At 64.0% G+C, this 113218-nt stretch carries 101 protein-coding genes and 2 tRNA genes (2 of these 103 running past the window's edge); 67 read left to right on the forward strand and 36 right to left on the reverse strand.

Annotated elements, in window-relative coordinates; translation table 11 throughout:
* A protein-coding gene (locus LSO07_RS12105) for a TonB-dependent receptor plug domain-containing protein (RefSeq protein ID WP_151094413.1) crosses the window boundary here: on the forward strand, positions 1–263 show its 3' end. The gene continues 1744 nt to the left of window position 1, outside the view; 263 of the gene's 2007 nt are visible here — the last part of the coding sequence; its start codon lies beyond the left edge, outside the window; it ends in the stop codon at positions 261–263.
* A gap of 30 nt (positions 264–293) precedes the next feature.
* Positions 294–836: a molybdopterin-dependent oxidoreductase gene (locus tag LSO07_RS12110; RefSeq protein ID WP_151094416.1), complete on the forward strand. Its 543-nt coding sequence runs from the start codon at positions 294–296 to the stop codon at positions 834–836.
* A 52-nt stretch (positions 837–888) separates the two neighbouring features.
* Here LSO07_RS12110 and LSO07_RS12115 read toward each other — a convergent pair whose 3' ends face one another.
* From LSO07_RS12115 to LSO07_RS12125, 3 genes are read right to left on the reverse strand one after another with little or no spacing between them, the layout of a single operon-like run.
* On the reverse strand, positions 889–1818 hold the full coding sequence (locus tag LSO07_RS12115; protein ID WP_151094419.1) for an alpha/beta hydrolase: 930 nt from the start codon (positions 1816–1818) through the stop codon (positions 889–891).
* Positions 1815–2681 (reverse strand): alpha/beta fold hydrolase, encoded by an 867-nt coding sequence (locus LSO07_RS12120; protein ID WP_151094422.1) that lies wholly within the window; start codon positions 2679–2681, stop codon positions 1815–1817. Before LSO07_RS12120 ends, LSO07_RS12115 begins: the two co-directional genes overlap by 4 nt.
* Before the next feature lie 12 nt (positions 2682–2693).
* Positions 2694–3755 (reverse strand): sugar phosphate isomerase/epimerase family protein, encoded by a 1062-nt coding sequence (locus tag LSO07_RS12125; protein ID WP_070259049.1) that lies wholly within the window; start codon positions 3753–3755, stop codon positions 2694–2696.
* Between the two features lie 140 nt (positions 3756–3895).
* Here LSO07_RS12125 and LSO07_RS12130 point away from each other — a divergent pair, with 140 nt between their 5' ends.
* Positions 3896–4501 carry a TetR/AcrR family transcriptional regulator gene (locus tag LSO07_RS12130; RefSeq protein ID WP_151094425.1) on the forward strand — a complete coding sequence of 202 codons (606 nt, stop codon included), beginning with the start codon at positions 3896–3898 and terminating at the stop codon, positions 4499–4501.
* Positions 4502–4533: 32 nt separating this feature from the next.
* Here LSO07_RS12130 and LSO07_RS12135 read toward each other — a convergent pair whose 3' ends face one another.
* Positions 4534–4905, reverse strand: coding sequence for a flagellar basal body protein (locus LSO07_RS12135; protein WP_034782850.1), 372 nt, complete (start codon positions 4903–4905; stop codon positions 4534–4536).
* A gap of 279 nt (positions 4906–5184) precedes the next feature.
* Between LSO07_RS12135 and LSO07_RS12140 the strand changes: the two genes are divergently transcribed.
* The 5 genes from LSO07_RS12140 to LSO07_RS12160 all read left to right on the forward strand — a co-directional run bounded on the left by LSO07_RS12140 (position 5185) and on the right by LSO07_RS12160 (position 9863).
* Positions 5185–6261, forward strand: a complete 1077-nt coding sequence (locus LSO07_RS12140; RefSeq protein WP_225317282.1) for a dienelactone hydrolase family protein — start codon at positions 5185–5187, stop codon at positions 6259–6261.
* Between the two features lie 112 nt (positions 6262–6373).
* Positions 6374–7882, forward strand: a complete 1509-nt coding sequence (locus LSO07_RS12145; RefSeq protein WP_092610596.1) for an NYN domain-containing protein — start codon at positions 6374–6376, stop codon at positions 7880–7882.
* 133 nt (positions 7883–8015) lie between these two features.
* Positions 8016–8633, forward strand: coding sequence for a PAQR family membrane homeostasis protein TrhA (gene trhA, locus LSO07_RS12150; protein ID WP_151094428.1), 618 nt, complete (start codon positions 8016–8018; stop codon positions 8631–8633).
* Between the two features lie 91 nt (positions 8634–8724).
* Positions 8725–9606, forward strand: a complete 882-nt coding sequence (locus tag LSO07_RS12155; protein WP_034782846.1) for a LysR family transcriptional regulator — start codon at positions 8725–8727, stop codon at positions 9604–9606.
* An 8-nt stretch (positions 9607–9614) separates the two neighbouring features.
* A complete protein-coding gene (locus LSO07_RS12160; RefSeq protein ID WP_092610602.1) occupies positions 9615–9863 on the forward strand; it encodes a hypothetical protein in 249 nt (82 codons plus the stop codon).
* On the opposite strand, the gene LSO07_RS12165 is transcribed toward LSO07_RS12160, so the two are convergent.
* Positions 9853–12732, reverse strand: coding sequence for a bifunctional diguanylate cyclase/phosphodiesterase (locus tag LSO07_RS12165; RefSeq protein ID WP_151094432.1), 2880 nt, complete (start codon positions 12730–12732; stop codon positions 9853–9855). The two genes, LSO07_RS12160 and LSO07_RS12165, sit on opposite strands and share 11 nt — an antisense overlap.
* A gap of 154 nt (positions 12733–12886) precedes the next feature.
* Positions 12887–13663, reverse strand: coding sequence for a transferase spermidine synthase (locus LSO07_RS12170; protein WP_151094436.1), 777 nt, complete (start codon positions 13661–13663; stop codon positions 12887–12889).
* A 161-nt stretch (positions 13664–13824) separates the two neighbouring features.
* Here LSO07_RS12170 and LSO07_RS12175 point away from each other — a divergent pair, with 161 nt between their 5' ends.
* Both LSO07_RS12175 and LSO07_RS12180 read left to right on the forward strand, forming a co-directional pair.
* Positions 13825–14100 (forward strand): hypothetical protein, encoded by a 276-nt coding sequence (locus tag LSO07_RS12175; protein ID WP_034782903.1) that lies wholly within the window; start codon positions 13825–13827, stop codon positions 14098–14100.
* A gap of 37 nt (positions 14101–14137) precedes the next feature.
* A complete protein-coding gene (locus LSO07_RS12180) occupies positions 14138–15289 on the forward strand; it encodes a GGDEF domain-containing protein (protein WP_070279125.1) in 1152 nt (383 codons plus the stop codon).
* Positions 15290–15305: 16 nt separating this feature from the next.
* Here the strand turns inward: LSO07_RS12180 and LSO07_RS12185 are convergent, their stop codons facing one another.
* The gene (locus tag LSO07_RS12185) at positions 15306–15635 is read right to left on the reverse strand and encodes a hypothetical protein (protein ID WP_151094439.1); all 330 of its coding nucleotides are present in this window, start codon (positions 15633–15635) and stop codon (positions 15306–15308) included.
* Between the two features lie 295 nt (positions 15636–15930).
* Between LSO07_RS12185 and LSO07_RS12190 the strand changes: the two genes are divergently transcribed.
* The 4 genes from LSO07_RS12190 to fdhD all read left to right on the forward strand — a co-directional run bounded on the left by LSO07_RS12190 (position 15931) and on the right by fdhD (position 20313).
* Positions 15931–17013 carry a calcium:proton antiporter gene (locus tag LSO07_RS12190; protein WP_070259032.1) on the forward strand — a complete coding sequence of 361 codons (1083 nt, stop codon included), beginning with the start codon at positions 15931–15933 and terminating at the stop codon, positions 17011–17013.
* Between the two features lie 163 nt (positions 17014–17176).
* The gene (locus LSO07_RS12195; protein WP_151097539.1) at positions 17177–18634 is read left to right on the forward strand and encodes a Ppx/GppA phosphatase family protein; all 1458 of its coding nucleotides are present in this window, start codon (positions 17177–17179) and stop codon (positions 18632–18634) included.
* A gap of 93 nt (positions 18635–18727) precedes the next feature.
* Positions 18728–19417: a hypothetical protein gene (locus tag LSO07_RS12200; protein ID WP_151094442.1), complete on the forward strand. Its 690-nt coding sequence runs from the start codon at positions 18728–18730 to the stop codon at positions 19415–19417.
* Positions 19418–19485: 68 nt separating this feature from the next.
* The gene (gene fdhD / locus LSO07_RS12205; protein ID WP_081345828.1) at positions 19486–20313 is read left to right on the forward strand and encodes a formate dehydrogenase accessory sulfurtransferase FdhD; all 828 of its coding nucleotides are present in this window, start codon (positions 19486–19488) and stop codon (positions 20311–20313) included.
* On the opposite strand, the gene LSO07_RS12210 is transcribed toward fdhD, so the two are convergent.
* The gene (locus LSO07_RS12210) at positions 20310–22616 is read right to left on the reverse strand and encodes an FdhF/YdeP family oxidoreductase (RefSeq protein WP_151094445.1); all 2307 of its coding nucleotides are present in this window, start codon (positions 22614–22616) and stop codon (positions 20310–20312) included. The two genes, fdhD and LSO07_RS12210, sit on opposite strands and share 4 nt — an antisense overlap.
* 143 nt (positions 22617–22759) lie before the next feature.
* Here LSO07_RS12210 and LSO07_RS12215 point away from each other — a divergent pair, with 143 nt between their 5' ends.
* A complete protein-coding gene (locus LSO07_RS12215; protein ID WP_034786047.1) occupies positions 22760–23521 on the forward strand; it encodes a GNAT family N-acetyltransferase in 762 nt (253 codons plus the stop codon).
* Here LSO07_RS12215 and LSO07_RS12220 read toward each other — a convergent pair.
* The 3 genes from LSO07_RS12220 to LSO07_RS12230 all read right to left on the reverse strand — a co-directional run bounded on the left by LSO07_RS12220 (position 23454) and on the right by LSO07_RS12230 (position 30374).
* Entirely contained in the window at positions 23454–28919 is a 5466-nt protein-coding gene (locus tag LSO07_RS12220) for a CHAT domain-containing protein (RefSeq protein WP_151094448.1), read from the reverse strand. The genes LSO07_RS12215 and LSO07_RS12220 overlap by 68 nt on opposite strands.
* Positions 28920–29211: 292 nt before the next feature.
* On the reverse strand, positions 29212–29499 hold the full coding sequence (locus tag LSO07_RS12225; RefSeq protein ID WP_151094451.1) for a hypothetical protein: 288 nt from the start codon (positions 29497–29499) through the stop codon (positions 29212–29214).
* 182 nt (positions 29500–29681) lie between these two features.
* The gene (locus LSO07_RS12230; RefSeq protein WP_034757401.1) at positions 29682–30374 is read right to left on the reverse strand and encodes an ABC transporter ATP-binding protein; all 693 of its coding nucleotides are present in this window, start codon (positions 30372–30374) and stop codon (positions 29682–29684) included.
* Positions 30375–30698: 324 nt separating this feature from the next.
* Between LSO07_RS12230 and egtD the strand changes: the two genes are divergently transcribed.
* Together egtD and egtB are read left to right on the forward strand one after the other, a co-directional pair.
* Positions 30699–31691 carry an L-histidine N(alpha)-methyltransferase gene (gene egtD / locus LSO07_RS12235; protein WP_151094454.1) on the forward strand — a complete coding sequence of 331 codons (993 nt, stop codon included), beginning with the start codon at positions 30699–30701 and terminating at the stop codon, positions 31689–31691.
* A gap of 9 nt (positions 31692–31700) precedes the next feature.
* Entirely contained in the window at positions 31701–32942 is a 1242-nt protein-coding gene (egtB, locus tag LSO07_RS12240) for an ergothioneine biosynthesis protein EgtB (RefSeq protein WP_151094457.1), read from the forward strand.
* A 1-nt stretch (position 32943) separates the two neighbouring features.
* Here egtB and LSO07_RS12245 read toward each other — a convergent pair whose 3' ends face one another.
* The 4 genes from LSO07_RS12245 to LSO07_RS12260 form a co-directional block, all read right to left on the reverse strand.
* Positions 32944–34548, reverse strand: coding sequence for a methyl-accepting chemotaxis protein (locus tag LSO07_RS12245; RefSeq protein WP_191909654.1), 1605 nt, complete (start codon positions 34546–34548; stop codon positions 32944–32946).
* A gap of 169 nt (positions 34549–34717) precedes the next feature.
* Positions 34718–36424, reverse strand: a complete 1707-nt coding sequence (gene leuA / locus LSO07_RS12250) for a 2-isopropylmalate synthase (RefSeq protein WP_034786041.1) — start codon at positions 36422–36424, stop codon at positions 34718–34720.
* Positions 36425–36788: 364 nt separating this feature from the next.
* Positions 36789–37058: a barstar family protein gene (locus tag LSO07_RS12255; RefSeq protein ID WP_225317283.1), complete on the reverse strand. Its 270-nt coding sequence runs from the start codon at positions 37056–37058 to the stop codon at positions 36789–36791.
* A gap of 14 nt (positions 37059–37072) precedes the next feature.
* Positions 37073–37732, reverse strand: coding sequence for a hypothetical protein (locus LSO07_RS12260; protein ID WP_151094460.1), 660 nt, complete (start codon positions 37730–37732; stop codon positions 37073–37075).
* A 178-nt stretch (positions 37733–37910) separates the two neighbouring features.
* Between LSO07_RS12260 and LSO07_RS12265 the strand changes: the two genes are divergently transcribed.
* The 6 genes from LSO07_RS12265 (at position 37911) to LSO07_RS12290 (ending at position 45069) form a co-directional block, all read left to right on the forward strand.
* On the forward strand, positions 37911–38822 hold the full coding sequence (locus LSO07_RS12265) for a patatin-like phospholipase family protein (protein ID WP_151094463.1): 912 nt from the start codon (positions 37911–37913) through the stop codon (positions 38820–38822).
* Between the two features lie 59 nt (positions 38823–38881).
* Positions 38882–39289, forward strand: a complete 408-nt coding sequence (locus LSO07_RS12270; RefSeq protein ID WP_034786036.1) for a GlcG/HbpS family heme-binding protein — start codon at positions 38882–38884, stop codon at positions 39287–39289.
* A 295-nt stretch (positions 39290–39584) separates the two neighbouring features.
* Positions 39585–40763, forward strand: coding sequence for a glutamine-hydrolyzing carbamoyl-phosphate synthase small subunit (carA, locus tag LSO07_RS12275; RefSeq protein ID WP_092610630.1), 1179 nt, complete (start codon positions 39585–39587; stop codon positions 40761–40763).
* On the forward strand, positions 40756–43986 hold the full coding sequence (carB, locus tag LSO07_RS12280) for a carbamoyl-phosphate synthase large subunit (protein WP_034786033.1): 3231 nt from the start codon (positions 40756–40758) through the stop codon (positions 43984–43986). Before carA ends, carB begins: the two co-directional genes overlap by 8 nt.
* A 163-nt stretch (positions 43987–44149) precedes the next feature.
* Positions 44150–44626 carry a transcription elongation factor GreA gene (gene greA, locus LSO07_RS12285; protein WP_034757428.1) on the forward strand — a complete coding sequence of 159 codons (477 nt, stop codon included), beginning with the start codon at positions 44150–44152 and terminating at the stop codon, positions 44624–44626.
* Complete coding sequence (locus tag LSO07_RS12290; protein ID WP_170846433.1) at positions 44626–45069, forward strand: DUF4149 domain-containing protein; 444 nt, start codon at positions 44626–44628, stop codon at positions 45067–45069. Before greA ends, LSO07_RS12290 begins: the two co-directional genes overlap by 1 nt.
* Positions 45070–45281: 212 nt before the next feature.
* Here the strand turns inward: LSO07_RS12290 and LSO07_RS12295 are convergent, their stop codons facing one another.
* On the reverse strand, positions 45282–45752 hold the full coding sequence (locus LSO07_RS12295; RefSeq protein ID WP_010397237.1) for a YhbY family RNA-binding protein: 471 nt from the start codon (positions 45750–45752) through the stop codon (positions 45282–45284).
* A gap of 42 nt (positions 45753–45794) precedes the next feature.
* Here LSO07_RS12295 and LSO07_RS12300 point away from each other — a divergent pair, with 42 nt between their 5' ends.
* From LSO07_RS12300 to LSO07_RS12325, 6 genes are all read left to right on the forward strand, one after another.
* Positions 45795–46478, forward strand: a complete 684-nt coding sequence (locus LSO07_RS12300) for an RlmE family RNA methyltransferase (RefSeq protein WP_034757436.1) — start codon at positions 45795–45797, stop codon at positions 46476–46478.
* Positions 46479–46680: 202 nt separating this feature from the next.
* Positions 46681–48564: an ATP-dependent zinc metalloprotease FtsH gene (gene ftsH, locus LSO07_RS12305; RefSeq protein WP_034786027.1), complete on the forward strand. Its 1884-nt coding sequence runs from the start codon at positions 46681–46683 to the stop codon at positions 48562–48564.
* Between the two features lie 103 nt (positions 48565–48667).
* Positions 48668–49501 (forward strand): dihydropteroate synthase, encoded by an 834-nt coding sequence (gene folP / locus LSO07_RS12310; protein WP_070279803.1) that lies wholly within the window; start codon positions 48668–48670, stop codon positions 49499–49501.
* A 40-nt stretch (positions 49502–49541) separates the two neighbouring features.
* Positions 49542–50879 (forward strand): phosphoglucosamine mutase, encoded by a 1338-nt coding sequence (gene glmM / locus LSO07_RS12315; protein ID WP_099387364.1) that lies wholly within the window; start codon positions 49542–49544, stop codon positions 50877–50879.
* 82 nt (positions 50880–50961) lie between these two features.
* Positions 50962–51038 (forward strand) — tRNA-Pro (locus LSO07_RS12320).
* A gap of 94 nt (positions 51039–51132) precedes the next feature.
* Positions 51133–51207: transfer RNA gene (locus LSO07_RS12325), tRNA-Arg, on the forward strand.
* An 83-nt stretch (positions 51208–51290) separates the two neighbouring features.
* On the opposite strand, the gene LSO07_RS12330 is transcribed toward LSO07_RS12325, so the two are convergent.
* The 3 genes from LSO07_RS12330 to LSO07_RS12340 all read right to left on the reverse strand — a co-directional run bounded on the left by LSO07_RS12330 (position 51291) and on the right by LSO07_RS12340 (position 53059).
* Positions 51291–51470, reverse strand: a complete 180-nt coding sequence (locus LSO07_RS12330) for a hypothetical protein (protein WP_034786023.1) — start codon at positions 51468–51470, stop codon at positions 51291–51293.
* A 160-nt stretch (positions 51471–51630) separates the two neighbouring features.
* Positions 51631–52197, reverse strand: a complete 567-nt coding sequence (locus LSO07_RS12335; protein ID WP_225317284.1) for a PEP-CTERM sorting domain-containing protein — start codon at positions 52195–52197, stop codon at positions 51631–51633.
* Positions 52198–52507: 310 nt separating this feature from the next.
* On the reverse strand, positions 52508–53059 hold the full coding sequence (locus LSO07_RS12340) for a GbsR/MarR family transcriptional regulator (RefSeq protein ID WP_170909696.1): 552 nt from the start codon (positions 53057–53059) through the stop codon (positions 52508–52510).
* A 139-nt stretch (positions 53060–53198) separates the two neighbouring features.
* On the opposite strand from LSO07_RS12340, the gene cydD reads away from it, so the two are divergent.
* From cydD to cydX, 5 genes are all read left to right on the forward strand, one after another.
* Positions 53199–54887 (forward strand): thiol reductant ABC exporter subunit CydD, encoded by a 1689-nt coding sequence (cydD, locus tag LSO07_RS12345; protein ID WP_151094466.1) that lies wholly within the window; start codon positions 53199–53201, stop codon positions 54885–54887.
* Complete coding sequence (locus LSO07_RS12350; RefSeq protein WP_151094469.1) at positions 54884–56566, forward strand: amino acid ABC transporter ATP-binding/permease protein; 1683 nt, start codon at positions 54884–54886, stop codon at positions 56564–56566. The genes cydD and LSO07_RS12350 overlap by 4 nt, the downstream gene beginning before the upstream one ends.
* Before the next feature lie 114 nt (positions 56567–56680).
* Positions 56681–58258, forward strand: a complete 1578-nt coding sequence (locus LSO07_RS12355) for a cytochrome ubiquinol oxidase subunit I (RefSeq protein WP_099387367.1) — start codon at positions 56681–56683, stop codon at positions 58256–58258.
* Between the two features lie 13 nt (positions 58259–58271).
* Positions 58272–59426: a cytochrome d ubiquinol oxidase subunit II gene (gene cydB / locus LSO07_RS12360; RefSeq protein ID WP_099393239.1), complete on the forward strand. Its 1155-nt coding sequence runs from the start codon at positions 58272–58274 to the stop codon at positions 59424–59426.
* 22 nt (positions 59427–59448) lie between these two features.
* Positions 59449–59574 carry a cytochrome bd-I oxidase subunit CydX gene (gene cydX / locus LSO07_RS12365; protein ID WP_070258990.1) on the forward strand — a complete coding sequence of 42 codons (126 nt, stop codon included), beginning with the start codon at positions 59449–59451 and terminating at the stop codon, positions 59572–59574.
* A gap of 62 nt (positions 59575–59636) precedes the next feature.
* Here the strand turns inward: cydX and LSO07_RS12370 are convergent, their stop codons facing one another.
* Both LSO07_RS12370 and LSO07_RS12375 read right to left on the reverse strand, forming a co-directional pair.
* Complete coding sequence (locus tag LSO07_RS12370) at positions 59637–59885, reverse strand: hypothetical protein (protein WP_139144250.1); 249 nt, start codon at positions 59883–59885, stop codon at positions 59637–59639.
* Between the two features lie 89 nt (positions 59886–59974).
* Complete coding sequence (locus tag LSO07_RS12375) at positions 59975–60154, reverse strand: hypothetical protein (protein WP_034786014.1); 180 nt, start codon at positions 60152–60154, stop codon at positions 59975–59977.
* A 165-nt stretch (positions 60155–60319) separates the two neighbouring features.
* Here LSO07_RS12375 and LSO07_RS12380 point away from each other — a divergent pair, with 165 nt between their 5' ends.
* Entirely contained in the window at positions 60320–61042 is a 723-nt protein-coding gene (locus LSO07_RS12380; protein WP_151094472.1) for a hypothetical protein, read from the forward strand.
* A gap of 8 nt (positions 61043–61050) precedes the next feature.
* Here LSO07_RS12380 and LSO07_RS12385 read toward each other — a convergent pair whose 3' ends face one another.
* The 3 genes from LSO07_RS12385 to LSO07_RS12395 form a co-directional block, all read right to left on the reverse strand.
* Positions 61051–62019: an IS1595 family transposase gene (locus tag LSO07_RS12385; RefSeq protein ID WP_151094475.1), complete on the reverse strand. Its 969-nt coding sequence runs from the start codon at positions 62017–62019 to the stop codon at positions 61051–61053.
* Positions 62020–62751: 732 nt separating this feature from the next.
* Entirely contained in the window at positions 62752–63126 is a 375-nt protein-coding gene (locus LSO07_RS12390) for a DUF1294 domain-containing protein (protein ID WP_034786011.1), read from the reverse strand.
* 59 nt (positions 63127–63185) lie between these two features.
* On the reverse strand, positions 63186–63752 hold the full coding sequence (locus tag LSO07_RS12395; protein ID WP_092610646.1) for a methylated-DNA--[protein]-cysteine S-methyltransferase: 567 nt from the start codon (positions 63750–63752) through the stop codon (positions 63186–63188).
* Positions 63753–63858: 106 nt separating this feature from the next.
* Between LSO07_RS12395 and LSO07_RS12400 the strand changes: the two genes are divergently transcribed.
* Positions 63859–64620, forward strand: coding sequence for a nucleotidyltransferase domain-containing protein (locus LSO07_RS12400; protein WP_151094478.1), 762 nt, complete (start codon positions 63859–63861; stop codon positions 64618–64620).
* A 15-nt stretch (positions 64621–64635) separates the two neighbouring features.
* Here LSO07_RS12400 and LSO07_RS12405 read toward each other — a convergent pair whose 3' ends face one another.
* Complete coding sequence (locus LSO07_RS12405) at positions 64636–66870, reverse strand: TonB-dependent siderophore receptor (RefSeq protein WP_191909655.1); 2235 nt, start codon at positions 66868–66870, stop codon at positions 64636–64638.
* Positions 66871–67207: 337 nt separating this feature from the next.
* Here LSO07_RS12405 and LSO07_RS12410 point away from each other — a divergent pair, with 337 nt between their 5' ends.
* Positions 67208–68080, forward strand: coding sequence for a hypothetical protein (locus tag LSO07_RS12410; protein WP_151094484.1), 873 nt, complete (start codon positions 67208–67210; stop codon positions 68078–68080).
* Between the two features lie 3 nt (positions 68081–68083).
* Here the strand turns inward: LSO07_RS12410 and LSO07_RS12415 are convergent, their stop codons facing one another.
* From LSO07_RS12415 to LSO07_RS12430, 4 genes are all read right to left on the reverse strand, one after another.
* Positions 68084–68482, reverse strand: a complete 399-nt coding sequence (locus LSO07_RS12415; RefSeq protein WP_034786005.1) for a bacteriohemerythrin — start codon at positions 68480–68482, stop codon at positions 68084–68086.
* A gap of 300 nt (positions 68483–68782) precedes the next feature.
* On the reverse strand, positions 68783–68938 hold the full coding sequence (locus LSO07_RS12420) for a hypothetical protein (RefSeq protein ID WP_161789600.1): 156 nt from the start codon (positions 68936–68938) through the stop codon (positions 68783–68785).
* 162 nt (positions 68939–69100) lie between these two features.
* Positions 69101–69286: a hypothetical protein gene (locus tag LSO07_RS12425; RefSeq protein WP_099387374.1), complete on the reverse strand. Its 186-nt coding sequence runs from the start codon at positions 69284–69286 to the stop codon at positions 69101–69103.
* Positions 69287–69423: 137 nt separating this feature from the next.
* Positions 69424–71967 carry a PepSY domain-containing protein gene (locus tag LSO07_RS12430; protein WP_151094486.1) on the reverse strand — a complete coding sequence of 848 codons (2544 nt, stop codon included), beginning with the start codon at positions 71965–71967 and terminating at the stop codon, positions 69424–69426.
* Positions 71968–72228: 261 nt separating this feature from the next.
* Here LSO07_RS12430 and LSO07_RS12435 point away from each other — a divergent pair, with 261 nt between their 5' ends.
* The 8 genes from LSO07_RS12435 to LSO07_RS12470 all read left to right on the forward strand — a co-directional run bounded on the left by LSO07_RS12435 (position 72229) and on the right by LSO07_RS12470 (position 82788).
* Positions 72229–72741 (forward strand): sigma-70 family RNA polymerase sigma factor, encoded by a 513-nt coding sequence (locus LSO07_RS12435; protein ID WP_404811518.1) that lies wholly within the window; start codon positions 72229–72231, stop codon positions 72739–72741.
* Positions 72728–73750, forward strand: a complete 1023-nt coding sequence (locus LSO07_RS12440; RefSeq protein WP_151094492.1) for a FecR domain-containing protein — start codon at positions 72728–72730, stop codon at positions 73748–73750. Before LSO07_RS12435 ends, LSO07_RS12440 begins: the two co-directional genes overlap by 14 nt.
* Before the next feature lie 83 nt (positions 73751–73833).
* Positions 73834–76239: a TonB-dependent siderophore receptor gene (locus tag LSO07_RS12445; RefSeq protein ID WP_151094495.1), complete on the forward strand. Its 2406-nt coding sequence runs from the start codon at positions 73834–73836 to the stop codon at positions 76237–76239.
* Positions 76240–76329: 90 nt separating this feature from the next.
* Positions 76330–78663 carry a TonB-dependent receptor gene (locus tag LSO07_RS12450; protein WP_225317285.1) on the forward strand — a complete coding sequence of 778 codons (2334 nt, stop codon included), beginning with the start codon at positions 76330–76332 and terminating at the stop codon, positions 78661–78663.
* A gap of 133 nt (positions 78664–78796) precedes the next feature.
* Positions 78797–79294 carry a Fur family transcriptional regulator gene (locus tag LSO07_RS12455; protein WP_151094498.1) on the forward strand — a complete coding sequence of 166 codons (498 nt, stop codon included), beginning with the start codon at positions 78797–78799 and terminating at the stop codon, positions 79292–79294.
* A 117-nt stretch (positions 79295–79411) separates the two neighbouring features.
* Positions 79412–80512 (forward strand): branched-chain amino acid aminotransferase, encoded by a 1101-nt coding sequence (locus tag LSO07_RS12460; protein ID WP_151094501.1) that lies wholly within the window; start codon positions 79412–79414, stop codon positions 80510–80512.
* Between the two features lie 70 nt (positions 80513–80582).
* Positions 80583–81299, forward strand: a complete 717-nt coding sequence (locus tag LSO07_RS12465) for a ribonuclease T2 family protein (protein WP_208672478.1) — start codon at positions 80583–80585, stop codon at positions 81297–81299.
* Between the two features lie 73 nt (positions 81300–81372).
* A complete protein-coding gene (locus LSO07_RS12470; RefSeq protein WP_151094504.1) occupies positions 81373–82788 on the forward strand; it encodes an MFS transporter in 1416 nt (471 codons plus the stop codon).
* 10 nt (positions 82789–82798) lie between these two features.
* Here the strand turns inward: LSO07_RS12470 and LSO07_RS12475 are convergent, their stop codons facing one another.
* Positions 82799–84433, reverse strand: coding sequence for an acyl-CoA synthetase (locus tag LSO07_RS12475; RefSeq protein WP_151094507.1), 1635 nt, complete (start codon positions 84431–84433; stop codon positions 82799–82801).
* A 112-nt stretch (positions 84434–84545) separates the two neighbouring features.
* Here LSO07_RS12475 and LSO07_RS12480 point away from each other — a divergent pair, with 112 nt between their 5' ends.
* The 13 genes from LSO07_RS12480 to bla all read left to right on the forward strand — a co-directional run bounded on the left by LSO07_RS12480 (position 84546) and on the right by bla (position 97033).
* The gene (locus tag LSO07_RS12480; protein ID WP_099387380.1) at positions 84546–85247 is read left to right on the forward strand and encodes a Crp/Fnr family transcriptional regulator; all 702 of its coding nucleotides are present in this window, start codon (positions 84546–84548) and stop codon (positions 85245–85247) included.
* 62 nt (positions 85248–85309) lie between these two features.
* A complete protein-coding gene (locus LSO07_RS12485; RefSeq protein ID WP_092610683.1) occupies positions 85310–85933 on the forward strand; it encodes a hypothetical protein in 624 nt (207 codons plus the stop codon).
* Positions 85934–85953: 20 nt separating this feature from the next.
* Entirely contained in the window at positions 85954–86340 is a 387-nt protein-coding gene (locus LSO07_RS12490) for a DUF2946 domain-containing protein (protein ID WP_225317286.1), read from the forward strand.
* A gap of 62 nt (positions 86341–86402) precedes the next feature.
* The gene (locus tag LSO07_RS12495; protein WP_070279155.1) at positions 86403–86999 is read left to right on the forward strand and encodes an SCO family protein; all 597 of its coding nucleotides are present in this window, start codon (positions 86403–86405) and stop codon (positions 86997–86999) included.
* 20 nt (positions 87000–87019) lie between these two features.
* Positions 87020–87496, forward strand: a complete 477-nt coding sequence (locus tag LSO07_RS12500; RefSeq protein ID WP_176375330.1) for a copper chaperone PCu(A)C — start codon at positions 87020–87022, stop codon at positions 87494–87496.
* Between the two features lie 122 nt (positions 87497–87618).
* Positions 87619–88275, forward strand: coding sequence for a CerR family C-terminal domain-containing protein (locus tag LSO07_RS12505; RefSeq protein WP_151094510.1), 657 nt, complete (start codon positions 87619–87621; stop codon positions 88273–88275).
* On the forward strand, positions 88272–89480 hold the full coding sequence (locus tag LSO07_RS12510; protein ID WP_151094513.1) for a multidrug effflux MFS transporter: 1209 nt from the start codon (positions 88272–88274) through the stop codon (positions 89478–89480). Before LSO07_RS12505 ends, LSO07_RS12510 begins: the two co-directional genes overlap by 4 nt.
* 122 nt (positions 89481–89602) lie before the next feature.
* Positions 89603–90943 (forward strand): DUF3422 family protein, encoded by a 1341-nt coding sequence (locus tag LSO07_RS12515; RefSeq protein WP_151094516.1) that lies wholly within the window; start codon positions 89603–89605, stop codon positions 90941–90943.
* An 11-nt stretch (positions 90944–90954) separates the two neighbouring features.
* Positions 90955–92232: a hypothetical protein gene (locus LSO07_RS12520; protein WP_231773007.1), complete on the forward strand. Its 1278-nt coding sequence runs from the start codon at positions 90955–90957 to the stop codon at positions 92230–92232.
* 60 nt (positions 92233–92292) lie between these two features.
* Positions 92293–93813, forward strand: coding sequence for a hypothetical protein (locus LSO07_RS12525; RefSeq protein ID WP_151094522.1), 1521 nt, complete (start codon positions 92293–92295; stop codon positions 93811–93813).
* 64 nt (positions 93814–93877) lie between these two features.
* Positions 93878–94270: a BlaI/MecI/CopY family transcriptional regulator gene (locus LSO07_RS12530; RefSeq protein ID WP_151094525.1), complete on the forward strand. Its 393-nt coding sequence runs from the start codon at positions 93878–93880 to the stop codon at positions 94268–94270.
* Positions 94267–96024 (forward strand): M56 family metallopeptidase, encoded by a 1758-nt coding sequence (locus tag LSO07_RS12535; protein WP_151094528.1) that lies wholly within the window; start codon positions 94267–94269, stop codon positions 96022–96024. The genes LSO07_RS12530 and LSO07_RS12535 overlap by 4 nt, the downstream gene beginning before the upstream one ends.
* 79 nt (positions 96025–96103) lie before the next feature.
* Positions 96104–97033 carry a subclass B3 metallo-beta-lactamase gene (bla, locus tag LSO07_RS12540; RefSeq protein WP_225317287.1) on the forward strand — a complete coding sequence of 310 codons (930 nt, stop codon included), beginning with the start codon at positions 96104–96106 and terminating at the stop codon, positions 97031–97033.
* 6 nt (positions 97034–97039) lie between these two features.
* Here bla and LSO07_RS12545 read toward each other — a convergent pair whose 3' ends face one another.
* Together LSO07_RS12545 and LSO07_RS12550 are read right to left on the reverse strand one after the other, a co-directional pair.
* Complete coding sequence (locus tag LSO07_RS12545; protein WP_151094531.1) at positions 97040–97363, reverse strand: tetratricopeptide repeat protein; 324 nt, start codon at positions 97361–97363, stop codon at positions 97040–97042.
* A gap of 71 nt (positions 97364–97434) precedes the next feature.
* Positions 97435–98421, reverse strand: coding sequence for a zinc-dependent alcohol dehydrogenase family protein (locus LSO07_RS12550; RefSeq protein WP_151094534.1), 987 nt, complete (start codon positions 98419–98421; stop codon positions 97435–97437).
* Between the two features lie 127 nt (positions 98422–98548).
* Here LSO07_RS12550 and LSO07_RS12555 point away from each other — a divergent pair, with 127 nt between their 5' ends.
* The 3 genes from LSO07_RS12555 to LSO07_RS12565 are packed head-to-tail and all read left to right on the forward strand — an operon-like array spanning position 98549 to position 102784.
* A complete protein-coding gene (locus tag LSO07_RS12555) occupies positions 98549–99460 on the forward strand; it encodes a LysR family transcriptional regulator (RefSeq protein WP_151094537.1) in 912 nt (303 codons plus the stop codon).
* 54 nt (positions 99461–99514) lie between these two features.
* The gene (locus LSO07_RS12560) at positions 99515–101617 is read left to right on the forward strand and encodes a TonB-dependent siderophore receptor (RefSeq protein ID WP_191909656.1); all 2103 of its coding nucleotides are present in this window, start codon (positions 99515–99517) and stop codon (positions 101615–101617) included.
* Between the two features lie 9 nt (positions 101618–101626).
* Positions 101627–102784 (forward strand): DUF1624 domain-containing protein, encoded by a 1158-nt coding sequence (locus LSO07_RS12565; RefSeq protein WP_191909657.1) that lies wholly within the window; start codon positions 101627–101629, stop codon positions 102782–102784.
* 7 nt (positions 102785–102791) lie between these two features.
* Here LSO07_RS12565 and LSO07_RS12570 read toward each other — a convergent pair whose 3' ends face one another.
* From LSO07_RS12570 to LSO07_RS12580, 3 genes are all read right to left on the reverse strand, one after another.
* Positions 102792–104663 carry a carboxypeptidase regulatory-like domain-containing protein gene (locus tag LSO07_RS12570; protein ID WP_151094544.1) on the reverse strand — a complete coding sequence of 624 codons (1872 nt, stop codon included), beginning with the start codon at positions 104661–104663 and terminating at the stop codon, positions 102792–102794.
* A gap of 108 nt (positions 104664–104771) precedes the next feature.
* On the reverse strand, positions 104772–105302 hold the full coding sequence (locus tag LSO07_RS12575) for an isochorismatase family protein (RefSeq protein WP_092610722.1): 531 nt from the start codon (positions 105300–105302) through the stop codon (positions 104772–104774).
* A gap of 50 nt (positions 105303–105352) precedes the next feature.
* On the reverse strand, positions 105353–106270 hold the full coding sequence (locus LSO07_RS12580; RefSeq protein WP_151094547.1) for a LysR family transcriptional regulator: 918 nt from the start codon (positions 106268–106270) through the stop codon (positions 105353–105355).
* Between the two features lie 121 nt (positions 106271–106391).
* On the opposite strand from LSO07_RS12580, the gene LSO07_RS12585 reads away from it, so the two are divergent.
* From LSO07_RS12585 to mmsB, 3 genes are read left to right on the forward strand one after another with little or no spacing between them, the layout of a single operon-like run.
* On the forward strand, positions 106392–107609 hold the full coding sequence (locus LSO07_RS12585; protein WP_151094550.1) for an ABC transporter substrate-binding protein: 1218 nt from the start codon (positions 106392–106394) through the stop codon (positions 107607–107609).
* A gap of 17 nt (positions 107610–107626) precedes the next feature.
* Positions 107627–109141: a CoA-acylating methylmalonate-semialdehyde dehydrogenase gene (locus tag LSO07_RS12590; protein ID WP_151094553.1), complete on the forward strand. Its 1515-nt coding sequence runs from the start codon at positions 107627–107629 to the stop codon at positions 109139–109141.
* A gap of 10 nt (positions 109142–109151) precedes the next feature.
* A complete protein-coding gene (gene mmsB, locus LSO07_RS12595) occupies positions 109152–110045 on the forward strand; it encodes a 3-hydroxyisobutyrate dehydrogenase (protein ID WP_151094556.1) in 894 nt (297 codons plus the stop codon).
* Here the strand turns inward: mmsB and LSO07_RS12600 are convergent.
* Positions 110042–110431, reverse strand: coding sequence for a DUF1090 family protein (locus LSO07_RS12600; RefSeq protein ID WP_191909658.1), 390 nt, complete (start codon positions 110429–110431; stop codon positions 110042–110044). The genes mmsB and LSO07_RS12600 overlap by 4 nt on opposite strands.
* Positions 110432–110565: 134 nt before the next feature.
* Between LSO07_RS12600 and LSO07_RS12605 the strand changes: the two genes are divergently transcribed.
* The 3 genes from LSO07_RS12605 to LSO07_RS12615 all read left to right on the forward strand — a co-directional run.
* Positions 110566–111408, forward strand: a complete 843-nt coding sequence (locus tag LSO07_RS12605) for a tetratricopeptide repeat protein (protein WP_151094562.1) — start codon at positions 110566–110568, stop codon at positions 111406–111408.
* Positions 111405–112406 (forward strand): tetratricopeptide repeat protein, encoded by a 1002-nt coding sequence (locus LSO07_RS12610; protein WP_191909659.1) that lies wholly within the window; start codon positions 111405–111407, stop codon positions 112404–112406. Before LSO07_RS12605 ends, LSO07_RS12610 begins: the two co-directional genes overlap by 4 nt.
* Before the next feature lie 68 nt (positions 112407–112474).
* A protein-coding gene (locus LSO07_RS12615; protein WP_151094568.1) for an AGE family epimerase/isomerase crosses the window boundary here: on the forward strand, positions 112475–113218 show its 5' portion. The gene runs 471 nt beyond the window's last position; only the first 744 of its 1215 coding nucleotides appear in the window; it begins with the start codon at positions 112475–112477; its stop codon lies off the right edge, out of view.

Here is a 113218-nt window from a genome sequence, read left to right on the forward strand (position 1 = left end):
AGCTGACGGCGCATGCCGTGCTGCACGCGGCGCGCCAGGTCGATGTGGTGGCCATCGCGGAAGCGAACAGCGGGCGCTGGGTCTCGAACACCCTGGAACTGGGCGGCTTTGCCACCGTCAACCTGAAGGCCGTGTACCGGCCCTTGCCGGCCTTGACCCTGGAAGCGGGCGTGAGCAACCTGGCTGACCGCAACTACGCGCTGGCCGACGGTTTCCCCAGCGCGGGGCGCACCTGGCTGGCCAATGCGCAATACCAGTTCTGATTTTTTGATTGTTCCATGAAAGGACACAGCATGTTGAAGAAAATATTCCTTGGTTTTGCTTCGGCCGCCCTGCTGGCGACGGCGCCCGCATGGGCCGGCCCGGCGCCGGCGCCGGCGCGCGAGCATATGAGCCATGCGCTGACCGTGACGGGCAAGGTGGCAACGCCGTTGACCCTGACAGTGGCCGACCTGCGTCAGCTGCCGCCGGCGAATGGCGGCGAGCTTGCCGTCACGCGCCACAACGGCGACAAGGCCGAGACCATTACCAGTTACAAGGGCGTGCGCCTGCGCGATATCCTCGACAAGGCGGCGCTCGATGCGCCGGGCCATAACGACGTCAAGAAGCTCGCCATCATCGCCACGGCCACCGATGGTTATGCTGTGGTGTTTTCCTGGAGCGAGCTGTATAACGCGCCGGCCGGCGAGGGCGTGATCGTCTACTACGAGAAGAACGGCAAGGCGCTTGACGAGAGCGATGGCGAGATCGCCCTGATCTCGGCCAGGGATATCCGCACGGGTCCGCGCCACGTGAAGTGGTTGAACCACATCGAGGTGCGCAAGCTGGTGGAATGACACGCAGCTGATGGAAAAAACGCGCCGTGGAGCCATCCCCGGCGCGTTTTTTTTATGCCGCCAGCGCTTGCCGCATGGCTTGACCCGCCACGTCGAACAATCCCCGCGCCGCTGGCGTCAGGCCCAGCATGTGCATCGACGCATGGATCATGCCGTCGAGCTGCACGCATTGCGCCGCCACGCCGTCGTCGCGCAAATACCGCGCATAGGCCTCGCCTTCGTCATGCAGCGGGTCGTACTCGCACACCAGCACGGTCGCCGGCGGCAAGTCCTTCAGCGAGGCGGCCCGCAGGGGCGCCGCGTAGGGCTGCGCGCCATCAGCCGGCTCGTTCAGGTAGGCCGACCAGCAAAAGCGCATGGCTTCCCGTGTCAGCGAATGGCCTTCCGCATAGCGCTGGTAGGATGGCGTGTCGAAGGCGAAATCGAGCGCCGGGTACAGCAGCAGCTGGTGCGCCAGCGCGGGACCGGCCTGGTCGCGGGCCATCAGGGCCGCTGCCGCCGCCAGGTTGCCGCCCGCGCTGTCGCCGCCCACGGCCAGCCGTTTCACGTCGATGCCCAGCGCCTCGGCGTGGTCCGCGACCCAGCACAGTGCCGAGTAAAAGTCCTCCAGCGGCACGGGGAACTTGTGCTCGGGCGCCAGCCGGTAGTCGACGGAAAAGACCACGCAGCCGGTGGCGTTGGCCAGCGCGCGGCACGGATTGTCGTACAGGTCCAGCGAGCACAGGCACCATCCTCCCCCATGCGCAAAGACGATGGCCGGCAGCTTCCTGGTCGTATCCGCGCCGGCCGGCACATAGGCGCGCACGGTCAGCGCATGCTCGCCGGGCAGCACGTAGTCCTTGATCGACGCGACGTCTTCCAATGGTCCGTGCAGCTGGCGCAAGCCCGTTTCCGTGGCGGCGCGCAAGTCCGCCAGCGAGGCGGGTGGCGGCGCATCCCTTGTCTCTTCCAGCCAGGCGGCGATCAGCGGGTCGAGGCTCATGCGGGTGCTCCGGCCAGGAAGGGCAGCAGGTGGGCGATGAACGCTTCCGGCTGCTCTTCCATGATGAAGTGGCCGCATTCGGCGACGATGGCGCCCTGCAAAATATCGGCCTTGCCCTGCATGGTCAGCAGGGGCGCGTCATTCGTCGCATGGTCGGCGCCGATGGCCAGCACGGGCATGGCCAGGCTTGTCTTTGCCCGCTCGAGGTTTTGCCGGATGGTTTCCGGAATGGCGCGGTAGTAGGCGAAGCCGGCGCGCAGGGCGCCCGGCGTGGCATAGGCGTCCGCATACACGTCGACGGCCACCTTGTCGCGGCGGTACGACCAGCGGTCCAGGATGAAGCGGATGTATTCGCGTTCCTTGCCTGCCGTGAGCATCTCCGGCAAATCGAGCACCTGGTTGAACATGAAGTGCCACAGGAAGATGTTGTCGGACGGCGCGACAAAAATCGGCGGCGCCGGCGCAAGGCCTGGAATGACGGCTTCCGTCAGCGCCAGTTTCGTCACGGCCTGCGGGAAATCGCTGGCCAGCGCATAGCCGACCCACATGCCGATATCGTGGCCGACGACGTCGTACTGCGCATGGCCCAGGGCCAGCATGGCGCGATGCAGGGTGGTGGCAACGGCGCCCGTGTCGTAGCCGCCGGCCGGGCGTTCCGAGTGGCCGCTGCCGGGCGGATCGATGGCGATCGCCTGGTAGCCCTGGGCGGCCAGGGCCGCCATCACGTGGCGCCAGGCATACCAGGTTTGCGGCCAGCCGGGGATCAGCAGCACGGGTTTGCCTTCTCCGGCGATGACGCAATGCAGGCGCTGGCCGTCGATGCGGACGTAGTCGTGGGTGTAGCTGTCTTGATTCTGATGCATGGTGTTTCCTTGTTAGTTGTGCTCGATGCCGAGCAGGGTATTGATCTGCTGCGCGCTGACGGGGGCGCCGGCGAAGTCGTCGAAGATCTTGTCGGTCACGGGAATGATGTGGGCATTGATGAAGGCCACGCCTTCGCGCGCGCCCACTTCCTGGTCCTTCAGGCAGCATTCCCATTCCAGCGTGGCCCAGCCCGCGTAATCGTTCTGCGCCATCTTCGAGAAGATGGCCTTGAAGTCGACCTGGCCATCGCCCAGCGAACGGAAACGCCCGGCGCGGTTTTCCCACGACTGGTAGCCGCCATAGATGCCTTGCCGCCCCGTCGGATTGAACTCCGCATCCTTCACATGGAACATGCGGATATGGTCCTTGTAGATGTCGATGAATTCCAGGTAGTTCAGCTGCTGCAGCACGAAGTGGCTCGGGTCGAACAGCATCTTGCAGCGCGGGTGGCGGCCCACGCGCTCGTAGAACATCTCGAAGCTGATGCCGTCATGCAGGTCTTCGCTCGGGTGGATTTCGTAGCACAGGTTGATGCCCTGTTCTTCGCACACGTCGAGGATGGGCAGCCAGCGGCGCGCCAGTTCGTCGAAGGCCGCTTCGATCAGGCCGGGCGGGCGCTGCGGGAACGGGAACAGGTAGGGCCAGGCGAACGAGCCGGAGAACGTGCCCATGTCGGTCAGGCCCAGGCGCTTCGATGCCATGGCCGCCAGTTTCACTTGCTCGATGGCCCACTCGGTGCGCGCCGCCGGCTGGCCGTGCAGGTGTGCCGGCGCAAAGCTGTCGCACAGCGCGTCGTAGGCCGGGTGCACGGCCACCAGCTGGCCGAGGATATGCGTCGTCAGTTCGCTGATGACGAGGCCATGGCTGGCCAGCATGGCGACCAGGTCGTCGCAGTATTGCTGGCTGTGCGCCGCTTGCGCCACGTCGAACAGGCGCGCATCCCAGGCGGGGATCTGCAGGGCCTTGAAGCCCATGCCGGCCGCCCACTCGGCGATGGCGGGCAGGGTGTTGAAGGGCGCCGTGTCGGCGGCGAATTGTGCCAGGTGCAGGCTTGGTCCTTGGATGGTTTTCATATCGGCTCCTATTGTTTGTCGATCGACAAAGAATAGGCGAAATTTTCCCTTCGGTCAAGCCCGTGATGCAAAATAAATCGGGAACGCGCCGTGGGCGCCAGGCGTTATACTGGCCGCCACTTCGCAAGCAGAGGATCAAGATGGCAGGAAGACCGAGGGAATTTGACCGCGCGCTGGCGCTGGCAAAAGCGCGCGACGCGTTCTGGACGCGCGGCTACGAGGGTGTATCGATGGCTGACCTGGTGGCGGCGCTGGGCATCGCCTCGGCGCGCATCTATGCGGCGTTCGGCTCGAAGGAGCAGTTGTTCCGCGAAGCCGTGGAATTGTATGAAACGGGCGAGGGCGCCTTTGCCGTGCATGCGCTGGCGGCCAGCCTGAATGTGCGCGACGCGGTGGCGCGCATGCTGGAAGAAGCGGTGCTGCTGTACACGCGCAGCGGCCAGCCGCAAGGCTGCATGGTGGTCACGGCCGCCACGAATACGAGCGCGGAAAACGCGGGCATCGCCGACTGGCTGGCGCAGCACCGCCGCGCACGCACGCAAGCCGTCATCGAACGCCTGCGCGCGGCGCAGCAGGCGGGAGAATTAAAAGGGGCGGCGGACGTGCAGGCCTTGGGCGACTACTATGCGGCCTTGCTGCATGGCCTGTCGGTGCAGGCGCGCGACGGCATTCCGGCCGAACGGCTGCTGGCGCTGATTGCGCCGGCGATGGCGCCTTTGGTGCTGGAAATGCAAAAACCAGACTAGCGTGTCGATAGTCGCCGTGGATGTTTGCTGCCTCAGGTCTTGACGTCGATCAGGCTGCCCAAGGCCTGGTCGGCCGCCTTGACGACATTCGCCGATAAATTAAAGCCGGCCTTGTAGACGAGGTTATCCGTCAGCTCGGACGCGAGGCCCACGCCGTTCGGCCGGCTTTCGGCCGCCTTGGCCGCATTCGCGTTGGCGCCGCTGACGCTTTCGCTGGCGGCCAGCTTGCGCCCTTCGACAGACAGGGTGACGCCTGTGCCGGCCGGGCTGGCTTCCTGGAACTCGGCTTGCTGCGGCTGGAAGCCCGGCGTATTCGCATTGGCGATATTGTTGGCGGCCACATCCAGCGCGCGCTGGTTGGCGGTCAGCCCCGAGGTACCGGTGGTGAGGGCGGATATGGACATGGCAACTCCTTCAGAATGCGCCCAGTTTACTCCCGCCAGCGGGAAAAGTGGTTGGTGCAAGGCAACAATTTTTCTTGCAGGCGGTTGCCGCAAAAAATAGGTGCATCACGTAATTTTTTTATATTGTTCTGTGGCATTTCGCTGCCTAGACTGGCAGGGAAGTCATCCACGGAGTCCGCCATTTTTCACCTGTTTCGTCCTCTTTTTCTGGGTTTTCTGCTCAGCCTGCCTTGCCTGCCTCTGAAAGCCCAGCTTGCTCATTCGTCACTGCCGCTCGATGTGCGCCTGAACGAGCAGGTCATCATGGTGCCGGCCGGCGATGGCTTGCGCGAGATGCTGGAAACGACGGTGTTCCGTCCAGCCGGTCCCGGCCCGTTTCCCCTGCTGCTGATGAATCATGGCAAGCAGGCCGGCCCGGCCCGGCTGCAGGCGCGCGAGCGTTTCATCTATATGGCGACCGAATTCGTGCGCCGCGGCTATGCGGTGATGCTGCCCATGCGCGCCGGCTTTGCGCGTTCCACGGGCGCCTACCGCGATTTCGGCTGTGACATGCTGGGCAACGCCCAGGGCCAGGCGCGCGACATGCTGGCCGCGCTCGCGTATGCGCGCCGCCAGAGCTGGGTCGACCCGGAACGTATCGTCGTCGCGGGCCAGTCGTATGGCGGCATGGCGGCACTGGCGCTGGCCACCCGGGTGCTGCCCGGCGTGCGCGGCGTGCTCAATTTTTCCGGCGGCTTGCGCGTCGACATGCCCGGCTGCGACTGGCAAGGGGCGCTGGCCAAGTCCTTCGCCACCATGGGCGCCTACAACCACATTCCCAGCCTGTGGCTGTATGGCGCGAATGACTCGTATTTTTCGCCGGCCCTGGCGCGGCGACTGTTCAATTCCTTTACCGGATCGGGCGGCCGGGCGCAATTGCTCGCCTATGGTCCGTTCAAGCGCGACGCCCACCTGACCCTGGGCAGCCGCGACGGGGTGGCCGTGTGGCTGCCCGCCACCGAGCGCTTCCTGCAGAAGATCGGCATGCCGGTGCGCCAGGTCTACCGCGTGGCCGAGGCGCCGTCGCCGGCCGCCACGCATTTCGCGCCGCAGGACGATATCGCCGCCGTGCCCTACCTGGAAGAGCAGGGGCGCGCCGCCTACCGCGTCTTCCTGGAGAAAACCGCGCCGCGCGCCTTTGCCCTTTCGGCCAGCGGCGCCTGGGGCTGGGCCGAGGAGGGCGAAAGCCCCGATGTGCGCGCGCTGGCCTCGTGCCAGCGCCGGAGCAGCCTGCCGTGCCAGCTGTATTCCGTCGATGAAAGCGTCGTTTGGCCGGTGGCCGGCGCCAGCGCGAGCGCCGCCGGCGGCGCGCAATAGGCGGGCTGCGCACGATAGTTGTCGCCGAAACGGGGGATGGGCGAATATACTAGGCGAAAAGGGAGGCGTTGCGCTTCCCGTCCGCCCTTATCATCAGCGAGAATTCACCCTTATGGCGTCATCCCCAGAAAACCTCAGCATGGCCGTGTTTTGCGACTTTGAAAACGTCGCGCTTGGCGTGCGAGATGCAAATTACGAAAAATTCGATATCAAGCCCATCCTTGAACGCTTGCTGCTCAAGGGCAGCATCGTTGTCAAGAAGGCATATTGCGACTGGGACCGTTATAAAAGTTTCAAGGGCACCATGCATGAGGCAAACTTCGAGCTGATCGAAATTCCCCATGTGCGCCAGTCCGGCAAGAATTCGGCCGACATCCGCCTGGTGGTCGATGCGCTGGACCTGTGCTACACCAAGGCCCACGTCAACACCTTCGTCATCATCAGCGGCGACTCCGATTTTTCGCCGCTCGTGTCGAAACTGCGCGAAAACGCCAAGCAGGTGATCGGCGTCGGCGTCAAGCAGTCGACCTCCGACCTGCTGGTGGCCAACTGTGACGAGTTCATTTTCTACGATGACCTGGTGCGCGAGAGCCGCCGCACGGCCGCCAAGCGCGACGCGCGCGAAAGCCCGGCTGCGGCCGCCAAGCGTTCGCCGGACGAGGAAGTGCGCCGCAAGGAAAAGTACGAGTCGCGCAAGACGGAAGCGATCGAGATGGCTGTCGAAACCTTCGACGCGCTGGTGTCCGAACGGGGCGACAGCGGCAAGATCTGGGCCTCGATGCTGAAGGAAGCGATCAAGCGCCGCAAGCCCGATTTCAGCGAGTCGTATTACGGTTTCCGTACCTTCGGCAACCTGCTGGAAGAAGCGCAGACGCGCGGCTTGCTGGAATTTGGCCGCGATGAAAAATCGGGCGCCTATGTCTACCGTAGCAGCGGCCTGGTGGCCGTACCCGCTGCCGTGAACGGCGAAGCCGCCAGCGAAGCCATCGTCGCCGGCGAGACGGGCGTGACGGCGGAAGAGGGTAATCAGCGCGAAGGCGGCAGCCGCCGCGATTCGCGCCGCAATGGCCGTGGCGGCCGCAAGCAGAACGAACAACGCCGCGGCGAGTCCGCGCCACAGGCTTTCGTGCCGGTGGCCGACGCGGAAACGGTCGTCGTCGAGCAATATGCGCCGGCGCCGCAGCCGCAAGCGCAGCACGAGGTAGCCGAGGTGGTGGAGCCGGTGGTCGAGCTGGCGACGGAAGAAGGCAACGCCAAGCGCGGTTCGCGCCGCAATGGCCGCGGTGGCCGCAAGAATGGCGATGGCGGGCGTGAAGCGCGTGCCGAAGTTGTCGCCGTCGAGGTGGCGCCGGTGGTCGAAACCATGCCGGAGCCTGTACCTGAGCCTGTACCTGAGCCGGTAGTGGAAGCGAAGCCGAAGGCCAAGCCGCGCACGCCGGCCCGCAAGGCGGCAGCGGCGAAGAAACCGGCCAAGAAGGCGGCTGACGTCGTGGTGGAAGCCGCACCTGTCGTTGAAGCGGCGCCGGTGGAAGTGGCCGTTGTGGCCGAAGACAAGCCAGCCAAGGCGCCGCGCAAGACGCCGGCACGCCGTCCTGCACGCAAGAAGGCGGAAGAAGCTTGATTGACACCCCCAAGCAGGTACTGGGGTCGGACCCTCAGGGTCCGACCCCGGCCTTTCTATTGGGGTGAAGTTGCGTCACCTGGTCCCCAAGCGTGTACGATGAGCCTGTCTTTAACGCGGCAGGCGGTGATGCATGTATTACGGTGAACGCTTCAACAGCATTTCCCATACGGTGGGCGCCGCGCTGGCGGCCATCGGCGGCGTCATCCTGATCGTCGTGGCGGCCCGCACGGGCGATGCCTGGAAAATCGTCAGCTGCAGCGTGTATGCTGCCATGCTGCTCACGCTCTACCTCACTTCCACCCTGTACCACAGCGTGCGCGGCAAGGCCAAGGCCGTGCTGCAGCGGCTCGACCACTGCGCCATCTACCTGCTCATCGCGGGGACCTACACGCCATTCATGCTGGTGACCCTGCGCGGGCCCTGGGGCTGGTCGCTGTTCGGCGTCGTGTGGGGCCTGGCCCTGCTTGGCATCGTGCAGGAATATGTGTACGCGAAAGGCGCGCGCATCCTGTCGCTGGTGATTTACGTGGCCATGGGCTGGCTGATCGTCATCGGCATCAAGCCGCTGCTGGCGGCGCTCGAGTGGAACGGCTTCCTGTGGCTGGTGGCGGGCGGCCTGTGCTATACGGGCGGCATCGCTTTCTATGCCACAGACCACAAGCTGCGCCATGGCCACGGCATCTGGCACCTGTTCGTGCTGGCCGGCAGTATCTGCCATTTTATCGCCATTTTGTTCTACGTTGCCTGACGTTGGCTGCTGCCTTCACTGTTGCCATGATTCCATTATAATGGCGCGATATGTGAAAATAGCGCAACAATGCGGCAATAATAAGGCAACAATGGATATCAATTCGGACGACCTGAAAATTTTCGTCACCGTGATCGACAGCGGCACCCTGAGCGCGGCCGCCGTGCACCTGGGGCAAACCACCTCGGGCGTCAGCCGCGCCCTGTCGCGCCTGGAAGACAAGCTGGCCACCTCGCTGCTGACGCGCACCACGCGGCGCATGGAGCTGACGGAAGAGGGGCAGCTGTTCCTGGACAAGGCGCGCGCCATCCTCGCGTCGATGGAAGACGTGGAAGAGTCGATCCGCATCCGCCGCCAGAAGCCGGCCGGGCGCCTGTCCGTCGATGCAGCCTCGCCCTTCATGCTCCATTGCGTGGTGCCCCACGTGGCCGAGTTTCGCGCCATGTACCCGGACATCCGCCTGGAGCTGACCAGCAACGACCAGATCGCCGACCTGCTCGAGCACCGCACCGACATCGCCATCCGCATCGGCGCCCTGGTCGACTCGACCCTGCATGCGCGCCCCCTCAGTGCCAGCCCGCTGCACGTGCTGGCCACGCCCGCCTACCTGGCGCGCCACGGCACCCCGGCCACGCCGGAAGCGCTGTCCGGCCATGCGCTGCTGGGCTTTGCGCAATATGAACTGGGCAATAGCTGGCCGCTGCGCCACGAAGCCGGCAACAGCCTGCAGATCGTGCCCGCGCTGGCCGCGTCCAGCGGCGAAACCCTGCGCCAGCTGGCCCTGCACGACCAGGGCATCGTCTGCCTGTCCGACTTCATGACGAAGGACGACATCGCGGCCGGCCGCCTGGTGCAGGTGCTGCAGCCGTTCTATACGGGCTACCGCCAGCAGATCCACGCCGTGTATTACCGCAATACGCAACTGGCGCAGCGCATCAGCTGCTTCCTCGAGTTCCTGCAACAGAAGCTGTAAGGCAGGGCATGAAGGCGAAGAGCATGGAGTGCCCCACCTGCGGCGAATATGGCGACCTGCTGCACGCAACGGTCAAGAAGACGGGGCAGGCGGTGATCGTTTGCACGGAATGCGATTTGCTGTGGATGCATCCGCAACAGGACATCGATCCGGCCCGTGCGCTCGACGTGGCGTCGTTTCTCGAGCAAGCGGGCATTGAGCCCGATTGGCAGGAACTGCAATTGGGGGCCAGGGTGCCGCCGCCGGCTACAGCATGACGTGCGTTTCTTCCGCCCGCAGCAGCGCTTCCACTTCGTGCGCGGGCAGCGGCCGGCTGAAGTAAAAACCTTGCGCCTCGTCGCAGCCATGGCGGCGCAGGTAATCGAGCTGCTCGGCCGTTTCCACGCCCTCGGCCACCACGCGCAGTTTTAAATTGTGCGCCAGGGCGATGATGGAAACGACGATGGCCGCGTCGTCCGCGTCGCGCGCCACGTCGCCGACGAAACTGCGGTCGATCTTCAGCACGTCGATGGGGAAGGTGCGCAGGTAGGCGAAGCTGGAATAGCCGGTGCCGAAGTCGTCGATCGACAGCTTCACCCCCAGCGCCTTCATGTCGTGCAGCTGGCTGACGGCCAGCGCCACGTCGTGCATGAACAGGCTTTCCGTCAGCTCCAGCTCCAGGCAGGCGGGCGGCAAGCCCGTTTCCAGCAGCACGTCGGCGATCGACGCCACCAGGTTCGGCTCGTTGAACTGGCGCGCCGACAGATTCACGGCCAGGCGCAAGGTGTCCAGTCCCGCCGCATGCCAGCGTTTTACCTGCGCGCACGCTTCGCGCATGACCCAGGCGCCGATCGGCACGATCAGGCCCGTGTCTTCCGCCAGCGCGATGAAGCGCTGCGGCGCCACCATGCCCAGGTCGGGGTGCTGCCAGCGCAGCAGCGCTTCCACGCCGACGATGCGGCCGCTGGCCAGGTCCACCTGCGGCTGGTAATGCAGCACGAACTGCTCGCGTTCCAGGGCGTTGCGCAGCGCCGTCTCGATGCGCAGGCGCTCCAGGGTGGCCTGGTTCATGGCCGTCGTGTAGAACTTGATGTTGTTGCGGCCCTGTTTCTTGGCGCAGTACATGGCGATGTCGGCCTGCTCGATCAGGTTCTGCGTCTCGCCATTCAGGGTGACGTCGCCGGGGGCGTCGTAGCGCGACATGTCATAGACGGCCACGCCGATGCTGCAGGTGACGAAGAATTCCTTGCCATCCAACAGTACCGGCTGCGCCACGGCATCCATCACGCGCTGCACGATGGCGCCGCTGAGCACTTCGTCCGCCTGTTCGCACAGGATGGCGACGAATTCGTCGCCCGACAGGCGCGCCACCGTATCGCTTTCGCGCAGGCTGGCCTGCAATCGCGTGGCGATGGTTTTCAGCAGCAGGTCGCCGGCCTTGTGGCCCAGGCTGTCGTTGACGAACTTGAACCGGTCGAGGTCAATCAACAGCACCCACAATGCGCGGTTCTTGCGGCGCGACAGGGCCATCGCCTGCGCCAGGCGGTCGCGCAGCAGGGCGCGGTTGGGCAAGCCTGTCAGCACGTCGTGGTGGGCGATGTGCTGGATTTGCTGCTCGGCCAGCTTGCGTTCCGTGATTTCCGAACCCGTGCCCCGGTAGCCGCGAAATTCGCCCAGCTCGTTGAACAGCGGTTCGCCATTGATGCTGAACCAGCGCAGCTGGCCATCGCGGTCCTGCATCGCATATTCGAGGTTGGAAAAGGGCAGGTGCGCTTCCAGGTTGGCGATATGCTGCTTGCCCCAGCGCGAATTGCGCATCTCTGCATTGTTGTCCCAGCGGGTCAGGCCGATGAAGCGTTCCAGCGGCATGTTCGACTTGTCCGTGAAACCGCTGGTGATGTGGGTGAAGCAGAAGTTGGCATCCTGTTCCCAGTACCAGTCCGAGGACAGGGCCAGCAGGCGGCGGAAGCGCTTTTCGCTCTCCTGCAAGGCGCGCTCCGTGCGCTGGCGCGCCCGCACGTCGGCGCTGAGCAGCTCATTGCTGCGTTTGAGGTCGGCCGTGCGCTGCTCCACCAGCAGTTGCACGCGACGCGAACGCTGCGTCAGCGACTGCACGAAGGCGGCCGTCAATACGCTGAACAGCAAACCCGTGATCAGGGTAAACAGGGAGCCCAGATGGTCGGTCAGGAAGGGGCGGGGATGGGCCACCACGCGCACGTGCCAGGGCCGGCCGGCGGAAGCGAAGGCCCGGTCATAATGGCTGTGGTAGGCAAAGTGCAGCCAGCGGGGCAGCGACTCCCAGGCGCCGCCCGGTTCGTCGGCAGGCGCCTGGCCATGCCGGAAGATCAATTGGCGCGGGTCGGCGCCGGCATCGGCGTAGACGCTCAGTTCAAGCTGCGAGTCGCCCAGCAGGTCGGCGCCGGCGAGGATTTTCTGCACCAGTTCCCCGGCGCGCACGATGACCGCCGTATCGCCGATCAATGCCGCGCGCCGCTGCTGTACCGTCTGCAGGGGCACGCCGTGGCGGTACACGGGGCGCACGATGACGAAGCCCTGCTGCGGTCCCTGCGCCAGGGCCAGCAGGCCGGTGGCGGTGGTCTGGCCGCTGACGATCGCCTGTTCCAGCGCGCGCGCCAGCACGCCGTTCGGGCTGACGTTCAGGCCGAAGGCGGGGCGGTTGCCCTGCAACGGTTCGAGGTAGTCCACCACTAGGTAGCTGGCGCGCGTCGTGGCGGGCACGACGACGCCATCGCGCATTTCCGTCATGGCGTAGTCGGGCACGATGCGCCGCAGCCCGGCCTCGAATGCCGCGCGCTGCGCATGCGGCACGATGCGGTGGAAATTGAAGGCCTGGATGAACGGGTGGCGCTGCAGCAGCGGCGTGGTGAAGTCGTGGAACTGTTCCCGTGTGACGGGCACGACGGCGGCAAACAGCTGGTTCGTCGTGGTCAGCACCTCGACGGCATCGTCGAGTCCCTGCTCGATGGCGGCCACCCTGGCGCTGGCGCGCTGCTGCAGGCTCAGGCTCATCTTGTCGTATTCGAGCTGGCTGATGGCGGCGAACAGCACGGCCGTCACGCTGACGCCGCAGGCAAAGGTCAGCGCGGCCGCGGCAGAAATCGACAATGGCAGGCGGCCACGCAGCATGGTTTTTCCTATCTCACTTCATGGATACATGGGTTCGGCGGCGCCTGCCGGCCCCACGCAGGCCGTAGTTTGTCATAAACCACATCCATCATGCTGATTTTGCACCAAATCACTGCTAATAAGCAACAATATCTATGGCCGGGGAGGGCGACTTTCAGTCGCTGCCCGCGCCTGACTGGCGGCGCACACGCCACAACTGCCAGGCCGGCAGCCAGCGGTTCAGGAAAGCCAGGCCGGCCATCCGCCGCCAGCGCACCAGGCGCACCACGCGCACGGCGCGGCCGCCGGCGCCTTGGCCTTGCTCCGGCTTGGCGGCGAAGATGATGCGGTTATTGCCCGCGATGCCGTCGAAGTGGCACACGGCACCGCGGAAGGTGAGCATCAGGCGCGCCAGCATGGCAGGGTAGTGCTCGTCATAACTGAACAGATTGGCCACCAGCACGCCGCCGGGCAGCAGCGCGCGCAGGCAGTCCGCATAGAAGCGAGCGCTGCCCAGTGCCGGCGGCAAGCCCGTCTCGTCATAGCCGTCGAGCAGCAGCACGTCGGCGCAGCCCGGATGCTGGCGGATATAGCTGACGGCATCCGTCTCGATGATGCGCAGGCGCGCGTCGTCGGGCGGCAGCATGAACTGCTCGCGCAGGGCGATCACGTCGGCGCGCAATTCCAGCACGGAGATGCGGGTGTCGGGCAGGTAGCGGTGGCAGAATTTCAGCAGCGAGCCGCCGCCCAGTCCCACCATCAGGATATGCCGCGGGCGCGGCACGAACAGGGTAAAGCACATCATGGCGCGCGCATAGCGCAGCAGCAGATGGTCGGGGCGCGACAGCAGCATTTCGCTCTGGATCATGCCGGGCTGGAATTCCAGGCGGCGCCGGTCGCCACAGGTATGCACCTGCGGGGCAAGTGGGGTGGTGCTTCTGTTTTCCGGCATGGGACGACTTCGCTGAGTGGACTGGGGGAGATGCTTTGTTGCATTCAGAGAAATCTGATAAGCTCCCGTGAGCATACCCGATTAATCCGCGCCGAGCATATATGTAGATGTATACGGCGCGCGGCGGCACGGCCGCGCAGTCGGGCACCATGGAGACAAGCATGTTTTTGGATCACCCCATTATTACGGCGACGAACAGTTTTACGGAGCCTGACCGCATCGAGCGGCTGACGCGCGTGTATGGCTATGCGGCGGCGCTGGCCGACCAGGCCGACAATGTCGGCTTCATTGAAAAAGTGGCGCAGATCCACGATCACAAGGGCACCCTCATCGTGTTCTGGCACGAGGCACCCAGCGACGTGGAGAAGCAGTATTTCGTGCAGGCGTGGGCCAGCAAGGTCGGCGACGGCAGCACCAATGTCGAGCACGAAATCTGACCTGGCGCGCCGCGCCTGCGCATCGATAGCCTAGCCCATGGATATCAAGACCCTGGTACTGGCCCTGGCGCTCGGCAACCTGAGCCTGTGCGCGGCCCTGTTCTTCTTCGAGTACGAGCGCAAGAAGTCGCTCAGCATGTCCACCTGGGCGGTGGCCAAGCAATGCCAGGCCGTGGCCTGGTGCCTGCTGTACTTCCGCGGCGTGCTGCCCGATTTCCTCTCCATCCTGCTCGGCAACAGCCTGCTGTTTGCCGGCATGGCGCTCGATGCGGGCGCACTGTGGCAGGCGGCCGGGCGCAGCGGCTGGCGCCGTTATGTCTTGCCGGCGCTGGGGCTGTCGGTGGCCCTGTTTGCCGCCTGTTATCTGTTCGATGTGGCGCCGCTGCTGCGCAGCGCCGGCGGTTCGCTGATCGTGGCCGGTTTCTTCCTCGCCGGCGTGGCCGCCCTGTGCCTCAAGTGGCGCGAGGCGAGCATGCTGCGCCGTTTCCTCGTCGTCAGCATGGGCTTGCTGTCGTTGCTGATCGCCGCGCGCGGCGTGCTGGCCGCCGCCGTCCCCGATTTTGACGCGGAGCTGCTGCAGCTGGCCGGTTTTGGCGCCCTGTACCTGATGATGCTGACGAATGCTTTCGGCTACCTGCTGCTGTCGCGTGAAAAACTGGGCGGCGAGCTGGCGCGCCTGGAAGTGCTCGATGCGGCCACGGGCGTGCCGAACCGGCGCGGCTTTTACCAGGCGCTGGCGCCATGGATGGCACTGGCGCGCCGGCCTGGCTTGCCGACGGCGCTGGTGGTGCTCAATATCGATCACTTTAAAAGAGTCAACGACAGCTATGGCCATCCGGTGGGCGATGCGGTGCTGAAAACCATCGTCGACACGTGCCGCCAGCAGTTGCGCGACAGCGACCTGATGGGCCGCCTGGGCGGCGCCGAATTCGCCATCCAGCTGCCGCGCACGACCCTGGCCGATGCGCTGATGGTGGCCGAGCGCATCCGCGCCGCCGTCGAAGTGCTGCCCGTCAAGACGGAGCGCGCCGTGCTGCAGCTGACGGCCAGCTTGGGCGTGACGACCATCCGCGCCGAAGACAGCACCGTCAGCCTGTTCAAGCGCGCCGACGAGGCGCTGCAGGCGGCCAAGCAGGCGGGCCGCAACAGGGTAGTGGAAGCGCAGGGTGCCAGCACCCTGGACATTTAATTCAGCCCAAGCCCGCTTACTTCTTGCGCGAGCCGAGCCAGCTGGGTTCCTTGCCGCATTCCTTGGGCAAGAACAAGGCATCGAGGCCGGGATCGCAGCGATGGTCAGGCGCCTTCATCGGCTCGACGGTCAGCCATTCGCTCTTGGGCAGGATCTTTTCTTCGCGTGGTTCCACGGGCGGCGCGGGCGGCAGGCTGTCTTGCCACCTTGGCTCTGCGGCAGGCGCGGGCGCGGTGGCCCAGTTCGCGTTGACCTGCGCTGGCGGTGTGTCCGCGTGTGCGGCGGCGCTCAGCAAGCTGCCCGCGAGGATGAATGCACGCATGGCGGCGCTGTGTACGGAAATCATGGTCTGTCCTTGGTCTGTGCCGCGAGGGCGGGCCTGGCATTATGAAGCCAGCCGGAAGCAAAAACACAAGAAAATTGCAACGGCATGTTACCAAAGGGACTATAGTTACTGGTAGCAAGCAGGTGCATCACAGCAAGGCGCTCGAACGATGAGCAAGGCGCGGGGCGCCGCTACCCGAACGTGTGCATTCCCTAACTTTCATTTAAGCTAAGCAAGTTATGCTATCGAGCGCACGCCAGGCTGCCCTGTGCCGTCCGCACCGCAGTTCCTCTTTCTTACTCTTGCCAGGCCCATAATGAAAATGCTCAAATCCCTGCCTGTATGGCCGCTTGCCGCCCCCGTTGCCGGCTGGCTGTTCCTGTTCGGTTCCACCTTCAATGTCGGCGGCGCCTACCAGATACTGCTGGTGGCTGGCCTGATCGGCAGCGTGCTGGCCGCCGTGTACCACGCGGAAGTGGTGGCGCACCGCATCGGCGAACCGTACGGCACGCTGGTGCTGGCGCTGGCCGTGACCCTGATCGAGGTGGCGCTGATCGTCTCGCTGATGCTGGCCGGCGGACCGGAAACGACAGGGCTGGCGCGCGACACCGTGTTTGCCGCCATCATGATCATCCTGAATGGCATCGTCGGCATCTGCCTGCTGCTGGGCGCCGGGCGCCACAAGGAGCAGACCTTCGGCCTGCTGGGCGTGAGCGCCTCGCTGGCCACCCTGGCGGCGATTGCCGTTTTGACCCTGGTGCTGCCGAACTACACATCGAGCGCCGCCGGTCCCTTCTACAATTCCAGCCAGCTGATCTTCATCGCCGTCATTTCCCTGGTCCTGTACGGCACCTTCGTGCTGGTGCAGACGGTGCGCCACCGCGATTACTTCCTGCCCAAGGAAGCCGTTGGCGATGAAGAGGTGCATGCGGCGCCGCCCACGGCCACCGTCGCCTGGGTCAGTGCAGGCGCGCTGCTGGTGTGCCTGGGCGCCGTGGTGCTGCTGGCCAAGTCGCTGGCGCCCGCGCTGGAGACGGCGATTGCCGCCATGGGCGCGCCGAAAACCCTGGTAGGCATCGTCATCGCCGCCATCGTGCTGCTGCCCGAAGGCCTGGCCGCCGTGCGCGCCGCGCGCGCGAATCGCCTGCAAACGAGCTTGAACCTGGCACTCGGTTCCGCGCTGGCCAGCATCGGCCTGACGATTCCCGCCGTGGTGGTGGTGTCGCTGGCCACGGGCCTGACGATTACCCTGGGACTCGACATCAAGTCGACGGTGCTGTTGCTGCTGTCGCTGATGGTGGCCACCCTGTCGCTGGGCACGGGCCGCACCACGGTCATGCAGGGCACGGTGCACCTGGTGATTTTCGCTGTTTACCTGTTTACCACCATCGTGCCGTAAGCTGCCGCACCGCTGCCGTTTTGTCACAATCCTGTCACGCCGCTGTCATACGATGGGGGTAGTGTGGTAGGATTTTTAAATCGTTTAAATGATTTATATAGTTTAGTAACTGATTTTGCCAACTTTTTCAGTTGGCACAGTAATGACAAGACAAGAGGCCAGTATGTATGCAGCGGTGGACCTGGGGTCCAACAGTTTTCGTTTACACGTCGGCAAGCATGATGGCGACACGATCCGCGTGGTCAAGAGCGTGCGCGACCCGATACGCCTGGCCGCCGGCCTGGACGCCAATGGCGACCTGACCGAAGCGGCCATGCAGGGCGCCCTGGCTTGCCTGCAGCGCTTTCGCGCCATCCTCGCCGGCTTCGAACTCGATGCCGTGCGCGTGGTGGCCACGTCGGCCATGCGCGTGGCGCGCAACGGCGCCGTCTTCCTGCCGCTGGCCGAACAAGCCATCGGCTATCCGATCGAGATCATCTCGGGCGAGGAAGAGGGACGCTTGATCTACATGGGCGTGGCCAATGCGCTGGCCATTCCCGGCGAGCGCCGGCTGGTGATGGATATTGGCGGCGGCTCGACCGAACTGATACTGGGGCGCGGCAACGATATCGAACGGGTCGAGTCGTTCAGCCTGGGTACGGTCAAGCAAAGCCTGTCGTTCTTCATCGGCGGGCGCATCGACGCGCCGTCGTTCGAGGCGGCCATCCTGTCGGCGCGCAGTCATTTCGAGGATGCCGCGCCGCCGTACCGTCCGCAGCACTGGAAGACGGCCTACGGCTCTTCCGGCACCATCCGCACCATCGCCGACATCATCGCCCGCAACAAGCTGGGTGACGGCTTGCTCACGAGCGCCAGCCTCGATGCGCTGGCGCGCCGTTTCATTGAACTCGGCCACACCAGCCGCATCGACATGCCCGGCTTGCGCCCCGACCGCGCCAGCACCATCGTCGGCGGCCTGGCCATCTTGATCGGCCTGTTCCGCGAACTGGCCATTCCCGCCATGACGCCGATCGAGGCGGGCTTGCGCATGGGCGTGATGTGGGATTTGTACCTGCGTTCGACCAAGCGCGACCGCCGCGAACAGTCGGTGCAGGGCTGCATGGAGAAATTCCATATCGACCAGCAGCGCGCCGGCAGGGTGGCCGAGCAGGCGCTGGCCATGTATGCGCAGCTCAAGCCCACGTCCGACGCCCTGGTGAAATGCCTGCGCTGGAGCAGCCTGCTGCACGAGGTGGGCCTGGCCGTATCGCAGACGGGCTATCACAAGCATGCATCGTATATCGTGGAGAACGCGGACTTGCCCGGTTTTACCACGCGCGAACAGAAGACCATGAGCCGGCTGATCCTGGCGCAGAAGGGCAACTTGCGCAAGATCGGCGAAGTGTTGTCCGACCCCGATTTCGCCAAGGCCGTGCTGGCGCTGCGCCTGTCGATCTTGCTCATGCATGCGCGCATCGAAGCCGATTTCAGCGAACTGCGCCTGCGCATGAAGAACCGCATCGAACTCGACATCAAGCGCGGCTGGGTCGCACACCATCCCACCGTGTCGTTCTGGATCGAGAAGGAGCAGGAATTCTGGGATGAGGTCGGGGTCGATTTCACCATCCGCGCCAGTGCCTAGAAGGTCATGCCGTGCGCATGACTTGATGTGCAGCAAGCAAGATTTTAAAAAACAGTATATATTGTTTATATTAATTACTAGATTGGAAAATCCATGACCAAAACCGTCCCAGCGAAAAAAGCCGACAGCGCGCCCGTATCGATGTTCCCTACCAGCGCCTCGATCAATGCGGCTGCGGCCAAGGCGGCACCGGCCGCCAAGCCCGCCGCTAAACCAGCTGCGAAAGCAGCCGTCAAGCCAGTGGCAAAAGCCGCCGTCAAGCCGGCGGCAGCCAAGCCAGCGGCGGTCAAGCCAGCCGTGGCCAAGGCGCCAGCCGCCAAACCGGCAGCGAAGGCCGCCGTTGCCAAGCCTGCGGCCAAAGCCATCGTCAAAGCCGCCGTCAAACCGGCAGCCAAGCCAGCCGTGAAAGCTGTCGCCAAGCCGGCGGCCAAACCTGCGGTGAAAACCGTCGCCAAGCCGGCCGCGAAAGCCGCCGCCAAACCGGTAGCCAAGGCGGCCGCCAAGCCTGCGCCAGCGAAAAAAGCGCCGGTCGCCAAGGTCGCCGCCGTCAAGGAAAAAGCCCGCAAGCCGAAACTGGTGCGCGACAGCTTCACCATGCCGGAAGCGGAATACGAAGTCCTGGGCCAGGTGAAGAAAGCCTGCCTGAAGGCCGGTTTCGAGATCAAGAAAAGCGAATTGCTGCGCATCGGCGTGGCGCTGATCAGCCAGATCGACCTGGCTACCCTGCAAAACGTGCTGGCCGGCTTGCCGCAGCTGAAAACGGGCCGTCCGAAGAAGGATTGATGGCGCGGGCAGGGGCCGCCCCCTGTCTGGCCGTTCTGGTTTACCATGGGGCCTGTGCTAGTTCCCCCATGGTTGCCATGTCAGAAGATACAGAGATCGAACGCGCCGGCTTTGTCGAGCGCGCCATTGTCCGCCACCAGGCGGGCATTTCTACCCCAGCCATCGACCACGTCGCCGAGGAAATTCCCGTCGCGCTGGTCTTCAATGGCATTTCCCATGTCGTCATGATGGCCACCCCGCGCGACCTGGAAGCGTTTGCCTACGGCTTCGCGCTGACGGAGGGCGTGGTGGCTTCCGCTGGCGCCATCTTCGACTGCGAAGTGTTCCTGCGTCCTGATTCCGCCGAAGTGGCTTTGAGCATCGCCCAGGAAGATTTCGTGCGCCTGAAGGACCGGCGCCGCCAACTCACGGGCCGCACGGGCTGCGGCGTATGCGGCATCGACAGCATCGACATGCTCGATTTGCGGCCCGCAGCGCTGCCGCCGGCGCTGATCCACGTCGACCTGCCGGCCGCGCTGGCGCGCGCCTCAAGCGGCTTGCGAGAACACCAGGCGCTGATGCGGGAAACGGGCGGCGTGCACGCGGCCGCGTGGTGCACGCCCGATGGCGATATCGCGCACGTATTCGAGGATGTCGGCCGCCACAATGGCCTGGATAAACTGATCGGCCATTTGGCACTGAGCGGGGCGGACATGCGGCGCGGCTTCGTCTTCCTGTCCAGCCGCGGCAGCTACGAGCTGGCGCGCAAGGCGGCGCGCATGCAGATACCGTTGCTGGCGACGATCTCCGCGCCCAGTTCGCTGGCCATTTCCATCGCCACGCAGGCGGGCATGAAGCTGGTGGGTTTCTGCCGCCAGGATGCGTACGTCGACTACACCCCCGGTATCAGTATTTAGGCAGCACTGCGCTGCAGCAGCACGGGGACGGACTTCGACGTGGGCGTGCCGGCGCCGTCGGCCGTGCTGGCCAGCGGCACCAGCGCGTTCGTCTCCGGGTAATACGCGCCCAGGCAGCCACGCGGGATGTCGTAGGCCACGAGCCGGAAGCCGTCGGCGCGGCGCGCCACGCCATCGTCCCAGGCGCCGATCAAGTCCACCAGGTCGCCATCGGCAAAGCCCAGCATGGCGATATCTTCCGCGTTGGCGAAGACGACCTTGCGCGTGCCGTACACGCCGCGGTAGCGGTCATCCATGCCGTAGATGGTGGTGTTGTACTGGTCGTGCGAGCGCGTGCTCATCAACACCATCAGGCGCGCGCCATGGCGCTGTTTCGCGCGGTGCAGCGGCGTGTCGAGGTCCAGCGGGGCGACGAGGAAGCTGGCCTTGCCGCTGGCCGTCTTCCACACGCGTTCGCGCGACGCCACCGTCAGATGAAAGCCGCCCGGCTGCGCCACCCTGGCGTTGTAGTCGTAAAAGTCGTCAAATACCTTCCCGATATCGTCGCGGATGCGCGCATAGTCGGCCGCATACGCGCGCCAGTCCACCAGGCTGCTCCCCACGGTCGCTTCGGCCATGCCGGCCACGATGGCCACTTCCGAGCGCAGCTGCGGCGAAGCGGGCGCATTGCGGCCGTACGAGATATGCACCATGCTCATCGAGTCTTCCACCGTCACGCCCTGCGCCACGCCGTGCTGCAGGTCGATCTCCGTGCGCCCCAGGGTGGGCAGCAGCAGCGCTTCCTTGCCGATGACCAGGTGGCTTCGATTGAGCTTGGTGGCCACCTGCACCGTCAGCGCGCACTGGCGCAGGGCGGCAAAAGTGAGCGGCGTGTCCGGCGTGGCGGCGGCGAAATTGCCGCCCAGCGCGATGAACACCTTGACCTCGCCGCGCTGCATGGCTTCGATGCTGGTCACCACGTCGTGGCCATGCGCGCGCGGCGGCTCGAATCCATATACCTGGCCCAGGCGGTCGAGGAAGGCGTTTGTCGGCTTTTCCTCGATACCCACCGTGCGGTCGCCCTGCACGTTCGAGTGGCCGCGCACGGGGCACAGCCCGGCGCCCGGCTTGCCGATCTGGCCGCGCAGCATCATCAGGTTCGACAGCATGCGGATGGCCGCCACGCTGTGCTTGTGCTGCGTCAGTCCCATGCCCCAGGTGGCGATGATGTGCTGGCCCTTGACGAAGATGTCTGTCAATGCCTCGATCTGCGCGCGCGCCACGCCCGATTCTTTCAGCAGCAAGTCCCAGCTTTCGGCCCGCAGGTCGGCGCGGAAGGCGTCGAAGCCGCTGCAGTGCTCAAGAATGAAAGCGTGATCGACGACGGCGGGCCTGCCTGCCGCCAGCGCCGCATCGTCATGCTCGACGACGCGCTTGGCGACGGCCTTGATCAGGGCGAAGTCTCCGCCCAGGGTCGGCTGCACGAACAGGCCGGCCAGGCGCGTGCTGCCCAGGGTCGCCATTTCCAGCGCGCTTTGCGGGTCCATGAAGCGCTGCAAGCCCCGTTCGCGCAGGGGATTGATGGAAACGATGCTGCCGCCGCGGCGCGCGCAGTCGCGCAGTTCGCCCAGCATGCGCGGGTGGTTGGTGGCGGGATTCTGGCCGAAGATGAGGATGGTGTCGGCCAGTTCGAAATCGGCCAGGGTCACCGTGCCCTTGCCGATGCCCACCGTGGCCGGCAAGCCGCGGCTGGTGGCCTCGTGGCACATGTTGGAGCAGTCGGGGAAGTTGTTGGTGCCGTACAGGCGCGCCATCAGCTGGTACAGGAAGGCCGCTTCGTTGCTGGCGCGCCCCGACGTATAGAACGCGGCCTGGTCCGGATCGGGCAGGGCGCGCAGGTGGCGCCCCACGAGTGCATAGGCGTCATCCCAGGAAATCGGCACGTAGCGGTCGCTGGCGGCGTCGTACACCATCGGTTCGGTCAGGCGTCCATGCTGTTCGAGCGCGTAGTCCGACTGTTGCAGCAGCTGCGTGACGGTATGGCTGGCAAACAGTTCCGGGCCGGCGCGCCGGCTGGTCGCTTCGGCGGCGACGGCCTTGGCGCCGTTTTCGCAAAAGGCAAACGTGGAAGCGTGGTCGCGGTCGGGCCAGGCGCAGCCGGGGCAATCGAAGCCGTCCGGCTGGTTTTGCGCCAGCAGCGCTTTCAGATTGCCGGGCGCGACCCGCTCCTGGCGCAGGCTGATGGCCACGTGTTTCAAGGCATCCCAGCCGGCTGCCGGCTTGGTGTAGGGCGTGATGTGTGGTGGGTCCTGGTCTTTCATCATGTCTTTCGGCTGGGCGAGTGTGGTAATTATGCACGATCCCCGAATGACATTGACTTGCGTCATGGAAATGACATTCGGCTGTCATTTTCTTGACATATTAGACAAGTACGCTGGAGTCGTCTTGATCACAGGGGGATGAAACCATGCAGAACATAATCGCATCAAACGAAGCCAAGGCCCGGCCGGTCCAACTGGTGCTGAGCCAGGCCACGACAGCGGCGGAAGTGCGCGAAGTCCAGCGTTTGCGCTACAAGGTGTTTATCGAGACCATGGGCTTGACGTCGCTGGCCAACGCCGATGGCCTCGACAGCGATGAGTTCGACGCGCACTGCGACCACCTGATCGTGCGCGACGCCGATACCCTGAAAGTGGTGGGCACCTACCGCGTGCTGAGCGCGGCCAAGGCGGCCAAGATCGGCCGGCTGTATTCGGAAAACGAGTTCGACCTGAGCCGCCTGAAGAACCTGCGCGGACGCATGGTCGAAGCGGGCCGCGCCTGCATCCACCCGAAATACCGGGGCGGCAGCGTGATCATGCTGCTGTGGTCTGGTCTGGCCGAATACATGCGACGCGAGCGCTGCGACTACCTGGTCGGCTGCGCCAGCATCAGCCTGGCCGATGGCGGTCATAACGCCGTTGCCGTGTACCAGGCGCTGGCCGAAAAGCACATGGCCCCAAGCGAGTACCGCGTCACGCCGCACCTGCCTTTCCCCATCCACCAGGTGGAAGCGGCGCACAAGCCGCAGGTGCCGCCGCTGATCAAGGGCTACCTGCGTTCGGGCGCCTGGATTTGCGGAGAACCGGCCTGGGACCCTGATTTCGAAAGCGCCGACATGTTCATGATGATGCCGCTGGCGAATCTGGACGAGCGCTATGCGCGCCATTATGGCGTGGTGCCTGGCTAAGGGCGGGAAGCGAGGACTGCAGTTGGCCGGCCAGCGCCTGCACGGCGCTGCGCAAGCCGGTGTCCGCGCTGTCGGGCGGCAGCAGTTCGAGCAGGAAGCGCAGCGGCGCCGTGATCGCTTCGGGTTCGCCGATGCTGCCGTGGCGCCGCACGGCGTCGTGATATAGCGCCAGGAAGGCGGCGCGCGCGGGCGCGTCGAACGGCTGACCGTCCGGCACCTGCCACAGGGCCGCCAGCAGGGCGGCGCGCACGGGGGCGCCGGCATCGATGGCGCGGTGTTCGTCCGCGTGGCGCTGGCGCGCATAGGCGATGGCGTCGTGCAGCAAGTCGCCCAGCTGCGGATCGAGCGCGCGCCAGGCGCTGTCGTCGGCATGGGCTTTCAGGAGCAGGGCGCCCGCCAGCACCTGGAAAATGAGGTCGCAGTCGGCCACGCCGCTGCGCCGCCGCGCTTCTTCCAGCGCGGCCAGGCAGGCATCCGTCATGCCGCGCAGGGCCGGCGCGCCGGAGCTTCCTGCGCCGCAGGCCAGGCGCGCCTGCAAGGCCCAGTAGCGTCCCAGCAGCGCCAGGCGCTGCGCCGTGGGCGCCAGCGCCACCAGCAGGTCGATATGCTGTTTTCCGTCCTGCAGCAACTGCCGGCCCTGTGGCATATCAGGCACGGCAGGCACTTCGATGCCGGCGCCCGCATCGAGGCCGCACAGGGCGGCGCCCTGGCGTATCTCCAGTTCCGCCCAGTGCGCCAGCGCGCGCAGGCCCACCTTGCCGTCGGCCGCGCTGTGCGCCGCCCGGTAGTGTTCGATGGCGCGCAGGGTGTTTTCCAGGCCACCGAGGCCGGCCCGCGTGGCGGCCATGTTTTCGCGGATGTCGGCGCAACCGAAGAAGCGCGCGCGCACGGCTTCCTCGATGCTGCCCAGCTTTTCCTCGATGGCCGCGCGGCGCGCAGGATCGGCGCCCGCCAGGCGCGCGTGCAGGGTTTCCAGGTCGGCCAGCAGGTGGCCGTGGTAGTGGTAGTCGGGCGCTTGCCAGGGCCGGCTCTGGGTGTTCGGGAAGCGGTAGCGGTCGTCGCCATACGCCTGGTAGGCGCCCCAGGTGTTCGACGCCGGGAACTGCAGGTACGCCGCTTCGCGCGCCAGGCGCACGGCGTCGCCGAAGTATTCGCCGCTCAGCATGGCGTGATAAAAGCTGTGCGCGAAGATGCTGGCCGCCTGGTCGTCGATGCGCCAGCCGGCCGCGATCACCGCCTGCGAGCCCATTTCAATGAAGGCCGTGGCCAGGCTGGCGGCCAGTTTCGACCATGGCGCGATGGCGTCGGGGCGCATGTCGCCCAGGTGGCAGCAATTGATGAAGACGAATTGCGGCACGCGTTTGAGCTTGCCCACCTGCGCCGCCGTCAGCCGCGTCTTCGGTCCCAGCACCAGGCCCGTATGGGCGATGCCGGGGCCGGCCACTTCGCCGTGGCCGGCCAGGTGAATGGCGAAATAGCGCTCGTCGAACAGATGCACCAGCACGCGCTGCGCCTGCGGGCGCAGCAGCTCGCGCACCTGGTAGCCGTACGCGCCGAACATGCGCGCCACGTCCTGCGCCTCGGCCTGCGCGGCGGGAAGTTCGGGCAGGCCGGAATCGGTGTCGCCGATCACCAGCACGCTGTTGCTGGGCGGGCTGACGGCGGGTGGCTGCTCGCGCAGGCTGGCCAGCTGGCGCACCATGCCGATGCGCGTCGACAGGGGGCTTTCCTCGCTGCCCGCCTCGTCGCGCATCAGCTCCCACGGGTAGATGGCGGCGCTCTGGTCGACGGCCAGGATCAGGCCGCGCATTTCGGGGATGGCCGCCTTCAGGCCATTGGGCAGCATCAGTTCGTACAGGGCGCGCGACAGGCCTGGCTGGTCGGTGGTGTTGTCGGTGGCATCCATGATCAGGCCATCGACGGCTTGCCGCTGGTTCGGCTCCTCGTCGACGCTGTTGTGGGCGCGGTCCGTCAGCACGGTGAAGCGCAGGGCGCCCGACAGGTCGGCGGCGACGATCTGCACGCGGCGCCAGCCATTGTCGCCACTCAGGTTGGGCAGGATGCGCCGGTAGCCGCCCGGACTGTGGCGGATGCGCCGCTCGAACGTGAAGCTGCCCTGGTAGCGCGCTTCGGCCATGATCTGCTCGATGGCCACGGCGGCGGCGATGGCGCGCGCCTCCGACTGTTCGTAGATGGCGATGTGGCCGATGCGGCACCCCATGCCCGCGTCTTCCAGGCGCCGGTTGGCGCTGCGCGCGCCGTCGATCAGGGCCCGCGCGCACAGGGCGATGCTCAAGCCGCCATAGCCGGAACCGGACAACAGGCTGGCCACGCGCAAGCCGTGTTCGCCCGTCGGCGGCGTGGCCACATGGCCGGCGGCGCGCACCTGCAGGCAGACACACGCGTATTCCAGCAGGCCGCCGGCAAAGGCACGCGCCAGTTCGCCCGGCGTCAGTTCGCCCAGCGCGCCCAGGCCGATGACGATGGCGCCGCCGGGCCGGCGCGCCGCATCGGGCTGCAGCACCACCAGGGCAGAGTCGGGACGCTGCGGGAAGCGCCCCAACGCGTGGATTTCCTGCAGCTTGCCCGCCAGCAGGCGGTCCAGAAAGCTCATGCTGCCGCGCAGCGATTCGGACGCGTAGCAGCCGCTCATGACGGGCGCGTCGGCCGAGGCCATGCTGCCGTGGATGACGGATAGGCTCAGCTGCGGCGCGCGGCTCTGCGGCGCGCTGGCGGGGCCGGCGGCGCCGATGGCCGCGTCGAGCAGTTCCTGCGGCTGCGGGTACAGCGGCGTAGCATCGGGTACATACGCATGGAAGCGGGGCGGGACGCCGCCAGGCGCGTGCGGCGGGTGCCGGGGCAGGGCTGCGGCCCGGCCGCTGTCGAGCAGCTGCGCGATGGCCGGGTAGTATTCCTTTTGCAGCAGCAGGTCGCCATGCGCCACCGGCAGGTAGCAGGCCGCCACGCCATCCGGCACCGCGCCTTGCCAGGCCGTGCGGCCATCGCCATCCGGCGACCAGGCTGTCTCGATGCCGCCGTCGCGCAGGCGCAGCGCCACCGGCGTATCGGCGCAGCCGGCCAGGTAGCTGCAATGACGGGCGTCGAGCGGGGCGGCCTCCAGCAGGGCCACGGTGGCGCGCGCCGCGGCCAGCGCGTGCGCCTCGGGCGCCTGCCAGCCGCCGGGCAGGCCCGCTTGCCCGTCGCCGGCGGCCAGTTGCGCCCAGGCGCTGGCGTCGAAATAGTCGATGCTGTCCGCCGCCTGCGGCCACGGCAGCATGTCCAGCACGCCGGGAAAGGCGCGCACGAAGCCGAGAAACTGGCGCCGCGTGTGCTTCCAGCCTATCCAGCACGCCAGCATCTGCACCAGCCGGTCGCGCCCCAGCAGCACTTGCACCATCGCCTGCGTGCCCCGGTTGGCCGTGCCTACCTGCAGCAGGCGGCTGCCGGGGAGGGCGCCAAAGCGCTGCCAGCGCTCCTTCAGGGCCAGGCGCGCCACCAGGCCGCCCATGCCGTGGGCAAGGATGCGCAAGGGTTGGCCGCGCTTTTCGGCGTCGCGCATGGCTTCGTCGAGCACGGGCAGGAAGGCGCTGCTGGAGTGCTGCAGCGACAAGCGCCAGTCATAGGTAAAGGGCCGCACTTCCTGACTTTGCGCGAGAAAGCGGGCAAACGGTTCATAGCAGGATTCGACCCAGCCGGCGCTGACGATGTGCGGCTGGCCCACGGCCAGGCGTTCGATGCGCCCTTCGACCAGGTTGACGGGGTCGAACCAGATGCGGTTGCTGCCCACTTGCAGATGGCTGCCCAGCATGTCGGGCAGCAGCAGTACGATGGGCGCGTGCGCGCGCCGTTTCGGCACTTCGCCGCCGCGCCCCAGCGCGCCGTGTTCCATGCCGGCCAGCGGCTGGTAGGCTGTTTCGTCGCCCGTGAGCGCCTGCACGGCGGCCAGGCTGGACGGCGCGCGCTCGAAGTAGTTCAGGTGGTGCGTCTGCGGCCCGCGCAGCAGCAGTTGCCGCACCGGCGTGCTGCGCGTGGCGCCGCCAGCCATCGAGGCGCAATTGACCACCAGGTCGTTCTGCCCGCCGTACAGCTGGTCGCCCAGGCAGTCGCCCAGCCAGCCCAGCAAGCCATCGCCGCTGCACGCGCCGGCCAGCACATGCAGTGGGCTGGCCACGCGCACGTCGGGCGCGTTGAGCAGCGCCACCAGGGGCGAGTCGGGCATCATCGCTTCCAGGCCAGGCAGGATGCGCGCGTCGCAGCGCTGCCGCACCACGGCCAGCAGGAAGGCCACGGCGCCATCGGGAACGTCGTCCTGCAGCAGCAGGTTGAACATCACGCTGGCCCAGCGGTCGAGGCGGCCCGACATCAAGGTGGTGCCGCGCGCCGGGCAGGCCACGCGCACGAAGCGGCTGATGCGGATGGCGCGCGTCTTCAACTCCACGCCCAGCTCGCGCAGGCGCGCCGCATCCTCGTCGTAGCCGCTGCGGCCGCCCAGCCGCGCCTGCGCCGTGAAGTGCTCGATATCGTGGCTGTTGAACGCTTCGCCGCCCACCGTGTTTTCACTCAGCCGTTCAAGGCCGTCGCCAGCCAGATCGACGGCGCCGCGGCTGTCGATGCGCTGCGCCCGCGCCAGTAATTCTCCCACCAGCCCGCCGCGCGAATGGGCCAGCAGGTGCAGCACGGCGCCGTGCGGCAGCTGGCGCACGAGCGCCAGCGCGTTCTGGACGGGGCTGTCGCTGAGGCTGCGGTGCTCATAGCCATAGATGCGGTTGCCGTACTGCGCCGCCAGCTGCGGCGCCAGGCCGTTGCGCCACAGGCCGCCAAAACTGCGCTGGGTGGATGACGCCGTACCGTGCAACAGCAGCAGCACCGGTTCCGGCCCGGCGGGCAGGCTGGCGACGGCGGTCATGCTGCCCGTCTCGATGCTGCAGCGGTACAGGCCCAGGCGCTGTTCCAGCTGGCGGTCCTGGAAGGCGCCCGCCGCCGCCAGCGCCGTCATGGCGGCGGCGCCGCAACGGTACACGCGCACGGCTCGCAGCATCCAGGCGCCCAGGCCGTCGCGGCTGGCGCCGGGCGGCTGGCGCGCCGCTTGGGGGCGCAAGGCCAGTCCCACTTCGATGCTGGCGGGCGCGCTGTCGCGTGCCGCCGTGGCCGGACCCAGGTAGCGTGGCAGGTCCAGGCTGCCTGCCAGCAGCGAACTGCCGTCGCACAGCAGCAGTTGCACCACGTCGGTGGGGTCGATATCGAGGGCGATGCGGCAACTGCCGATGCCACGCGCGCTGGACAGCACATGGGTCTCGCCATGCCAGCCGGGCGCGGCGGGGCAGTCGCCGGCGCTGGCGAAGGGATCGCGCGTGAGCGTCAGGCGCAGCACGGGCGGCGCAAGAGGGTCGCTGGACATGCGGTTGAGATAGCTGGTTAAAAGCTGACCTTGATGCCTGCGGGGACTATGTGTGTTGTGTCAGATCAAGTTTGAGTGGAAATGCTGGCTGGCAGGGGGCAATGCAGGGGAGAAGCAGGGAGGGTGTGGTGCTGGAGCGGGAGGGCAGAGAAACGGTCAGCATGGTTTGGGCTGGGTCTCTTCGCTATCGTGCTCGGATGTTGTGCGGTGAGCGAACTACGCGAATTTCATGGCAAAAGTTCATTGCGCCGGGGACCTGGGTGCCTGGCATGGCATTACAACAGCGGGTGTATCAATGGACTGGCGTGGTGGATAGTTCCTTCAGTTCGCGGATGGTGATGTCCGATTTTTCATGCATGCGCAATAAAATCGTTGCACCGACCGCCAGTTTGCCGTGACGAATCTTGCTGATGATGGGGGGCTGGACCTCGAGTACACGGCACAGTTCCGCATCATTTTTCAGGTTCATCTTCTCGATCAGGGTATCGAGCAGCTTGTTGGGCACAAAACTCGATGGTTCGAGCGCACGCGCCCGGTTCATCGCCTCAATCATTTCCAGCTTCTTTTGCCGAACGTTCATTTACTCCTCCTTCAGGTTATGCAAGGGACGAGACCACACTTATGCGGTCCCGGCTATAGTTCGTCATCGCAGTACGGCTGTCTGGGTGACGTAGTACAACATTCGCGTTACAACATTGATAACCAGGCAAGTGTTTTCAATAATACTACGATAACAAAACTTGTGACAGATGGTCAGTTAAATTAACTGATTGTTTGATCAATTTGGTTGACGATTGTTGTATTTTGTAAGCCGCTTTTCGTCAGGATCATGGTTCTGTCCGCCATTTCGGCGGCGGCCAGCGAATGCGTGACCATGATCGCGCAACTGCCGTTGGCCTTGATTTCGGCGCGCAGCAATTGCAGGATGCTGTGCGCCGTGTCCGGGTCGAGGTTGCCGGTAGGCTCGTCGGCCAGCACCAGTGCCGGCTTGTGGACGAGTGCGCGGGCAATGGCCACGCGCTGCATTTCGCCGCCGGACAATTGCTGCGGAAAGTCGCCGCCGCGCCCGCCCAGGCCGACCGCCTCGAGCATGCTGGCGGCACGCTCCTGGGGCAGTCCGTTGAGCAGCAGCGGCAGGGCCACGTTTTGCAGCAGGGTCAGGTGCGGCAAGACGTGGAAGGCCTGGAAAATAAAGCCCATGCGGGCGCGACGCAGCCGGGTGGCGGCGGCGTCATCGAGGCTGGACATGGCAATGCCGTCCACCAGGATAGGGTGCGCTTCGGCACCCGCGTCGGGCGTATCGAGGCCGGCGATCAGGTTCAGCAAGGTCGACTTGCCCACGCCCGAGTCACCCATGATGGCGATGAATTCCCCGGCCTTGAAGCGGCAGGAAATGTTGGCCAGCACGGGACGGGCATTGGCATAGGACTTCGACAGATGGCGCAATTCGAGCATGGTGTTAACGGCTATCGTAAAGGGAGGCACGCGGGGGAGAGGGGGGCCTGGGAACTGCAAAGGGGCGCGGATTGTTTGGCCGGCAATGTGTAGTATACGACAGGCTTATGCTTTTTGCTTGGTAATACCACTTTTGTGTGGTTCCTGCGGCAGACGGCGCGCATCGACCTTAAGTTACCTGCCGCACGGCTGGCTTGCGCGGATTCCGCTATGATGAGAAAAAGTCATCGGCAGAGGCGCCCGCAAACCGCTGCGGCAGGGGCGGTGCGCCCGGTGGCTGACCGTGCAAGCCCTTCGTGAACCTAACATTGACGACGCCAGCCCATGACCATGCCACTTGCGCAACAGCAGTCCGATTTCCGTCCCGCCAGCCACGCCAGCGCGGCCAGCGCCACTCCTGCCACGATAGCCGAGATCAGCAGCGGCCTGCTGGCGCGCGATGCCTGGACGTCGCCCAAGTACCTGTACGACGCGCTCGGCTCCAAACTGTTCGAAGCCATCTGCGCCTTGCCCGAGTACTATCCGACGCGCACGGAAGCGGCCATCTTCGCCCGCCATGGCGCCGAGATCGCCCACGCCGTGGGGCCGGGCAGCACCCTGATCGACCTGGGCGCGGGCAATTGCGCCAAGGCCGCCAGCCTGTTCCCCCTGCTGCACCCGGCCCAGTACGTGGCCGTGGATATTTCCTACGATTTCCTCAGCGAATCGCTGAGCCGGCTGCAGCAGCGCTTTCCGCACATCGAGATGACGGGCCTGGGCCTGGATTTTTCCAGCCGCCTGGACTTGCCCGATAGCGTGCGCGAGGCACGGCGATTGTTCTTCTATCCCGGCTCGTCGATCGGTAATTTTGCGCCCGAGCAAGCAACCGCCTTTTTGCGCCGCCTGCGCGCGAATGCGGACGGCGATGGCGGCCTGCTGATCGGCGTCGATCTGATCAAGGACGACGCCATCCTCGAAGCCGCCTATGACGATGCGCTGGGCGTCACGGCCGCCTTCAACCTGAACATGCTGCGCCACGTGAATGGGCTGATCGGCGCCGACTTCGACGTGCGCGCGTGGCAGCACCACGGTTTTTTCAATGCCGACGAGCGCCGCGTCGAAATGCACCTGGAAGCGCGCAGCGAGCAGTTTGTCCATTGGAAAGGTGGCCAGCGGCGTTTCGCGAAAGGCGAGCGTATCCATACTGAAGACAGCTATAAGTACACGCGCGCGGCCTTTGTCGGCTTGCTGGAACAGGCCGGGTTTTCCACCGTGCAAGTCTGGACGGATCCGCAACAGTGGTTTGCCGTCATTTACGCACGCGTGATTCGAGACTAAAAGGCGACGATGCTGATCGATCATTACCATCAAGTGCGCCAGCATTCTCTGCTGCTGGCCGAACCCCTGTCCGACGAGGATTGCGGCGCCCAGTCGATGCCGGACGCCAGTCCCGTGAAATGGCACCTCGCGCATACCACCTGGTTTTTCGAAACGTTTATTCTGGAAAGCATGGAAGCGGCGTTCGCGCCATTCCACCCGGCCTTCCGCGTGCTGTTCAATTCCTATTACAACGGCGTGGGCGAGAAGCACCCGCGCGCCCAGCGTGGCTTGCTGACGCGCCCCGGCATGGACGTCGTGCGCGCCTACCGGATGGATGTCGATGCGCGCATCGGCCGCCTGCTGGCGGGCGAACTGGCGCGCGAGGAGCGCGAACGGCTGACCATGCTGCTGGCGCTGGGGCTCGAACACGAGCAGCAGCATCAGGAATTGCTGTTGACGGACGTCAAGCACCTGCTGGCGCAGAGCGCCCTGTTTCCCGCCTACCTGGATCGCATGGACAGCGCGGCGCCATCAGCGCAGCAAGCCGCGCCGCCCACGGCCTGGCTCGCCTTCGACGGCGGCCTGGCGCAGATCGGCCATGCGGGCGATGGCTTTTGCTTCGACAATGAATTGCCGCGCCATCCGCAATACGTGGCGCCGTTCGAACTGGCCAGCGCGCTGGTGACGAATGGCGACTACCTGGCCTTCATCGAGGCGGGCGGCTACCGCACGGCGCATTGGTGGCTGGCCGAAGGCTGGGACTGGGTGCGCAGCGGGCAGCTGGAATGCCCGTTGTACTGGCAGCGCGACGAGGCGGGGCAATGGCAGGAATTCACTCTATATGGTTTGCATAGTCTCGACCTGCAGGCGCCGGCCACGCATCTGTCCCTGTTCGAGGCGGACGCCTATGCGCACTGGGCCGGCGCGCGCCTGCCGACGGAAGCGGAATGGGAAGTGGCGGCGCAAGGCGTCGCGCTGCAAGTTGGCCAGCTGCATCCGGCCGCCGGCGCGCCGGGAACAGGGCTGCGGCAAATGTTCGGCCATTGCTGGCAGTGGACCAGCAGCAGCTACGCGCCGTATCCGGGCTACCGCACGGCGCCTGGCGCGCTCGGCGAATACAACGGCAAGTTCATGCTGAACCAGTATGTGCTGCGCGGCTCGTCGTGCGCCACGCCGGCCGGCCATGCGCGCGCCAGCTACCGCAATTTCTTCCCGGCCGGCGCGCGCTGGCAATTTTCCGGCATCCGCCTGGCGCGCCAGGTGGAATAACTTAGTGCAGGCGCGGGACGGCGGGTGCGTCAGGGCGGGGCGGCGCCTTGGCGGCAGTGTTCTGTTCCAGCTTGAACTGGCTGACGAGGGTTTCCAGTTCGCCCGCCTGTTCATGCATGGCCGCCGCCGCCGCGGCCGCTTCCTCGACGAGGGCCGCGTTTTGCTGCGTCGTCTGGTCCATCTGCATGATGGCCGCATTGATTTGCTCGATGCCTTCGCTCTGCTCGTGGTTGGCAACGCTGATTTCACCGACGATGGCGCTGACCCGGCCCACGCTGGCCACTACTTCATCCATCGTGGCGCCCGCCTGGCTGACCAGTTGCGCACCCTGGCCGACCCTGTTGACGGAGTCGGCGATCAGTTCCTTGATTTCTTTCGCCGCCGCCGCCGAGCGTTGCGCCAGATTGCGCACTTCGGACGCCACCACGGCAAAGCCGCGGCCTTGCTCGCCGGCACGCGCCGCTTCCACCGCCGCGTTCAGTGCCAGGATATTCGTCTGGAAGGCGATGCCGTCGATCACGGCGATGATGTCGACGATCTTGCGCGACGATGCATTGATGGCATCCATGGTGCCGATCACTTCCGCCATGGCCGAGCCGCCGCGCTGGGCGATGGCCGATGCCGAGCGAGCCAGGCTGTCGGCCTGGCGCGCATTGTCGCTGTTGCTGCGCACGGTGCCCGTCAGTTCGATCATCGACGAGGCCGTCTCTTCCAGCGCGCTGGCTTGCGCTTCCGTGCGGGCCGACAGGTCGGCATTGCCGCTGGCGATCTGGCTCGACGCCACGGCTATCGTGCCCGTGCCGCCGCGCACCTGCCCCACCAGGGTGGCCAGGTTGGTATTCATGTCGCGCAACGCCTGCAGCAGCTGGCCCGCTTCATCCTTGCCTTCGGCCACGATTTTGCTGCTCAGGTCGCCTGCGGCCACGGCTTGCGCCACGCGCAAGGCATAGGCGATCGGCGTGGTGATCGAGCGCGTGACGCGCCAGGCAAAGAGCACGCCCAGCAGCAGGGCGGCCGTGCCCAGGCTGGCCATCAGCACATTCGCTGCGGAAATATTCTGCTTGATTTGCTGGCCGCCATGCACGACCACCCCGCGCTGGATTTCATTCAGGCGGTTCACCGACTTTTGCAACTGGTTCAGGGCGGGCAGGGTATCGTCGCGCACGTGTACGGCCGCTTCCGCGCGCTGTCCCGCCACCAGCAGCTTGTCGGCCTGGCTGAACGACACGACATAGGCCTTGCGCTGCTGCTTCAGGGTGGCCAGCAGTTCCTTGCCTTCAGGCAGCACGATCAGGCGGTCGAGCACGACCAGCGCATCGGTGATGGTGGCCTTGTTGGCATCGATTTCGCCGTGGATGGCGTTGGCGCGGGCCGGATCTTCATGGATGAACAGTTCCAGCACCAGTGCCGCGTTCGAACGCGTGGTGCTGCGGATGGTGGCGATGGCGTCGGCCTTGGCCCAGTCTTTCTCGATGATGGCTTCGCTAAGCGCGCCGATCTTGTCGAGCCGGAAAAGGCCCGTGCCTACCAGCACTGCCATCAGCAACAGCACCACGCCAAAACCGGCGCCCAGGCGCACGCCTATCTTCATATCCGTCAATTTCATACTGATTCCCTCGGTAGCTAATGATCTGTCTCCGGTGGTCTTGTTATGCGACGATTATACGGTTGGTGATACCTGATTTGCACTACTAATTGCCCAATAGAAATGAAAAAGCGGCACGGCGATCAAGCCGTACCGCTTTTTCTCCCTATGAGGGATGCCCTGGCCGTGCTCAGGCGGCGTTGGCAGCCACGTCGGCCTCTGTTGTTTTTTCGGCGTCCGTCTGCTTGATGCGGCGGTTCACGGCCGACAAGACAGCCTTGAACGAGGCGGTGACGATATTGCTGTCGATGGCGGCGCCGAACAGGGTCGGGCCATTGTCGAGGCGCAACTCCACGTAGCAAGCCGCTTGCGCGTTGGCGCCGGAGCCGATCGAGTGCTCATGGTAGTCCATCAGTTTGATGTCGAGACCGAGGGCGTTGACGAAGGCATCGATAGGGCCGTTGCCGCCGCCTTGCAAGGCCAATGGCGTCTGGCGGTGCGACAGGCTGATGTCGATCTGCACGGATTCGTCGCTGCTCGTGTCTTCCACCATGCGGTGCGAAGCGTAGGCGTATGGCGCCGTCTGCTCCAGGTATTCCTTCTGGAAGATTTCATGGATATCCTGCGCGGCGATTTCGCGGCCCGTGGCGTCGGCCACGGCTTGCACGGCGCGCGAGAATTCGATCTGCAGGCGGCGCGGCAAGACCAGGCCGTATTCCTGTTCCAGCAAGTACGCCATGCCGCCCTTGCCGGACTGGCTGTTGACGCGGATCACGGCGTCATAGCTGCGGCCCAGGTCGGCCGGGTCGATTGGCAAGTACGGCACTTCCCAGATGCTGTCCGGTTGTTGCTTGGCGAAACCTTTCTTGATCGCATCCTGGTGCGAGCCGGAGAATGCCGTAAACACCAGGTCGCCCGCATACGGGTGGCGCGGGTGGACGGGCAGCTGGTTGCACTCTTCCACGCACTTGCGCACGGTATCGATGTCGGAGAAATCGAGGCCCGGATGCACGCCCTGCGTGTACAGGTTCATCGCCAAAGTCACCAGGTCGACGTTGCCCGTGCGCTCGCCATTGCCGAACAAACAGCCTTCCACGCGGTCGGCGCCCGCCATCACGGCCAGCTCGGCCGACGCGACGGCCGTGCCGCGGTCGTTATGCGGGTGCACGCTGATGATGATGGAATCGCGGCGCGCCAGCTTGCGCGACATCCATTCGATCTGGTCCGCATATACGTTGGGCGTGCTGCATTCCACGGTCGAGGGCAAATTGATGATCATCTTGTTGGCCGGCGTCGGCTTCCAGATGGCGCTGACGGCGTCGCAGATATGCTTGGAGAAATCGAGTTCCGTGGTGGAAAACGATTCCGGCGTGTATTCGAAACCCCATTCCGTTTCCGGATGCTGCGCCACCAGCTGTTTTACCAGGGTGGTGCCGGTGGTGGCGATATTCGTGATTTCCTCGCGCGACATGCCGAACACGACTTTGCGGAACACGGGCGCCACGGAGTTGTACAGGTGGACGATGGCGCGCTTGGCACCGACGACGGATTCCACCGTGCGGCGTATTAATTCTTCGCGCGACTGGGTCAGCACGATGATGGTGACGTCGTCCGGGATGCGGCCCTCATCGACGAGCTTGCGCACGAAATCGAAATCCGTTTGTGATGCCGATGGGAAGCCCACCTCGATTTCCTTGAGGCCGATGGCGATCAGCATCTCGAAGAACCGCAGCTTCTTTTCCGCGCTCATCGGCTCGATCAGCGACTGGTTGCCGTCGCGCAAGTCGGTGCTCATCCAGATAGGCGGTTTGCTGATGATCTGGTTCGGCCATTGACGGTCGGTCAATTTGACGGGAGGAAAGGCGCGGTATTTGGAAGCTGGGTTTTGCAACATCATGATCGGGTACTCCTGAAGATAGGGGGAAATCAATGGTTGTGGCGCAAGCTTGCCGGGCGGCCACGCAACACTAGGCCAGGCAAGCGATCGGTAGCGATAGCGGTGCAGCGACGATGCCAGCGGGGGCGGTCGCAGGGGGAACTACGTGTACGAATGGGGATGGTGCAAACATCATCAAACCTTCCAGGGTTTTTGAAACACGCCGGCGTGTGGCCAGGCGAAGCAATGCGGCAAACTTATGCGCGTGCTAGGTGTAGTCGCGATAGCGACAGCAGGGAAGGGGATGGATGTTTGAAGGAGGACATGCACTTAATGTAAGGGAGGTTGGGGCGGGCTGTCAAGCGTTTCCTGGCGTCACGTTGTGTCAAGCGTAATGCACTTGCGCGGCCAGGTCCGGCATTTCCTGCGCCATGCGCGCCAGGATGCGCTGCAGGATGGCCGCTTCGTCGGGCAGGCGCGCGGCGAAGGCTGGCCAGCCGCGCAGCTCCAGTTGTTGCGGCATGTCCACCAGGCCCGTGACGGCGTCCCAGAACGCATCCCAGTTCATGCCGTAGAAGGAGGGAAAACCCAGCGCGGCGGCCAGCGCCGCATGCAGCTGGCGCGGCGAGTTGATATCGCTCAAGTCGATTGTCACGAGGGCCAGTCGATTCACACTATGCCCTTGAGCAGGTTTTGCAGGTTTTGCCGCATGCCGGCGGCCACCGTTTCGTGCTGCGCCAGGATGGCGGGCGCATCCTTGAACGGCGCCGGGTCCAGATACAGGCGCGGCAAGTCGGCCACGGCTACGCCACGCGGGCCGCCGCGCAGGATGTCGTCCGCATGCTGCTGGATCGAGTTGACGGCCGCCTGGATGCGCGGCGTCGCGGAGGCGGCCAGGCAGGCGGCCAGCGCGGCGTCGAGGTCGGCGCGCGTAGGCGCCTGCGGCAGCACGGGGGCGGCGATCTGTTCCAGCGGCGACATGTTGACGGCCGGCTTGCGGTAGGCAAGCAGGGTGTCGAGCGCCATCAGCCGGTGTGGGCCGCTGCGCTGCAGCCAGTCCAGGATGCGTGGCCACGGCGTGCCCAGCAGTGCTGCCGCCAAGCCCCATTGTCCCGCCACGGGCGAGCCCACATTGGCGTCGATCCAGGCGAGGGCGGCCGGATGGCCTGTGTAAGCCAGCAAGGTGGCGTTCGACGAGCGCAGCGCGGGCGCCTGCGTGGCGAGGATGGCGGTCAGCCAGGCGAGGGCGCCATCGGGCTGCTGCTGCGATAGCTGTTGCGCAAATGGTTCGCTCAGGGCGCGGCTGTCGGCAAATTGGTGTTCTGACATATTAATTGGAGGAAAGTAAAAACCAGGCGCCAGTCTAGCAGTGGTCTGCTGGATGAGGCGGCGCGCACGAACATTGTCAGCATAAACATTTAAGACAGCCTTCAGTGCAGGCAGCCCCGCTTGCGCTACAATCGGCTCTCCTTTATTGCCACTGCCGCGCGCGGTTCCCCCTCTCCACATGTTCCCTAAACGCCTGACCTTGCTTGCCCTGGCCGTCTTTGCGCTGGCCGGCTGCGATACCACCGCCCCGAAACCCGTTCAAGTATTGACGCCACCCGAACCCATTGTCGTCACGCCGCGCAAGATCAAGATCGGCCTGGCGCTGGGCGGCGGCGCGGCGCGCGGTTTCGCGCATATCGGCGTGATCAAGGCGCTCGAATCGCAAGGCATCGTCGCCGATATCGTCACCGGCACCAGCGCCGGCAGCGTGGTGGGTGCCATGTATGCGGCGGGCAACTCCGGCTTCACCTTGCAAAAGATGGCGTTCGACATGGACGAGGCGGCCATTTCCGACTGGGCCTTGCCCCTGTTCGGCAAGTCCTCCGGCGTGCTGAAAGGCGAAGCGCTGCAAAGCTATGTCAACAAGGCTGTGGGCGGCGTGCCGCTGGAAAAGCTGAAGATTCCCTTCGGCGTGGTGGCGACCGATTTGAAAAATGGCCAGCCGATCCTGTTCCAGCGCGGTAACACCGGCATGGCCGTGCGCGCCTCGTCGGCCGTGCCCGGCGTGTTCCAGCCTGTGACGATTGCCGGCCACACCTATGTCGATGGGGGCCTCGTCGCTCCCGTACCCGTGCGCTTTGCGCGCGACATGGGCGCCGATTTCATCATCGCGGTGAATATCTCGTCGCAAACGGATACCCAGAAGGCCATCAGCTCGATGGAAGTGCTGATGCAGACCTTCGCCATCATGGGCCAGCGCATCAACCAGTTCGAGCTCAAGGATGCGGACGTGGTGATCCAGCCCAGCCTGGGCACCATGAAGGGCAACGATTTCAACAGCCGCAACCAGGCGATCCTGGCGGGCGAGCAGGCGACCTTTGCCGTCATGGCGCAGCTCAAGCAAAAGCTGAAAGCCAAGCGCGAGCAGTAGGGGGTAGCGCCGTCGCGCATTTCGTATACAATTTTGATTCAACATAACAAGGATGCACCATGCAATCGAAACCGATTTTGACCCTGGACGACGTAAAGAAAATCGCTGCCGCCGCCGAAGCGGAAGCGGTCAAGAATAACTGGGCGGTCACGATCGCCATCGTCGACGACGGCGGCCACCTGCTGTGGCTGCAGCGCATGGATGGCGTGGCGCCGATCTCGTCGCACATCGCCCCATCGAAAGCCAAGACGGCCGCACTGGGCCGCCGCGAATCGCGCATCTATGAAGAGATGATCAATGGCGGCCGCGTGTCGTTCCTGAGCGCACCGGAAATCGACGGCTTGCTCGAAGGCGGCGTGCCCATCGTGTTCGATGGTCACTACGTGGGCGCCGTCGGCGTCTCGGGCGTGAAGTCGGCGGAAGATGCGCAAATCGCCAAAGCAGGCATTGCTGCGCTCACCGCCTAAGTAGTAGCCGCAATTGCAGAACAAGCCGCCCCGCGCAAGCCGGGCGGCTTTTTTCATGGGGCGCAGTTTTTATGCTGCCATGCAAAAAAATGCCGCCAATTCTGAATTTTCTTCCTTGTGGAAAAGCTTCCTTTTGGTTATAATTCAAAGGTTTAGCCAATCACACATATACCGTAGCGACTACCCATCCCCTCATTCAAAATGACCGTTGAAACACCCTGAGTGCATCTGGCTCGGGTAACTAGGCGGTCGGTCTGACGTGGCGCAGCTACGGTAACTTTATCAGGAGTTGCCCTTGCCGCCATTTTTTTCTGGCCCTGCCGTTCCAGCCATATTAGCGCTTGCTGATGGAACGATCTTTAAAGGTTTTTCGATCGGTGCCGCCGGTCATACCACGGGCGAGGTTGTTTTCAATACCTCCATGACCGGGTATCAGGAAATCCTTACCGACCCAAGCTATTGCCGCCAGATGGTCACCCTGACCTATCCGCATATCGGCAATACGGGCGTCAATCCGGAAGACGTCGAATCTTCCAAGGTACACGCCGCTGGCCTCATCATCCGCGATCTGCCTTTGCTGGCATCCAATTTCCGTTCCACCCTTTCCCTGTCCGACTACCTCAAAGCTGAAAATATCGTCGCCATCGCCGGCATCGATACACGCAAGCTCACGCGCATCCTGCGTGAAAAAGGTGCGCAGGGCGGCGCCATCCTCGTCGGCACGCAAGGCAACGAGCCATCCGCCGCGCAAGCGCTGGAACTGGCCCGCTCCTTCCCCGGCCTGGCCGGCATGGACCTGGCCAAGGTGGTGTCGAGCAAGGACGCCTATGAATACCGCGAAACGGAATGGACGCTGGGCGAAGGCTATGGCCAGCTGGCCGACGCGGACGCGAAATACCACGTGGTCGCCTTCGACTACGGCGTCAAGCGCAACATCCTGCGCATGCTGACGGCACGCGGCTGCAAAGTCACCGTGCTGCCCGCGCAAGCGACGGCCGCCGATGCCCTGGCACTGAATCCGGACGGCATCTTCCTGTCGAACGGTCCCGGCGATCCGGAGCCGTGCGACTACGCCATCGCGGCAACCAAGGAACTGATCGAAAAGGGTATCCCGACCTTCGGCATCTGCCTCGGTCACCAGATCATGGCGATCGCTTCCGGCGCGAAGACCCTGAAGATGAAGTTCGGCCACCACGGCGCCAACCACCCGGTGCAAGACCTGGAAACGAAACAGGTCTTGATTACCTCGCAAAACCACGGTTTCGCAGTCGACGCGGCAACCTTGCCCGCGAACTGCCGCGTGACCCATGAATCGCTGTTCGACGGTTCCCTGCAGGGCTTTGCCCGCACGGACAAGCCGGCCTTCTGCTTCCAGGGCCACCCTGAAGCGTCGCCGGGCCCGATGGATGTTGCTTACCTGTTTGACCGCTTCATCAACCTGATGGCTGCGGAGGAGAAAAAGAAAAATGCCTAAACGTTTAGATATTAAAAGTATTCTGATTATTGGCGCTGGCCCGATCGTGATCGGCCAGGCCTGCGAATTCGATTATTCCGGCGCGCAAGCGTGCAAGGCCCTGCGCGAAGAGGGCTACAAAGTCATCCTGGTCAACAGCAATCCTGCGACCATCATGACGGATCCGGAAATGGCCGACGTGACCTATATCGAACCGATCACCTGGTCGGTCGTTGAACGCATCATCGCCAAGGAGCGTCCTGACGCCATCCTGCCGACGATGGGTGGCCAGACGGCGCTGAACTGCGCGCTGGACCTGTTCAACAATGGCGTGCTGGCAAAATACAACGTCGAGCTGATCGGCGCATCGCCGGAAGCCATCGACAAGGCGGAAGACCGTTCCAAGTTCAAGGACGCGATGACCAAGATCGGCCTCGGTTCGGCCCGTTCCGGCGTGGCGCACTCGATGGAAGAATCGTGGGCCGTGCAGCGCACCCTGGGCTTCCCGACCATCATCCGTCCATCGTTCACCATGGGCGGTTCCGGCGGCGGCATCGCCTACAACGAAGAAGAATTCGAAACCATCTGCAAGCGCGGCCTGGAAGCGTCGCCGACGAAAGAGCTGCTGATCGAAGAATCGTTGCTGGGCTGGAAAGAGTACGAGATGGAAGTGGTGCGCGACAAGGCGGACAACTGCATCATCATCTGCTCGATCGAAAACCTGGACCCGATGGGCGTGCACACGGGCGACTCCATCACGGTGGCGCCTGCGCAAACGCTGACGGACAAGGAATACCAGATCATGCGCAATGCCTCCCTGGCAGTGCTGCGCGAGATCGGCGTCGACACCGGTGGCTCGAACGTGCAATTTTCGATCAACCCCGTCGATGGTCGCATGATCGTCATCGAGATGAACCCGCGCGTATCGCGTTCGTCGGCCCTGGCATCGAAAGCGACGGGTTTCCCTATCGCCAAGATCGCCGCCAAGCTGGCCGTCGGTTTCACCCTGGACGAGCTGCGCAATGAAATCACGGGCGGCGCCACGCCGGCCTCGTTCGAACCGTCGATCGATTACGTCGTCACTAAGATCCCCCGTTTCACGTTCGAGAAATTCCCGACCGCCGACCACCACCTGACGACGCAGATGAAATCCGTCGGCGAAGTGATGGCCATCGGCCGCACCTTCCAGGAATCGTTCCAGAAAGCCTTGCGCGGCCTGGAAGTGGGCGTGGACGGCATGAATGAAAAGACCAAGGACCGCGAAAAGATCGAAGAAGAACTGGGCGAGCCTGGTCCTGAGCGCATCTGGTACGTGGGTGACGCGTTTGCCCAGGGTTTCACCCTGGAAGAAGTGCACCAACTCACCAAGATCGACCCGTGGTTCCTGATCCAGATCAAGGAAATCGTCGACCTGGAGCTGTGGCTCGATACGCAGAAGCTGGAAAACCTGGACAAGAACACCCTGTACAAGTTGAAACAGAAGGGCTTCTCGGACCGCCGCCTGGGCTTCCTGCTGCAGACGACCGACACGGCCGTGCGCCAGCAGCGCCATGCGCTCAACATCCGTCCCGTCTACAAGCGCGTCGACACCTGCGCAGCGGAATTTTCGACCGACACGGCGTACATGTATTCCACGTACGACGAAGAGTGCGAATCGAATCCGACCGACAAGAAAAAAATCATGGTGCTGGGCGGTGGTCCGAACCGTATCGGCCAGGGTATCGAGTTTGACTATTGCTGCGTCCACGCTGCCCTCGCCATGCGCGAAGACGGCTACGAAACCATCATGGTCAATTGCAACCCAGAAACGGTTTCAACCGACTACGATACCTCGGACCGCCTGTACTTCGAATCCCTGACGCTGGAAGACGTGCTGGAAATCGTCGCCATCGAAAAACCGGTAGGCGTGATCGTGCAGTACGGCGGCCAGACGCCATTGAAACTGGCGCTGGACCTGGAAGCCAATGGCGTACCGATCATCGGCACCTCGCCGGACATGATCGATGCGGCCGAAGACCGCGAGCGTTTCCAGCAAATGCTGCACAAACTGGAACTGCGTCAGCCGCCTAACCGCACCGCGCGCACGGAAGCCGACGCCCTGGCGCTGGCGCAGGAAATCGGCTACCCGCTGGTCGTGCGTCCATCGTACGTGCTGGGCGGCCGCGCCATGGAAATCGTCCATGAGCAACGCGACCTCGAACGCTACATGCGCGAAGCCGTCAAGGTTTCGCACGATTCGCCGGTGCTGCTGGACCGTTTCCTGAACGACGCCATCGAGTGCGACGTTGATTGCATCTCCGACGGCGAAACGACGTTCATCGGCGGCGTGATGGAACACATCGAACAGGCTGGCGTCCACTCGGGCGACTCGGCTTGCTCCTTGCCGCCATACTCGTTGGCACCGGAAACCATTGAAGAACTGAAACGCCAGACGGCGCTGATGGCCAAGGGCTTGAACGTGGTCGGCCTGATGAACGTGCAGTTCGCGATCCAGAAGCAAGAGATCGACGGCGAAATGAAAGACGTCGTCTTCGTGCTGGAAGTCAATCCACGCGCTTCGCGCACCGTGCCTTTCGTCTCGAAAGCCACCGGCCTGCAACTGGCGAAGATCGCCGCGCGCTGCATGGTGGGCCAGTCGCTGGCGTCGCAAGGCATCACGCAGGAAGTCGTGCCGCCGTACTTCAGCGTCAAGGAAGCCGTGTTCCCGTTCGTCAAGTTCCCTGGCGTGGACACCATCCTGGGCCCTGAAATGAAATCGACGGGCGAAGTCATGGGCGTGGGCCTGACGTTCGGCGAAGCGTTTGTGAAATCGCAACTGGGCGCCGGCGTGAACCTGCCAAAATCGGGCAAGGTCTTCATCAGCGTGAAAGCGTCGGACAAGCCGCGCGCAGTGCAAGTGGCGCGTGACCTGGTCGAATCCGGTTTCACCGTGGTCGCCACCAAGGGTACCGCCGCCGTGATCGCTGCTGCCGGCATCGCCGTCACGCCAGTGAACAAGGTGATCGAAGGCCGTCCGCACGTGGTCGACATGATCAAGAACCATGAAATCGTGCTGGTGATCAACACCGTGGAAGAAAAGCGCAGCGCCATCGTCGATTCGCGGGCCATCCGCACCTCGGCCCTGGCATCGCGCGTGACGACCTACACCACCATCGCGGGCGCGGAAGCGGCCGTCGAAGGCATCCGCCACCTGGATGAGCTGCGTGTGTACGATTTGCAAGGTCTGCACAAGACCTTGAACTAAGTGCGTTTGCAGTGGCCGCCGTTAGGCGGTACACTGCATGCTTATCAACCACAGAGTTCCGTGCAGAGCAGCGCGCGGCCTCTGTGGTTTTCACTTGGTAAGTCCGTTAACCGTGGCAAAACACGGACAACGGCGCCGATAACTAGCAGATAGTAGAGATAACATGACCTCAGTCCCATTGACCAAATACGGCGCAGAACTCTTGAAAGAAGAGCTGCATCATTTGAAGACCAAGGAACGCCGCATCGTCATCGATGCGATCGCCGAAGCGCGTTCGCACGGAGATTTGTCGGAAAACGCCGAGTACGATGCCGCCAAGGAACGCCAGGCCTTCGTCGAAGGCCGCATCGCCGAACTCGAAGGCAAGCTGGGTGCAGCGCAAATCATCGACCCGACCGCGCTCGACGCGGAAGGCCGCGTGGTGTTTGCCTCGACCGTGAACCTGGAAGACCTGGAATCGGGCCAGAAAGTCACGTACCAGATCGTCGGCCTCGATGAAGCCGACCTGAAAATGAACAAGGTTTCCGTGACGTCCCCGATCGCCCGCGCGCTGATCGGCAAGTACGCCGGCGACGTGGTGGAAGTACAGGCGCCGTCCGGCCCGCGCGAATACGAAATCCTGGAAGTACTGTACATCTGATGCTGGGCCGCGTGCGCATCCTCGTTGCCACCCTGTGGGCCGGCAGCCTGTGGACCATCGGCTTCATCGTGGCGCCGACCCTGTTTGGCACTCTGAGCGACCGCGTACTGGCAGGCAATATTGCCGGCAGCATGTTCCGCGCCGAGGCCTGGCTGTCGATCGCCTGTGCGCTGGTGCTGCTGGCCTTGCTGCAATGGGCTCCCGGCGCGCTGGAACTGAAGCGCCGGCGCCTCTTGGCAGCGCTGGTGCTGTCGATGCTGGTGTGCGCGCTGCTCAGCCATTTCGGCATCTCGCCCCTGATGGCCGAACTCAAGGCGCAGGCGCCGTCGGGTATCATGGACGAGGCCATGCGCAGCCGCTTCGGCATGCTGCATGGCGTGTCGACCCTGATCTTTGCCGTGCAGAGCTTGCTGGCGGGCGTGCTGATCTGGAAGCAGCAGTAATCGCCTCGGGTGTTGTCGGATTATGCGCTGCGCGCTAATCCGACCTACATGACATACGTAGGTCGGATTAGCGAGGCCGCAGGCCACGCGTAATCCGACAATCGCCGGCGTGTGAATATCGTAATAGCAATAAAAAAAGCGGAGCAGGGAATATCCCGTGCTCCGCTTCTTGTTTCAAGCCCGGCCGCCTTGCGGTTGCCGGGTGAACAGGCTTACTTGCTGCCCAGTGCGCTTTTCTTGGCGCTTTTCTGACGTGGCTTGGCACGCTTGATGGAACCGCCTTCGGTAACGCGCTCATTGCCCTTGATCATGACTTTCGTCACGCTCGGGCGCTTGGTGCCGCTGGCGCTGGCCTTGACGATGGTCACTTCGCGCATGCCTTTGCCGGCGCTGACCTTCTCCTTAACCACTTCTTTTTTCGGACGGTAGATTACCAGCAGTTTGCCAATATGTTGTACCGGGGCGGCGCCGAGATTGCCGCAAATCGTATCGTACATTCCGACGCGCGCTTCGCGGTCGTCGCCGAACACGCGGACTTTAATCAGGCCGTGCGAATCCAGGCCAAGGTCGATCTCTTTGAGGACAGCAGGTGTCAAGCCCGCTTCGCCAATAATGACGATAGGCTTCAGCGCGTGTGCTTCGGCGCGCAGTGCGCTGCGCTCTACGGGTGTAAGTTTTAGCATAATAATATTTAGTAATTCCCTTAAAAGCAGTATTCTACGCGAATGGCAAAGAAGAAATTAAACAAAAACTGGTTGCACGACCACATAAATGATCCTTATGTGAAGTTGGCGCAAAAAGAGGGCTACCGCGCCCGGGCAGCATACAAGCTCAAAGAAATCGATGAAGACGAGAAACTGATCAAACCTGGCCAGGTGATTGTCGACCTTGGTTGCACTCCCGGCAGCTGGGCCCAGTACACGCGGCGCAAGCTGGCCGGCAAGGACGGCGGCGGGGTCAATGGTACCCTGATTGGCCTGGACATGCTGGAAATGGAGCCGATCGCCGATTTCCACTTCATCCAGGGCGACTTCCGCGAAGCGCGCGTGCTGCGCCAGCTGGAAGTGGTGTTGCAGGGCCGCAAGGTCGACCTGGTCCTGTCGGACATGGCGCCCAACCTGTCGGGCATCGCCACGGCGGATGCCGCGCGCATGGAGCACTTGATCGACCTGGCCATCGAATTTTCGCAATTGCACCTGAAGCCGTCTGGCGTGCTGCTGGTGAAATGCTTTAAAGACATGGGTTTCAGCCAGATCGTGGAGAAATTCCGCGCCGAATTCAAGGTTGTAGTGCAGAAAAAGCCCAAGGCCAGCCGCGATAAATCGTCGGAAATCTTCCTGATGGGCCGTGGAATCAAGAATCCGCTGAAAAATGCCGTGGAAGAAGATGATTCCGCCCTTGATATTTAAGCGGGAATCCGCACATGGGAACGAGAAGTGCAGTAGCGTCTGATGGCATAAAAGCCTAAATTGTTTATACTGCATTTTTTTGCGTGAACGCGATTTTTTCGCGCGCACGGATCGGCGGGCTTTGGCACGGCCCGCTTATTGCGAGTAAAATCGTGTTTCTAGCTATAGGTAAAGAGATGCGCACTGCATCCAAGGAGTCTTCGTGAATAACATGTTTTCCAAATCTGCCATCTGGGTAGTCGTATTGCTGCTGTTGTTCATGCTGTTCAAGCAATTCGACAGTCATGGCGCCACAGGCGGCAGCAAGGCCATCGCTTATTCCGATTTGCTGGATGAAGTCAAAGCCAAGCGCGTCAAGGATGTCGTGATCGAAGGTTCGTCGATCACCGCCAAGCTGATGGACGACACCAAGGTGCGTACCACCGCCACCAGCCTCGACAAGGGCCTGATCGGCGACCTGCGCGACAATGGCGTGCATTTCGATGTGCGTCCGCCCGAGGAAGCGTCTTTCCTGCAAACTATTTTTGTTTCCTGGTTCCCCATGCTGCTGTTGATCGGCGTCTGGGTCTTCTTCATGCGTCAGATGCAAGGCGGCGGCAAGGGCGGGGCATTCTCGTTCGGCAAGTCGAAGGCGCGCATGATGGATGAAGCCAGCAACACCGTCACCTTCGCCGATGTCGCCGGTTGCGACGAAGCGAAAGAAGAAGTCAACGAAGTGGTCGACTTCCTCAAGGATCCGAGCAAATTCCAGAAACTGGGCGGCCGCATTCCCCGCGGCGTGCTGATGGTCGGTCCTCCGGGCACGGGTAAAACCCTGCTGGCGCGCGCCATCGCTGGCGAAGCCAAGGTGCCGTTCTTCTCGATTTCCGGTTCCGACTTCGTGGAAATGTTCGTCGGCGTGGGCGCCAGCCGCGTACGCGACATGTTTGAAAACGCGAAAAAGCATTCGCCATGCATCATCTTCATCGATGAGATCGACGCTGTCGGCCGTCACCGCGGTGCCGGCATGGGCGGCGGCAATGACGAGCGCGAACAGACCTTGAACCAGTTGCTGGTCGAGATGGACGGTTTTGAAGCGAACTCCGGCGTGATCGTCGTGGCCGCCACCAACCGCGCCGACGTACTCGACAAAGCCTTGCTGCGTCCAGGCCGTTTCGACCGCCAGGTGTCCGTCGGCTTGCCCGATATCCGCGGCCGCGAGCAGATCTTGAACGTGCACATGCGCAAAGTACCTATCGGTACCGACGTGAAAGCCGATATCCTGGCCCGCGGCACCCCTGGTTTCTCGGGCGCGGACCTGGCCAACCTGGTCAACGAGGCAGCCCTGTTTGCCGCGCGCCGCAGCAAGCGCCTGGTGGAAATGGCTGACTTCGAAGACGCGAAAGACAAGATCTACATGGGTCCAGAGCGTAAATCGATGATCATCCGCGAGGAAGAGCGTCGCAATACGGCTTACCATGAGTCCGGTCATGCCGTCGTTGCCAAGTTGCTGCCGAAGGCTGATCCCGTGCATAAAGTCACGATCATGCCGCGCGGCTGGGCCCTGGGCCTGACCTGGCAGCTGCCGGAACACGACAACTTGTCCGCCTACAAGGACAAGATGCTGGAAGAAATTTCCATCCTGTTCGGCGGCCGTATCGCCGAAGAGATTTTCGTGGGACAAATGTCCACCGGTGCGTCGAACGACTTCTCGCGTGCCACCAAGCTGGCCCGTTCCATGGTGACCCGCTTCGGCATGTCCGACAGCATGGGCGTGATGGTCTACGAAGACAGCGAAAACGAAGGTTTCTTCGGTGGCGCCACCAAGACGATCTCGGAAGCGACCCAGCAAAAGGTCGATGCTGAAATCCGCAACATTCTCGACAAGCAATATGCTTTGGCGCGCACCTTGCTGGAAAGCAATCGCGACAAGGTCGAAATGATGACCAAAGCCTTGCTGGAATGGGAAACCATTGATGCAGAGCAAATCAACGACATCATGGCCGGCCTGGAGCCGCGTCCACCGAAAGTCATCCCGCCACGCCGCAATGCGGGCGGTGATAGCGGCACGGGCGGCATCTCGCCAAACGTGACGGCACCAGCCTGATAACGGCCGCCCCGACCGGCGGCGCGCAATCAAAAGGGTAAGGAGCAATCCTTGCCCTTTTTCGTTGGCGCGCCAGATTTTCCTGACGACTACAAAGATTCACATGCGACACTATTTGCAATTCGGCCGTTTCGGCTTCAACCTGCAGGGCACGCAAGCGCTGGTGATGGGCATCCTGAACATCACGCCCGACTCGTTTTCCGATGCGGGCCAGTATCAACACCTGGAGTTTGCCATTTCGCGCGCCGAGCAGATGATACTCGACGGTGTCGACATCATCGACATCGGCGGCGAATCGAGCCGTCCCGGCGCGCCGCCGCTGCCGCTGCAGGATGAGTTGCAGCGCGTCATGCCGGTGCTGTACGCCTTGCGCGACTGCGGCAAGCCCCTGTCCGTCGATACGTACAAGCCGGAAGTGATGCGCGAAGCCATCCTGGCGGGCGCCGACATGATCAACGACATCAACGGTTTCCGCGCGACCGGCGCCATCGACGCCGTGCGGGACAGCGATTGCGCGCTGTGCATCATGCACATGCAAAGCGTGCCGCAAACCATGCAGGACCAGCCTCAATACGAAGACGTGGTGCGCGAAGTCATCGACTTCCTGCGCGAACGCATCGACACGATGACGGCGGCCGGCATCGACCGCGAACGCCTGTGCGTCGATCCCGGCTTTGGCTTCGGCAAGACGGTGGAACAGAACTATGCCTTGCTGCGCGCCACGCGCCAGCTGCGCAGCGAACTGGACCTGCCTGTGCTGGCCGGCCTGTCGCGCAAGTCGATGATCGGCGCCGTCACGGGACGCCCCGTCGAGCAGCGTCTGGCCGGCAGTGTTGCCGGTGCGCTTGCTGCGGTAGCACAAGGTGCGGAAATTATCCGTGTGCATGATGTAGCTGAAACCGTCGATGCACTGAAGGTCTGGCGCATGGCGCACTGAGCCTGTAAGATTCATTATAAACAACAAAAAGAGAAATACTATGACGCGTAAATATTTTGGTACTGATGGCATTCGTGGCCTGGTGGGCACGGCGCCGATTACCCCCGATTTCGTCATGCGCCTCGGCTATGCTGCCGGCAAGGTGCTGGCCAAGTCGCAAGGCGGCAAGACCCGTCCGACGGTGCTGATCGGCAAGGACACGCGCATTTCCGGCTACATGCTGGAAGCGGCGCTGGAGGCGGGCCTGTCGGCCGCAGGCGTGGATGTGATGCTGGCCGGCCCCATGCCGACGCCGGCAATCGCCTATTTGACGCGGGCCCTGCGCCTGTCGGCCGGTGTCGTCATTTCCGCTTCGCACAATCCGTATCATGACAATGGCATCAAGTTCTTTTCCGGCCAGGGCACCAAGCTGCCCGACAGCGTAGAACTGGAAATCGAAGCGGCGCTCGACGAACCCATGGCTTGCGTGCCGTCGGACAAGCTGGGCCGCGCCAAGCGCCTCGATGATGCCCAGGGCCGCTACATCGAATTTTGCAAGGGCACCTTCCCGAACGAGCTGGACTTGCGCGGTCTGAAGATCGTCGTCGATTGCGCGCACGGCGCCGCCTACCATATCGCGCCGCACGTCTTCCATGAACTGGGCGCGGAAGTCATCGCCATCGGCAACAAGCCCGACGGCTTCAACATCAATGCGGGCTTCGGCGCCACGGCAACCAAGGCCATGGCCGAAGCCGTCGTCGAGCATGGCGCGGACCTCGGTATCGCCCTTGACGGCGACGCCGACCGCCTGATCATGTGCGACGCCACCGGGCGTCTGTATAACGGCGATGAGTTGTTGTACGTCATGGTCAAGGACCGCCTGGCGACAGGCGCCGTGGCCGGTGCCGTCGGCACCTTGATGACGAATATGGCGCTGGAAGTGCTGTTCAAGCAGCAGGGCATCGGCTTTGCGCGCGCCAAGGTGGGCGACCGCTACGTGCTGGAAGTCATGAAGGAAAAAGGCTGGATCCTGGGCGGCGAAGGTTCCGGCCATTTGCTGTGCCTGGACAAGCACACGACGGGCGACGGCATCGTCTCCGCGCTGCAAGTATTGTCCGCGCTCAAGCGCAGCGGCCAAAGCCTGCAGCAATGCCTCGCCGAGCTGGTGCTGTTCCCGCAAACCCTGATCAACCTGCGCGTGGCGCCCGGTTTCGACTGGCAGAAAAATGCCGCCATGGTGGCCGAGAAGGAACTGGTCGAGGCCGAGCTGGGCGACACGGGCCGCGTGCTGATCCGCGCTTCGGGCACGGAACCGCTGATCCGCGTAATGGTGGAAGCGAAAGACAAGGAGAAGGCCGAGTCGATGGCGCGCCGCATCGCCGATAAAGTGACCGCGTGACAGGCAGGAACCGATAGTTATTTCCATCTAATTCGTCTATGGCAATTGACGAAATTGGGTGGGGGCGTTATTATCTTGTCTTCGGAGTGTGGCGCAGCCCGGTAGCGCACCTGGTTTGGGACCAGGGGGTCCAAGGTTCGAATCCTTGTACTCCGACCAAAGTCATAAGCGGGCTGTCAGAAATGACAGCCCGTTTTCTATTCCGCGCTGGCATTTCATTGCTGGCGCGCATGGATTAAAATACTGCACCTCTCCGCCCATCGTTCAACGGATAGGACAACGGTCTTCTAAACCGTGAATGGGGGTTCGATTCCCTCTGGGCGGACCAGTTTCATACTGGCCACGATCATGCGGCGGCAAGCTGCCGCAACGCAGCTCCTCTTTCCCTCCATTCGGTTTTCGCGCAGCTGCTCACGGCTGCGCAAACAGTACCACGCTCAGCAAATACAGCAGTGGCGCCGCGCACAGCAGCGCCGAGCATGCCGAAATGATTTTTCTGTTGGCCAGTCGGGCCAGGCGCAGTCGTTCCCGCACGGGCAGGTGCTGGCGGAGCACCTTGCGTGCGCGTGGCTGAAACGGTTGTTCATGCATGAGGACTTCCTCGTCGGTCGGCAGTGGATGCCGCCAAGCATAGCGAGGGGAGTCTAAAAATAGTGTAAACAGTGGGCGTGGCGCCGCAAGTGCGGCGTAAACAGGCCGCGCGTGTGGAGGGCGGCAGCAGGCGCTGGTGCGCCGCTGCCGTTCATGCTGTTTACTTTCCTTGGCGGCGGCGTGCCAGGAAGCCCAGCAGGCCCAGGCCGGCGAGCAGCATGGCATAGGTTTCAGGTTCCGGCACGGCGGAAATGAAGGCCCTGTAATTGCTCAGATCCTTGGGCAGGCCCGCCACCGTGAAGGTAGTGCCGGCAGCCACGGGAGCGGCCCAGTGGAACACCAGTTCGCCTTTGCCGAAGTGGATGGCCAGGTAGTCATAGGCGGCCGCGCTCGTATAGGAATTGACACCGCCACTCAAGCCTGCCGTGGTGCCGGCAGTGCAGCCCGAAGTGGCGTTGTCGCAATACGAGACGGCGGCGCCCAGGCTGGTGCCGAACACGCCATTGATATAACCCTGGATGTCCGAGGGACTCTGTGGTACCAGGTTATCGTCATAATATTTCACCTGCAGTGCCGGCGATGGTGAATAGGTGACGGTGCTGCCGGCGATGACGAAACCGCTGGCCGGACCCACATCCACCCAGGTGGCCGCTTGCGCCGCACTTGCCAGTACAGTCATTGCGGCCAGCATGGATGCCTTGATGGCAATGCTCTTTATGCTTTTCATGAAAATCCCCTTGTGCTTGAGACAGTCGCTTCATGGTGTCGGGACGCGTCCCTGCATGCCGGGGAAGTCATCCCATTGCCCGTTTTTAGCTGCTTTTACCTATTTCCTGCGCGTAGTGAATACGCATATGAAAGCTTACTCTTGATATAAATTAATACAATTTTAATAATTCTATTGGTTGGCTTGACAACATCGTATATGGCTATGTTTGGCTGTGCCAGCGATAGCCACCATGAGGTTGGGAAATGGCGTGACAAGGACGCCAGTTTGTGCCGGCGGCGTCTTGCCTTGGGGAAGGGAGGGGGGAGTGTCAGTCGCTGTTGTTGCTGACGCCAAATAGGCGATCCTTGGCGTTGAGCAGCTTTTGCACCTTGGCGCCCATTTTCATCAGCTGCGCCATCGATTCGGGCGACAGGCGCTGCAAGTCGTCGAACCAGGTGTTGGCCAGGTCGACCAATTCATACATTTCGCGCATGCGCTCTTGCGCATACTGGTCCACGGGTTCCGTGGCCGGCGCCAGCAGCGATTCGCGCAGCACCGTCAGGGTGGGCGCCACTTCGCGGCGGCGGCGCTCGGCGGCCACCACGCGGAAGATTTGCCACACATCGCCCAGCGAGGAAAAATACTCGCGCCGGTCGCCGGGAATGCGCGACTGGCGTATCAAGCCCCAGCCCTGCAATTCCTTGAGGCCGATGCTCACGTTCGAACGTGAAAAACTCAGGTGTTCCGCGATTTCATCCGCGTGTAAAGGATGCTCCGCGACAAACAACAAGGCGTACACTTGCCCCACCGTACGGTTAAAGCCCCAGCGGCTGCCCATCTCGCCAAAATGGCTGACGAAGGTCAGGATCAGCGGCGTCATTTGGATATGTTGAGTTTTCATAATTATCTGAATTTTTTCACGCCACACCCGCAGGGTCAATTGATATATGTCATGTTTCGCAGTATTATACAAAATATCGAATTTACAGAAAATTCTGAAAACTCAAGAAGTATAGAAGATGCCGACCACGCCCTTGTCCTTGCCCCGCTTTATTCTTCCCCGTATCGCCAGCCTGGCGCAGGGCGGTGCCGCCTTGCTGTGGCTGCCACAAGCGGCCTTGCTGGCCTGGGCCGTGCAAGCCATGCAGGGCGGTGCGCCCTGGCGCGCGGCCCTGCTGCCGGCCGCTGGCGTGCTGCTGCTGGGTGTGCTGCGCGCCGGCTGCGAAGCGTGGGGCGCGCGGCGCATGTATGCGGCGGCGCGCGAGCACCTGTCGACCTTGCGCGCGCAAGTGGCGCAAGCGCTGGCGCAGCGTTCGCCGCTGGACCGCCAGCGCGCCCAGTCGGGCCAGGCGGCCAGCATCATCGCCGAACAGGCCGAAGCCATCGTGCCGTATCTGGTGCGCTACAAGCCGGCACGCTGGAAAGTCATGCTCGTGCCGCTCGTGATCCTCGCCGTGGTGACGCCGCTGTCGTGGATCGCCGCCTTGATCCTGCTCATCGCTGCGCCCCTGATCCCCGTCTTCATGGCCCTTGTCGGCATGGGCGCGCAAGCTGCCAGCCGCGCACAGATGGTGGAAATGGGCAGCATGAACGCATTTCTGCTGGACCGCCTGCGCGGCCTGGCCACCTTGCGCGCGCTCGACGCCGTCGACGCCACGGCTGAACGGCTGGACGCCTCGTCGCAATCCGTGCGCCGGCGCACGATGGTGGTGCTGCGCATCGCCTTTTTGTCGTCCGCCGTGCTGGAACTGTTTTCCGCGCTGGGAGTGGCCATGGTGGCGGCGTTTATCGGTTTCTCCTTATTGGGCAGCATCAATTTCGGCACCTGGGGCCGGGAACTGAACCTGGGGCAGGGCTTGTTCATCCTGCTGCTGGCGCCGGCGTTTTTCGAGCCCTTGCGCGAACTGGCCGCCGTCTGGCATGACAAGGCAGCCGGCGAAGCGGGCCTGGCCGGCTTGCATGACCTGGCGGGCGAGGGCGTGCCCCTGCCTGGCGCGCAGGTACTGCCTGCCGCCGTCTCCGCCGCCGCCATGGCGGTGGCGGCACCGCCCGCCGTGGAGCTCCGGCAATTGCGCTTTGCCCATCCCGGCGAGGCCCCCGTGTTCGACGGTTTCGACTTGAAGGTGCTTGCCGGCGAGCACGTGGCCCTGCTGGGCGCCAGCGGCGCCGGCAAGACCACCTTGCTATCCTTGCTGGCCGGCTTGCTGCCCGCCAGCGGCGGCGAGATCCGCATCGGCGGCGTGCGCCTGACCGACAGCACGGTCAATACCTTGCGCCAGCGCATGGCCTGGATGGGGCAGCGCCCGCACGTGTTTGCCGCGTCCGTCAGCCAGAATGTGACCCTGGGCCGCGTTGGCGCGAATGCCGCGCAAGTGACGCAGGCCCTGCACCTGGCCGACCTGGCTGCCGTGGCGCAGGCGCAGCCGGCCGTCATGCTCAGCGATGGCGGCCAGGGCTTGTCCGGCGGCGAAGCCGTGCGCCTGGCCCTGGCCCGCGTGGCCCTGCATCCGCATGCCGACCTGCTGCTGGTCGATGAACCGACGGCGCACCTGGACAGCGAAACGGCGGCGCGCGTGACGGATGCCTTGCTGGCACTGGCGAAAGGCAAGACGATGATCGTCGCCACACACGACCCCGTACTGGCTGGCCGCCTGCAGCGCACGGTGCAGGTCGATGCCCGAGTCCTGGTACAGGAGCAGCAGGCATGAAAAATTCACTGATACGCAACCCCGTCCTGCGCCAGTTGCTGCTGGCCCAGCCCGGCAAGCTGATCGGCGGCGCCTTGCTGGCGGCCCTGACGGCGGTGTCCGGTATGGCCTTATTGGGCTTGTCCGGCTGGTTCATCACGGCCACCTCGATCGCCGGCCTGCATGCTTGCACCGCGATCCTGTTCGACGTGTTCGGACCGTCGGCCGGCATCCGCCTGCTGGCCATTGGCCGCACGGGCTCGCGCTATGCGGAGCGCCTCGTTACGCACGACGCCACGTTCGCCGCGCTGGCCAGCATCCGCGTGCGGCTGTTCCGCGGCTGGTCGCGCCCGGAAGCGGCCAGCCGCCTGTTGCGCCAGCCCGCCAAGCTGCTGTTCCGCCTGACGGCCGATATCGATGCGCTCGAATCGCTGTACTTGCGCCTGCTGGTGCCCGCCTTCACGGCCTTGTGCGCGGCCTTGCTGGCCGGCGTGGCGCTGGGCGTGATGCAGTGGCAGCTGGGCCTGGGCCTGGCCGCATGGCTGCTGGCCGCCGGCGGGGGCATCAGCTGGATCGTCGCGCAGCGCGCCCGCCGTCCCGCCATCGTGCGTTCGCGCGCCATTGAAAAATTGCGTTCGGGCACCATCGACCTGGTGGCGGGCCAGACGGATCTGGTGATGGCGGGCCGCATCGACGCCCAATGCGCGGCGTTGGCGCAGATCGACCGCTCGCTGGCGCAAGCCGATTTTGCCCTGCTGCGCCTGGAGACGGCTGCCGGCGCCGCGTATGGCGTGGCGGGCAGTGCGACCCTGGCTGGCGTGCTGCTGGCCGTGGCCGCGCTGCTGGAGCAGCAGGCGCTGAACGTGCCGCTGGCGGCCCTGGCCCTGCTGATCGCCCTGACGGCCGTGGAACCGTTTGCGGGACTGCGCCGCGGCGCGCTGGAAGCGGGCCGCATGCTGCTGGCCATGCGCCGTCTGGCGCCGCGCCTGGCTGGACGGGACGTAGCGGTGCCGCCCGTGGATGCCGCGCCGGGCTTGCGCCTGGAACGCGTGAGCGCCGCGCATGCGGGCAGCCATGTGGCCATCTTGCATGACGTATCGCTGCACATCGCGGACGGCGAGCGCGTGGCCTTGATCGGCCCCAGCGGTGCGGGCAAGTCGACCTTGCTGGCCATCGCCGCGCGCGAGCTGGCACCGCTGTCGGGCACGGTAGCCGCGCCGCGCGCCTGCCTGTTTACGCAGAAGACGGAATTGTTCCAGGACAGCTTGCGCGACAACCTGCGTCTGGCGGATCCGTCCGCCAGCGATGAACGCCTGTGGGAAGCGCTACAGGCGGCCGGCCTGGACGACGAAGTGCGGGCCTTCGCGGACGGCTTGGGCACCATGCTGGGCGAGGGCGGCCTGGGCTTGTCGGGCGGCCAGGCGCGGCGTTTGGCGCTGGCGCGGCTGTTCCTGCACGAGTCGACCTTGTGGCTGCTCGACGAAGCGACGGAAGCGCTGAATGCGGGGACGGCAAGCGACGTCTTGCAGCGCCTGCGGATGCGCAGCGAAGGGCGCAGCTTGCTGATCGCAACCCACTTGCGGCGCGAAGCGGCGCTGGCGGACCGGCTGCTGCGCATCCGCGACGGCCGCATCGTCGAAGAGCTGCGGCGCGGCACGGATGGCTTCGAAGCGGCCCTGGCGGGCTTGCGGGGGGATTAACAAGAACGGAGACAGGCGGTACCGCAGGCCAGCCTGAAGGCAGCGGAACCAATCGAATCGCATCAGATAGATACCAAGTTTACAATTACAGTAGGGAAACACCAAGGAAATCATATGGACTTCGATATTGTCGCTTTATCCAGACTGCAGTTCGCGCTGACAGCTCTGTACCACTTTATATTTGTTCCGCTGACGATCGGCCTGTCAGTGATCCTCGCCATCATGGAGACGGTTTACGTGATGACGAACCGCCCCATCTGGCGCGACATGACCAAGTTCTGGGGTGTCTTGTTCGGCATCAACTTCGCCATGGGCGTGGCGACGGGCATCGTCATGGAATTCCAGTTCGGCATGAACTGGAGCTATTACAGCCATTATGTGGGCGACATTTTCGGCGCGCCGCTGGCCATCGAGGGCTTGATGGCCTTCTTCCTGGAAGCGACCTTCGTCGGCCTGTTCTTCTTCGGCTGGGACAAGCTGTCGAAGCGGGGCCACCTGGTCACGACCTGGCTGGTGGCCATCGGCTCGAACTTCTCGGCCCTGTGGATCCTGATCGCCAACGGCTGGATGCAAAATCCCGTCGGCGCGGCCTTCAATCCGCAAACCATGCGCATGGAAGTGACGGATTTCGGCGCCGTGCTGACGAATCCCGTGGCACAGGCGAAATTCGTGCACACGGTGTCTGCCGGCTATACGGCCGCGGCCGTGTTCGTGCTGGGTATTTCTGCCTGGTATCTGCTGAAGGGCCGCCACGTGCAGCTGGCCAAGCGCTCGATGACGGTGGCCGCCTCGTTCGGCCTGGCCGCCTCGCTGTCGGTGGTGGTGCTCGGTGATGAAAGCGGCTACCTGTCGTCCGAACATCAAAAGATGAAGCTGGCCGCGATTGAAGCCATGTGGACCACGGAGCCAGCCCCGGCCGCATTCACGGCCATCGGCTTCCCTGACGCGAAAGCGCGCGAAACGCATTACGCCGTGCATATCCCGATGGTGATGGGCTTGATCGGCACGCGTTCGCTGACGACGGAAATCCCTGGCATCGAGCAACTGGTCGACCGCGGCGAGCTGCTGATCAAGGATGGCATCAAGGCGTATGACGCGCTGCAGACCATCCGCGGCGTGGCGCCAGGCAGCCCCGTGCCGCAAGAGGCGAAGGACATGTTCGAGTCGAAAGGCCAGTCCATGGGCTATGCCTTGCTGCTGAAACGCTACGTGGATGACCCGCGCCAGGCCACGCCCGAGCAGATCCGCAAGGCCGCGCTCGATACCGTGCCGCCCGTGGCGCCCCTGTTCTGGTCCTTCCGCGTGATGGTGGGCCTGGGCATGTTCTTTATCTTGTTGACTGGTACGTTCTTCATCCTGTCGACGCGCCGCACCCTGGACAAGCACCGCTGGCTGCTGAAACTGGCCGTGTTCGCCATCCCGCTGCCGTGGGTGGCCATTGAGGCGGGCTGGATCGTGGCCGAAGTGGGCCGCCAGCCGTGGGTGATCGAAGGCGTGCTGCCAACGGCCGTGGCCGTATCGAACCTCGGTGCCTCGACCTTGCTGATCACGATTGCCGGCTTTGCCGCCATCTACACGGTGCTGTTGATTATCGAAATGAAGCTCATGCTCAAGGCCATCCGCAAGGGGCCGGAAGAGAAGGCGCCGGCCCCCGTGCCAGCCCCCGCTGCCATTCAGACTCAACGCGCCTAAGGAGGGCCAGACCATGATTTTGCATGAAATGATTTCTTACGAAACACTGCGCCTGATCTGGTGGCTGCTGATCGGCATCTTGCTGGTGGGCTTTGCCATCACGGACGGCTTCGACCTGGGCACGGGCATCCTGCTGCCCTTCGTCGGCAAGACGGACCTGGAACGCAGGGTCGTCATCAACAGTATCGGTCCCGTGTGGGAGGGCAACCAGGTGTGGCTGATCCTCGGCGGCGGCGCCATCTTTGCCGCCTGGCCGCAACTGTACGCCGTCTCGTTCTCGGGCTTTTATCTGGCCATGTTCGTCATCCTCGTGGCGCTGATCGTGCGTCCCGTGGCCTTCAAATTCCGCAGCAAGCGCGAAGATCCGCGCTGGCGCGCCCGTTGGGATGCGGCCCTGTTCGTGGGCGGTTTCGTGCCGGCCCTGATCTGCGGCGTGGCCATCGGCAATGTGCTGCAAGGCGTGCCGTTCCGTTTCTCGCCAGACATGCACATCTTCTATGACGGCAGCTTCTTTGCGCTGCTCAACCCGTTCGCCCTGCTGTGCGGCCTCGTTTCGGTCGCCATGCTGGTGATGCACGGCGCCACCTGGCTGCAGCTGAAAACGGATGGCGCCGTGGCCGAACGGGCGCGCCGCTACGGCAGCGTGGCGGCGATAGCGACAGTGGTGCTGTATGCGCTGGCCGGCGTGGCCCTGTGGCTGTGGGTCGATGGCTACCGCATCAGCAGCACGGTGGTGGTCGACGGTCCGTCGAATCCGATGCTGAAAACGGCGGAAGTCCACGTGGGTGCCTGGTTCCTCAATTTTGCCGCCCATCCGTGGACCTGGATCGCTCCAGCGCTGGGCCTGCTTTGCCCGCTGCTGGCGTTCGCCTTCCAGCGTGCGCGCCGCGAAGTGCCGGCCTTGCTGGCCAGCGCGGCCGGCGTCGCCGGCATCATCCTTGGCGTGGGCGCGGCCATGTTCCCGTTCATCCTGCCATCGTCGATCGACCCGCGCGCCAGCCTGACGGTGTGGGATTCCTCGTCCAGCCACATGACCCTGTTCATCATGCTGGTCGTCACGGCCGTCTTCATTCCCCTCATCGTGGCGTACACGACGTGGGTATATAAAGTGCTGTGGGGTAAGGTTGATGGAAAAGCAATTGAAGACGAGAGCGGTCACGCCTACTAAGAATTAACGAAAGGATATAACTATGTGGTATTTCGCCTGGATACTGGGACTTCCGCTGGCGGCGACTTTCGCCGTGCTCAACGCGATGTGGTATGAAATCGCCGATGGCGACACGACGCCCGAGCAGTACCGCGACACGCCGAAATAGGAAGGTGTCGGCTAGACTGGCCCCGCCCCGTGCGCATGCATCGGGCGGGGCTTTTACTTTTATCACAGCAAAATGAATTCGCCGCGGATGCGCAGCTTCATGCCGCGCGGCGCATCGGCGCCCGCCGCCACGGCCCAGGCCGTGATCCATTGCGCGCAGCGTTCCCGTTCTGCCGCATCGTGCAAGCGTTGCAGGCGTGCACCGGCCCGGTCGATGCGCTGGGCCAGATACAGGCGCTGATCCATGGGATCCGTCTTTTTGCTGTAATGCTGCATGGCTTTTCCTTCCCGCGTGGCAACTTCATTCGTCATGGCATAGCCATGTACGCGCGGGCGGGGCGGCCGGATTCAGTTTCGGCAAAAAAAAGCCACCGCAAGGGTGGCTGATGGGGGAGATGCCTTCAGGAGGGCGTCTTGCCGGCCGGTTTTGGGGTGGCAATGGCGATCGGGTCGCTGGCCGGAAAGCTTTCCTTCAGTGCTTCATCGAGCGCTTCCTCCGCATGGCTTTCATTGGCCGGCGTGGGCGAATCGCGCTCCGGTGGCGGGGCGGGTGCGGTGGCGGCGTTGGTGCTCGAATGCATGATGATCCCCTTGCGGTGGTGCGCCAGGCGGCCGGAATGGCCGTGGCGCGTGCTGATGCTTCCAGCCTAGCACATCGCGCAAAAAAGGCGCGCCCGCTGCGCCTGCCGACGGGGATGATGGCGGCGTCTGCTACACTGCGCTCCACTTTTATCGACGGAACCGCCATGACCTCCCTTTCCTTGCCGTACCGCGCCACCGCCATTGACGCCTGTGCCTGGCTGGCTGAACAGACGGGCACGCCTTGGACCCTGGCACGTTTGCTGGAGCAGGGCGGCTTGCCCTACGTCTGGCTCGATTACAGCGAAGAATGGGCCGAGCTGTTCCATGACGGCGTGACGCGCTATGCGGCACCCGTCGTGTTCATCGGCGACAAGGAGCACCTGGCCTCGGGCGCCGATGACGTGTGGCTGCGCTTTACGCGCGACTCGGGCAACATCGCCATTGAGCTGAAGGCGCCGGGACTGCGCGTGCCGGTCGATGGCTTGCACTTCCAGGAGCGCGATCTGTTGCGTTTGCTCAAGGAACTGCAGCATCCACAGCCGGACCCGGCCGAAGCTGAAAAAGCGGCGCCGGTGGTCTTGCCCAGCGCCTTGAAGGGCCTGGGACGCGAGCAGATTTTGATTGCCTTTGCCGGCGTGGGCAAGATCGACCTGGACAAGGGGTTGGCCAGCGGCGTGGGCATCTTTGGCGACGATGGCGCACGCGTGCGCAAGAATTCGCGCGGCGGCAAGAACAGCCACCTGTGGCATCCGGTGACGTTGGCGTTCGGCTTGCACGATGTGCACCGCGTGCCGATGGCGCACCTGAAGAAGGCCTTCGCCACGCAACCATTGCTGCGCGAATGGAAGGCGGACTGGCTGGAATCGCTGCGCTTGCTGGGCGAGTAATAATATGGCTATGTCACCGTCAGATGTGGGAATGCTCCCAGCGTTGCTTTCAATAACGTTTCTGGCGAACGGATGCGCCTGGCGTCGAGTATCCAGCGCCATCCCAGGTAGTTCGGCAGGTAGCGCGTCGCCACGCCGTGAAAGGGACGTAGCCATTGCCGCAAGCGGCTGTGATACGCATTGACGTTCTGCACGTGGGCGGCACCCTGCACACGGATGCCGGCGCGCAAGTTGACGGCCTGGTGGCTGATGCCCGCTTCCCTGGCAAATGCCCGGTAGGCGGCATTGCCATCCGTTACCAGCAGAACATCCTTGTCGATGACGGGCAATAAACAACGGTGCAGCTGCGCCTTCGTCAGCGCCCCTTTGCCCGTGACGAAATCGAGGGTCTGGCCTGTGCGGTCGCGCGCCACCAGGATGCAGACCTGTTCATTGGAAATGCCGCGTTGGCGGGCATGGCCGCCCCGGCGGCGGGCCGGACGCGTCATCTGTCTGGATCCCTTTTCCGATTCCAGTACATACAGCTCATCGGCCTCGGCAATGCCATGCAAACCGTGCGGCCGGTCCGTCCTGGCTACGCTGAGAAAGCGGTGGCGCCAGCGAAAAGTGGTGTTGCGGTGCAACCCCAGCTGCTGCGCGGCCTGGCGCACCGACCTCGAGCCCAGCAGGCAATCGGCATACTCGAGCCACAGCGCCTTGTGGCGCAAGCGGGCTAGCGGCGTGCCCGTTAAGGCATTGAAGGTGCGCCCGCAAGGCACGCAGCGGTAGCGCTGCAGGCCGTGCGCATGGCCATGCCGGTGCAGGTGAGGCGAGTGGCAGGCGGGACAGGCAAAGCGCGGCTGCGCCACACTTTCCAGCAGCGCGATAGTCGTGTCGTCTGGTGCGTTGCCAAGCAGCAGGAGCATTCCTGCCTGCCGCTGGCGTCGGTTCAATTGCGCAAACTGCGCGATAAAGCTGATCCATTCGGCTGGCTGCATGATCTGCTCCCTGCATGGTGGCTATGCAGAGTCAGACAGCACTGCCAAGGGAAGATTCCGGCAGTTCCCCTATTTACCGATGACAGAGCCAATAATATTGAATCAAACCCGCCATGCCTCGTGATGCGCGGTAGCCACAGCGGCGTCTCGTGTGGCGGCATCAGCCTTTCGATACTTTATTCACTCTCCTCGATTCTGCCACCGCATTGCGTATAGCACGCTCTGTAATCTGCCTCGCATTGCCACGTTCCAGCTGTGTTGGCGGAACAATATTGCCGTTTCTTCGAGCACAGTTCCCGGTCAGCATCTGTTTTCGCAACTGCCAGGCAAATGGAGACGGTACTGACGTTCCTCATCTCACAAGCCTGTACCTGGGCCGCTGCAACTTGCTCTTTGCCTGCGATGCATATTTGTTGATTGGTCCCGCAGCTCGTCACGCATTGACGGCCCGCGTCGGAGTCCGGGGGGATAAAGCGATAGCTGGTGCAGCCGGCCAGACTGATGGCGAAACAAATCGCCACAACAAGGCGTGACAAGAAGGAATTGTGGAATTGCAAGGTACGCATGCTTGAAAAGGGCTTTCCCGTGTCGATGAATGGGGTTGAATATCGTATATATTGATATTCTGACAGGCGATCTTTTCACGAACAATGCACTGCAATAACTGTTACATCTTAGCGGGTGGAACTGCTTCTGGACAACGGTGTTCTACGAGCGAGAAGCCGGGCAGTTTTACAGTTCGATCGGCGCCACCTCGGTGCCGATATCGGGCGCCGCGTAATGCATGCTGAAATACACGAAAGCGCCGATGTTGATGGCGACCGTGATCCAGAACGCGATGCGGAATGAACGCTTGCTGGACTTGTGGCGCAGCCATTGCTGCGCCAGTACGGCGCCCGGCCAGCCGCAAAACAGTCCCAGCAGCAACAGGGTGCGTTCCGGCGTGCGCCAGCGTCCCTGTTTTGCGGCGGACTTGTCGATCGCATAGGCGACGAAACAGCTCAGGCTCAGCACGCCATACACGAGGGCGACCAGGGCGGGAATGTGGAAAAAGAAAGTGGCCAGTAAATACAGAACAACAAAGAACAGGATGACAAGGTAGGGCATATGATGTGTTTGCTTGAGCGGGGGGCGTGAGTATCCCACAAGGGGAGCGATGCTGCAGCTTAAAACAAACAGCCTTGCGCCGTATCGATGTGCACGGCGCGGCGGCGGGCGTGGCCCGTTTTCAGCGCTTCGCGGTCGCTGGACAGGGCGATGCCTTCCAGGGCCAGCAAGGTTTCCTTGGCATGCAGGCCGCCCGCAAAGCCCGTCAACTCGCCCGTGGCGCCGATGACGCGGTGGCAGGGGGCAATGATGGAAATGGGATTCTTGCCGTTGGCGGCGCCCACGGCGCGCACGGCGGCGGGACGGCCGATCTGGCGCGCGATCTCGCCATAGCTGCGCGTCTGGCCGTACGGTATCGTCAGCAGCGCACGCCACACTTCCTGCTGGAAAGGCGTGCCGGCAAAATCGAGCGGCACGTCGAATTGCTGGCGCGTGCCGGCGAAATATTCCGCCAGCTGGCGCGCCGTTTCCTGCAGCACGGGGCAACTGTCATCGACGCGCATCGCGCCCAGACGCACGCGGTTGGGCTTGTCGTTTTCCCACAGGATGGCGGTCAGGGCCGCGCCGCGCGCCACCAGGGTCAGCTCGCCCACGGGCGAGGGCACCACGATGCAGTCGTATTCCATGTTTGTTCCTTGATCAGATGGCGCCAGTTTAGCAGGATGGCGGCAGCGTGCATGTCGTCTGCACGATCGCGTGTAGGATAACCTTTTTCGGCCCGGAGAATGTGCTTTGACGACGATCCCTACCTATGACGATATCCGCGCGATTGCCGCGCGGCTGGTGCGACAGCAATATCCCACGGCCGTGGCGGCCATCATCGGCGGCTCGTTCGCCACGGGCCGGCAGACGCCCAGTTCCGATATCGACTTGCTGCTGCTGTTCGACCACGTCGACTGCGCCTGGCGCTCGACCATCGTGGCCGAAGGGCGCACGGTGGAACTGTTCGCGCATGACGTGGCCACGTTCACGTATTTTTGCAAGGAAATCGATGCACCTGGCGGCACGGTGCCGCTGGCGAGGATGGTGCTGGAAGGCGAGAACATCGCCGCGCCCGGGCCGCAGCACGCGCAGCTGCTGGCGCTGGCGCAAGCCATCGCCGCCGCCGGGCCGCCCGTGCTCGATGCGGACAATTTGCAGCGGCGCCGCTACGCCATCACCACCTCGCTGGAAGACCTGGTCGACAGCCGTCACCCGGGCGAGGCGCTGACCGTTGCCTGCCAGTTGTATCCGGCGCTGGCCGACCTGCACTTGCGCGCGGCGGGCCAGTGGAGCGGCGAGGGCAAGCACCTGTTTCGCCGCCTGCTGGCGTTCGACGCCTATATCGCCGGGCAACTCGATGGCGCTCTGCGCCTGGTGGCGGCCGACTTGCCGGCCGGCCAGCATGCGTTCGGGCAGGTTGCCGCCGCCGTGCTGGCGCCGGTCGGCGGCCCCTTGCTCGATGGCTTTATCTTGCTGGCGCCCGCGCACTGGCGCAGCGCGCCGGCAGGTTGACGCACTGCAGCCCGCTTAAAACGCCGTGCGCACGGCCAGGCTGATGTTGCGCGGTTCGCCCCAGAACACGCCGTCGAAGAAGCCCACGTTGCGGTAGTACTTTTTATCGAGCAAGTTATTCACGTTCAACTGCACGCTGGCATGCTTGCTGAGCGCATAGCTGGCCATGGCGTTGACCAGTGCATAGCCGGCCTGCGGGATATCCGTGATCGTGCCCGATGGCGGGCGGCCGTACCACGATTCACTGTAGGTGGCGCTTTGCGCCGTCATGCTGGCGCCCGCTTTCAGGCCAGCCAGGCTGCCGTCGAAGCGGTAGCTGGTGGCCAGGCGCAGCAAATGGCGCGGTTGCGTGGTGGCGGCGCGGCGGCCATCGGCCTCGGCCGCGTGCAGGTAGGTATAGCCGCCGCTCGCTTCCCAGGCGGGCGTGATCTGGCCGGAGACGTCGAATTCCACGCCCTTGGCCGTCACGCCGGCGCCATTGGCCACCATGGCCTGGCCGCCGTCGGGCAGCAAAAAGCCGGGCGGCACCGTGCGGTCGAGTTCCGCCAGGTTCTTTTTCTTCGTGTGGAACAGGGCGGCCGATGCATTCAGCTTGCCTTCATAGAATTCGCCCTTGATGCCCAGTTCCGCATTGTCGCCCGTTTCCGGCGCCAGGAACTGGTTGTTGCGGTCCTTGCTCGATTGCGGGTTGAACAGCTGCGTGAAGCTGGCGTAGGCCGAAAATTGCTTGTTGATATCGAACACGGCACCCACATACGGCGTGACTTCATTGCGCGTTTCCACGAAGTCGCTATTGTCCGTGTGCACGCCTCGCGTATCGTAGTTGCGCGTATCCGTGCGGTACGTGCTGCTGCGCGCGCCGATGATCAGGTGCAGCGGGTCGGCCAGGCTCAAGCGCGTGGCCACATAGCCGCCCGCCAGGCGCGTCACGGTTTCCGTGTGCGAGCCGTCAGGGTGGAACACGGGGCGGGGGATGTTGCCCGTCCAGCTGCGGTAATCGGGGATGAAGTCCGGGTAATTGATTTCCGCTTCGCCGCCCAGCGAGCGCGAGCGCTGGTTGCCGCCGTTCCAGCCGACGATGGCCGTGTGCTTGCGTCCCAGCAAGGTGAAGGGACCGCTGGCGTACACGTCGAAATTGTCGCTGTTCTTCTTGCCTGCGCCCCAGGCGCCCGTCCACAGGCGCATGCCTTCACCGGTAGCCGGGTCGGGATGGCCCGCGCCCGCATAGGCGACGGTGGTGCGGTTCGTGCTTTCCGTGCGCGCATAGCCCAGGTGCATATTCCAGTTACCGGGTAGGCGCTGGTCCAGCGATGTGAACAGCGTGTGCTGCTTGTTGGCCCAGGTGCTCCATGGCGTCGTGAAACTGGTGTTGCGCGGCAAATTGGCCAGGCTGCCATCTGCGTTCCAGTACGGCACGGCGCCCCAGGTGGCGCCCGTGGGCTTGTTGTCCTGGAAATCGACGCCGGCCGTCACCAGGGTGCCGGGGCGCACGTCCGCCTCGACGATGACCATGCCCACCGTCTTGCGTTCGTGATACATGTCCAGGTAGGAATCGCGTTTTTGCCAGGCCAGGGCTGTGCGCGCGCGCACGCTGCCCTCCGCGTTGAGCGGCGTGGAGAGGTCGGCCTCGACGCGCTGATCATCCCAGCGGCCCATGATCAGGCCGGCGCTGGCCTGGAATTCCTTCGTCGGCCGCTTGCGCATCATGTTGATGGTGGCCGACGGGTCGCCCGTGCCGCCCATCAGGCCGGTGGCGCCGCGCACGACCTCGATGCGGTCGTACAGGATCGTGTCTTGCAATGGCGCATTGCCGCCGCGCGCCATGCCGTCGATCTGGATATTGTCGATGCCGAAGCCGCGCGCATAAAAGGTCGTGCGCTCCGTATCGTTCTGTCCCACCTGGATGCCCGTCGTCTGTGCCAGCGCCTGGTCCAGGCGCACGGCGCCCAGGTCGTCGAGCAGCTGGCGCGTGATGACGCTGACCGATTGCGGCGTTTCGCGCAAGGACAGGTCCATGCGCGTGGCGCTGCGCGCTTCGCCCGCCGTGTATGACTGCGTGCCTTCCGTGGTAGCCGTCGACTGGCCCAGCACGGTGACGGCTGGCATGGTGACGTCGGCCGCAGCGGCGTCGGCAGCCTGTGCCGGCAGGACCACGCCGGCGGCAAGGCTCAGCAGGGCGATGTGCAGCAGGCGGGGGAGGGGGCGCAAGGCGGGCTGGTGCGAAGAAGAAAATACGGTAGTCGATTGCATCATTGTCCTGGAATATTGTAGTCGTGTGTTTTCCTATCTCGTCTGGCGAGGTGCACAGTAGCTGGGGGGATGGCGTGATGCTGGCCCGTGGTCTGGCTTGGATAGCAGTTCCACCGCAAGGCCCGGCGCGGTCGGGCAGTGGAAAAGAAGGGCGCGCGATTCCCGTCACTTTCGTGAATAAGAATCATTATCAATATAGGCGATATTTGCCAAATAATCAAGCGTGCGCACCAAAAGAGTGCAGGCAGGAGTGCAGGCAGACCCGGGGCGGCGCATCGGCGGGCCTTCTGCGATAATGCAGGCGCTGATAAAATATTTTCCTCATTGAAAGAAATGCATGCGTACATGGATCGCTTGTGCCGGATGGTTGTGTGTCGTGTCGCTGGGCCAGGCCCAGGAACACGCGCCGCCGCCGGCTGTTCCCACGCCGCTGCAGAGCGCCAGCGTGCCCGCCGCCGCCGTATCGCCACCCCTTGCGCCTGCCACGCCTGCCATACCCGCCGCGGCACCGGTATCGGCACCGGCGCCAGCGGCGAGCGCAGACGAAGCCTTGCCACCGCAAATGGTGACGATCACGGCCAGCAGCGACGCCAAGGCGCCGCGCATCCGTTTCACGGCTTACCGCGAAAGTTATCTGACGGCCAGGAAAGTGTGGCAAGTGTCGAGCGGCAGCGTGGTCATGGCCCTGCGCCTGATTCCGGCCAAGCTGAGCGCCACCATCGACGACGTGCGTGTGGCCTTGCAAGGCAATGGCGCGCCCGTGCCGATCAAGGTCTCCAGCGGCGGGGTGTTTGTCGTGCCGCTCAACGATGACATCGCCGCGCAGGACGGCACTTTCCTGGTGAACAAGGGCAGGGGGGAGCTGACGGCGAATATCGTCCTCCAGCCGTCTGTGGCGCGCGATGCCTGGAACGTCACGCGCGTGGGGCAAGTCTTGCAGGACGCCAGGCGTGCCGTGCGGGCCATCACGCCATGGTACAAGCGGCCGTTCGCCAGCGATGTGCAATCGCTGGCGTTTTGCGCGGCCGAGCGGGGCAGCGCCTTGCAGTTGATGGATGGCGAGCAACTGATCGCCACCTTGCCCATGAACGAGTCGGCCGTGAACGACATCAACCAACCCGTGTTCTGCAAGATTTTCGACGGCGAAGACAAATACCCGGGACACTACCGCGTCGTCATGCCCGAGCAAGCCACGGTGCTGCTGCTGTAGAGGTCAGTTTGGCTGGCGCTGCACCATTTCCAGCGCCGCCGCCAGGGCCAGGTCCATCGTGGCCTGGTGGAAGATCAGCCATTGCGGCAAGAGCGACAGCGCATGGCGGCCCTGTTCCAGGTCGCCTTCATCGACGGCGGCCCAGGCATGGTGCAAGCCGCTGAGCACGCGCGCATGCTGTTCGCGGTGGTTGGCCAGCGAAGGAAAGGCGATCTGCTCCATCAAATCCTCTTCCTCGCGAAAATCGCGTTCGACGGCCGCGATCAGTTCGCGAAACGCCACGCTGAAATGCTGGTCGCCCAACTGCTGCAGCCGCGCCAGCTCCTGAAACAGCGCCTCATGCGCCTCGTCGATGACGGGAACCCCCAGCGCCATCTCATCCTTCCAATGCGATTTACCCATGCCGATGCTCCAGGTTAAGTCCGTCACGGTGCGAAGCGGACTGTTCCAGTTTGGGCGCAGCAAAGGTGGAAATCCATGATCTGGATCAAAAGTGTGGTGAAGAGGGAAGGAAGGCAATACGAAAAAAGCAAAGAAGATAAGGGAACAAATCCCCACCCGCAATCAAGCGGTTTTCATCGATGCGACGTGTTACCGAGCGCCGCTGAAAAACGCCGCTGGCAAGGCGTCTTTGACGCAGACAGTACGCGAGTACGGCAAGTCAAAGCAACGCAGTCAGCGGTGTTTTCTCAGCCGCGCGTATTATTGCTTAGGCCAGTGGGCCCACATGCCTTGCGCATCGACATTCGGCACCTGCAATTGCTGCCCGGCGGACGTTTGCATCGTATCCCTCAGCACGAGGGGCACGAGCATCAAGGCCGACAGGGCAAGGCAGGCCAGCACTTTGAGTGTCAACATGGTCGTCTCCTGATGAGCCGGTGGCGGCGCGGGGTTGCGGCGCCTGCCGGTCACTTCAATCGCGTACGCATATCTTTATTCCATGCTTGCAGTTTAGCCCACCTGGTCGTAACTTCAACTTATTGCTGTGATGCACTGCACCAGTTCGCCTGCTGCCAGGGGCTATTTCGCCTTGCGCCCGCGCCGTGGCTTGCCTGCCGGGGGCAGGAAGGAATCGAACCACACTTGCGTCAATTGCCGCGTATTTTTCGCCGCTTCGCGCTTGACGGCGGCCGTGGCATGGCCGCGCGCCGTGTTGGCGATGCGGTTGGCGGCGCTCAGGTACATGCTCATCCAGGGGTTTTTCATGGCTAGCCTCGCAGACTGTGGGTGGGGCGGCGCGGATATGTCTCCATGCCGCCATGCCGCTACTGTAGTCCGATGGCAGGCGCTGACTGTGCGCCTGCCCACATAGCCGGGCGGCGCCGGGGGCGGGCTGATGTAGATCAATACACGTCGCGACGGTAGCGTCCGGCCGCCAGCAAGGCATCGAGTCCCTCCTGGCCCAGTACTTCTTGCAGTACAGCATCGATTCCTGTCGCCATGCCTTGCAGGCTGCCGCACACGTAGACGATGGCCCCTTGCGCCAGCCAGTCGCGCAGTTCGCCGGCGCTGGCGCGCAGGCGGTCTTGCACGTATTGCTGTGTTTCACCATCGCGCGAAAAGACACGGTCCAGGCGCGCAAGGTGGCCAGCGTCCAGCCAGCCTTGCAACTCTGCGCCGCAGATACTGTCAAAAGCTTGCTGGCGCTCGCCGAACAGCAGCCAGTTGCGGGCCAGTCCCGCCCGCTGGCGCGCGCGCAAATGCGCACGCAAGCCGGCCAGGCCGGAACCGTTGCCGATGTAAATGCAGGGCACGTCGACCAGGGCGGGCGCGAAGGCGGGATTGGCTTGCAGGCGCAGGCGGATGGGGGTGTCCAGCGGGGCGAAGCGCGTGAGCCAGCCGGAACAGACGCCATAGCCCTGGTTGTCATCGCCCGCATGGCGCTCCTGACGCACGAGCAATTGCAGTTCGCCATCGGATGGCAGCGAAGCGAGCGAATAGCTGCGCGGCGCGTGATGGGCACTGCCTGCCTCGCCATCGCTGCCGTCCGCATTGCATGGGATGATTTCCGCCAGCGCGCCCGCGTCCCAGGTGGTATCGGCCGGACCCGTCAAGGTGATTTCATGCAGTTCGCCGCCCAGGCTGCCCGGGTTGAGCAGCACGCGGCGCGTCAGGCGCCACTCGGCATATGACGCTTCTTCCTGCACGCCGATGGCGTCGATGGCGCTGCCGCTGCAGCGGGCCAACGCTGTGGACCAGCTGGCCAGGGCGGCGGGGTCGTGCTTGTCCACTTCGATCAGGGGGAACAGGGGCGTGGCGCCCAGCGCCTGCAATTGTTGCGCCAGCGTACGGCCAAAGCCGCAGAAGGCGCTGTAATGGCGGTCGCCCAGGGCCAGCATACCGAATTTCAGGCCCGCCAGCGGCGTGCCGGAGGTGGCTTGCAGCAGGCGCGCGAAGCGGCGCGTGCCATCCGGCGCCTCGCCTTCGCCAAAGGTGCTGGCGACGATCAGGGCCCGTTCGTACTGGCGCAGTTGCGCGGGATCGAACTGGTCCAGCGATTGCACGTCGACGGCCACGCCCGCCTGTTGCAGGGCGCGCGCGCTTTCCAGGGCCAGGCGCTCGGCCTGGCCCGACTGGCTGGCGTAGGCTACGAGGGTGGGCAGGCCCGTGTTCGCCTGGTCCGGCGCACCGGCGCCCAGCATGGCCCGCTGCGCCTGCACGGCCCGTTTCGCCTTGCGGCGGCCCAGGTACAGCATCCAGCCCGTGATGGCGAACAGGGGCAGGCCCAGGCTGGCCAGGGTGACGATGATACGGCCCGGCAAGCCAAAATACGTGCCCATGTGCAGCGGATAAATGATGTTGACGAGGCGCGAACCCAGCGCCTGCTGGCTGTACGGTTCGTTTTCCGTCACCGTGCCGTCGGCCGGCAGGATGTTCATGCGGCTGCGCGCCCGCTCATGCGGCGCATCGCTGGCCAGCCACGTGAATTGCACGGCTTCGCTGGCGCGTGTCGGCAGGCGCACGCTGGCCAGGGTCCAGCCGGGGGCATGCTGCTGGAAGCTGCTCCAGGCCGGGCCGATGTCGACGGCCGGTATTTCCTTCTTCTCCTTGGACTGGCCTTTCTTGCCGGGCGCCTGCGCCTGTGCCATCCTTGGCGGCTTGCCGGCCCAGGCGTCGATATTGTCGCGCACCACGTCATAGCTCCAGTAAATGCCCGTCAGGGTCAGCGCCACGTAGACGACCAGGCACCAGGTACCGGCCACGGCGTGCAGGTTCCACAGGAAGGAGCGGCCTTTCAGGGCAGAGTCGAAGGTGAGCCAGGTGCGCCAGTCCAGCGGACGGCGGGGCCAGCGCAGATACAGGCCCGATAATGCCAGGCCCAGCAGGCACAGGGCCAGCGCGCCCGCTACTTGCCGGCCCGGATCGCGGGGCAGCAGCAGCCAGCGGTGCAGCGATTCCGTCCACTCGAAAAAGCCCGCCCCCGTCAGTGCCGGCTGGGTCGCTCCCGTGTACGGGTGGACATAAAAGGATTCGCCGCGCCGCTGGCCATTCTTCGGCGCGAAGAACAGGCGTGGCGCCGCGCCCGCCTCCGCATACATGGTGATGGAGGCGACGCGCTGGCCGTGTTCTGCAGCGGCAATGTTGCCCAGCTGGCCAGGCGTCAGCGGTGCGCGCGTTTCCACTGCCACATGGCGCACGCCGGGATTCATGACATCGAGCAATTCGTCCTTGAAGGCTAGGGTGGCGCCGCTCAGGCCTATGATCACCAGCACCGTGCCGGCCGTGATGCCGATAAACCAGTGCAATTGAAACCAGACCTGCTTCCAGCTCCAGTGCCAGCGCCGCGGTTGCAGGGTGGCGGCAGGCTGGCGCTGCTGTTGGCGGGTCTCCGGCGCCTCGTCGGCGCTGGTGCGCAGCTGGGGTTGTGGCAGGGAGAAGGTGGTCATGGCGGCTTTCGATAGCGCCGCCATGCAGGGCGTCAGACATGGCGGAAAAGAAGGAAGGCTGACATATTAACGCAAACGAGAATCATTCGCAAATGATGGCCCACTGGCACTGTTGCGCAAAATGCCCGCGCCAGGCCGGGATGATGCTTTTGATAATTTACATCGTCGTGAAATTGTGTGAAAATGAAAATCATTCTCATTCGTGATGCAGTGCTGACCCACTTGACCGGCAAGTATGGCAGCCCCTTTGTTTGTTTGCCCGTGTCCACCATTTCTCCCTCCCTCGATAGCTTTAGCGACCTGTACGCCAGCCACCATGGCTGGCTGTATAACTGGCTGTGGCGCAAGCTCGGTTGCCGCGACGGTGCGGCCGACCTGGCGCAGGACACCTTCGTGCGCATGCTGGCGACGCAGTCGGCGGACAGCCTGCGCGAACCGCGCGCCTACCTGAGCACGGTGGCCAATGGATTGCTGGTCAATCACTGGCGTCGCCTGACCCTGGAGCGCACGTTTCTGGCGGCCCTGGCCGGCCGTCCCGAAATGACGGCGCCGTCGCCCGAAGAGCGGGCCCTCGTGGTCGAAGCCCTGTGCCGCATCGACGCCATGCTCGATGCCTTGTCGCCGCGCGCACGCCAGGCTTTCCTGCTGGCGCAGCTCGACGGCCTGACGTATGCGCAGATCGCCGGCCAGCTGGACGTATCCGAACGCATGGTGAAAAAATACATGGCGCAAGCCATGCTGCAATGCATGCTGTGCATGGATGATGCTGCCTAAGCCAGGCGCCGCCATGCCGCCGGCCGACTACGCCATCTTGCAGGAAGCGGCCGAATGGTTCGCCGTGCTGCGCGGCGAAGACGCCGATCCTGCCGACCAGCAAGCCTGGGAGCGCTGGCATGCCAGCTCTCCTGCCCACCGCGCCGCCTGGCGCCGGGTGGAAGCCGTCAGCGCCGAATTTCGCCAGCTGCCCGGCGAACCGGCGCGCCAGGCGCTCGACGCTGCTGGGCCGCGCCAGAGCGACGCCGCGCGCCGCAGCCTGGTCAAGGGCTTGCTGGCACTGTGCCTGACGGCCGGCACGGGTGGCGCCGCGCTGCTGCGGCGCGATACGCGCAGCTGGGTCGCCAGTCTGCATGCGGGCGAAAAAACGCCGGTCGGCGCTATCCGCCAGCTGGCGCTGGCCGACGGTTCGCAACTGTGGCTGAACACGGCAACGTCCCTCGACATCGATTACAGCGACACGCTGCGCCGCATCGCTTTGCATGGCGGCGAAATCTATCTCGCCTCCGCGCGCGACAGCCGCCAGCCGGCGCGCGCGCTCGTGGTCGACACCGTGCACGGCCGCCTGCGCGCGCTGGGCACGCGTTTCAGCGTGCAGCCGCAGGGCGATGCCACTTTGCTGGCCATCTACGAGGGCAGTGTCGAGGTGGCGCCCCGCGATGGCGGAGTGCCGCGCATCGTGCCGGCCGGCCAGCAAGTGCGCTTTGGCGACGGTTTTATCGGCGAGCCATACGCCGCCGACCCGAACGGGGCCGCCTGGATCGAGTATCGCCTGCAGCCGGAACAGATGCGGCTCGATGATTTCCTCGCGCAACTGTCGCGCTACCGGCGCGGCCACCTGGGCTGCGCGCCCGAAGTGGCCCACCTGCGCCTGGTGGGTAGCTATCCGCTGGCCGACACGGACCGCATCCTGGCGGCGCTGGAAGCGACCTTGCCCGTCAGGATCAACCGCGTGCACGACTGGTGGGTCACGGTGGAAGCCCAGTTGCCCAATCAAAACAGTAAATAAGAATATTTCTCAAAACGGGTTCCCTTTTTGAAAAGTTGTTTGGCAAGGTAGAAGTAACTTGCTCAACATCAATAAGGAATGCCGTGCCGTCGTACCCCATCTCCCTGCCGTTTGCCCGCCGTCTGCTGCCGCTGTCCCTGGCTGCGGCGCTGCTGGCCGTGCCTGCCATGCATGCCATGGCAGCGGCGGCGGAAGAGACCGTGCACAGCTTCCGCATCGCCGCCGCGCCCTTGGGCCAGGCACTGCGCCAGTTTGCGGGCCAGGCGGGAATCTTGCTGTCGGCCGAAGGCGGCTTGACGCAGGGCAAACGCAGCGCCGGCTTGAGCGCCACCGTGGCCACGGGCCAGGGCTTGCAGCAATTGCTGGCAGGCACGGGCCTCGTGGCCGTGCAGTTGCCGGACGGAAGTTACATCGTGCGCCTGGCGCCCACGCCCCTGCGCGCCGACCTGGACGAGGAGGGCGCCGGTTTGCAAGTGCTGGCGCCCGTCACCGTGCAGGGCAGCGGCGACGATGGCTACCGCCGCGCCAGTTCTTCCGCCGCCAGCCGCAACGATACGGCCCTGCATGACACGCCGCAGGCCGTCAGCGTGGTGAGCCGCGAATTGATACGTGACCAGGACATGCGCACCCTGGCCGATGCCATGCGCTACATGCCGGGAGTGGGCATGGCAGCAGGCGAGGGCAACCGCGATACGGCGGTGATGCGCGGCAACAGCTCGACCTCGGATTTCTATCTGGATGGCATGCGCGATGACGTGCAGTACTACCGCGATTTCTACAATATCGAAGCGGTCGAGGCCATCAAGGGGCCGAACGCCCTGGTCTTCGGCCGCGGCGGCGGCGGTGGCATCATCAACCGGGCCACCAAGCAGCCACAATGGACGAACGACGGTGAAGCGAGCGTGAGCCTGGGCGCCTGGCGCAACCGGCGCGCCGCGCTCGATGTGCAACAGGTCTTCGGCGGCGATGTCGCCGTGCGCGTCAACGCCATGGCGGAAAACAGCGGCTCGTTTCGCCAGGGCGTCAAGGTGCGCCGCAGCGCCGTCAACCCCGTCGTGGCTTGGCGTCTGTCGCCGCGCACCACCGTGCAAGCCAGCTATGAACATTTTCGCGACGACCGCGTGACGGACCGGGGCCTGCCTTCGTACCGGGGACGGCCGTTCGACACGGACCCGTCCACGTTTTTCGGCATCGCCGGCAGCAGCCCGTCGTGGGCGTATATCGATGCGCTGGGCGTGACCTTCGAACATGATCTGGGCGGTGGCGCAAGCCTGCGCAACCGCACGCGCCTGGCCGATTACGACAAGCTGTACCAGAACGCCTTTCCCGGCCCCGTCAGCGCCGATGGCGGGAGCGTGACCGTGCTGGCGTACAACAGCGCCACCAGGCGGCGCAACCTGTTCAACCAGACGGACGTTGAGTGGACAATCGATAGCGGCAGCGTGCGGCACCGGCTGACGGCGGGCGGGGAACTGGGCCGCCAGACGACGGACAATCTGCGCAACACCGGCTATTTCACTACCCTGGGCGACAACGTCACCCACATCAGCCTGCCTACATCGCATCCCGTGACGGACTTGCCCGTGACCTTCCGCCCCAGCGCCACGGATGCGGACAACCATGGCGTGGCCGATACGGCCGCCCTGTACCTGCAGGACCAGCTGCGTTTCAGTGCCCGCTGGCAGGCGATTGCCGGCCTGCGCTACGAGCGCTTTGCCGTCGATTTCGTCAACAAGCGTACTGGCGCGCGCATCGCCCGCACGGATACGCTGTGGTCGCCGCGCGCCGCCCTCATTTACCAGCCCGTGCCCGCGCTGTCGCTGTATGCCAGCGTCAGCCAATCCTTCCTGCCGCGCGCAGGTGAACAGCTGGCATCGTTGACGCCCAGCAATGCCGTCTTCGAACCGGAGCGTTTTCGCAACGTGGAGCTGGGCGTCAAATGGGAGGTGACGCCGCTACTCTCCGCCAGCGCGGCCGTGTACCGCCTGGAACGCAGCAATGTGGCCGTCACCGACCCCGCCGATACGACGCGGGCGATGCTGGTCGACGGCCAGCGCAGCGAGGGCCTGGAACTGGACGTGAATGGCAAGGTCCAAGCTGGCTGGAGCATCGCCGGCGGCTATGCGTGGCAGCGCGCCGTGCTGACGGCCACGCAGGCGACGACGGCCGTGGAGGGCGCCACGGTGGCGCATGTGCCCAGGCACAGCCTGTCGCTGTGGAACCGCTACGATTTTTCGCCCGCCTGGGGCGCCGGCCTGGGCGTGATCGCCCGCAGCGCCGTGTATGCCTCGGTGTCGAATACGGTGGTATTGCCCGGCTTTACCCGTGTCGATGGCGCCGTCTACTTCAAGCCGCAGGGAAATTTTCAGCTGCAGCTGAATGTGGAAAACCTGTTCAACAGAAAATATTTTGCCTCCGCCCACAGCAACGACAACATCGCGCCCGGTTCGCCCCGGGCCTTGCGCATGACGGCGCTGTGGCGGTTCTAGTTTTGTCGTACCCAAGCAATCAACGAGCCAGCCAACTGCCGGGGGCAGTAGCCAGCCAATTTATTCCATCCGATACATTGAAAGATAGCGATGACATCGAAAGACAAAGCGGGCGTTACCATCCGCAGCCGCAAGCACCACACCACTTCCACGCCGCGCATGCATGGCACGGCCCTTGCCGCGTTTGCCACCCTGGCCATGCCGCTGGCGCTGCACGCGCAAACGACGGACAAGCCGCAGCAGTTGCAGGAAGTCAAGGTCGTGGGCACGGCTGACCGCCTGATCCAGGCGCCCGTCAAATCGGCCAGCGACAAGCTGACGGCGCCGCTGCTGGACACGCCAAAATCCGTGACCGTGATTCCTGCTGAAATCATTTCGCAAACGGGAGCCGTCTCGCTGACGGATGCGCTGCGTACCGTGCCGGGCATCACCATCGGCGCCGGCGAAGGCGGCAACCCCGTGGGCGACAATCTGTTTATCCGCGGCTACAACGCGCAAACGGATACGTATATCGATGGCATCCGCGATACGGGTTCGCAATCGCGTGAAATCTTTGCGTTGGAACAAATCGAAGTCGTCAAAGGCCCGAACTCGGCCTACGGTGGGCGCTCGTCTGCAGGCGGCGGTGTCAACCTGATCAGCAAGACGCCGAAAGCGGAAGACTTCACCAACGCCACCGTCGGCCTGGGCAGTGCCAAGTACCGCCGCGCCACGGCGGACGTGAACCGTGTGATCAGCGACGATGTGGCCGTGCGCCTGAACGTGATGGCGCACGACGCCCACGTTGCCGGCCGCGACTTCATCAATGGCGACCGCTGGGGCATCGCGCCATCGATCACCTTCGGCCTGAAATCGGCCACGCAGGCGACCCTCAGCTACTACCACATGCAGTCGAGCGAATTGCCGGACACCGGCTTGCCGTTCAACAACCCGTTCTCGTCGGGCGCCAACGTGTCGAAAAACGGCAATGGCACCCCCGTCAACGTGCCGCGCGACACCTTCTATGGCCTGGTGAACCGCGATTTCCGCGACACGCAGAGCGATATCGGCACCATCGACGTGCGCCATGACTTCGGCAATAAATTGATTTTGCGCAACGTGACCCGTTACGGCAAGACCAGCAACGACTACGTGTGGACCCAGCCCGACGATTCCAAGGGCAACACCATGCTGTACGGCACCGTCTGGCGCCGCGCCAACACGCGCACGACCGATACGGACGCGCTGGCCAATGCGACCAGCCTGGGCGGCGAATTCCTGGCCGGCGGCGTGAAGCACACCTACACGGTGGGCCTGGAAGTCGGCCGCGAGGAAACGGATCGCAGCTCCTATCTGTTCAGCCCGGGGACGAACAATTTCCTCACCAAGTCGACCACTTGCCCCACGTCGGGCGCCGCCACCGGCTACAACTGCGCGCCCTTGCTCAACCCGAACGCCAACGACCCATGGGTCTACACGCGCACGGTGTCGCCGGCACGCACGAACATCGTCACCAACACGCGTTCCGTGTACGGCTTCGACACCATCGAGTTCACGCCGCAATGGCTGCTCAACGTGGGCATCCGCTGGGATGACTACAAGAGTTCGCTGAACACGCCGCAATACACGCTCGACGGCAAGACCACCGCCGCCACCAGCGCCAAGGTGCACGCCACGTTCGCCAGCTACCAGGCGGGCCTGGTGTACAAGCCATCGACCAACAGCAGCGTGTATGTTTCCTACGGCACCTCGTCCACGCCACCGGGCAATGACGGCGGCGACGGCATCGACGGCTTGACGGTCGCCATCCAGAACTTGAAGCCGCAAGAAAGCAAGAGCTTCGAGCTGGGCACGAAATGGGAAGTGCTGCCGGGCGGCCGCCTGTCCGTGAGCGGCGCCTATTTCCAGAGCGACATGAGCAATGCGCGCGTGACGGCACCGGACGGCACCACGCAAAACGTGGGCGACAAGCAAGTCAAGGGTATCGAGCTGGGCGTGAGCGGCAATATCACCAAGGAATGGTCGGTCTTCGGCGGCTACACGCACCTGAACGCCATCGTGGAAAACAATGGCTATGTCACGAATGGCGTGATCAATGGCGTGACGCAATACGCGCCGTCGCCGTACAACGGCAACCAGTTCCCCACCACGCCGAAAAACAGCGCCTCGCTGTGGACGTCCTACCTGGTCACGCCCGCCATCACGGTGGGTGGCGGCGTGAACTACGTCGATAAAGTCTATGCGAACGTGGCCAACAACAAGTTTGCCCCGGCTTACACGCGCTTCGACGCCATGGCCAGCTATGTGGTCAACCGCAATGTGACCCTGCAGCTGAACATCCAGAACCTGACGAACAAGCTGTACTTCGACAAGGTTTCCTCGCCGCACTATGCTGGCGTGGCCCCTGGCCGTTCCGCAACCGTGACGGCCAACATCAAGTTCTGATGTTCGCCGGTTTGAGGTAGCGCAAGGCGCCGCACCCGGCAGATTGGGGCGGCGCTTTTTTCATTTCCCGGTTCCCTTTTGACGTTCTCGCTTGGCAAGGTAGGGAGAGCAGAACGCACAAGCGGAGAATCCCATGCAAGACATTCAATACCAGGGCGATGGCCGCGTGTTCGAGCGTTTGCGCGCCGTGCGCCTGCGCCCGACCAGCGCGCGCATCTGCATCTTGCAAGTGCTGGCTGGAACGCAGCGGCAAGCGATGAATGCGGAAAGCATTTATCAGCAACTGCTGCATATCGGCATTGCCGTCAGCCTGGGCACGATTTACCGCGTGCTCAAGGAAATGGAGCTGGCCGGCTTGCTGCTGCGCGAGCGCGAAGCTAGCGCCAGCGGCAACAAGGCGCGCTACCTGATCAAGCCGGACCAGGTGGAGACGGACAGTTGCTACCTCGTGTGCAGGGTCTGCGAACGCAGCGTGCTGGTGCAGGATGCGCCGCTGGTGGAGCAGCTGCGCCAGACGGCGGTGGCGCACGGCATGGACATCGGCGCCAACGTGATTTCCGTGCAGATGCGCTGCAGCCAGTGCGCTGAAGAAGCGCAGGCAGGGCGGGGCAAGCCCTTGCGGGCCGCCTGACGGCGCCGCCTTTTGATGCGGCGCAACATTGCGGCAAGGCCATCCGCCGCCTCGCAGCGCGCATTAGGCGCTACAATAGGGAATCTCTTTATTCTCCCTGACTCGTCTTCTGCTGCCATGACCACTTCCACACCGAATCTCGTCGTCACCCCATCCGCCCACCCCTTGTCCGACGCCGAACGCGTCGCGCGCATGGTCAATCCTGCTTTCGGCCGCATCTTCACCGACCACATGGTGGTGATTCCTTACCGCGACGGCAAGTGGCAGCAGGGCGAATTGAAGGCCTACGGCCCTTTGACGCTGGACCCGTCCGCGTCGTCCCTGCATTACGGCCAGGCCATCTTCGAAGGCTATAAAGCGTTTGCCCAGCCGGACGGCAGCATCAAGACCTTCCGTCCGGAACAGAATGCCGAGCGCTTCAACCGCAGCGCCGCGCGCCTGGCCATGCCGGCCATTCCTGTCGAGCTGTTCCTGGAGGCGGGCGACGCGCTCATTTCGCAAGACCGCAACTGGGTGCCGAAGAATACGGGCGAGAGCCTGTACATGCGTCCGCTGATGATCGCCACCGACCCGTACCTGGGCGTGCGTCCATCGGAAGAATACCTGTTCGTGCTGTTCGCCTCGCCAGCCGGCGCCTACTTCCCGAAAGGCGTGAAACCCGTCACCGTGTGGATCAGCGAAGACTTCGTGCGCGCCGCGCCGGGCGGCACCGGTGAAGCCAAATGCGCGGGCAACTATGCGGCCAGCCTGATGGCCCAGTCGCAAGCGCAAGAGAAGGGCTGCGATCAGGTTGTGTGGCTGGACGCCGTGCACCGCGAATTCATCGAGGAAATGGGCGGCATGAATTTGTTCTTCGTTTACAAGGATGGCGAGAAAGTCACCGTCGTGACGCCGGAATTGACGGGCACCTTGCTGCCAGGCATCACCCGCCGCAGCCTGCTGGAAATGGCGAAAGACCTCGGCTATGCGACGGAAGAGCGTAAATTGTCCGTCCAGCAATGGCGCGACGACATCGCCTCGGGCCGCATGACCGAAGTGTTCGCCTGCGGCACGGCCGCCGTCATCACGCCCGTGGGCGTGGCCAAGGCCAACGGCTTTGAAATGACCATCAACAACAATGAAAATGGCGCCGTTACCCTGGCCCTGCGCGAAGCGCTGCTGGGACTGCAGCATGGCACGGCGGCTGATACGCACGGCTGGATGCATAAAGTTTGCTAAGTTGATGGTGTAATTTCCATACCGCGCCGGCACTCAGTTGCCGGCGTTTTTATATCTTGAAGGAAGCTCGATGAAAATTCGCTCTGTCTTGCCCGCGCTGGCCGCCGTGTTCCTCAGCCTGCCCTTTGGTGCCGTCCACGCGGCCGACGCCACGTGCGCCATTCCCCGCAACGTCAGCTACTACGATTACGACGTCAAGCCGTCGGACGAGAAAAACACGTGCTACAAGCAAAGCACCAACGTACCCACCGATTACTTCATGCTGGCGCTGTCGTGGTCGCCAGGCTTTTGCGACAGCCAGCGCCGCCGTGGCGCAGTGTCGAAAAAGGCGGCCTTCCAGTGCGCCGAGAGCAACCAGTTCGGCTGGATCGTGCATGGCCTGTGGGCGCAGTCGGCCAATCCGGCCACCTGCGAAGACATTTCCGTGACGCCGCCGCGCAAGACGGAACTGCACCCGCGCTATTGCAAGGGCAATCTGCCGAAGCTGGCGCCGTCCGACATCCTGCCATATATGTGCATGCAGCCGGGCGAAGCCTTGCTGCAGGGCGAATGGGAAAAGCATGGCGCCTGCGATTTCGATACGGCCAAGGAATATTTCGAGAAGGAACGCGAACTGTTCCAGGCCTTGAAGTTGCCGGATTCCAGCATGCCAAAAAACGAGCTGTTCCAGTGGATGAAGCAGCATAACCCGCAACTGAAGGGCCGCTGGCTCGGCTATGAAAAGCACTCGGGCGAGTTGCGCATCTGCTACTCGAAAGATTTCAAGGTCATCGACTGCCAGAAGTAGGCTGGCCTCTCCTGCAGGTTTCTTACATACATGTTAGTGTATTGTCCGGATCAGCAAGATGAACAGGTAGTATATGCAGCAGTCTATGCGGCAGCAAACGCAAGCCGTGATGGTGGGCGAGGACGGCTTGCCGCCCGGCGCCCGTGTATGGGCCATGCTGGCGCTGGCCATCGGCGTGGGCATGGCCTCGCTCGATACGGCGATTGCCAATACGGCCTTGCCGGCCATCGCCAGCGAACTGCACACGACGCCGGCCGCCTCCGTCTGGATCGTCAACGTGTATCAGCTGGCCATGGTGGCGACCCTGCTGCCGTTTTCCGCCCTCGGCGAAATCGCCGGCTACCGGCGCGTATTCATCTCCGGCATGTTTTTATTTACCCTAGCGTCGCTCGCTTGCGCACTGGCCTGGTCCTTGCCCTCGCTGGTGGTGGCGCGCCTGTTCCAGGGTGTCGGCGCCAGCGCCATGATGAGCGTCAATACGGCGCTGCTGCGCGCGCTGTATCCGAAACACTTGCTGGGACGCGCGTTCGGCAACAATGCGCTGGTGGTGGCTGTCGCGTTTGCCATCGGGCCCACGGCTGCGTCGCTGATCCTGGCGACGGCATCGTGGCCGTGGCTGTTCGCCATCAATGTGCCGCTGGGCGTGGCCGGCTTCTTCCTCGCCAGCCGCATGCTGCCGGCGACCAAACTGTCCGGGCATACCCTCGATGCGCGCACGGCGCTGTACAACGTGGGCGCTTTCGGCTTGCTGATCCTGTTGTTTGGCGACGCGGCCCATCACGCGGCCCTGTCGACCTTGCTGCCGGAACTGGTGGCGGTAGTGATCTTCTTTATTTTGCTGCTGCGCCGCCAGGCGGGGCACGCAGCCCCGATGCTGCCGATCGACCTGTTTCGCCGTCCATTATTCCTGCTGTCGTCGCTGACGGCCATCTGCACGTTTGCCGCGCAGGGCCTGGCCTTCGTCTCGCTGCCCTTCTATTTTGAAGTGACCCTGGGCCGCTCGCCCGTCGAGACGGGCTTCCTGATGACGCCGTGGGCCGTGCTGGTGGCCGTGATGGCGCCTGTCGCCGGGCGCCTCAGTGACCGCTATTCGCCGGGCGTGCTGGGTGGCATCGGCCTGGCGGCGCTGGCAGGCGGCTTGCTGACCCTGGTGTGGATACCGGCCCACCCGAGCGCGTTCGATATCGGCTGGCGCATGGCCTTGTGCGGCATCGGTTTCGGTTTCTTCCAGGCGCCCAATCTGAAAGCCATCATGGGCAGCGCGCCGCCCGAGCGGGCCGGCGGCGCCAGCGGCGTGGTGGCCACGTCGCGCCTGATCGGCCAGGCGACGGGTGCGGCGCTGGTCGCGTATTGCTTCACGGTTTCCGCCACGCGTGGCACGACGTATGCGCTGTGCCTGGCGGCAGGCTTCGCCGCCGTGGCCAGCATCGCCAGCTTCTCGCGCCTGGTGGTGGCGCAGCCGGCGTGGTTGCAAGGCAAGCGCGACTGACAGGTACAAATCAGACGTCGATGGCCTTGTCCGACTGCATGCGCTTGCGTAGTTCGAACTTCTGGATCTTGCCCGTCGACGTGCGGGGCAGGGGGCCGAAATAAATGGCTTTCGGCACCTTGAATCCGGCCAGGTTGTTCTTGCAGAAGGCGATCAATTCCGCTTCCGTCACCGTGCCGCCTTCGCGCAGCTCGACGAAGGCGCATGGCGTCTCGCCCCATTTTTCGTCCGGCTGGGCGATGACGGCGGCGGCCAGCACTTGCGGGTGGTGGTACAGCGCGTCTTCCACTTCCACGCTGGAAATGTTTTCTCCGCCGGAAATGATGATGTCCTTGCTGCGGTCCTTCAGCTTGATATAGCCGTCCGGATACATGACGCCGAGGTCGCCCGTGTGGAACCAGCCGCCGGCAAACGCTTCCTGCGTCGCTTTTTCATTTTTCAGATAGCCCTTCATGCAGATATTGCCGCGGAACATGATCTCGCCGATCTGTTCGCCATCGGCCGCCACCGGCTGCATGGTTTCCGGGTCCAGCACGGCCACGGCGCTTTGCAGGTGGTAGCGCACGCCCTGGCGCGACTTCAATACGGCGCGTTCTTCCTGCGACAGGGCCGCCCACTCGTCCTGCTCGGCGCAGATGGCGGCCGGGCCATACACTTCCGTCAAGCCATACGAGTGGATCAAGTCAAAACCCATGGCTTCGATCTTCGCCACCATGGCGGCCGGCGGCGGTGCGCCGGCCACCATGCCGCGCACGGTCCAGTCGATTCCGTCACGCCAGTTGGCGGGCGCATTGGCCAGCGCTGCATGCACGATGGGCGCGGCGCAATAGTGGGTGATGCGCAATTCGCGCATCAGGTCGAACACGAGTTTTGGTTCGAACTTGCGCAGGCACACGTTGACGCCCGCACGCGCGGCCACGGTCCACGGGAAGCACCAGCCATTGCAGTGGAACATCGGTAATGTCCATAAATACACGGCATGCTTGGGCATGTCCCACTCTAATATGTTCGACAGGGCGTTCAACGCCGCGCCGCGGTGGTGATAGACGACGCCTTTCGGGTCGCCCGTGGTGCCGGACGTGTAGTTCAAAGCGATGGCGTCCCACTCGTCGGCAGGCGGCTGCCAGTCGTAGTCGGGGTCGCCGCTGGCCAGCAAGCTTTCATAGTCGAGGTCGGAAAAGGCGTCCACTTCCGGTCCCAGCACATCGTTGACCTGGATCACGCGCAAGCCGGGAATCTGCGCCGCCATCTGGCGCGCCAGCTCGGCAAATTCCGTGTCGGCCAGCAAGACCTTGGCTTGGCCATGGCGCAGCATGAAGGTCAGGGAGGCCAGGTCGAGGCGGATATTCAGGGCGTTGAGGACGGCCCCGGCCATCGGGACGCCAAAGCTCGCTTCCACCATGGCGGGGGTGTTCGGCAGCATCACGGCCACCGTGTCGCCCGTGCCCACACCCAGCTTGATGAGGCCGGAGGCCAGGCGGCGCGTGCGCGCATAGGTTTCGCCCCACGTCTGGCGCACGGCGCCATGTGCAATTGCCAGGCGATTGCCATATACTGCCGCTGCCCTGGCGATATAGTCGAGCGGGGTGAGGGCGGCGTAGTTGGCGCTGTTTTTGCCGAGGCCGGTGTTGAAATCAGCTGTCATGCTTGTCTCCTGGTAAAAGAATCTTGTAGCTCCCTGTTTCGGGATTGATACCGGTTAGCATAGCACCGGCGCTGGAAAATCACTGTCATCTTAGTGACAACTGAAGGATGGAATGGATAGCAACGATAGTGTAGACCGTGCCGTGCCCGAACTCGACAGCCACGACTGGTTCACGGCCCTCGATACCGGGCATCAGGCCCTGTTGCGCGCTGGCAGCGTGATCCGGCATTTCGAGGCGGGCGCCTTCATCACGCGGCGCGGCGAACCGTCGGCGCACTGGATCGGCGTGCACACGGGCTTGATCAAGCTGGCCGTCTACAACGCCGATGGGCGCGGCGCCACGTTTTCCGGCGTGCCGGCCGGTGGCTGGTGCGGCGAGGGCAGCGTGCTCAAGCGCGAACTGCGCCGCTACGACGTGGTGGCCGTGCGCGCATCGCGCATCATCCTCGTGCCGGTGGACCTGTTTCATCTGCTGCTGGCCGAGAGCCTCTCCTTCAATGCCTTCGTCATCCGCCAGCTGAACGAGCGCATGGGCCAATTCATCGCCACCATCCAGAACCAGCGCCTGCTGGCCGTCGACGCGCAAGTGGCGCAAGCCATCGCGCAACTGTTCCACCCCATGCTATACCCGCGCACTTCCAGCGTGCTTGAGCTGTCGCAGGAAGAAATCGGCTTGCTGACGGGCATTTCGCGCCAGCGCGTGAACCAGGCGCTGGGCCATCTGGCCGAGCTGAACCTGATCAGCATTGCCTACCAATCCATCCGCGTCGTCGACCTAGACGGCTTGCGCCGTTATGGCGTGGCGTCGCTGTGATGACAGACCGGACGCGCGATGTGTGGCATGCTGGCGGCTCGTTCACCACCTTGACCTGACGCATGGCCCTCGTTTCCGATCATCCATTGCACCTGCTGGGCTTGCGCTTTCCGCTCCGCTTGCGCGTTACCGTGCGCCAGGGCTTTGTGACCTTGCACAATGAAATCACCACCAAGAAACTGGCCAGCGGCGACAGTTTCGTCGTGCCCGCTTTCCTGCGCTTTGCCTGCGACGTGATGCCGGGGCGGGGCAAGCCGGCCGTGTTCACCCTGGCGCTGGAAGGCGATGAGCCCGATGGCGGACACGGCGGCGGCAAGCGCTGGAGCCAGGCGCTGGCGCAGCACATCTTCGATACGCCGCAAGGCAAATGGACGGCTGCGCGCCTGGCGACCCTGTGGCAAGTGACGCCGCACAAGGCCAGGGCGCGCCTGTTTTCCGAGGGCGAGGCATTGCTCAGCCTGGTGCGCGAACAGCGCCTGGCGCACGCGCTGCACACGGCGGCGCAAGCGGATGCCGATGGCGGGCACGGCGAGCGCGACCTGGCGCAAGTGGCGGCCGGCTCCGGCTTTGCCTCGATCCCCGCGTTTTGCGATGCCTGCGTGGACGTGGCGGGCGTGCGCCCCAGCCTGTTCCTGCGCGGCCAGGCGGGCGCGCCTGCGCAACGCGATAGCCAGACTCCGTTATAATCGGGGCCATGGGATCATTATTGAAGCGCAAACAGTGGCATATGTGGTTCGCCTGCCTGGCGATACTGCTCAATGCGCTGTCGCCATCCCTGTCGTATGCGTTTGCTTCGCTGCATGCGAACGCGAACAATGCCGCCGTCGAGATTTGCTCGGCCAGCGGCGCCGTCTACACGCAAGCGGACCTGGCGCCAGCCGCCAAATCCACCACTGATTCCGTGCTGCACCACATCGAGCATTGCCCGTTCTGCATGAGCCATGCGGGTAGTGTGGCCTTGCCTCCGCCGACCTTGTCTCCGCTGCCCGTGATCACGGGCCACGACCTGTATCCGCCATTGTTTTACCAGGCGCCGCGGGCCCCGTTCGCCTGGCTGGCCGCCAGCCCGCGCGGCCCGCCTCTGGCTGCCTGAACATACCCGTCACGCCTTCCACGTCTTAACTGTATCCACTACGCCCATCGGGCCAGAATGCCATGAAACGTCGTCTTTTTCTTCTCGCCGGTACGGCGGGATTGCTCACGCTTGCCGCTTGCGAACCAGCGCCGAAACCCCATTACAACGGCCTCGACTTGACGGGAGGCGATTACAAGCCCGACTTCAAGTTGAGCGGCCCCGACGGCAAGGTTTACACCCTGGCCGATTTCAAGGGCAAATATGTGATGGTCTTCTTTGGCTTTACGCAATGCCCGGACGTGTGTCCGACAGCCCTGTCGCGCGCGCTGGAAATCCGCCAGAAACTGGGGCCGGATGCCGATAAGCTGCAAGTGATCTTCATCAGCATCGACCCCGAGCGCGACACGCCCGAGTTGCTGGGCGAATACATGCGCGCCTTCGACCCCAGCTTCCTGGGCTTGCGCACGGATCCGCAGGCGACGGCGCAGACGGCCTTCAATTACAAGGTCTTCTACCGCCGTGTGCCGAGCGGCAGTTCCTACACGATGGACCACACGGCCATCAGCTATGTGCTCGATGCCGAGGGACGCATGCGCCTGGGCTTGAAACATCAGTTGACGGGCGACGAGTGCGTGCAGGATATCAAGACCCTGATGAAATCGAAATACACCTTGTAACTATCACGAAAGGAATAATCATGACCCATTTGAAAACCCTGCTGGCCACGGCCATGGCCGTGCTGTCCTTCTCCGCCGCTGCCCAGACTTCCGTGCAGATTACCGACCCGTGGGTGCGCGCCACCGTGCCGCAGCAAAAAGCCACGGGCGCCTTCATGCAGATCACGGCGCCGAAAGCCATGCGCCTGCTGGAAGTGCGCTCGCCCGTGGCCGGCGTGGCGGAAATCCATGAAATGAGCATGACGGACAATATGATGCGCATGCGCCAGGTCAAGGAAATCGCCTTGCCAGCCGGCAAAGCCGTCGAACTGAAACCGGGCGGCTACCACGTGATGCTGCTGGAACTCAAAGGGCAGGTGAAGGCGGGCGACAAGATCCCGCTGACCCTCGTCGTCGAAGGCGAGGACAAGCGCCGCGAAACGATCGAAGTCAATGCCGTGGCCCGTCCGCTGGGCGCCACCTCGACGTCATCCGCGATGCCGGCGATGAAGCACTAAGCGACGGCAATACGCTTGCAAAGCCCGGTTCGCCGGGCTTTTTTGCGCCCATTTGAAAATTAAACAGCTGTTTGATACAATGCTGAATAATATTAAACAGCTGTTTAAGTGATGGGAATGGCATGACAGAAGAAGTCGAAACGGCGCGCACGCGCATCCTGCAGGCGGCGGTCCAGCTGTTTGCCGACGAAGGCTACAAGCTCGCGTCCGTGCGCAGGATCTGCGAGGCGGCCCACGTCAACGTGGCGATGGTCAACTATTATTTTCATGGCAAGGAAGAGCTGTACCTGGCCGCCTTCGACCATGCGCGTGCGCTGGCGCGTGCCTCGGCCGCTGCCGCGTCGGAGGCGGGCCCAGCGGCGGCCGTGGCGCCCGTGGAACAGTTGCGCCTGGCGATAGAAGCGATGGTCTTCGACATGCTGCGTCCGGGAGCGGCTTCGCTGTTCAGCCGCCTGGTGGCGCGCGAATTGATCGAACCCACGTCCGCCATCCACATGCTGGCAGACCGCGACGTGCGCGCGCACCACGCCCTGTTTACAGGCTTGATCCGTGGCGTGGTGGGCGAGGCCATGCCGGCGGACGTGCTGCAGAAATGCGTGTTCAGCGTGATCGGCCAGGCCGTGTTCTATGCCCGTTCGCGCATCGTGCATGAACTGGTGGCACCGGAAATTACCTATGACGAGACTGGCACTGCCAGCATTGCGCAGCATGTCGCCGCGTTCTCGCTGGCGGCCCTCGACGGCTTGCGCCGCCAATATGCTGTGCAGGTGGGCGCATGAAAGCGCGCAACCTGACCCTGGTGCTGGCCGGGCTGGCCATGCTGGGCCCGTTCGCCACCGATACCTTCCTGCCGTCGTTTCCCGCGATCGGCACTCATTTCGACGTCAGCAGCGTGCTGGTGCAGCAGACCCTGAGCGTCTACCTGGCCGCCTATGCCTTCATGACCTTGTTTTACGGCACCTTGTCCGATTCGTTCGGCCGCCGTCCCGTGATTCTCGCCTCGCTGCTGATCTTTGCTGTGGGCTCCATCGGCGCCGCGTTTGCCCCCAGCTTTGGCTGGCTGCTGTTTTTCCGCGGCATGCAGGGCGCCTCGGCCGGGGCGGGCAGGGTCATCGGCCAAGCCATCGTGCGCGACAGCCTGTCGGGCGCGGCCGCACAGAAGATGCTGGCCAATATCATGATGGTGTTCGGCATCGCGCCCGCCATCGCGCCCATTATCGGCGGCTGGCTGCACGTGGCCTACGGCTGGCAATCGACGTTCGTGTTCACCTTTTCCGTCACGGTGCTGCTGTTGCTCGCCTGCCTGAAAGGCTTGCCGGAAAGTTTAGCCGTCGAGCAACGTCAACCTTTTCACCCAGGCAACATTGCGCGCAATTACTGGCTGGCCTTGCGCCACCGGGCGTTCCTGCTGCGTTCGCTGGCCGTGGCCTTTGCGTTTGGCGGCTTTGCCCTGTACATCGCCTCGGCCCCGCATTTCATCCTGGAACTGCTGCACCTGCCGGAAACGGCCTTCGGCTGGATGTTCATCCCCATGGTGGCGGGCCTGGTGGGCGGCTCGGCGCTGTCGGGCAAGCTGGCCCATGCGGTGAAAAGCGCCGTGCTGGTGCGCTGGGGCTTGCTGGCCATGGCGGCCACGGGCGCGCTCAACATTGCCTACAACCACTGGTTCGCGGCCAGCATCCCGTTCGCCGTCGTGCCCGTGATGCTGTACGCGTTCGGCATGTCGCTGGCCTTGCCGGGCATGACCATGTCGACGCTCGACATTTTCCCGCAGATGCGGGGCTTGGCTGCCTCCTTGCAAAACTTTGTGCAAATGCTGGTGTTTGCGCTCGTGTCCGGTTTTGTCGCACCGTTGCTGTTCGACAGTGCGTTCAAATTGGCGCTGGGGCAGGCCTCTGCCGTGGCGCTGGCCGCGTTTTTCTGGTGGCTGGGCACGCGCCAGGACGCGGCGCAGGGTGTGATGAGTATTGCCAAAACGGCATGAGCGGAGTTTGAAAAGGTAGGCATGCTTCCTGCTTTGTTACACTGTGACAATCAGACCCACGCTGCGGGCACAGCAGCACGCGCGCGGGTCTAAGCAGTTTTGCAACTTTACCTTTGGCTATCATGCACTTGATTAACTCCAGTTTGAACCACGCCTTGCGCGTGCCGCTGGCGGCGGAAATCCATTCGCGGCCGTTTTTGCAGCTCGACGCCCCCGAGCTGATCACCCATCTGGCCGTGTATAAAGATGACAGCGCAGCGCCCGGTGCGTCGAATATGGCCGCCCAGCATGCCACCCTGGCGGCCCTGTGCACGCATTTCGGCGTCACGCCGCCCGCCGCCGAAGCCAAGTATTTTTATTACGACTTTGGCCGTTTCCGCCTGAAATGGGAATGCCACACGGAATTTGCCACGTTTACCTTTGCCGAACATCCGGGGCAGGCCTTGCCTTTGGCGCAGGCGTTCGAGCGCATGCCTTTGGCACAGTTGCCGCAGCAATGGCTGGCGGGCTTGAAGGGCAAGCTGATGGTGGCGGCGCACGTGGTGCTCGAGCAAGCGACTGAACCAGCCGAAATCTTCATGCAGGGCTTGTCGCGCGTGTTCGAGGGCAATACCCTGGCCGGCAGCAAGGTGCTGCAAGGCGGCGAATTGTGGACGGATTTCACGATCCAGTCCGATGGCTTCAGCCGTTTCGTCATCCGCGATGCGGGCATGCGTTCGCAGCAGTCGGGGCGCCTGGTGCAGCGCGTGCTGGAAATCGAAACCTACCGCATGATGGCCTTGTTGGGCTTGCCGTATGCCATGCAGGCGGCGCCATCCTTGAACGCCATCGAGAACGAACTGGCTACCCTGGCCGCCGCCATGGTCGATACGGACGACGCCCCGGGAGCCGGCGACGAGGGCGTCTCCGAACAAGCCTTGCTCGACCGCATCACGCGCCTGGCGGCCCGCATTGAAAAGCTGTCGCTCGACAATAGCTACCGTTTTTCCGCCTCGAAAGCCTACATGGGTCTCGTCAAGGCACGCATCGAGGAGTTGCGCGAAGAGCGCATCGAAGGCATACCCACGGTCGAGGAATTCATGGATCGGCGCCTGACGCCCGCCATGAACACGTGCGAAGCGATGGCCAGCCGCCAGGAAGCGATGGCGCAGCGCATCGCCAACACGAATGACTTGCTGCGCACGCGCGTGGGCATCGTGCAGGAATTGCAGAACCGGCAAATCCTGCAATCGATGAACGCCCGCGCCGCGCAGCAGCTGCGCTTGCAGCAAGCTGTGGAAGGCTTGTCGGTGGCCGCCATTTCCTATTATGTGATCGGTCTGTTCAGCTACACGGGCAAGGCGGCCAAGGTACTGGGCTTGCCCGTGAATCCGGAAATCCTCGTCGGCGCCCTGGTGCCGTTCGTGGCCGCCGCCGTGTGGCTGGGACTGCGCCGCATGCACCACAAGCTGCACGCGGACTGAACAGGACGACATTGCGCTGTCATTTTTGCTATCTTTCAACATTCGACCGTCAGGTGTTGTTGAAAGGAAGTAGAGTGCCAGCGAATGTTGCCGATGTTGTCAGTGAGTATGTTTCTAAGCGCACGCTTGTCGATGAAGCGAGGCAACGTCAATTCAATGCGCCTGTCGGCGACGAAGATGTACTGGTTGGCGGGCAATTATTGCCGCTATCTACTTCCAGGATCGACGACAGTATCTTGCAAACGGTCAGCGATCTGTCCGAGCTGGACCGCTTGCCACGGCTGATGCGCCTCGCCACCCGCCACGGCACCCCTGAACTGATGGAGTATGTGGCCCGGCATCCCTTCCTGCATGAACTGAGCTGGCAATCGTCCACCGTCAGCGAGCTCGATTTCAGCCAAGGCAATCTGGCGCGCCTGAACGTGGACCTGGGTGGCGTCACATGCCTGAAGCTCAATCCGGTGCTGCATTCCCTCGCCTTGCGCGGCGCGCCATCACCCGGGCTGCGCATGGTCGATGGCTATGACGGGCAGTTTCTGGCCCTGGCATGCGAGCAAGACGTGCCGCCGTTCTCCGGTCTCGACCGGGTCGCTGATTTGTCGCTGGTCAATGTGCGCGAACTCGACCTGGCGGCGCTGGCGCAGCGCTTTCCCGGGCTGCGGCAGTTGCGCATATGGGGTAAGCCGGGCATGCTTGCCCATCTGCCCGCCATCGCGCAACTGAAACAGTTGCAGACGTTCACCGCTGACAATCTGTTCGGCTACGGCGCCGACGATGTTCCGTGCGCCGCTCAATTGCCCCAGCTTTCCACCTTGTCGATGAGCAGCCTGCCTGCCGACGCTGCCAAGGCCATCCAGGCCAACTTCAAGCAGGGGGCGGCACAGGGACTGGATCTGCGCATTACCAAGCCGCGCAAGCCGGAATGGCTGGCGGAAAACCTGCTCAATCCCTTCCGTGACTGGGACGGCCGTGCCAATATTTCCGCCGCCCAGGCGAAAAAGGCGGCGCAAGCCTACAAGCAGCTGTTGGCCGGCAGCCGCGTGATTGATGCGGCGATGGACGCCGCCAGCGTGGCCAAGGCGCTCATTGCGATGATTGACGACTATGTCGGCGTGTTCAACCAGATCGACCGGCGCGCCCGCATGATCGAAACGGTGGAGCGCGAAGAGATCGGCACGGCGCTGGCAAGCCTGTTGGCGCAGCTGGTGCGGCAATTGGGGCAACGGGGTATGGCGGTGGTCGATGAGGCGGCGCTGCTGCAGCGGTTCGATGCGCTGCGCGAATTCTAGCGTGAAGACGGAGCATCTTGCCCTGCCAGGATGGCGCCATAATTAAAAAGGAAAATTTGAGTGTTAGCAAATGTCGGAGATATCTACAGTGTGTTTTCAGTGGAGCTGCAGCAGTATGTGGCTTGCCAGGTCACCCGCATCAAGGATGCATCCTCGTCCAGGCCGGTAGCTGCCGTGCTGGAGCTGGACTGGACCGGTGACGCCTTGCCCGATGCGGCGGCCGTGCAAGCCATGCGGCCGCTGCTGTGCGATTATTTCTTCTGGAATAATCGCCACGATCACTGCTATGCCACGGCGAACGTGCCGCCTGGCTATACGCTCGTTGGCAATATCGCGCCGCTGGTGGATGTGGAAGTCAATAGCTATCGCAGTGCCTGGTACGTGGGCGACAGCGTGCTGCGCCAGCGCAACTGGGAGCGCATCGATCCGGCGCGGCGCCAGCAGTTCAAGGCCGCGTCGGACGAGCGCGAGGTGACCCTGGGCGGCCAGGTCTTCCGCCAGGACGCGACAAAAATCAATGACAGCGTCTTGCAGGCGCTGGGTGACGTGTCCGAGCTGGAACAACTGCCTTGCCTGATGTCGATCGAGACGGGCAACGGCACGCAGGCCTTGATGGAGTTTATCCAGGGCAATCCCTTCATCAATGAGCTGGACTGGCAATCATCGACGGTGCATGCGCTCGACTTCAGCGGCAGCGGCTTGAGCCGCCTGATCCTGCAGCCTGATGGCGTCACCAGCCTGGTCTTGAACGAAGGCTTGAGCCTGCTCGCGCTGCGCAGCGCGCCATCGCCGGCGCTACGCATCGACGATGGCGCCGATGGCCGCCACCTGACACTGCAGTGCACGCACGCGCTGCCGCCGTTCCACGGTCTCGGCCAGCTGGGCGGCCTGTCGCTGATCGGCATGAAGGACGTTGATCTGGAGCACGTGGCGCAGCGCTTTCCCCATTTGACATCCTTGCGCATCTGGGGCAAACCCGGGATGGCGTCGCAGATGGCCAGCCTTGCGCAGCTGGCCCAGCTGCGGACGTTCACCGCCTATGACCTGTTCGGTTTCACGGCGGAGGAATTTCCATCGGCCGCGCAATTGCCGAAGCTGTCGGCCTTGTGGCTGACCAGCTTGCCAGCGGATGTCGCCAAGGCCATCAAGGCAGGCTACAAGACAGCGGCGGCGCTGGGACTGGACTTGTCGGTGACCAAGGCGCGCAAGCCGGAATGGCTGGCGGAGAATCTGCTCAACCCGTTTCGCGATTGGGATGGCCGCGAGCATATTTCCCCCGCGTATGCGAAAAAGGCGGCGCTGGCCTACAAGAACATGCTGGCCGTGACGCGCGGCATCGATGCCGCCATGCAGGCGACGGCGGCGGCCGCCGCGCTGGAGGCGATGGTCGCCGCCTATGTGGATGTCTTCAACAAGATCGAGCGGCGCGCGAGCATCATCGAGACGGTGGAGCGCGAGGAAATCTACATGGTGCTGGCCGAGCTGCTGGCGCAGCTGCGGCAGCAACTGGGCGGGCAGGGCGCCACACTCGTCGATGAGGCGGCCTTGCTGGAGCTGTTCGACCGCTTGCGCGAATTCTAGACCAGTCCAGCAGTCTAGAAAAAAAGTTCTAGACATTGAGTTCTAGACTGGGTATTCTAGCGGCATGTTAAAAAATACCTCCACTCCCCATCCCACGGCCGCCGAACTGGACCTGCTGCGCATCCTGTGGCAGCGCGGTCCGTCCGACGCCCGCACCGTGTATGACGCCCTGGCCGCGGAGCGTGCCGACGCCAGTTACGCCACCGTGCTGCGCCAGTTGCAACTGATGCATGGCAAGGGCTTGCTGAGCCGCGATGAAAGCCAGCGGCCGCAGCTGTATGCGGCCGTCGAAGCGCAGGAAAAGCTGCAAACGAGCTTGCTCAAGGACTTGATCGGCAAGGTATTTTCCGGTTCCGGCAAGGCGCTCGTGCTGACGGCGCTGCGCGAACACGTGAGCGACGCGGAACGCCTGGAAATTGAAAAAATCCTGCGCAGCAAGGATGGCGGCGCGCCATGAACCTGGACCTGGGCATAGAGTTGGGCAACCTTGTCCCTGCGCTGGGCTGGGTCTTGCTGTATTTTGTCTGGCAGGGCTTGATCGTCGGCGCCGTCTCCGCTGCATTGCTCTGGCTGCTGCGCCACGCCAGCGCGCGCTGGCGCTATGCCGTGTGCGCGCTGGCGCTGCTGCTGTGCCTGTGTATTCCCTCGCTCCACCTGCTGTCGCTGCTGTCGGGCACATCACTGGCCCAGCTGCCGATGGCTGCACCGCCCGCCTGGCGCGCCGCGCTGCAAGCGTGGATGCCGGCCCTGGTGCTGGCCTGGAGCGCCGGCGTTGGCCTGATGAGCTTGCGCCTGTGCCTGGGCCTGGCGTGGGTCGGCAGGCTGCGCCGCCAGGCCGTGGCGGCCCCCGCGATCTGGCAGGCGCGCCTCGATGCGCTGGCGCTGCGCATGGGCTTGCGCGGCAGTCGGTCAGTGCCGCTGAAGCTGCATGCAGGCCTGGCCAGTCCCGTGACGGTGGGTTTCTGGCGCCCCGTCATCCTGCTGCCGGCCGCCTTGCTGAGCGGCATGCCCGTCGCCTTGCTCGAAGCGCTGCTGGCGCATGAACTGGCGCACGTGCGGCGCTGGGATTACCTGGTCAACCTGTTGCAAAGCGTGGCCGAGGCGCTGCTGTTCTTTCACCCCGTCGTCTGGTGGCTGTCGGCGCGCATGCGGGCCGAGCGGGAACAGGTGGCCGACGCCCTGGCTGCGCAAGCGCTGCAGGACCCGCAGCAGCTGGCCACGGCGCTGCATGCGCTGTCCCTGCACACGGCTGTGCCGCAGCATTCTCGCTTGCTGATGTCGGCACGGGGCGGGGCGTTGCTCACTCGCATCGAACGCCTGATGGCGCCAGGGCTGGATACGGCCGGCTGGAAACTGGCCGTACCCGCCTTGTTGCTGGCCTGCGCCACCCTGTTGCTGCAGACGCAGGAAAAGCCCGCAGTCAGCGGGGCGATGCTGGCCGAGGCTGCCGCCGGCATGCTGGCCTTGCCCGTCAGTGCGAAACACATGCTGGTGTTCGATGACGCCAGCGGCAAGGTGTTGATGGCGAAAGATGCGGACGCCGTCGTGCCCATCGCCTCGATCACCAAGCTGATGACGGCTATGGTGGTGCTCGATGCGGGGCTCGATCCCGATGAACAGTTGCGCATCGTGCGCGCCGACGGCGATGCGTCGCTGCAGCGCCACAGCCTGCTGGCCGATGGCGTGGCCGTGACGCGCGGCGCGCTGCTGCAACTGGCCCTGTTGCCGTCCGAAAACCGCGCCGCCGCCGCGCTGGCGCGCACCTATCCCGGCGGCAACATTGCCTTTGCGCAAGCGTTGCAAGCGAAGATCCGCCACCTGGGCTTGCGCCGCACCACCTTGACGGACCCCGTCGGCAGTTCTCCCGCGAATACGTCCACGGCCAGCGAGGTGGCGAAGATCGTCGCGGCGGCCGCGCGCTATCCGGACATCGCGCGCATCACCAGCCACCCGCAGGCGAGCGTGGCCGTCAATGGCAAGACGCGCACCTTGCACAACACCAATCCGCTGGTGGGCGGCAAGGGCTGGGACATTCTGCTGTCCAAGACGGGCAGCAGCAACGAGGCGGGCAGTTGCCTGACGATGCGCATGCGCAGCGGCGGCAAGCACGTTACCGTGGTGCTGCTGGACGCCGCCGGCGCGCAGCGGCGCTCGCTCGACGCCGGACACATCCGCGACACCCTGGCCGGGAGCCCAGGCCGTATGCATTGATACCCCCCCCCGGGCGCGCCAGTGCGGGCGCCCATCTTTTTACACTCTGGAGATGAAGATGACACTATTGGCGAAGTTGATGCTGGCTACGGTTGCGACCATGGCGGCTGGTTCGGTGCAGGCGAAGACCCCCGCACCGGTGCAGGATAAACCTGTCGATTGCGATAATTGCAAGGAATGGAACGCGCCCGTCAAGCCGTTCAATATCTATGGCAATAGCTGGTATGTGGGGACGGCCGGCCTGTCCGCCATGCTGGTGACGAGTCCGCAGGGCCATATCCTGCTCGACGGTGCGCTGCCGCAATCGGCGCCCCTGATCGTGGCGAACATCAAGGCGCTGGGCTTTCGCATCGAGGATGTGAAATACATCCTCAATTCGCATGCCCATTGGGACCATGCAGGCGGCATTGCCGCGCTGCAGCGGGCCAGCGGCGCCACCGTGATGGCCAGCGCAGCGGCCGCCCCGGTGCTGCAAAGCGGCACCAATGGCAAGGATGATCCGCAATACCAGGCCAATCCCGTCGTGCATGTGGCCAAGGTGCGCAAGGTCAGCCTGGTGGGCGAGGGCGATACCGTCAAGGTCGGACCGTTGGCCTTGACGGCCCACATGACACCGGGCCACACGCCGGGCGGCACGACGTGGACGTGGACTTCGTGCGAAGGCGACCGCTGCCTGGACGTCGTGTATGCGGACAGCCTGAACCCGTATGCGAGCGGCGATTTCACGTACACAGGCAAGGGCAAGACACCGGACATTTCGGCCTCGTTCGAAGCGAGCATCGCCAAGGTGGCCGCCTTGCCATGCGACATCATCATCCCCGTGCATCCGGGCACGACGGACGTGCTGGGCAAGGCCGCCAAGCGCAGCGGGACGGACAATCCCCTGATCGACGCGAATGCTTGCCGCGCCTATGCGGCCGAAGCGGGCGGCTTGCTGGCCAAGCGCCTGGCGAAGGAACGGGGCGTTGCGCTGCCTCTTGAGGCCAAGGGCGCCGCGCACACGCATTAAACGGTTTTACCCTGCCGCCTGCTGCTGTTTTTGCCGGCGTTTCAGGAATACCGTCATTTCCTTCACGGCTTGCAGGTCGCCTTGCTGCTGGGCCACAGTCACGCCCGTGGTCCAGGCCGCCTGCGCTTCGTCCAGCCGGTCAAGCTGGTGCAGGGCCTTGCCCAGCAGCTTCCAGGCGGCGGAATAGCCGGGCTGCTGCACGGTGGCTTGCGCCAGGTGCAAGGCCGCTTGCTCGAAGTCATTGTCTTTCAGGCAGGCGTCGCCCAGGCCAAAGCGCAGCAGGGCGTTGTCGCGCCCCTGCGCCAGCAGTTTTTCCAGCTTTTCACGCATTCCCGGCCTCATCAATATGCAAGTTTATTCTTGCATATTAACGCTTCGGCGCGCGGGAAACAAGCTGACGTTCAATCCTCCACATCCACTACCAGCTTGCCGCGCGCGCTGCCATCGATCTGCGCCGCATGCGCATCGTGCGCCGTGCGCAAGGTAAAGCGGCGCGGGTCGAGCCGCACCTGCAGCTTGCCCGCCTCGATCAGCTTGTTGGCTTCGCGCAGAATGGCGCCATGGCGCGCGTGGCCCTGGCCGCTCAACAGGGGCAGCAGGGTGAACACGCCCGAGTAGGTTGCCGCGCGCGCCGTCAGCGGGCTCAGCGCGAACGTGCCCCAGCCGAGGCAGCTGACGACGTGGCCGCCGTAGATGCGTGCCGCCTTGAAACTGGCGTCCAGCGTGGCGCCGCCCACCGTGTCGTAGACGATGTCGAAGCCGGCGCCGCCCGTGTGTTCGGCCACGTAGTCATCCACCGTGCTGGTGCGGTAATCGATGAAGCGGGCGCCCAGCGCCTCGATGGCAGCGCGGCTGGCCGCGCTGCCCGTGGCATACACTGTGGCGCCAAGGGCGACGGCCAGCTGCACGGCCATGTGGCCCACGCCGCCCGCGCCGCCATGCACGAGTACGCTGTCGCCCGCCTGCACATGGGCGCGGTCGACCAGCCCTTCCCAGGCCGTGATGAAGACGAGGGGCATGGCGGCCGCTTCGCGCATGCTCAGCGCTGGCGGCACCGGCGCCAGCAGGGCTGCGTCGAAGACGCCGTACTCGGCCAGCGAGCCCTGGATGCCGCCGATGCCGCCAGCCATGCCATAGACTGTTGCGCCCATGTGAAAAGTCGTCACGCCATCGCCCACGGCCGCCACCGTGCCGGCCATGTCGATGCCGAGGATGGCGGGCAGGCGGGGCCGGGCGTGCGGGGCGGCGCCGGCGGCGATCTTCGTGTCCAGCGGATTGACGCCGCTGGCGGCGATGCGCACGAGGACTTGGCCGGGGCCGGGCTGCGGCACGGGCAAGTTGGCCATGCTCATGGGGGTGGCAAAGGTGTTGAGGACGAGGGCTTGCATGGAATTCTCCTGTGGTTGATGCCCCAGTCTAGGCGGGGACGGTCCAAAGAAAAATGGGGCGCATCCCGATGCACTATTTCAGTATCGTGGATAATCGCCGGAATCAAGGAACTCACAGGAGACCGGCATGGACAGGCTGGATGCAATGCACGTGTTTTGCGCCGTGGTCGAGGCGGGCGGCTTCAGCAAGGCGGCGCAGCGCCTGGGTATTTCCACGTCGTCCGTGACGAACCAGGTGGCGGCGCTGGAAAAGCATTTCGGCGTGCGCCTCTTGCAGCGCACCACGCGCAGCATGTCGCTCACGGCCGAAGGCCGGCAGTGCCATGCGCAGGCGCGCCAGGTACTGGCCGACATGGCCGCGCTGGAAACGAGCTTGCTGCAGGCGGCCGAGCGGCCATCGGGCAGCTTGCGTGTGGACATGCCCAGCAGCATCAGCCGCAACCTGGTGGCGCCCGCCTTGCCCCGCTTTACCGCCGCCTATCCCGACATTTCCCTGCGCCTGACGGTCAGCGACCGCCTGGTCGACATGGTGGAAGAGGGCATCGACGTGATGCTGCGCATCGGCGCACCGCAGGATTCATCGCTGGTGGCGCGCAGCCTGCTGAAGATGGATTATCTGTGCTGCGCCTCGCCCGCCTTTGTCGCCCGGCATGGCATGCCGCGTACGCCGCAGGAACTGGACCAGTTTGCCTGCCTGCATTTCCTGTACCCGAAATCTCGCCAGGTGCGGCCCTGGCTGTTCCAGGCCGGCGAGGGTGATACGGCGTATGCGCACACGCCGCCAGCGGCCCTGGCCTTCGACCATATCGAATCGATGATTGCCGCCGCCCAGGCCGGCTGCGGCATCGTGCAGGCCCTGTCCGTCTCCGTGTTGCAGCCCTTGCGCGAAGAGACTCTGGTGCCCGTGCTGCAACCGTATCGCACGCGGGGGCCGGATCTGTGGGCGCTGTTCCATCCGCGCCAGCTGCGCGCGGCCAAGGTGCAAGTGTTTGTGGAGTTCCTGGCGCAGATTTTTCACGAAGGCTTTAATGAGAATTGATTATCAATTATAATGCAAGCCTATTGCATTGAATTGTCCATTGTCAGGAATCCCATGTCCGTGTTTTTACGCCGCCCCGTGGCACTGTTGCTTGCCGCCGCCAGTCCCCTGGCGCTGGCAGCTGATCCCGCTGCCGACAAGCCCGACGCGCAGGACGTCGTCACCGTGAAGGCCGAGCGCCAGCATTACCGCAGCCTGTCCGCCACGGGCGCCACCAAGACGGATGCCTTGCTGATGGACTTGCCGCAAAGCGTGCGCGTGCTGACCGGCGACTTGCTGCGCGACGCCGGCGTGACGACCCTGGCCGCTGCGCTGGAGCTGGCCAGCGGCATCGCGAAGCAAAGTCCGCTGGGCGGTTTGTGGGACAGCTACGCCATGCGCGGCTTTACGGGCGACCCGAATTTCGGCTCCGACTACATGGTCAACGGTTTCAGTTCCAGCCGCGGCTATAACGGCATGCGCGACGGCGGCAATACGCAGGCCATCGAAGTGCTGAAAGGCCCCGCTTCGGCCCTGTACGGCCGGGGAGAGCCGGGCGGCACGGTGAACATCACCACCAAGAAGCCGAAGTTCGCGCCCGAGTACAGCGCCGATGTGTCGTTCGGCAGCTTCCAGACGCGCCGCGCAGCTTTGGATTTGACAGGACCGCTGAGCGACACCATCGCCTACCGCCTGAACGCGGCGCATGAAGAAGGGCACAGTTTCCGCGATACATTGAAGGTCGAGCGCAGCCTGTTTGCTCCCTCGTTTCTCTGGCTGCTGGGCGAGCACACGACCGTGTCGTATGAAATCGAAGCGGTGCGCCAGCGCGCGCCGTTCGACCGGGGCGTGGTGGCCGTGAACGGCAAGCTGGGTCTTGTCCCCGTTTCGCGCTTTTTGGGCGAGCCGGGCGACGGCCCCATGACGGTCAAGTCGCTGGGGCAGCAGCTGTTCATCCACCACGCGCTGTCCGACGACTGGACGGTGCAGGCGGGCGCCTCTTACCGAGACAGCGAATTGAGCGGTTATTCGACCGAGGCGAACAAGCTGCTGGCCGATGGGCGCACCCTGAACCGCCAGCGCCGCCACCGCGATTTCTCCGCCACCGACGTGTCGGCCCGTTTCGAAGTGCTGGGCAAGTTCAGGACGGGCGCGCTGGCGCACGAGGTGCTGGCCGGTGTCGACGCCTATCATTTCGACGACCACCGGGTGCAGCTGCGCCGCAATCCTTCGGCCGCGAATGCCTATGCCATCGACATCTTCAATCCCGCGTATGGCGGCAAGGCCGATCCGCTGGCCCTGTCCATCGACACGCAGGAAGGACAAAAGGCGCGCGGCCTGTATGCGCAGGATCAACTGGATCTGGGCGCGCAATGGAAGGCGCTGGTCGGCGTGCGCCACGATAGCTACACGCAGGACGTGAGGAACAATCGCCTGAACGTGAGCAACCGCCAGTCGCTGTCGGCCACGAGCCCCCGCGCCGGCCTCGTCTACCAGCCGACGAAGGCATGGTCGCTGTACGCGAGCGCGGCCAAGGGCTTCCGGCCCAACAGCGGCATCAGCCTGGCCAACCAGGCATTCCCGGCCGAGCGCAGCCGCTCGTATGAACTGGGCGCCAAGCTGGAAACGGGCAAGCTGACGGGCACCGTGGCCGTGTACGACATCCGCAAGAGCAATGTGCTGACGACGAATCCCGCCAACACGGATTTCGCCATCGCGGCGGGCGAAGTGGGCAGCCGGGGGCTGGAACTGGACGTGTCGGGCGAAGTGGCGCGCGGCTTGCGCGTCTCGGGCGCCTATGCCTACACCAACGCCACCGTCACGCGCGGCGACAATACGATTGTGACGGGCAGCCGCTTCGCCAACGTGCCGCGCCACAGCGCCAACCTGCTGGCCACCCAGCAATTTGCGCTGGCCACGGGCACGGCCAGCGTGGGCGGCGGCGTGCAATATGTGGGCGAGCGCCTGGGCGACGTGGCCGTCAGCAGCAGTTTTACCCTGCCGGCCTACACGACGGCCAGATTGCTGGCGTCGTATTCGCCCAGCGCACAATTGCGCCTGGCCCTGAACGTGGAAAACCTGTTCAACCGCAGCTACTATGCGAGTTCGTATAGCCAGCTGTGGGTGGCGCCGGGGGCGGAGCGCACGATGACCTTGCATGCCCATTACCGTTTTTAAGCAATCACTATGACATCGACTTCTTCTGCCACCCTGCGCACCCGCATCGCCGTCATCGACGTGCTGCGCGGCCTCGTCATGCTGATCATGCTGTTCGACCATGTGCGTGAAACCGTCTTTTTACACCACCAGGTGGGCGACCCGATGGATGCAGCCAGTGTCGATCCGGCCCTGTTCTTCACGCGACTGGCCGCCCACGTGTGTGCGCCCATGTTCGTTTTCCTGACGGGCTTGTCCGCCTGGCTGTATGCGCATCCGGCCGCCGGGCCACGCAGCGCCACGGGCTTCTTGTTCAAGCGGGGCTTGCTGCTGGTGGTGCTGGAACTGGTGTTCGTCAATTTCGCCTGGAGCGGGGCGTTTCCGCCAGCCGTGCTGTATCTGCAGGTGATCTGGGTCATCGGCCTGGCCATGATGGCGCTGGCCGTGCTGCACCAGTTGCCGTTGAAAGTGCTGGCACTGTTGGGCGTGGCGATCATCGCGGGCCAGCATTTGCTCACGGGCTTGCGCGCGGAAGAGGGCAGCCTTGGCTATTATTTGCTGACGGTGCTGCTGCAACGGGGGTATCTGGTGGCGGACGGCGCCATGAAGATCAAGGTCAGTTATCCGCTGCTGCCGTGGATAGGCGTGATCGTGCTCGGCTATGCGGCCGGGCCCCTGTATGCGCGCGGCCGTTCGATAGAGGGGCGGCGCCGCCTGCTGCTGGCGCTGGGCGCAGGCAGCTTGCTGTTGCTGGCCGTGCTGCGCGGTTGCAATATCTATGGTGAAACCCTGCCGTGGGTGGCGGGCGACACGGTCTTGCGCACGGCCATGAGCGTGCTGAACTTCACGAAATATCCGCCATCGCTGGACTTCTTGCTGTTCACCCTGGGCCTGGGTATGCTGGGCCTGGCCTGGCTGGAAAGCGTCGATAACTGGTTTACGCGGGCCTGCGCCACCTTTGGCGGCGCGCCCATGTTCTACTACTTGTTGCACCTGTATCTGCTGCTGCTCATCGGTATCAGCTTGACGACCGTGCTCGGTGCCAATCACGGCAACCGCTATGGCGTCGAGCACATCTGGCAAGTCTGGCTGCTGGCCTTGCTGCTGATGCCCGTGCTGTACTTTCCCTGCCGCGCGTTCGCCCATTACAAGCGCACGTCGCGGCAGGCGTGGGTACGTTATTTCTGAAGCATGCCTACTTGCAGTACAGCCTATCGATGCTGTGGCTGGACGCCAGGTAATGCCGCGTCTGCCAACCGATGGCCACCCTGTAGGCGCACGGCGGATCGAGCGCCACGTTGACGGGGAAGCCGCCATTGTTGCCTGATAAATGCGGCCCGCCCGCGCCGCCGCGGAACAGATAATTGCTCGGTGGTGGCGGCGGCGTGAAGCTGGCGGCCGGCAGCGGTGGCGGCGGATGCTGGATGCCGTTGTTGTTGGATATCGTGATATTGAAAAAGCGCAAGTGCGGATGGTCGATCGTGTACAGGATATGCACGAGGCCGCCCGCGATGGGGTTGCAGGCATTGCTGCGCAGCTCTTCCAGGTCTAGCGCCACGATGACGGGCGAGTTGTCGAAGACGATGGAATCGAGCCCGTCCGTGGCCACCAGCGCCAGGGTATTGCCGTCGCGCACCTCGAAGCCCAGGCGGTAGCGGCGTATCGGTTCGCTCTCGGCCGCCGTCAGGCTGCGGCCCGCGTCGAGGATGGGCAAGCCGCCCGGCAGCTTGGCCGGATGCAGGCTGGTGATGGCCGGCGTATTCACGGTCAGCAAGTCAAACGTGCGCAGGAAGATGCTGGGCGCCACGTTGACGACGGCCGTCGTGCCGTCGCGCATGTCCACGGTGACGGGCTTGCCATCCACTCGTATCCAGCCGCCAGGCTGCAGATCGCCCGCGTCGATGATGACGGGCGCCGAATCGCCGAGACCCAGTCCATTTGTATAAAACACATAGCCGACGTGCGTGCCGAGGATTTGCGTGAGCGGCGCCAGGCTGGCGGGTGCCACCGTGGGGATGGCTGCCGGGTCGTCGCTGCCGCCGGGCCAGGACCATTCGCCGATCAGGAAACGGTATTCCAGCGGGTTGGCGGGAATGGCGCTGTTGCGCAGCGGGCAATTGCCCTTCAAGGTGACACCGCCGGCGAACACATACGAGGCGCCGGCGCCGCCCGCATAGCCTTGCGCGGAAAAGCCGGCCAGCGAGGGAAACGGGTGGATGTCGAAGATTTCCACCTGCTGCCAGTGGGGCACGCCTTCCACGTCGGGCGGCAAGACGTCCTTCGAACACAATTCCACGCAGAAGCAGTGGCCAACGTTTTCGCGCCCCGGCTGGCGGCCGTTGGCTTGCGTTTCCGACAGGATCGTCACGCTGCCCAGCTGCGCCGTGAAATACACGTCTGGCCCTCTGGCGAATTCCACGTTGATGAATGGCGAGAAAGGCGTGAGCGTGAAGTCCGACGTCAGGTAATCGATGCGGAAGCGCCCGCCGGCGTCCGTCACCGCCACTCCCAGCGCATCATCCTGCAGCCAGTCCGCGTCGAATGCGCGCACGGTGGCGCCGGCGATCGGCGCGTGGGGCGCGTCGCAGGTGCGCAGCCGGCCGCAGATGGTCCAGGCGCCGAAGCGGGCGCGCACCAGGCACCAGAAGCGTTGCGGTAGGCAATAATCCCAGACGGCGAGGAAATCGTTCTCGACCTGGCGCCAGCGGGGCTGGATGGTGGTGATGGAAAACTGCAGCGGCACGGGGTCTTTCGGCCCCGGTTTCAAATGCGGCACGGTGGGGCACAGGATATCGACTTCGACGGCCTCGCCCCGATAATCGTCTTCCAGGGTAAAACTGTAGTTGCCATCGTCATCCGTGCGCGCCTCGGCCAGCAGGAAGGGCGCTTTCGCCTGCACTTCCTCGTCCGTGAGGATGGCGAAGGTTTCCTTGGCGTTGGCCACGGCCAGGGCAGTGACGTTTTGCGACTCGCGCGGCCGGTACAGGCGCACGAGGACGTGGGATAAAGCTTCAGGACACTCGGCACAGATCAAGCCGCACAGCTTGCCCCGCAGGATATAGGCCATGATGGCTCCCTTGCTGATGTGGACGGCGCACCGCTCGGAATGGCGGCGCTGTTACCAAGCTAGCAAATGAATGGCCGATGGATTTGATCTGGATTAAAGGCGGGTCAGCTATTTGATCAGCGCCAGCACTTCGCGGAAGCGCGGATGCTTGCAGTCGCGCAACCATTCGAAGGCCAGCATTTCCACCGTCACCAGATGGGCGCCCAGCTTGCCCAGGCGGGCCAGCGCCGCGTCGCGGCTGGCGGCCTGGCGCGAGCCGACGGCGTCGATGGCGATGATGACCTCGTACCCCAGTTCCAGCAAGCCGATGGCCGTCTGCAGCATGCACACATGGGCTTCGCAACCCGTGACGACGATTTGTCTGCGTCCGGCGGGTAGCATGTCCTGCAAGCCGTCGGCACAGGCGCCGAAATGCGTCTTGTGCAAGGTCCGTTCGCACAGGGCGGCGATCTCTTCCACGTTCGGCCCCAGCCCCTGGCGGTTCTGTTCCGTGCCCAGCACGGGCACGTCGAGCAGTCGGGCGATCTTCGCCAGGCGCAGGTTTTGCGCCAGCACCAAGCCGGCATCGTGGATGGCCGGCATCAAGCGGCCTTGCAGGTCGACAATGACCAAAACAGCCTGGTTCGCATCCATCAGCATGGCGTTCTCCTTATTAGTATCTGGCGACAGTGTAGCGCGCCGCAGTTTGCTCAAGTTGGCCAGCTGGGCACGGCTGTTTCGCCCATCAGGTAGCCATGATTCAAATCGACGGCGGCACGCAAGTAGTTCCACAGGGCGCTGACCCTGGCAATATTGCGCCGCTCGCAGGGCGAAATCATCCAGAAGGCGCGCAGCAGGTCGATCTCGCCATCGAGCACGGGCACCAGCTCAGTCGACTGCTGGGCCACGAAGCAGGGCAGGATGGCCAGCGCCTGGCCCGCGCGCGCCGCGTGGTACTGGGCGATTACGCTGGTGCTGCGAAACGCGCGCAGGGAATCGGGCGCCACGTTGTCCATGTAGCGCAGCTCCGAACTGAAGACCAGGTCGTCCACATAGCCGATGATGGGGTGCTGCGCCAGTTGGGCCACGCTGGTGATCGGCGCGTGGCGCGCCAGGTAGGCGGGCGTGGCATACAGTTTCAGGCGGTAGTCGGACAGTTTCGTCACCACGTAGGGGCCGGACTGGGGGCGTTCGACGGAAATGGCCACGTCCGCTTCGCGCTTGGACAGGCTGACAAAGCGGGGCACGGCGATCAGGTCCACGCTGATGTGCGGGTATCGCCCGCAGAACTGCGCCAGGTGGGGCGCCAGCACGATGGCGCCGAAGCCCTCGGTAGCGCCCAGGCGCACCTGGCCTGACAACAGGCGGTTGTGCTCGCCCAGCTCCTCGGTGGCGGCGAACACCGTGCTTTCCATGGTTTCCGCGTATTCCATCAGGCGGTGGCCTTCGGGCGTCAGTTGGTAGCCCACGTAGTTGCGGTCGAACAGCTGCGTGCCCACCTGCTCCTCGAACTTGCGCATGCGCCGCGACACGGTGGAATGGTCGATGCCCAGCTTTTTCGCCGCATCGACGAGGCCGGCGCTGCGCGTCAGTTCCAGGAAGACCCGTACATTGTCCCAATCGAGCATGGCAAACCCTCTCTGTGCATTTTTGCAAAGGAATTATGCATTAATTTCACTTGAGTGCATATTTTTACACATGCAGAATGCATCTAAACATATAAGAAAACCCATTCACCTGGAGACACGCATGAAAAAAACCGTTCTGGCCATGGGCGCGCTGGCGCTCACCCTTTCCTTTGGCGGCGCGCACGCGCAAATTTCCGATGGCGTCGTCAAGGTCGGCATCCTGACCGACATGTCCGGGCCGTATTCGGCCATGGGCGGGCGCGGCTCCGTCGTCGCCAGCCAGATGGCCGTCGAGGATTGCCTGAAGGCCGAATGCAAGGGCATGAAGATCGAAATCCTCTCGGCCGACCATTTGAACAAGGCCGACATCGCCGCCTCCAAGGCGCGCGAATGGATAGACCGCGACAAGGTCGACGCCATCGCCGATTTGACCAATTCCTCCGTAGCCCTGTCCGTGCAAAAGCTGATGAAAGAGAAGGGCGGCATCGCCATGTTCAGCGGCCCGGCCACGGGGCGCCTGACCAATGAAGACTGCTCGCCGAACGGCTTCCACTGGATGTTCGACACGTATTCGCAGGCAGCCGGCACGGCGGCGGCGCTGACCAAGCTGGGACAGAAATCCTGGTACTTCGTCACCGTCGATTACGCGTTCGGCCATTCGCTGGAAAAGGACGCCAGCGATGTCGTCAAGCGCAATGGCGGCACCGTCGTGGGCGCAGTGCGCCATCCCCTCAACGCCTCCGATTTCTCGTCCTTCCTGGTGCAGGCGCAAGGCTCGAAAGCGCAGGTGATCGGCCTTGCCAATGGCGGCGCCGACACGGTATCGGCCATCAAGCAGGCGCGCGAATTCCGCATCGGCAGCGGCAAGGACCAGCGCCTGGCCGCCTTGCTGGTGTTCCTCTCGGACGTGCACGCGCTGGGACTGGATACGGCCCAGGGCCTCGTCTACGCGGACGGTTTTTACTGGGATTACGATGACCGCAGCCGCGCGTTTGCGAAACGCTTCGAGGCGCTCAACAAGGGCGCCAAGCCGACCATGGTGCAGGCGGGCGTGTATTCCAGCGTCTACCACTACCTGAAGTCGGTGGCGGCCGCGAAGAGCGACGACTCGAAAATCGTCGCCGAAAAAATGCGCCAGCTGCCCATCAAGGATTCCGTGATGAACAACGCCTCGATCCGCCCCGATGGCCGCGTGATCCACGACATGTACCTGGTACAGGTGAAGACCCCGGCCGAATCGAAAGGCGCGTGGGATTACCTGAAAGTGCTGTCCACCATCCCCGCCGACCAGGCGTTCAAGCCGATGGATGCTGCGGCGTGCAATCTCGTTAAAAAATAACCACGGAGTCTCGAACCATGAACCAAGCCCTCACCCAAGTCCCTGCCATTTCCCTGCACATCGGCGGCAAGCACCATGCGTCAAGCAGTAGCGAATGGCGCGACGTCATCAACCCGGCCACGCAGGAAATCGTCGCCAAGGTGCCGTTTTCCACGCCGGATGAAGTCAACCTGGCTGTCGCCACAGCCAAGGAAGCGTTCAAGACCTGGCGCAATACCCCGCTGGCCGCGCGCATGCGCATCATGCTCAAGTACCAGCATCTGATCCGCGAAAACATCGGGGCCCTGGCCGAACTGATCACGCGCGAACACGGCAAGACCCTGCCCGACGCGGAAGGGGAAGTCATGCGCGGCCTGGAAGTGGTGGAGCACGCGTGTTCGATCGCCACCCTGCAGCTGGGCGAGATTGCGGAAAACGCGGCCACCGGCGTCGATGTCTACAATATCTACCAGCCGCTGGGCGTGGGCGCCGGCATCACGGCGTTCAATTTCCCCGTCATGCTGCCGTGCTTCATGTTCCCGATCGCTATCGCCTGCGGCAATACGTTTGTGCTGAAACCGTCGGAACAGGATCCGTCTTCGACCATGTACCTGGTCGAATTGATGTACCAGGCGGGCTTGCCGGCCGGCGTCCTGAACGTCGTGCATGGCGGCGCCGACGTCGTCAACATGCTGTGCGACCATCCCGACATCAAGGCCGTGTCCTTCATCGGTTCCACCCACGTGGGCACGCATGTGTACCGCCGCGCCAGCGAATCGGGCAAGCGCGCGCAATCGATGATGGGCGCGAAAAACCATTGCGTGGTGCTGGCCGACGCCAACAAGGAGCAGGCGATCAATAACCTGATCGGCGCGGCCTTCGGTGCGGCCGGCCAGCGCTGCATGGCCAATTCCGTCGTGGTGCTGGTGGGCGAGGCGCGCTCCTGGCTGCCGGAAATCGTCGCCCGTTCGCAGGCGCTGAAAGTGGGGCCGGGCAGCGACCGCGATGCCGACCTGGGTCCGATGGTCTCGAAAGCGGCCATGCAGCGGGCGGAAAAGCTGATCCAGGCGGGCGTGGACGAAGGCGCGCAGCTGCTGCTCGACGGCCGCGGCCACAAGGTGGCCGGCTACGAGGGCGGCAATTTCATGGGCCCGACAATTTTCTCCAAGGTCCAGGCATCGAACTCCGTCTACACGCAGGAAATCTTTGGCCCCGCCATGTGCGTGGTCGAGACGGACACGCTGGACCAGGCCATCGCCTTCATCAACGCCAACCCGAACGGCAACGGCACCTCGATCTTCACCTCGTCCGGCTGGGCGGGGCGCAAGTTCCAGAACGAGATCGATGTGGGGCAGGTGGGCATCAACGTGGCCATTCCCGTACCCGTCGCGTATTTCAGTTTTACGGGGTCGCGCGCGTCGAAGCTGGGAGACCTGGGTCCGAACGGCAAACAGGCCCTGTACTTCTGGACGCAGACCAAGACCGTCACGGCGCGCTGGTTCGCCCCGGACGATGGCGGCAGCGGCGTCAATACCACCATCTCGATGAAATAAGGGGAAGGCCATGGGCACCAATATCGTTTTCATCGGCCTGGGCAACATGGGCTTGCCCATGGCGCAGAACCTCGTGCGGGCCGGCCATGCGGTGACGGGCTTCGATTTGCTGCCGGCCAGCGTGCGGCAATTCGCCGACGGCGGCGGCCTGGTCTCCGATGACCAGGCGGCGGCGATCGGCCAGGCCGACATCGTCATCACGATGCTGCCGGCCAGCCGCCATGTGCTGGGGGCCTACCTTGGGGACGCGGGTATTTTGGCGCAGGCGCGGCCCGGCACCCTGCTGATCGACTGTTCGACGATTTCCACCGAGGCGGCGCGCCAGGTGGGCCGCGCGGCGCAGGAAAAAGGCATGCCGATGCTGGACGCGCCCGTGTCGGGCGGCACGGCGGGCGCCACCAACGGCACGCTGACCTTCATGGTAGGCGGCGAAGAATCCGCGCTGGCGGCGGCACGGCCCTACCTGGACGTCATGGGCAAGGCCATCTTCCACGCGGGCGGCTCCGGTTGCGGCCAGACGGTCAAGATCTGCAACAACATGCTGCTGGGGATACTCATGATCGGCACCAGCGAAGCCATACGCCTGGGCGTGGCCAATGGCCTCGATCCCAAGGTGGTGTCCGACGTGATGGCGAAAAGCTCGGGCCGCAACTGGACCCTGGACGTCTACAACCCGTGTCCGGGCGTGGCCGAGAACGTGCCCGCGTCGCGCGGCTACACGGGCGGCTTTGGCGTCGACCTGATGCTGAAAGACCTGGGGCTGGCCATGGAAAGCGCGCTGGCCAGCGGCGCCTCGGTGCCGCTGGGCGCCTTGTCGCGCAATTTATATAGTTTGCACAGCAAGGCGGGATCGGGCGCGCTGGATTTTTCCAGCATTTATCAGCTGCTGGGCGATAAAGCTTAAGGTTGCTGCGCCTGCAGGGCTGCCAGTTCCGCTCTGGCTTTTTCCAGCTTGCCTTCCAGTTTGGCGATCTTCTTCGGTTCCTTGTTGGCTTCCTGGGCCAGGCGCAGCGAGCGTTCCGTCTGGTTCACCTTCGCCTGCGCCTTGACGATCTTCTTGTTGTGGCGTTCGACCAGGGTACTGTCGCGGCAGTGGGCATTGACTTCGTCAAGCGCGCGCGTGAGGCCCGCGACCTTGTCGGACAGGCCCTGTTCCTGCGCCTGGCGCAATTCGCTGCGGATGTTTTCGCGCTTGGCGGCGCAGCCGGCCAGCTGGGTGTCGGCGGCGCTGGCGCCCAGGGAGGCTGCGGCGAGCAGCAGGGTCAAGGCGGTTGTGGCGAGGCGGTTCATGGCGTTCCTGTGTAAGTGGTGGGCTCGTGCAATGTAAGCCTGCCGGCTTGCCCTGTCAAACTTCTTGTGCAGTGCGCGCCTGTCTGGCATGGCATCGGCTACCATGCGTGTTTTCTTCTTTCCGACACCGCCGCATGCCCAAGAAATTCCTCTTGCTGATTCCTTTCCTGCTGCCGTTGCCGCTCCTGGCCCAGACCTCGCCCACCTTGCTCGACCTGCAGCTGATCGCCATCAAGGCGAGGGCTGATGCGGCTAGCCATAGCCCGGAAAGCATCGCCGAGTTTGAGCAGGCCCGGCGCGCGGCCGAAGCGGGCGACGTGGAGGCGCAGCTGGACCTGGCGCGCATGCTGCAGCTGGGCGTCGGCGCGCCGCAAGACACGGCGCAGTCGATGGCCTGGATACGCAAGTCGGCCGAAGGCGGCTATGCACCGGCACAGTCGGCTTTGGGATTGGCCTATACCTTGGGCGGCAAGGTGCCCATCGACCGCGTGCAGGGCGAATACTGGCTGCGCAAGGGCGCGGCGCAGGGCAATGCAGAGGCGCAAACCATCCTGGCGCTGGAATTCATCGATGGCGACAGCAGCGTCGAAGAGCAGGCGCTGGCCATCACCTGGCTGAAGGCGGCGGCGAACGAGCAGCACTTCGTGCCCGCCTACAATGCGCTGGGCGAGCATCTGATGCGCGCAGCCGTCGATGAACAGGATCGCGCCGAGGCTTTCCACTGGTATTCCAGAGCGGCGCGTGAAAAGGAGCCGGCCGGCATGCGCAACCTGGCCCGCGCGCACGAGCTGGGCCTCGGCGTGGCGCGGTCGGACAAGTGGGCCCTGGTCTGGTACGAGCGGGCGGGGTGGAGCGGCGACTTGCCCGCCATGCGGCGCATGATCGATGTGTATGTCAAAGGCGAACTGGGACAGGCTGCGAATGCCGAAGACGCGGCCGAATGGCGCGGCAAGCTGGCCGAGAAGGAAAAGAAATGAAGACCATGCTGTTTGTATTGAGCCTGGCCCTGGCGCAGCCCGTGCTGGCGCAGCCGGCGTCCACCAAGAAACCGCGCCAGCATCCGGCGCTGGCCGAATTCGATATGTCCGGCCTCGACGACATGCGCGCAAGGGTGCGGGCCGTGATCGACCGTCCCGCCGACCTGTCTCCGGACAAGGTGGCAGCCTTCGGGAAGGCGCGCCTGGCTGCGGAAGGGGGAGACACGGCCGCCCAGCTGGAGCTGGCGCAGATGCTGCACGGCGGCGAAGGCACGCCGCGCGACATCGACGCCGGCCTGGCGTGGATGCTGAAATCGGCCGAAGGCGGCTATGGTCCGGCGCAGGCTTTCCTCGGCGTGGCCTACACGCTGGGACAGGGCATGGCCATCGACCGCAAACTGGGCGAATACTGGTCGCGCAAGGGCGCCGCGCAAGGCGTGGAGCTGGCCAACTTCACGCTGGCCATGCACTTTGAAAATATCCACAGCAGCCCGGCAGAACAGGCGCATGCGCTGCACTGGCTGAAGTTCTATGCCGAAAACGGCTTTATCTATGCCTACAATGAAATCGGCTACCGCCTGATGATGACGGCCAAGGACGAAGCGCAGCGCAAGGAAGCGTTCACCTGGTACATGAAGGCGGCCAAGGTGCTCGACCCGCCCGGCTTGAACAATGTCGCGTACTCGTATGAAGTGGGGCAGGGCGTGCCGCAGAGCGACGAGGCGGCCCTGGGCTGGTATGAAATGGCGGCCATCGCCAAAAGTCCGCCGGGGCAGACGGGTTTTGCGCGGCTGCTGGAACAGGGCCGTGGCGGCCCCACCCGGCAAGGGCCGGCGCCCAAGCCTTTCGCGCTGTACCTGCTGGCGGCGAAGCAGGGCGACGCGGAAGCCATCGAACGGCTGATCAAGGTGTACGATAAGGGCGAGCTGGAACAGGCGGCCGACCCGGCGCAGGCGGCACTGTGGCGCGAAAAGCTCAGGCTGACCAAGACTCCCTGAGCGGGCATGACGGAGTCAGGACGGCATGCTATCATCATTGTTATCGATAACAATATCATGAGAGACCCATGAATCCCGATTTCCGCTCCAAGGCGACGCTTGAAAAGCATATCCTGCACACGATGAATTTTTATCACCCGCGCGCGTTTGACCCGAGCGGCGGCTTCTATCACTTCTTCCTCGATGACGGCACGGTGTATGACGCCAGCACGCGCCATCTGGTCAGCAGCACGCGCTTCATCTTCAATTACGCCATGGCGTACCGCCGCTTCGGCGGCGACGATTACCAGGCGGCCCTGCGCCACGGCGTGGCCTTTTTGCGCGACGTGCACCGCGACCCGGCCACGGGCGGCTATGCCTGGCAACTGTCGTGGAAGGATGGCGTCAAGCAGGTCGAAGATGGCGCCAACCACTGCTACGGCTTGGCCTTCGTGCTGCTGGCCTATGCCCACGCCTTGCAGGCGGGCGTGCCGGAAGCGCACGCGTATCTGGACGAAACGTTTGAGCTGATGGAGCAGCGCTTCTGGCTGCCCGAACACGGCCTGTATGCGGACGTGGCCAGCGCCGACTGGTCCACCCTGGACGGCTACCGGGGCCAGAACGCCAACATGCATGCCTGCGAAGCCATGCTGGCCGCGTTCGAGGCGACGGGCGAGGCGAGATATCTGCACCGCGCCGAAACCTTGGCGCACAACATCACAGTGCGCCAGGCGGGTCTGGCGAACGGCATGATCTGGGAGCACTACACGCCCGACTGGTCGATCGATTGGGACTACAACCTGCACGACAAGAGCAATATCTTCCGTCCGTGG

It is taken from the genome of Janthinobacterium sp. PLB04, from assembly GCF_021165895.1.
GTDB classification, from domain to species: Bacteria; Pseudomonadota; Gammaproteobacteria; order Burkholderiales; family Burkholderiaceae_D; genus Janthinobacterium; species Janthinobacterium lividum.

Coding starts and splice junctions, on each gene's coding strand:
- LSO07_RS12230 (WP_034757401.1), bottom strand. CDS start 30,374: ATGCTCGAATTGCGCCATCTGTCGAAGTCCTATGCCAATGCCCGTCCC.
- LSO07_RS12475 (WP_151094507.1), bottom strand. CDS start 84,433: ATGACAGCTGATTTCAACACCGGCCTCGGCAAAAACAGCGCCAACTAC.
- LSO07_RS12455 (WP_151094498.1), top strand. CDS start 78,797: ATGCAAGACATTCAATACCAGGGCGATGGCCGCGTGTTCGAGCGTTTG.
- LSO07_RS12355 (WP_099387367.1), top strand. CDS start 56,681: ATGGACTTCGATATTGTCGCTTTATCCAGACTGCAGTTCGCGCTGACA.
- LSO07_RS12425 (WP_099387374.1), bottom strand. CDS start 69,286: ATGAAAAACCCCTGGATGAGCATGTACCTGAGCGCCGCCAACCGCATC.
- LSO07_RS12550 (WP_151094534.1), bottom strand. CDS start 98,421: ATGCAAGCCCTCGTCCTCAACACCTTTGCCACCCCCATGAGCATGGCC.
- LSO07_RS12225 (WP_151094451.1), bottom strand. CDS start 29,499: ATGAACGTTCGGCAAAAGAAGCTGGAAATGATTGAGGCGATGAACCGG.
- LSO07_RS12500 (WP_176375330.1), top strand. CDS start 87,020: ATGACCCATTTGAAAACCCTGCTGGCCACGGCCATGGCCGTGCTGTCC.
- LSO07_RS12465 (WP_208672478.1), top strand. CDS start 80,583: ATGAAAATTCGCTCTGTCTTGCCCGCGCTGGCCGCCGTGTTCCTCAGC.
- LSO07_RS12420 (WP_161789600.1), bottom strand. CDS start 68,938: ATGTTGACACTCAAAGTGCTGGCCTGCCTTGCCCTGTCGGCCTTGATG.
- LSO07_RS12375 (WP_034786014.1), bottom strand. CDS start 60,154: ATGCATTCGAGCACCAACGCCGCCACCGCACCCGCCCCGCCACCGGAG.
- LSO07_RS12110 (WP_151094416.1), top strand. CDS start 294: ATGTTGAAGAAAATATTCCTTGGTTTTGCTTCGGCCGCCCTGCTGGCG.
- LSO07_RS12590 (WP_151094553.1), top strand. CDS start 107,627: ATGAACCAAGCCCTCACCCAAGTCCCTGCCATTTCCCTGCACATCGGC.
- LSO07_RS12385 (WP_151094475.1), bottom strand. CDS start 62,019: ATGCAGCCAGCCGAATGGATCAGCTTTATCGCGCAGTTTGCGCAATTG.
- bla (WP_225317287.1), top strand. CDS start 96,104: ATGCTGGCTACGGTTGCGACCATGGCGGCTGGTTCGGTGCAGGCGAAG.
- LSO07_RS12130 (WP_151094425.1), top strand. CDS start 3,896: ATGGCAGGAAGACCGAGGGAATTTGACCGCGCGCTGGCGCTGGCAAAA.
- LSO07_RS12145 (WP_092610596.1), top strand. CDS start 6,374: ATGGCGTCATCCCCAGAAAACCTCAGCATGGCCGTGTTTTGCGACTTT.
- LSO07_RS12200 (WP_151094442.1), top strand. CDS start 18,728: ATGACCAAAACCGTCCCAGCGAAAAAAGCCGACAGCGCGCCCGTATCG.
- LSO07_RS12350 (WP_151094469.1), top strand. CDS start 54,884: ATGAAAAATTCACTGATACGCAACCCCGTCCTGCGCCAGTTGCTGCTG.
- LSO07_RS12440 (WP_151094492.1), top strand. CDS start 72,728: ATGATGCTGCCTAAGCCAGGCGCCGCCATGCCGCCGGCCGACTACGCC.
- LSO07_RS12515 (WP_151094516.1), top strand. CDS start 89,603: ATGCACTTGATTAACTCCAGTTTGAACCACGCCTTGCGCGTGCCGCTG.
- LSO07_RS12585 (WP_151094550.1), top strand. CDS start 106,392: ATGAAAAAAACCGTTCTGGCCATGGGCGCGCTGGCGCTCACCCTTTCC.
- LSO07_RS12295 (WP_010397237.1), bottom strand. CDS start 45,752: ATGCTAAAACTTACACCCGTAGAGCGCAGCGCACTGCGCGCCGAAGCA.
- LSO07_RS12215 (WP_034786047.1), top strand. CDS start 22,760: ATGCAGAACATAATCGCATCAAACGAAGCCAAGGCCCGGCCGGTCCAA.
- LSO07_RS12535 (WP_151094528.1), top strand. CDS start 94,267: ATGAACCTGGACCTGGGCATAGAGTTGGGCAACCTTGTCCCTGCGCTG.
- LSO07_RS12530 (WP_151094525.1), top strand. CDS start 93,878: ATGTTAAAAAATACCTCCACTCCCCATCCCACGGCCGCCGAACTGGAC.
- LSO07_RS12460 (WP_151094501.1), top strand. CDS start 79,412: ATGACCACTTCCACACCGAATCTCGTCGTCACCCCATCCGCCCACCCC.
- LSO07_RS12470 (WP_151094504.1), top strand. CDS start 81,373: ATGCAGCAGTCTATGCGGCAGCAAACGCAAGCCGTGATGGTGGGCGAG.
- trhA (WP_151094428.1), top strand. CDS start 8,016: ATGTATTACGGTGAACGCTTCAACAGCATTTCCCATACGGTGGGCGCC.
- LSO07_RS12125 (WP_070259049.1), bottom strand. CDS start 3,755: ATGAAAACCATCCAAGGACCAAGCCTGCACCTGGCACAATTCGCCGCC.
- LSO07_RS12390 (WP_034786011.1), bottom strand. CDS start 63,126: ATGCCCTACCTTGTCATCCTGTTCTTTGTTGTTCTGTATTTACTGGCC.
- LSO07_RS12245 (WP_191909654.1), bottom strand. CDS start 34,548: ATGAAATTGACGGATATGAAGATAGGCGTGCGCCTGGGCGCCGGTTTT.
- LSO07_RS12260 (WP_151094460.1), bottom strand. CDS start 37,732: ATGTCAGAACACCAATTTGCCGACAGCCGCGCCCTGAGCGAACCATTT.
- LSO07_RS12175 (WP_034782903.1), top strand. CDS start 13,825: ATGTTTTTGGATCACCCCATTATTACGGCGACGAACAGTTTTACGGAG.
- LSO07_RS12135 (WP_034782850.1), bottom strand. CDS start 4,905: ATGTCCATATCCGCCCTCACCACCGGTACCTCGGGGCTGACCGCCAAC.
- LSO07_RS12570 (WP_151094544.1), bottom strand. CDS start 104,663: ATGGCCTATATCCTGCGGGGCAAGCTGTGCGGCTTGATCTGTGCCGAG.
- egtB (WP_151094457.1), top strand. CDS start 31,701: ATGCTGATCGATCATTACCATCAAGTGCGCCAGCATTCTCTGCTGCTG.
- LSO07_RS12580 (WP_151094547.1), bottom strand. CDS start 106,270: ATGCTCGATTGGGACAATGTACGGGTCTTCCTGGAACTGACGCGCAGC.
- LSO07_RS12265 (WP_151094463.1), top strand. CDS start 37,911: ATGTTCCCTAAACGCCTGACCTTGCTTGCCCTGGCCGTCTTTGCGCTG.
- LSO07_RS12370 (WP_139144250.1), bottom strand. CDS start 59,885: ATGACGAATGAAGTTGCCACGCGGGAAGGAAAAGCCATGCAGCATTAC.
- leuA (WP_034786041.1), bottom strand. CDS start 36,424: ATGATGTTGCAAAACCCAGCTTCCAAATACCGCGCCTTTCCTCCCGTC.
- LSO07_RS12605 (WP_151094562.1), top strand. CDS start 110,566: ATGCCCAAGAAATTCCTCTTGCTGATTCCTTTCCTGCTGCCGTTGCCG.
- LSO07_RS12340 (WP_170909696.1), bottom strand. CDS start 53,059: ATGACGCCGCTGATCCTGACCTTCGTCAGCCATTTTGGCGAGATGGGC.
- LSO07_RS12405 (WP_191909655.1), bottom strand. CDS start 66,870: ATGCAATCGACTACCGTATTTTCTTCTTCGCACCAGCCCGCCTTGCGC.
- LSO07_RS12120 (WP_151094422.1), bottom strand. CDS start 2,681: ATGCATCAGAATCAAGACAGCTACACCCACGACTACGTCCGCATCGAC.
- LSO07_RS12195 (WP_151097539.1), top strand. CDS start 17,177: ATGTATGCAGCGGTGGACCTGGGGTCCAACAGTTTTCGTTTACACGTC.
- LSO07_RS12450 (WP_225317285.1), top strand. CDS start 76,330: ATGACATCGAAAGACAAAGCGGGCGTTACCATCCGCAGCCGCAAGCAC.
- LSO07_RS12410 (WP_151094484.1), top strand. CDS start 67,208: ATGCGTACATGGATCGCTTGTGCCGGATGGTTGTGTGTCGTGTCGCTG.
- LSO07_RS12180 (WP_070279125.1), top strand. CDS start 14,138: ATGGATATCAAGACCCTGGTACTGGCCCTGGCGCTCGGCAACCTGAGC.
- LSO07_RS12565 (WP_191909657.1), top strand. CDS start 101,627: ATGACATCGACTTCTTCTGCCACCCTGCGCACCCGCATCGCCGTCATC.
- LSO07_RS12610 (WP_191909659.1), top strand. CDS start 111,405: ATGAAGACCATGCTGTTTGTATTGAGCCTGGCCCTGGCGCAGCCCGTG.
- LSO07_RS12270 (WP_034786036.1), top strand. CDS start 38,882: ATGCAATCGAAACCGATTTTGACCCTGGACGACGTAAAGAAAATCGCT.
- LSO07_RS12160 (WP_092610602.1), top strand. CDS start 9,615: ATGAAGGCGAAGAGCATGGAGTGCCCCACCTGCGGCGAATATGGCGAC.
- egtD (WP_151094454.1), top strand. CDS start 30,699: ATGACCATGCCACTTGCGCAACAGCAGTCCGATTTCCGTCCCGCCAGC.
- LSO07_RS12480 (WP_099387380.1), top strand. CDS start 84,546: ATGGATAGCAACGATAGTGTAGACCGTGCCGTGCCCGAACTCGACAGC.
- cydX (WP_070258990.1), top strand. CDS start 59,449: ATGTGGTATTTCGCCTGGATACTGGGACTTCCGCTGGCGGCGACTTTC.
- LSO07_RS12165 (WP_151094432.1), bottom strand. CDS start 12,732: ATGCTGCGTGGCCGCCTGCCATTGTCGATTTCTGCCGCGGCCGCGCTG.
- LSO07_RS12395 (WP_092610646.1), bottom strand. CDS start 63,752: ATGGAATACGACTGCATCGTGGTGCCCTCGCCCGTGGGCGAGCTGACC.
- LSO07_RS12185 (WP_151094439.1), bottom strand. CDS start 15,635: ATGATTTCCGTACACAGCGCCGCCATGCGTGCATTCATCCTCGCGGGC.
- LSO07_RS12485 (WP_092610683.1), top strand. CDS start 85,310: ATGGCCCTCGTTTCCGATCATCCATTGCACCTGCTGGGCTTGCGCTTT.
- cydB (WP_099393239.1), top strand. CDS start 58,272: ATGATTTTGCATGAAATGATTTCTTACGAAACACTGCGCCTGATCTGG.
- LSO07_RS12510 (WP_151094513.1), top strand. CDS start 88,272: ATGAAAGCGCGCAACCTGACCCTGGTGCTGGCCGGGCTGGCCATGCTG.
- mmsB (WP_151094556.1), top strand. CDS start 109,152: ATGGGCACCAATATCGTTTTCATCGGCCTGGGCAACATGGGCTTGCCC.
- LSO07_RS12545 (WP_151094531.1), bottom strand. CDS start 97,363: ATGCGTGAAAAGCTGGAAAAACTGCTGGCGCAGGGGCGCGACAACGCC.
- carB (WP_034786033.1), top strand. CDS start 40,756: ATGCCTAAACGTTTAGATATTAAAAGTATTCTGATTATTGGCGCTGGC.
- LSO07_RS12600 (WP_191909658.1), bottom strand. CDS start 110,431: ATGAACCGCCTCGCCACAACCGCCTTGACCCTGCTGCTCGCCGCAGCC.
- LSO07_RS12555 (WP_151094537.1), top strand. CDS start 98,549: ATGGACAGGCTGGATGCAATGCACGTGTTTTGCGCCGTGGTCGAGGCG.
- folP (WP_070279803.1), top strand. CDS start 48,668: ATGCGACACTATTTGCAATTCGGCCGTTTCGGCTTCAACCTGCAGGGC.
- LSO07_RS12190 (WP_070259032.1), top strand. CDS start 15,931: ATGAAAATGCTCAAATCCCTGCCTGTATGGCCGCTTGCCGCCCCCGTT.
- LSO07_RS12115 (WP_151094419.1), bottom strand. CDS start 1,818: ATGAGCCTCGACCCGCTGATCGCCGCCTGGCTGGAAGAGACAAGGGAT.
- LSO07_RS12220 (WP_151094448.1), bottom strand. CDS start 28,919: ATGTCCAGCGACCCTCTTGCGCCGCCCGTGCTGCGCCTGACGCTCACG.
- LSO07_RS12335 (WP_225317284.1), bottom strand. CDS start 52,197: ATGAAAAGCATAAAGAGCATTGCCATCAAGGCATCCATGCTGGCCGCA.
- cydD (WP_151094466.1), top strand. CDS start 53,199: ATGCCGACCACGCCCTTGTCCTTGCCCCGCTTTATTCTTCCCCGTATC.
- fdhD (WP_081345828.1), top strand. CDS start 19,486: ATGGTTGCCATGTCAGAAGATACAGAGATCGAACGCGCCGGCTTTGTC.
- LSO07_RS12290 (WP_170846433.1), top strand. CDS start 44,626: ATGCTGGGCCGCGTGCGCATCCTCGTTGCCACCCTGTGGGCCGGCAGC.
- LSO07_RS12330 (WP_034786023.1), bottom strand. CDS start 51,470: ATGCATGAACAACCGTTTCAGCCACGCGCACGCAAGGTGCTCCGCCAG.
- LSO07_RS12430 (WP_151094486.1), bottom strand. CDS start 71,967: ATGACCACCTTCTCCCTGCCACAACCCCAGCTGCGCACCAGCGCCGAC.
- LSO07_RS12210 (WP_151094445.1), bottom strand. CDS start 22,616: ATGATGAAAGACCAGGACCCACCACACATCACGCCCTACACCAAGCCG.
- LSO07_RS12560 (WP_191909656.1), top strand. CDS start 99,515: ATGTCCGTGTTTTTACGCCGCCCCGTGGCACTGTTGCTTGCCGCCGCC.
- LSO07_RS12575 (WP_092610722.1), bottom strand. CDS start 105,302: ATGCTGATGGATGCGAACCAGGCTGTTTTGGTCATTGTCGACCTGCAA.
- LSO07_RS12495 (WP_070279155.1), top strand. CDS start 86,403: ATGAAACGTCGTCTTTTTCTTCTCGCCGGTACGGCGGGATTGCTCACG.
- LSO07_RS12505 (WP_151094510.1), top strand. CDS start 87,619: ATGACAGAAGAAGTCGAAACGGCGCGCACGCGCATCCTGCAGGCGGCG.
- glmM (WP_099387364.1), top strand. CDS start 49,542: ATGACGCGTAAATATTTTGGTACTGATGGCATTCGTGGCCTGGTGGGC.
- LSO07_RS12170 (WP_151094436.1), bottom strand. CDS start 13,663: ATGCCGGAAAACAGAAGCACCACCCCACTTGCCCCGCAGGTGCATACC.
- LSO07_RS12300 (WP_034757436.1), top strand. CDS start 45,795: ATGGCAAAGAAGAAATTAAACAAAAACTGGTTGCACGACCACATAAAT.
- greA (WP_034757428.1), top strand. CDS start 44,150: ATGACCTCAGTCCCATTGACCAAATACGGCGCAGAACTCTTGAAAGAA.
- LSO07_RS12415 (WP_034786005.1), bottom strand. CDS start 68,482: ATGGGTAAATCGCATTGGAAGGATGAGATGGCGCTGGGGGTTCCCGTC.
- LSO07_RS12155 (WP_034782846.1), top strand. CDS start 8,725: ATGGATATCAATTCGGACGACCTGAAAATTTTCGTCACCGTGATCGAC.
- LSO07_RS12380 (WP_151094472.1), top strand. CDS start 60,320: ATGACCTCCCTTTCCTTGCCGTACCGCGCCACCGCCATTGACGCCTGT.